Source organism: Pseudomonas sp. PSB18 (assembly GCF_014596565.1).
GTDB lineage: Bacteria > Pseudomonadota > Gammaproteobacteria > Pseudomonadales > Pseudomonadaceae > Aquipseudomonas.
The window spans coordinates 1-115343 of the sequence record NZ_NOIN01000011.1; the positions used below are offsets into that span (position 1 = coordinate 1).

Below are 115343 nucleotides of genomic sequence, written 5' to 3' on the forward strand. Positions count from 1 at the left end.
TCGGCACACCGTTGCCTGCCTGACCGAGGCTGGTGCCCGGCGCACTGACGACGATGCCGTCGGCCTGAGCCCACATCGGTTGCCAGAACATGACGTTGGCCAACAGGAACGCCAGGCCGCGCTTGGGCATGCCGCAGAACAGGTCGCGGGTTTTCAGGGCCGCAGAAGGTTGGCGGGCCAGCAAGGCGTATTGGCGGTCGTCCATGATCAGGTCTCGTTGCAACAGAATTAAATGGATACATCAACCCGGAAATAGATCGGCGCTTCGCGCTCGGTCAGGGCATCCGGGCGTTCCAGGGAGTGGGCAAAGGTGACACTGGTGGTGAGGTGCTGGCCGCGGGCGAACAATTCCACCGAGTTGCTCGACATGCGCCCGTGCTGATCGCCGTTGTAGCGGGTCCCGCTGATCACGCCCTGGTCATATCCCAGGCTGGTGCCGTACTCGGCAAACACCGGACGTAACCATTCCAGGGTCACCGGGCGACTCCAGCGCAGGTCGTTGCGCCAGTAGCCACCGTTGTCGCCAGCCAACGACTGATCCTTATAACCCCGAATCGACGACTGTCCGCCCAGGCTCATGCGCTGCGGGCTGAACAGTACGTCTTCACTGTGCTGGCCGGTCATCAAGCTACTGAAGCTGAACGACTCGTCCCACAGTTTGAACGGTTGCAGGTAGCTGGCCGTCGCGGTGTATTTGCGATAGCGGGCGTCAGCCTGACCGGGGGCCGGGTCGTGGTTGGCCTGGGCATCGAAAGCACCGATACCTTGCTGCATGCCCAGGTCCAGGTTGACGAAGGCACTGCCGACCCGCCGCCCGTGGTTGATACCGAACTGCGCTTCGCTCAGGCGATTGCTGCTGAGGGCCAGTTTGCTGTCTTCAATGAAGTTGTTGCTGCGCAGGTACGCCAGGCCGGTGTTGAGGGAGGTCTTGCTCAGGGCGTCACGGTAGATCACCCGCTCCACCCGCAACTGATGGTTCTGGCTGTCACCGGTCTGCTTGAAGTTGAAACCATTGGCCGCGATCTGCGAGCGGTACTCGCTCTGGCTGTAGGTGTAGCTGACGTTCCACCAGCCAAACGGCAGGTTGTAAGAAAGCATGGCGTTTCGCGAGGTGTGCTGGTGATCGGTCATCGCGTCATGACCGCCGCGCAGCATCAACTGATCGGCCAAACCCAAGGGGCTGTCCCACTCGAAACTGGTGCCCCACTGCTGCTCGCCGGTGCTGCGCTGGCCATCGTTGCTCCGGGACAGGCCGGCGCGCCAGGGTTTCTGGGGGTCGTTGGTGACCCGCACTTCGCTGCCGCCGACGTTCTGGCCGGGGGTCAGCTCCATCTTGGCCTGGTTCGACGGCAGGCGATTGAGCTGGTCCACCATCTGCTCGATTTCCCGCAGGTTGACCAGCTCGCCGGTCTTGCCGGGAAACGCCATCGCCAATTCACGCTCCGACAGCTGGCTGTTCTCGGCGCCTTTCAAGCCTTCGAGCCGACCCTCGACCACCAGCACTTGCAGATGCCCGCTGGACAGATCCTGCTGCGGCAAGTAGGCACGGCTGGTGACCAGGCCCTTCTCGATGTAGTGGTCGGTGATGACCTTGAGCAGCTCGTTGAGCTGGGGCACGCCCAGGCATTGGCCGATGTAGGGCTTGAGCAGCCGCTCGCGCTCACGGGCCGAAAGGCTGTCGGCGCCCTTGAGTTCGATGGTCTGGATGGGGAAGCAACGGGTATCGGCTGGCGCGGTCGGCTGGGTCGGTTTCGCCTCCTGGCCGGGCAAGTCCTTGAGTTCTTCCAGACGGCGGCGCTGCTCTTCGAGCAAACGGTTCTGGCGCTCGCGGATCAGGTCGGTTTCACCGGGGGTGGGAGCGGCGTGAGCCAGGGTAAGCGGAGACAGGCACAGCAAAGCCAGGCACAACCTCGCCCAATGGGCGGGTGTAAACATGTTCGATCCCTCGAGCGAAGTGATATCAAAATAGCGGCGCGATGTTAGATGGCCACCATTTTGGCGTCAATTAAATAGTTGCACTCAAGGGTATCGATGGGCCCGTTCGTCTGAAATCAGGCGCCTTCCGCAAAAAGGGTACGAAACATCCTTTGCGGAAACGGGAACGGTCTTAGGAAGCTGAAAGACGCAAAGGATGCCGAGTCACCCAAGCCAGCATCTGTGGCGAGAGGTCTATGTCTACCGCCATTCAAACTATGGCTCATCCCATAAAAAAACCGGACCCAACGTCCGGTATTTTTATCGAAAGAACCTGGTGCCTGCTTCAGGAAACGGGGTTATCCGCGCTTATGAGCTTCACCGCTCGAGGTGTGAGCTGCTACTGACCCGCCTTCTCGATAGCCTCTTTGTTCTGAGGGCCGAATGAATATTTCTGGGCCCGTTCCTTCATCGTCCGCGGGTCCGGCAAGCCTACGGTCTCCGGGTTCGCAAATCCGGTTTGTTTATTACCGAGCATGGGATTGATGGCATCGAACAGAAAACTGAAACCTTGTTTCAGCGAACTCTGGGCAATGCCGTGGCACCCCATGCAGCCGCCCATGGTCAGGCTTTGGGTACTGTGGTCATAATCCGGCACGTTGATGTTCGGTTGATTGCGGGCATTGGTCAGGGTGTTGTCATTCGGAATCGGGAATACATTGCTCCCACGAAACAGCTGAATCCCCGGCTGGCTGCTTTCGACCATGATATTGGCCAGGTAGTAATCCGGATCGGTTTGAGTGCTCGACGGGATGGCTTGCACGCCTTTGAGCCGATAGTGCTTCCAGACCGAATTGTTGAACTCACTGCTGCCGTCCATGAGCTGCTTGACCTGGTTGTTCACCGCTTCAACTTCGGAATAAATGGTCAGCGGTTGCACCACACGGATCGGACCGGCCTGTCCTTCGGGAATCCCGTTGCTGTTGGAGTAGACACCAGGATTCTTCGAAGTGGCGACGAGACCCGCGTTCGGCAAAGAAACCGTATAGGTTTTGTTGCCGTCAGAGAAAGTGGCGGTCGGGGGATTGTTTGTAGTATCGAGACCGGGATAGGCAATCTTGTCGTAGTTGGCGATGTAGTAGAGTCCGCTCGGTGACTTGCCATCGGACAAGGTCAGGGCATCCTCGTGCTCGAACGTGGCGAATATGAAAGTCGGGTAGTTGGGCGTCTTGTGGATGATATGCAGGGCGACCAACGCGTAGTCTTCATTGTGCGCCACCGGCGCATCATCTTTGCCCTGATAGGTCACCACCGTCGCCGTATGGTAGCGCGCACGATTCTGTACCGGAATGTCTGCCAGCTTGCGCCAAGCCGCCTTGACCTCCACCGCGCCGTCGGGCAGCACGATATGGCCCGGAAAATTGCTCAAGGTTCTCGCATATTCGTAAACGACAGGGTTGGCCTTGGCCTCGAACAGGATCTGGCTGTCGTTCGAAGGGGCATAGTCGCTACCCGTCTTCGCAGCATTGGGTGGGTTGACCGGGAAAAATATCGCGTTCTGCCCTATCTGGGTCGCCTCGTCCAGATTGTTGTAATGGGCAAAGGTGGCACCTGCTGCCAGAGGTATACCGTTGGGGAAGTTGATATAGCTGTATTGCGGGTCGGAACCAAACGGACGCATAGGACCGCCCGCGGAGTTTTTCTGCTTTTGTGCCGCCGGAAACAGCTCGGTACGGTGAGCAAAGGTTTGCCACAGCAAGGGGTTGGGAGATTGTGAAGCCTTGCCCGAGTCCGCAAAGCTGCTATCGGGATTGCCGACACCACGGTTAGCCGGCAACGGGGTCTTGGCCGTATTGTTCAGGGCGAAAAAGCTCCGCCAGGCGAAGGTTGCATAGTCGGTATGGCTGAGCCCCGTCGCCAGGTCCGCAGGCAACTGCGGATTGTCCGCCGTCAGATCGTTTGTAGTAATGGCATAGGAAACGCCCAATCCCGGCGCGCTCGTCAAGGCTCCGAACGACTTGGAAAAATAGGGGGTCCAGTTGACTCCGTCGGTTGAAGCAAACGTATTAGCGCCACTGCTGATAAAAATGCGGTTGCCGATCATCGTTGCACGGCTCAGGAGAAGCTCATTGGCTATACCCGACAGCGTTTGCTCATCGCCCCAATGAGCACTGCGGTCGTAAGCACGCACGGCCAGATGGCCAATATCATAAGAGTAGTAAAGCAGCAGCTCACCGTTATAAACCACCGGCACTATGCTCAGGATCCTGTAAGCGTTTGCCTTGAACCCGAGATTTGGCTGGCTCCACTGAAGACCATCGTCCGAGGTCACGTAGTAAACAGTGCTATCGTCCTCCTCGCAGTAGAAGACAAACAATTGTCCGTTGTACACCACAGGGCTGTTATAGGCGGCGTCGCTGGAGGCCGTAATAGGGCTAACGTCGGACCAGCTCGTGCCATCCTCGGAACTGATGCTGTTGATTTGAGCCTGGTCGGTAAAGGTCAGTATCAGCTTTTGTTTGAACACCGTTACTGAAACGTTACCCAAGATATTGCCGACGGGGATGGACTGTGGAGGAGACCAATTACTTCCCTCCACCGAAGTGGAAAAATAGATATGAGCGGTGTCACTATCGCCTACCCAGAACATATACAGCTTGCCTTTGAACGATTGCACCGTGGGTGTAAACACCCCAACCGAAGCGGCTGGCAAGTTGCTGGTTGCAGAAGGTGTTCCATTGCTGGCATCAGGACTGTCGAATACATCCACTTCAATTCCAACACCTTGTTGCGGAGTGGCAATGATCACACTTTCCGCATAAGTCGATGAGACCGCGAACGCACTGCACAGGCACAACATCAGTCGGCTGAATACCGCTCTAAGGGTCATAGCTTTCATTCCTTTGAATAATCCTGCTCAAGGAACGACCCAACGCTGCAAGCGCAACGCAACCGGCCGTTTTCTCCATGGTAGACGACTGTTTAATATCGGCCAGGGTCATTCTGAAAAGAAGTCACCAGGATGAACTTTCCACCCGACATCGGCCTCAACTCATTACCTGCCCAACAAGGAATACGAGGCCCACACCATGAAAACCTTCCTGACATTCACCCTCGCCACCACGCTTGTCTGCGCCCTGCCTGTCTGGGCTACCTGTACGCCCGAGGAAGCCACCGCCAAGCGCGAACAGCTCGCTCAGGAAGTGACCAAGCTCACTCAACAAAACCCGGCCAAGGCCAAGCAGATGAATGATGAGTTGCAGGCCATGGATCTGGAGACAGCCAGCAAGGACGTGCCGGACAAGTGCCAGTTGATTGATAAGCGTCTGGAGGAATTGAAGGATGCGGGGAAGAAGGCGGGTTGATTGCTTGGCAAATACGCATAAAAAACCGGACCCAAGGTTCTATTGCCGATCAGTTAAGCCACAAACCTGTGGGAGCAAAGCTTGCTCGCGATTGCGGCAAGTCAGTCAGCAACAACGTTGACTGATCTGTCGCTATCGCGAGCAAGCTTTGCTCCCACAGGGGTTGTGCCATTTGATCCTTAACTGACTGGCATTAACCCAAGGTCCGGTTTTTATGATGCGCTACAGGCGATTCACTCAGCCGCCGGCGCGTCCGGCTTGCGACGCTTGAGCGGCGCCATGCCATCCTTGCTGACCAGCGAAGGCGCGTCGGTCTTCGGACGGTTGGCGGTCTTGCGCTTGGTCGGTGCCTTGGCGGCGGTTTTTTTCTTGTCGCCCTTGGCGTCGACCTTTTTCTTCTTCACACCGACGGCCTTGCCCGAGGCCTTGACCTTTTTCGGTCCGCCGTAGGTGCCTTTGACTTCCTTGATGGTGCGGCGCTCGAAGCTCTGCTTGAGATAGCGTTCGATGCTCGACATCAGGTTCCAGTCGCCGTGACAGATCAACGAAATCGCCAGGCCATCGTTGCCGGCACGACCGGTACGGCCGATGCGGTGCACGTATTCGTCGCCGCTGCGAGGCATGTCGAAGTTGATGACCATGTCGAGGCCGTCCACGTCCAGGCCGCGCGCGGCGACGTCGGTGGCCACGAGGATCTTCACGCCCCCCTGCTTGAGGCGGTCGATCGCCAGCTTGCGGTCCTTCTGGTCCTTCTCGCCGTGCAGCACGAACGCCTTGTATTCCTGTGCCACCAGACGGCCGTAGATGCGGTCAGCCATGGCGCGAGTGTTGGTGAACACGATGGCTTTTTCGTAGGTTTCGTTGGCCAGCAGCCAATTCACAATCTGTTCTTTGTGAACGTTGTGATCAGCGGTGATGATCTGCTGACGAGTCGTGGAATTCAGTTGGCTGACCGCGTTGAGCTGCAAGTGCTCCGGGTTGTTCAGCACCTTGGCGACCATTTCCCGCAGGCCCGAGCCGCCGGTGGTGGCAGAGAACAACATGGTTTGCTGGCGGTTGGCGCATTCGTCCACCAGGCGCTGCACGTCTTCGGCAAAGCCCATGTCGAGCATGCGGTCGGCTTCGTCGAGCACCAGCACTTCGACTTCCTTCAAGTCGAGATTACCGGCGTTCAGCTGTTCGATCATCCGCCCCGGCGTACCGATCAGGATGTCCGGCACCTTGCGCAACATGGCGGCCTGGACCTTGAAGTCCTCGCCGCCGGTGATCAGGCCGGACTTGATGAAGGTGAATTGCGAGAAGCGCTCCACTTCCTTCAAGGTCTGCTGGGCCAGTTCACGGGTTGGCAGCAGGATCAGGGTCTTGATGCTGACACGGACCTTGGCCGGACCGATCAGGCGGTTGAGGATCGGCAACACGAACGCGGCGGTCTTGCCGCTGCCGGTCTGCGCCGTCACCCGCAGGTCACGCCCCTGGAGCGCGAGCGGAATGGCCGCTGCCTGCACCGGCGTTGGCTCGACAAATTTAAGCTCGGCCACGGCTTTGAGCAGGCGTTCGTGCAGGGCGAATTCGGAAAACACGGGTGCTACCTCGAAGAAATGCAAAAAAACAGCTGCATAGGGTAACGGTTTCGAGCGCGAAGGCCGAGTTTCTTTATGCAAACGGCGACAATCAGCGGCTTTTTTCACGGCCGACTCGCCATCGACGGTCACTTCGGCAGGCTTAAATGCTCTAATCCCCTGTCGCATTTCAATAGAAGACCCGTTTCGCCCATGGACATCAAACAGCTCTGGCTCAACATCCAAGACCTCTGGGGTGCCCTCGACCAGCACCCGCTCCTGCATACCGGCCTCGCGCTGATTCTGCTGCTGACCATTGCCCTGGTGCTCGGACGCGTGGCGCGTTACCTGATTCTGCACGGTGCCAAGCTGCTCGGTCGCCAGCCGGCCTTGCATTGGGTCAGCGACCTGCGCCACAACAAGGTCTTCCATCGCCTGGCGCAGATGACACCCTCGCTGCTTATCCAGTTCGGCCTGCCGCTGGTACCCGGGCTCAGCAAAACCAGCCTGGTGTTCCTCGGCAATGTCGCCACGGCCTTCACCGTTCTGTTCCTGATGCTGACCCTCAGCGCCCTGCTCAACGCCCTGCTGGATGTCTACGCCCGCACCGAACACGCGCGGACCCGTTCGATCAAGGGCTATGTGCAACTGACGAAAATGGTGCTGTACGTATTCAGCGCAATCGTCATCGTCGCGACCCTGATCGACCGTTCGCCGTTGTTGCTGCTGTCGGGTCTGGGTGCGATGTCGGCAGTGATCCTGTTGGTGTACAAGGACACCCTCCTGTCATTCGTCGCCAGCGTGCAACTGACCAGCAACGACATGTTGCGAGTCGGCGACTGGATCGAAATGCCCCAGGTCGGCGCCGACGGTGACGTGGTGGACATCACCCTGCACACCGTCAAGGTGCAGAACTTCGACAAGACCATCGTCTCGATCCCGACCTGGCGGCTGATGTCCGAATCGTTCAAGAACTGGCGCGGCATGCAGCAATCCGGTGGACGACGGATCAAGCGCAGCCTGTTCATCGACGCCAGCGGCGTGCGCTTCCTGCATGACGAGGAAGAACAGCGCCTGACCCACGTCCGCCTGTTGACCGACTACATCAGCCGCAAACAAGCCGAGCTCAAAGCCTGGAACGAAGCCCAGGGCAACGTTGCGGCGATGTCGGCCAACCGTCGCCGGATGACCAACCTCGGTACCTTCCGGGCCTATGCCTTGGCGTACTTGAAGAGCCACCCCGAAATCCAGCCGAACATGACCTGCATGGTCCGCCAGATGCAAACCACGGCCCAGGGCATCCCGCTGGAAATCTACTGCTTTACCCGCACCACCGCATGGGCCGACTACGAGCGCATCCAAGGAGATATTTTCGACTACTTGCTGGCGGTGATGCCGGAGTTCGGCTTGAACCTGTACCAACAGCCCAGCGGCATGGATTTGCGTTCGGGGTTGCTGCCGGCGGTGTTGGGAGGGAGTCATGTTCCGGAGGGGCAGAAGCAGGTGGTCTGACCTGTACCAGCCCCACGCAGAGGAAGACAGAAAGCAGCCTCCAGCGCTTAATCGAATCAGCAAAATCCGCCAGGTTTTTTAGTGGATTTCACTATTTGCGCCCTCGGTTTTCGCCTGTTTCAAAAGGTTTCAAACCTTTAGCATTTCGCCTTCAATTCTGATCGGCGAAAGGCGCTACTGCATGTTATGGACAACAAAGCTTACCGATGAATCTGCCCATGGATCGAACGCAGACGCCGAAGCACTGGCTCTCTACGCCCGAGCCGATGCGTTTGCCCAACCCCGTGGTTTTTATACAAGCAGCCCGTACCAGCGTCCCTCGCGACCACAGGATATTAATGACTCGATCCTCACGGACAGCCTGAAAAGCCATCAATTTTCATGCAGCCAACATTTACTGGCGCAGCGCTTACTGTTGAATATTTATGAGCAGGATCTGGTTTTTCTGCCCAAGCCTCCCTTGGAACTCAACCTCAAAGAGTTCAAGACTTTTTACGATCCCCTGCATGTAGCATCGGGTAAAAAAATCCGTCCAGTACTGGAAAACTACCTCTACGGTTGGCTCAAGGAAGAGGTTCACATCAATGGCCCCTGGGAGCTGGAGTCCTTCCTGGCTCATACCGATAAAGTGCTGGACGATGTGGCCCGTTCCGACTCCAAGCTCTTTGAAGTGCTGACCAGCAGTCGCGATCCCCAACGCGCAGCAAAATTCTTCATGACCCAGTGTGCAGGTGACTTCCTCAGCGAAGCCTCAGCCATGGCTCGCAATGTGCTGGGCAACTGCGGCGAGTACACCAGTGAGTTGTTCAAGATACTGATCGACGAGTACGGCTACGGCGTAGATAAAAAGAAACACAGCACCATTTTCGAGGACATGCTCAAGGAGATGGGCATGTCGCACCACGTCCATCACTACTGGCAGTTCTATACCGCCAGCTCCCTGTCGCTGACCAACTACTTTCACTACGTGTCAGCCAATCACGGTGAGCTGTTCCGTTACATCGGCGCCATGTACTACACCGAAGCCACGTTGGCACTGACGACTAAACACCAGTCCCGTGCGATCAGAACCATCTTCGACAACTCGGTATCCACTGAGTATTTCGACGAACATTCACATATCGACGTTCATCACGGACGAATGGCCTTAAAGCGCCTGATCGTCCCAATGATCGAACAGTTCGGCAACAAGATCATTCCAGACCTTATCCGCGGTTTTGAAGAATTCAAACTGCTGCAGGACATTGCTGACGAAGAACTCTATGCCCATATCCAATGGCACGACGACCTGGACGCACATCGCGCCCGCGCCGCCGAACTCCATGGAAAGCGCAACGTGGACATGCGCATCACCGAATCCGAACACGAGCTTTCCGTGCTGCATACCCACTCCAACGATGAGCTGTTCTGGGTGGAGTCGGGAGAGCTGGACTTTGTGATGAGCCCTGATTTGTCTATCCGATTGAAAGCAGGGGAAGGCGTTGTCATACCCAAAGGGATGATTCATGGCACCTACGTCACCAGCAGCAGTTGCACTTACACCGTCACGGCAATCTGAGTAGCCACCCATGAAAGCCATCCGTTTAAACATAACCCACGCCAACTATGTCGCCGTGGACGAGAAAACCTATTTTCTCAAGCGTCACTCTCATTCAACTCAACTCCTGCCCACCAGTTGTCCCCATAGAGGAGGGCCGTTGCATATGGGCGAGCTAACGCACGACGGACAAAGCGTGATCTGCCCGTGGCATGACAACACGTACAAGTTATGCAACCTGGAAAAGAAATCCCTGCCTACCGTGCGCGTACGCGATGTGATCAGCACCGTTGTTGGCGACGACAACCGGTGCGTGCCTTTATTTAAACTTTCTCGCCATGAATAAGTGAGCGTATGACCAATAAATCAACCCTGGGCGCGTTCTACTCGATCGTTACCCTTTTCACCGGTCTCGACATGGCGATCGTCATCGCCATGGTCTGGTTCGGGCTGGAAACCACTGGTTCGACATTCCTGGTGGGGGCAACGCTATGTGTGGCAACAGTGGTGCCCTACCTTTGCGAACAGTTCATCGGTAAGTTTTTTACCGTCGAACTGACCATGAGACGGCTGCTCTACATCCGACTCATCGCTTTTGGGGCCATCCTTGGGTTGTCCGTTACAGATGTGGCTCTGCTCCCGATCGGCTTTTTGAGTATCGCGTTCGTGGTCGGGGTCACTGACTATTTCACTATCAGTACCCTGGAGTCGAAAAATACCAAGTTGGTGCTGGCGGGCCTGACCAACAGCGACACTTCCGCGCGGCTGATGCAAACCTCCATTCAGATCGGGGCCTTTGGTGGTGCTTTGCTGGGTGGGATGATCGTGGATGTCTTTTCGGTCAATCAAACACTGCAGATCATCAGCATCGCGGCTATCGTATCGCTGGCGGCAATCCTGCTGGTAGCCGCAACCCCTGCCTCCAATACCCCCGAGAAGGCGCCTGGCAACAACGAAGCTCTCACCAGACAGTTGTCAGCCAATCTTTATATCCTGATCGTTGTCCTGAGCATGATCGGTTTCCATATTGGTGCCTTCAATAGTCTGGTGCCCATCGTTTTCCAGAAGCTCAATGAGTGGAACGCCACGCTGTTCGGCGTGGCAAGTGGCCTGGCCGGCCTGGGCGCTTTCAGCGCTGCCGTACTGCCGCGGATCAAACTCAACAGTTACAGCGCCATATTGATGATCGCAATGGCCGATGTGGCGATTGTCTATTTGCAGAATCTCTACGTGATGATGGTCGCAGCGTTCCTGTTGGGCTTTTGCATCAATAGCCTGAGGATCCAGCTGCGCAAAACGCTGATCGAATCGGCACCCAATGCGCAAGTCGCTGACGTCATCGCCGCCAAAAGCTCACTTTATTACCTGCTGGTCAGCGGCTCCGCCCCTATGGTCCTTACCTTTTTCACCACAGCCGGACTCTTGGGAACCGAAGGCGCTCGTCTTCTGATGATCGTGTCCGCCGCACTGTTGGGATGTGCCGTATTGGCCTGGAACCTCAGCCGCGGGATCTCGCCCGCTATCACCGCTGAACAGGAGTAAGTGATTTGAAAACCGTATTGATTGTTGACCCCTTTTCTACAGGAAAACTCTACGCGCCGGTGCTCAATGCCCAGAATGTGCGCTGTATTGCGGTGATTTCCACTCGCGAATTGCCCCAGCACTTCACCAGCGATCTGGTGCAGGATAATTTCGAGGCTGTTTACTATTGGGATGATCATCCACTGGATGTACTGAAAAGCTTGTCGGTAACGGCCGTCATCGCAGGGTGTGAAACCGCGATCTATCTCACCGATTATTTGACAGAAACCCTGGGTATCAAGGGTAACAGCCGTAGTACCAGCGATCTTCGTCGCAACAAGTTCGCCATGCAGAAAGCTCTGAAAGATCACGGCTTAATGCATATTCCTTCAGACATCTTGAGTTCGCCCACGCAGATTGGCGATCTGCTGGCGTCACTAGACCCTGCACTCAAATACGTGATCAAACCCTTGAATTCGGCCGCAACCGAAGGCGTGGTGTTTGCCGAAGGCAAGGAAGCGGTAAAGGCAGCATTGGACGGTGCGGCATGGGAGAAAAAGAATGACCTGGGTGAAATCAACCTCGGCTTCATCGTTCAGCCATTCGTATCGGGCCCGGAGTATGTGGTCGATATGGTTGCATTCGAGGGTACGTTCGTTGTGGCCTCCGTGTGCAAGTACACCAAGATCCATAAAAACGGCAGCCGGTTTGTCTACGAAAGCCTGGACACCCTTGACCCTCGTGCGCCCGCCCTCAAGCCCTTGATCGACTATGCACGCGAGGCCGCCGCCGCGTTGAGCATCAACATCGGTCCCATCCATATGGAGATCATCTGGTCCGATGCAGGCCCAGTCATGATTGAAGCGGGAGGACGACTGCACGGTGGAGTCGCGCCACAACTCTTCCAACAGGTCTATCAGCCCGATCTGCTTTCGCTTTCCGTTGATTGCTACCTGGACCGCGCGCGAATTCAGGCCGAAGTGGTCAGCCAGATCAGCCAGGGAAGAATCGGCTTTTTCTGTTCTAACGAGAACCGCATCTTCAACGCACCTTCCCCTACGGCGCTAAGCAGTATCGAGCAAGATGCAGCTTACTGCGGTCATAAATACTTCATCAGTCCTGGGGATACCACGCCCATAACGATCGACTTCGCCACTTGTCCAGGCCTGTTCTGGCTACATCACCCCGAGGCCGGACAGCTGGACGCCAGTACTGAAAGCATACGCAACAAACTATGGTGTTAATGTGATGAAACCACGTCTAATCATTCAGAAATCCGCCAGCGACTTGGGCATCAATAACGCCTGTGCGGCAGTGATCAACAACGTTACCGTTTCAAACGATCAGAGCTTCATGGGCGTGCTGCAAAGCAATCTCAATCACGTTGCCTCACATTTGAACAGTTTGATTTCGAACAGCGTGTACGAAGGATTCTCCAGACAGCTGAAAAAGCTCGGTTATGAAAATACCGTCAGCGCCAATGAAAAGTTGCTCAAGCGATTCGTATCCAAGGGCGCTCAGTCCATCAACAATGTTGTCGACGCCTATAATGCCGTTGCCATTCGTCATGGCGTCAGCATTGGCGTGCACACTTACCATCATCAGGAAGACATTCACGTATTCCGCTGCGAAGAGCCAAGGAGCTTCCGCCCGCTGTTTGCCAAAAAAGACATTACCATTCCCACCGGCGATCTTCTCTACAGCTGCGGCGACGCTCCTTTGGCCAGTATCGGCCTGGTTGACGCCGATGCCCATGATTTCCGGCTGACGCAGGACTCATCGAGCCTGCTGGTCGTCGTGCTGGGCCATGAATCAACGCCTGATGAGTTCAATCAATCGGTCATTGAAGAACTGATAGAGATGCTGCGCCAGAAAATGCCGGGCCTGAATCATTACTTTCTGGAAAGAGTGCTCGACCACGGCTGCTAACGGCACCGAGTGTGATTGAGCGGAGCATACCCGCCTGCTCAATCCCCTTAACGCCAGGCCTTCAAGACAGGATTGACCACCACTTCGTTGACATGCTCTATCTTCAAGAGTCTGTCCTTGAACGCCATGAGCGCTTCGAAATTCTTGTATCTGACGTCAAGCATCATGTCCACGTCGCCAAAAAGCGAGTAGGCATGGAGCACTTCCTGGTGGTGGCAAAGCTTCGGAAAAACCAGATGGCAACTATTGCCCTCCAGTCGCAGCATCAAAAATGCCGATTGCAGGGCTTCATCATCCTGGGCGACATTGATGGTAAAGCCGAGGATCACGCCCTTCTCAATCAGTTTTTGCACACGGGACTCTACGGCTGTGCGGGATTTGTGCACCTGTCGCGCCAGCTGCGCCAAGCTCACTCTGGAATCATCCTTCAAGGCCGCAATAATAAGTTCATCAACCTTGTCCATTTCACAGCTCCCTATTCATCTATTCCATCACAGACGTCACCGCCCGAGCCGGTAACACTGGCAATCCAAGCTGCGGGAGTCTACGCCAGACCCGGCCTATACCCAATGCCCAGCGGCGTAGGAGCTGGCGTTAATTATCTTACGCAAACGGGGGGGAAACTGCGTTGCGCCCATACAGAATATGGGAGCGAGCCTGCTCGCGATTGGCAATCCCCGTCGACATCGATGTCGTCTGACTGATTGCTATCGCGAGCAGGCTCGCTCCCATAGGGGTTGCAGCTATCTACTGGTTACTTGACCTGGCGCTGCGGAGCCTTGTGCACCATGGTGTAGGCGTAGTCCACGCCCATGCCATAAGCGCCGCTGTGTTCCAGTACCAGTTCCATCACCGCCTCGTAAGTCTCTTTGTGTGCCCAGTCACGTTGGTACTCCAACAGCACTTGTTGCCAGGTCACCGGCACCGCACCGGCCTGAATCATCCGCTGTACCGACATGTCGTGGGCTTCTTTGCTGGTGCCGCCCGAGGCGTCGGTGACGATGTAGACCTCGTAGCCTTCAGCCAGTGCTTCCAGTGCCGGGAAGGTCAGGCAGACCTCGGTCCACAGCGCCGCGATGATCAGTTTCTTGCGGCCGGTGGCTTTCACCGCGTCGACCAGGGCCTTGTCTTCCCAGGAGTTCATCGAGGTACGCTCGATAGGCTTCTGATCCGGGTGGACTGCCAACAACTCAGGCCAGATGTAGCCGCTGAAGCTTTCGGTTTCGACCGAGGTGTAGATCGTCGGTACGTTGAAGATCTTCGCTGCCTTGGCCAGGCCGACGGTGTTGTTCTTCAAGGTCTGACGGTCGATCGACTGTACGCCGAAGGCCATTTGTGGCTGGTGGTCGATCAGGATCAGGGCGGAGTTGGTTGGGTTCAGCAGTTCGCGGATAGACATGGTGTGTTCCTTTTTAATATCGAAATTTCAATCGGTTAGGGTTTGTCGACGTTCGCTTCGGCGGTGATGTCGTCGGCATGGGTGTACTTTAGGGGCTAGCCATAAAAGGGACAATTACCTAAAATCGAGAATCATTGATTCTAAAAAAGGAACAATCATGGATCGCATCGAATGCATGCGTGCGTTTGTCGTCACCGTGGGCGAGAACGGCTTCGCGGCAGCCGCCCGGGCCATGGATGTGCCGAGGTCGAAAGTCAGCAAGCAGATTCAAGCGCTGGAAGACGCCATCGGCGTGCAACTGCTGCAACGCACCACGCGCAGCCTGCATCTCACCGAAGCGGGCGCCGAGTATTTCGAAGCGGCTCGGGAGGTCCTGGCGGCCCTGGATGAGGCCGAGCAGCGGGCAAGGAATGGGATCGGTGAGTTACGCGGGGTGTTGCGGGTCAACGCGCCGATGTCGTTCGGCCTGCGACGGCTGGGCAAGCTGATACCGCTGTTCCATGAGCGGCACCCGAACATAGAATTGCAAGTGGTTCTCAGCGACCAACAGGTCGATCCGGTGCGCGGCGGTTTCGACGTGACCATTCGCATCGCCAGCATGCCCGACTCCACCATGATCGCCCGGCAACTGGCGCCGGCGCCGCGCATCATGGTCGCCGCCCCGGCCTATCTCAGCCGTGCGGGCATTCCGCAGACACCCCAGGACCTGCGCGCCCATCAGTGCCTCAACTACGGCTATCTGCAGAGTGGCGTGAGCCTGCAATTAAGCAATGGCAAGGAGACGCAACGGGTCAATGTCACCGGCCCACTGCACGTCAACAACGGCGACTTGCTGGCGCAGGCCGCCGAAGCCGGCATGGGCATTGCGCTGCTGCCGGATTTCATCGTTGAAGACGCTCTGGCTGCCGGGCGGCTGGTACCGGTACTGTGCGAATGGCAGGCGCCGGCGATCAGCATCAACGCGGTGTATTCGTCAGCCCGGCGCCTGCCGCAGAAAACCCGGGCCTTCATCGACTTCCTGGTCGAACAATTGGCGATTAGGCAACCTGCGGCTTGCGCAAGCTCAACCGACTGATCCACACCGCAAGCAGAATGACGCCGCCGCCCAGGAACAATCGGCCCAATGCCTCGTGCTGGTTCCAGATCAACAGGTTCAGCAACAGCCCCACCGGCACGTGCAGGTTGTTCATCACCGCCAATGTACCGCCCTGCACCAGGCAGGCGCCCTTGTTCCACCAATACAGCCCCAGTGCAGTGGAGACGAGGCCGAGGAACACCAGCACACCCCATTGCAACGGCGCTTCCGGCCAGAAATTGGTCTTGCCGAACAGCAGGAACGCCGGCAACGCCACCGCCAGCGCGCCAAGGTAGAAGTAACCAAACCGCCGGTAGTGCGGCAGGTCGCTCGGGTGGCGGGCCACCAGATGCTTGTACAGCACCTGCCCGGCCGCGTAGGTGAAATTGGCCAGTTGCAACAGCAGGAAGCCCATGAAGAAATCCGGATTGATCCGGTCATAGCGAATCACCGCCGCGCCGGCAACGGCCACCAGTGCAGCGACCAGTGCCCAGGGATTGAAACGGCGGTTCAGCGCGTCTTCGATCAAGGTCACGTGCAGCGGCGTGAGGATGGTGAAAAGCAGCACCTCGGGCACTGTCAGCACGCGGAAGCTCAGGTACAGGCAGACGTAGGTCACGCCGAACTGCAAGGCGCCGATCAACAGCATGCCGCGCATGAACGACGCTTCCACCTGGCGCCAGCGGGTCAATGGAATGAACACCAGCCCGGCCAGCAGCACCCGGACCAGCACCGCGAAATAACTGTCCACATGCCCGGCCAGGTATTCGCCGATCAGGCTGAAGGAAAATGCCTGGATCAATGTCACAAAAAGTAGATAGCCCATACGCCCCTCGTTTCGGAAGGCGGCGAAGATAGCGGTTTTTGCCGGATCAGTGAAAGGCGTTCACTCCAAACCACTTCAACAGGACACTTCATCCATCGCCGGCGTGCGAACCTGACGCTGCTGCCGATCGTTGGTTGCACGCTGAAGCACCCGAGTCACGGCCTGGAAATTCGCCGGTTTGGTTAGAATGTCATCGGCACCGGCGGCCCTGAAACGTTCGACCTCATACGAAAAGACACTCGCGGTAAAAGCAACGATGTAACAAGCATTGCCCTGGGGCAGCGCACGGATCCTACGGATCGCTTCCACCCCATCCATCACAGGCATGTTGATGTCCATGAGAATGACCTCTGGCATCGAAGTCGCACACCGACTGACCGCCTCCAGGCCATCGGATGCGAGATCAGGGGTGTACCCCAGCGCTTCCAGCATCGCCATGGCCACTTTCTGATTCACCGGATGGTTCTCTACCAGCAGGATATCGAGCGGGTAACGCGTGGCGAAATATGAGTCGAAATCCACTGCTGCATGCTCGTCATCCAAGGGGATTTCCGAGCCTCGAAAAGGCTCCATGGGGAGCGAGAAGGTGAATGTCGAACCGACTCCCGATTGGCTGGTAAAAGATAACGTCCCCTGCTGTGCTTCGACCAGTTTCTTGCAAATGGAAAGACCAAGACCACTCCCGGTGGAGCGTTGACTGGCTTGTCCTTTAAGCTGAACAAAGGGTTCGAACAGACTGCCTTGCCGCTCCTCGGGGATGCCTATGCCGGTATCGTGTATGGAGAAGTCGAGCCGGGTTCCAGCGTCGTGTCCACTCGTCGTGACCGTAAGCGATACTTTTCCGCTTTCGGTGAACTTGATCGCGTTGCCCAGCAAATTGATCAATACCTGACGCAGACAATCGAGATCGGTTTTAACCCAACGGGGTACGCTCACAGAAACCTGAGTCTCGATAACGATCGGCTTGTCCTTGATGCTTTGCTGGATAATTTCTACGCTGGATGAAACCAGGGTCCGCAATTCAAATACACGAGGCTTCAACTCAAGTTTACCCGCCTCGATTTTTGCCAGATCGAGAACATTGTCGATCAGCGACAGCAAGCTTCGTCCGCTGGTCTGAATCGTCTTCAGGAGGCTGTTCTGCTCGACGGTCAGGGATGAACGTGCCAGCAACTCGGTTGCACCGATGACCCCGTGCATGGGGGTACGGATCTCATGGCTCATGGTGGCTAGAAATCTGGTTTTCGAGCGGTCTGCCTCTTCGGCGGCATTCTTTGCCTCGTTCAATATCCGCTCGTTCGTTTGCAATTGCTGGAGATGAGCACGGGTGCGGAAAAGGCTGAAGGCGAGGAACACCAGAATGGCCAGAATGATATGGTGCAGCGAATCCTGATTGAGTTGGTGGTAGTAAGCCGCCAACGTCATTTCCGCCCCGGCCACATAAACCGTACCGTCCTTCGACTTCATCGGAACGAAGACGGCGCGAAAGTCCCCCCAATGATCCGAGTAGTCGATCCAGGTGGGCTCGCTGCGCTCGAAGCTGTCGAGTAGCGCCTGACTGGCATCAGGATAAGGATCGAAGAAACGCACGAAGTTCTTTTCCTCGATTTCCTTCTTCGATGCGCTGGAACTGATCAGGTAGGCCTTTCCATCACGCTTGATCACGCTGTAGACAAAGGCGGTGCCCATTGACTCGTTGAAACTGGAAAGCCGCTGAATGGCGTCCCAGTCTTGCTCCGGCGATTTGGACAGTTTGTCGATCAGGTTGTCATGATAGCGGTCACCGAGGATGGCCGAAGCGCCCAGCGCGGCATGGAGCAGTTTGCTATTGATGTTGTCGGTCAGGATCCCCTGGGTCTCGACATAGAGGTAATAGATATAGCCACTGACCCCTATGATGTAGACCAGCAGTAACGCCCATGTTTTCCGCCTGAGTTTGAACATCTTTCACAGCCTCCATTCTGTCCGCCCAGCATAGAGTGAAGACTGGTTAAAAACCATTCTCAAAAAAAAGCCCGATCTCGCCAATGCGTTCAATCGGGCTACTGCACTCAGGAGCAATAAGTGCAAAGGGAGGTTCGATGCGCGAAACGGTTTGAAGGGAATCGCCAAGCCACTAGACCACCCGACGATTACCCGAGGATTAACGGATCAGGCGACCTGTGACAGTTTGGCGTTGGCCTGATTCAAGCCCTTCTCCTGGAAGTCACCGCCCAGGTTCATGCCTTCGGCATGGATGAAGGTCACGTCATGGATGCCGATGAAGCCCATGACCTGGCGCAGGTAGGGTTCCTGGTGATCGGAGCTGCCACCGGCGTGGATGCCGCCGCGAGCGGTCAGGACGAAGGCTCGCTTGCCCGTCAGCAGACCTTGAGGCCCGGTTGGGGTGTACTTGAAGGTCACGCCGGCACGCAGCACGTGGTCGAGCCAGGCTTTCAAGGTACTTGGGATGGCGAAGTTGTACATCGGCGCGGCCATCACCAGTACATCGGCGGCCAACAGCTCATCGGTCAGTTCGTTGGAGCGCTCCAGCGAGGCGTTCTCGATGTCGTTGCGTTGCTCGGCGGGCTTCATCCAACCACCCAACAGGTTGGCGTCCAGATGAGGCACGGCGTTGACGGCAAGGTCGCGGACATTGATTTCATCAGCCGGGTGAGCGGCTTTCCACTGCTTGATGAAGGTCTGGGTCAGCTGACGGGAAACCGAGTCTTGCTGGCGGGCACTGCTTTCAATGATCAGAACGCGGGACATGGGATGTAGGCTCCATCTGAATGTGTTGTCAGTCGATGGAGCAGAGATTAATAGGGACTATATCGATGAAAAAGCGCAAATATTTGCTGCAAAGCATCGATAAATTCGTTTATAAGCTGAACCAGCGTCCCAGTTTCGGATTACTTTGGCTTACAGGTCAGCTCGATGCGCAGCTTGATGATGTTGCGGTTGAACTTGGCGGTGGCGTTCTTGAACTTGCCGGCGGCCACATCGATCTTGCGGGTGCGAGGCGCTTCCGGACCGTTGCGAAACACCACGGTGCAGGCCGCGTCGGTGCTGCCGTAGTTGTTGACCTGGATGGAGCCGATGTCGGCGTCAGTGTCGTAGGCGGTGTAGTCGATCTTCAGGCCGTCGAGGTGTTTTTCCACATCGATCGGGTACGCGAACGCAGTCAACGGCAACAGGGCCAGCACTGCACAACAGATTTTCTTCATTCGGCTGTCTCCACCAAGGGACCGCCAGCTTAGGACAAGAGGAGCTCAATATGAAAGCGCCCCGCGTGACCCTTGATCAATGGCGAACGTTGCAGGCCGTGGTGGACCACGGCGGTTTCGCCCAGGCCGCCGACGTGTTGCACCGCTCCCAATCGTCGGTGAGCTATACCGTGGCCCGCATGCAGGATCAGCTCGGCGTGCCCTTGCTGCGCATTGATGGGCGCAAAGCGGTGCTGACCGAAGCCGGCGGCGTGCTGTTGCGGCGCTCCCGGCAACTGGTGAAACAGGCCAGCCAATTGGAAGACCTGGCCCACCACATGGAACAAGGCTGGGAAGCGGAAGTACGGCTGGTGGTCGACGCCGCCTACCCCAGCGCTCGTCTCGTCCGGGCCCTGACAGCGTTCATGCCGCAGAGTCGCGGCTGCCGGGTGCGCCTGCGGGAAGAAGTGCTGTCGGGCGTGGAAGAGGTGTTGCTCGAAGGCGTCGCCGACCTGGCCATCGTTGGCTTCAGCATCCCCGGATACCTCGGCGCGGAGCTGAGCGACGTGGAGTTCGTCGCGGTAGCCCATCCCGAACACGCGTTGCATCGACTCAATCGCGAGCTGACGTTCCAGGACCTGGAAAGTCAGCTGCAAGTGGTGATCCGCGACTCCGGTCGCCAGCAACCCCGGGACGTCGGCTGGCTCGGAGCCGAGCAACGCTGGACCGTCGGCAGCCTCGCCACCGCCGCGACCTTCGTCGGCAGCGGCCTGGGCTTTGCCTGGCTGCCCCGGCACATGATTGAACGGGAACTGCGGGAAGGCACGCTCAAGCGGCTACCCTTGGATCAGGGTGGCAGCCGCAACCCGAGCTTCTACCTGTATTCGAACAAGGAAAAACCCCTGGGCCCGGCCACGCAGATCCTCATCGAACTGCTGCGTACCTTCGATACCGCACCACTGGATGCGCCGTTCGCCGCCCCTGAACAAGCCTGACAAGGACTTCGCCAATGGCCTATTTCGCACACGAAGATTGCAATCTGCACTACGAGGAATATGGCCACGGCGCCCCCCTGCTGCTGGTCCACGGGCTGGGTTCCAGCACCCTGGACTGGGAAAAGCAGATTCCGGTGCTGTCTGCCCATTACCGCCTGATCGTGGTGGATGTGCGCGGCCACGGACGCTCCGACAAGCCCCGCGGCCCCTACAGCATCGAAGGCTTCAGCGCCGACCTGATCGCCCTGATCGAACACCTGGGCCTGGGTCCGGTGCACCTGGTGGGCTGGTCCATGGGCGGCATGATCGCCTTTCAGTTGGCGGTGGATGAGCCCGGGCGGGTCAAGAGCCTGTGCATCGTCAACAGCGCGCCGCAAGTCAAGATCCGCACCCTGGACGATTGCTGGCAGTGGTTCAAGCGCTGGAGCCTGATGCGTATCCTCAGCCTGGAAACCATCGGCAAGGCTCTGGGGGGCAAGCTGTTTCCCAAGCCCGAACAGGCGGATTTACGCTTTGAAATGGCCCGACGCTGGGCAAAGAACGACAAACATGCTTATCTCGCCAGCTTCGATGCCGTCGTGGGCTGGGGGGTGCAGGAACGACTCTCGCAGGTGGCGTGTCCAACCCTCGTCATCTGCGCCGACCACGACTACACCCCGGTGGCACTGAAAGAAGCCTATGTAAAACTGCTGCCTGATGCACGGCTGGTGGTCTTCACCGATTCAAGGCACGCTACTCCGCTGGACCAACCCGAACGCTTCAACCAAACCCTGCTCGACTTTTTGATCGCACTCGATTCCACCACTCAGGATCAATGAACCCATGCTGAAAAAGATCGCCCTCGCCGCCGGCTCCGTTCTGTTTGCCGCCAACCTGATGGCCGCGCCTGCGCCCCATGTGTTGCTGGACACCACCAACGGCCAGATCGAAATCGAACTGGACCCGGTCAAGGCCCCCATCAGTACCAAGAACTTCCTCGAGTATGTGGACAGCGGTTTCTACAACAACACGATTTTCCACCGTGTGATCCCGGGCTTCATGGCCCAGGGCGGCGGCTTCACCCAGCAGATGCAACAAAAAGACACCAAGGCGCCGATCAAGAACGAAGCCAGCAACGGCTTGCACAACGTTCGCGGTACCTTGTCGATGGCCCGTACTTCCGATCCGAACTCGGCCACCAGCCAGTTCTTCATCAACGTGGCCGACAACGCGTTCCTCGACCCGGGCCGTGACGCCGGTTACGCCGTGTTCGCCAAAGTGGTCAAGGGCATGGACGTGGTGGACATCATCGTCAACTCCCAGACCACCACCAAACAGGGCATGCAGAACGTGCCGATCGACCCTGTGATCATCAAGTCGGCCAAGCGCATCGACTAACTGAAGGTACAGGGCAAGCCTGAGCGGCGACGGTAATCCCGCGCCGCTCACAGCAAAAAAGGAGAGCCCCCGCCCGGGCTGTTTACCATGGTTTATCGCCGTTTCGAAAAGCTGATCGACATCTTCCGCGACGCACCAAGCTCGGCCCCGCCGAACCGCGTCCTGCCCTTCTACACGTATTACCTGAGACAAGTCTGGCCGAGCTTCGCCGTCCTGCTGGTGGTAGGCCTGATTGGCGCACTGATCGAAGTGGCGCTGTTCAGTTACCTGAGTCGCATCATCGACCTGGCCCAAGGCACCCCCAACGTCGACTTCTTCAAGGTCCATGGCCTGGAACTGGCGTGGATGGCCGTGGTGGCACTGGTCCTGCGGCCCATTTTCGTGGCCCTGCATGACCTGCTGGTGCACCAGACCCTGAGCCCCGGCATGACCAGCCTGATCCGCTGGCAGAACCACAGCTATGTGCTCAAGCAAAGCCTGAATTTTTTCCAGAACGACTTCGCCGGGCGCATTGCCCAGCGCATCATGCAGACCGGCAACTCTCTGCGTGACTCGGCGGTGCAGGCCGTGGACGCGTTATGGCATGTGTTGATCTATGCCATCAGCTCGCTGGTTCTGTTCGCCGAAGCCGACTGGCGCCTGATGATCCCCCTGCTGCTGTGGATCGCCGCCTATATCGGCTCGCTCTATTACTTCGTGCCACGGGTCAAGGAGCGCTCGGTGGTGTCGTCCGATGCCCGCTCCAAGCTGATGGGCCGGATCGTCGACGGCTACACCAACATCACCACGCTGAAACTGTTCGCCCACACTCATTTCGAACAGCAGTACGCTCGCGAAGCCATCCAGGAACAGACCGAAAAGGCCCAGTTGGCCGGCCGCGTGGTGACCAGCATGGATGTGGTCATCACCAGCATGAACGGGTTGCTGATCGTCGGCACCACCGGCCTGGCGCTGTGGCTGTGGACCCAGTCGCTGATCAGCGTCGGTGCCATTGCCCTGGCGACCGGTCTGGTGATCCGTATCGTCAACATGTCCGGCTGGATCATGTGGGTGGTCAACGGCATCTTCGAAAACATCGGTATGGTCCAGGACGGCCTGCAGAGCATTGCCCAACCGGTCAGCGTCACCGACCGCGAGCACGCCAGGCCACTGGCCGTGGCCCGGGGCGAAGTGCGCTTCGAGCATGTGGATTTCCATTACGGCAAGAAGAGCGGTGTGATCGACGACCTGAACCTGGTGATCAAGCCAGGGGAAAAGATCGGTCTTATCGGCCCGTCCGGCGCGGGGAAATCCACCCTGGTCAACCTGCTGCTGCGTCTTTATGACGTCGAGGGCGGGCGGATTCTCATCGACGGCCAGGACATCGCCGAGGTGAGCCAGGAGAGCCTGCGTGAACGGATCGGCATGATCACCCAGGACACCTCGCTGCTGCACCGCTCGATTCGCGACAACCTGCTTTACGGCAAGCCCGACGCCACCGACGCACAGCTCTGGGAAGCCGTGCGCAAGGCTCGTGCCGATGAGTTCATTCCGCTGCTGTCGGACGCCCAGGGTCGCACCGGTTTCGACGCCCACGTGGGTGAACGCGGCGTGAAACTCTCCGGCGGCCAGCGCCAGCGCATCGCCATTGCCCGGGTGCTGCTCAAAGATGCGCCGATCCTGATCATGGACGAAGCGACGTCAGCACTCGACTCGGAAGTGGAAGCGGCGATCCAGGAAAGCCTCGAGACGCTGATGCAAGGCAAGACCGTGATCGCCATCGCCCACCGTCTCTCGACCATCGCCCGGATGGACCGGTTGGTGGTGCTGGAAAACGGCCGCATCGCCGAAACCGGCAGCCACGCCGAACTGCTGGCCCACGGCGGGTTATATGCGCGGTTATGGCAGCATCAGACGGGAGGGTTTGTGGGGATTGACTGAAACCTGACTCAACCCACCTGTGGCGAGGGGATAAATCCCCTTGCCACAGGGCCCCATTTCAGCCAGTGGACTCAACACTGCCGATACGGCAACGCCCCCCTCGCCTCCTCGGCATACGCCAACACCCCGGCCTGTTCCCGAACAAGGAAATCCGCCACCGCCGCTTTCAACCCGGGATGGCGCAGGTAATGCCATGACCGGGTAATCACCGGTTCGAAACCGCGAATCAATTTGTGTTCGCCTTGGGCGCCGGCATCGAATCGCTGAAAGCCTTGGGCGATCGCGTAGTCCATGCCTTGGTAGAAACAGGTCTCAAAGTGCAGGCGGTCGAACTCTGCCAGGCAGCCCCAGTAACGCCCGTAGAAACTATCGCCGCCAACCAGGCTGAACGCCATCGCCACCGGCCGGGATCCTTGCCTGGCCAGCACCACGCGAATGGCCTCGGGCATGCGCTCGGCCAGCAGGCTGAAAAATGTCCGGGTCAGGTACGGTGCCTGTCGACGCACGGCGTAGGTATTGGCGTAGCAGGCGTAGACAAAATCCCACTGCGCCTCGTCCAGTTGATGCCCCTCGAACCATTCGAAATCGATGCCCTGCCCCGCCACCTGTTCGCGTTCCTTGCGCATCTGCTTGCGCTTGCGGGAACTGAGTGCGTCGAGAAAATCCTGGAAGTCCCGGTAGTCACGATTATGCCAATGGTATTGGCAGCCGATCCGCTGCAGCCAGCCCTCTTGCCCGATCAACGCCGTGTCGGTGAAGGGATCCGTGAAGTTGATGTGGGCACTGGAAAGCCCCTCGATTTCCAGGTAGCCCGGCAAGCTCTTGAGCAACTCAAAACCGTCTTCGACCGTGGCCGCCAGTAGACGCGGCCCGCTGACAGGACTGAACGGCACGGCCGTCAGCAGCTTCGGGTAATAGTCGATGCCGGCACGCTCGCAAGCGTCCGCCCAGCCATGATCGAACACGTACTCGCCGTAGGAATGCCATTTGCGATAACTGGGTAACGCGGCGATCAGACGATCACCGTCCATGTGCAGCAAATGCTCGGCCTGCCATCCGGAATGCGGGCCGACACTGCCGCTGTCCTCCAGCGCACTGAGAAAGGCGTGGCGCAGAAACGGCTGACTCTGCGGTACCAGGGCATCCCAGGTGTGCGGGGCTATTTCAGACAGTCTGTGCAGGCGCTGCAACGGCATCGATCCTCTCCACTTCGCGATTCAGAGCCTGGCCAGTATCGCTTATCGTCGTGAGTTCCACACCCCGCAGTGGCCGACAAGACACGCTCGAAAAAGTTCAGAACGACACTGAATGGTCACCGATGCGCCATCACATTGCCACCGCCCTGTCATAAACCATCGCGATACTGGCGCCTGTTTTTAGAGCGCCGGGTTCTAACAACCCGGTCACCGTTTCCGTCCTTCAACGGTCGGTTGTGTCTTGGATGATCCGTCATCCTCTCTCATCCTTCGGAGATTGATATGCGTCTTGCTTCCACAAAAACTGCGGCGGCCCTGTGTGGCGGTCTGCTGCTGGCCATGAGTGTACCGGCCAGCGCCGCAGTCGACGCCAAACTGCTCGACATGCTCAAGGCCAACGGTTCGATTACCACCGCGCAGTACACCGAACTGCAGGCCGAACTGGCCCGGGATCAAAAGGAGCAACAAATCGCTCGCCAGGCCCAGCAGGAGACCAACGAACAGATCGCCGCGACCGCGAAGAAGACCAATGAGCTGAGTTCCTTCGACCAGAAACTGGCGTGGGCGGCCAAAACCCAGTTCAAAGGTGACGTGCGCTTCCGCCAGGAAACCGTGAAGAACGACGGCGTCTCGAACACCGGCGACCAGGATCGTCAACGTATCCGCGTTCGCCTGGGTGCCTACAGCGAAATCAACCCGCAAGTGGATACCGGCATCCGCATCGCCACCGGCAGCGACAACGATTCGCGCTCCACCAACCAGAGCCTGGACAACAACTTCACCAAGAAAGACCTGTGGCTGGACCAGGGCTACGTCGACTACCACCCGGACGCCATCAAGAACCTGCACCTCGTGGGCGGCAAGATGCCACAGCAATGGGTGAGCATGGGCGACATCATCTGGGATAGCGACATCAGCCCGGAAGGTCTGTCGGCTTCCTACAAGTACCCGCTGGGCGCCAGCACCGAGCTGTTCGGCAGCGCCGGCCACTACACCCTCAAGGACAACGTGGACGGCGAAGGCAAACAGTTCCGTCACGACCTGCGCCTCTACGCAGGCCAGTTGGGCGCTCGCTTCGCGATCACTGACAACCTGAAAATGACCCTGGGTGGCAGTATCTACGCCTACGATAACGACAACGACATCAACAACACCTGCTCGGCCAACAACTGCCGCCTGGCCATCAACGGCAACAGCGCGAACGAGCAATTCAAGCTGTACGAAGGTTTTGGCCAGCTCGACATCGGCGGCCTGCCAATGCCTCTGTCGCTGTACGGTCAAGTGGTCAACAATAAGGACGCCAGCAACGATCAGGACATGGGCTGGCTGGTGGGTGCCAAGACCAAGGTCTTCGGCTTCGGCCTGGACTACAACTATCGCGACGTACAGCGTAACGCCGTGGTCGGTGCTTTCACCGACTCCGACTTCGCCAACGGCTTCACCGGTTCGCGTGGCAGCAAGCTGAAAGCGAGCTACGAACTGGACAAGAACTTCTCGCTCGGCGCGACGTATTTCATGGCCGACTCCGACTACACCAACGCCACGCTGAAGGACTCGAAGATCAACACCCTGCAACTGGATGCTGAAGCGAAGTTCTGATCATCGCACTACAGCTCGGGCAAGGAAGCCCGACGCGCATCTTACCGCCTGACGTCGTTGCATCGGTCCCATCATCCGTCCGATTCAGCAACGCCAGGTTTTTTTCATTGAGCCGCCCCCTTGTGGGAGCGAGCCTGCTCGCGATGAGGCCGTGTCAGTCGACATTTCTGTCAACTGACAGACCGCTATCGCGAGCAGGCTCGCTCCCACAGGGTGTGTTGTGGTGACTCAAGATTCAGCGTGAATGCCGGCGGCGCTCGGCGGCGAGTTTTTCGGCGAGGTGATCCAGGTCGGGGACGGGCGGTTCGGGGAGTTTTCTGAGGGTGGCCTGCATCAGCTTCATCTGGCGGATGAAACGTCGGCAGTTGGGACAGAACATCAGGTGATGACGCACCATCAGGCGTTCGCGAAAGCTCAATTGACCGTCGAGATAATCGCTGGAGCGCGCCACTTGTTCCTTGCAGGTCAGCATTCGCCGGTCTCCTCGAAATGTTCCACGGTCGCGAAGACCTTCAGCCGGGCGCGATGCAACAGCACGCGTACGTTAGAGAGCGAGATGCTCAGAAGATTACAAATCTCTTCCAGCTCCAGCCCCTGGCGTTCGCGCAAGGTCAACACGCTGCCCTGCAGTTCCGACAGGCTGAGCAACGTGTGCTCAAGGCAATCGCGCAATTCACCCTCCGTGAGCAGCGCTTCCGGCGTGTCCTGGTGCCAGGCGAACGGCGCCAGCAGCCAGTGGCCATCGGCGGCGAAGCGGTCGTCGCCCAGGGTGCCATGGGGCGACGGCAGGTCGTCGAGCAGCACCTCGCGACGGTTCTGCTTGTAGCGCCCCTTGGCAGCGTTGGCGGTGATGGTCAGCAACCAGGTCTTGAGGCTGGAGCGGCCCTGGAAACCACTGAGGTTGCGCACCACCGACAGCCAGGCGTCCTGCACCACTTCGTCGGCATGGCGGCTGCCAACGATGGCATAGGCGACCGCGCGCATCGGGCTCTGGTAGGTGCTGACCAGCTCCTTGTAGGCGCGCTGCTCTCCCGCCAGCAGGCGTTGGAGCAATTGAGTGTCGTTGGTGGAGGTCATTCAATCAACGCTTGCGCAGAATCACGCTGCCGATTGAATACCCCGCCCCAAACGAGCTGAGTACCGCGACCGAGCCACTGGGCAAATCATCCTGGTTCAGGTGGAACGAAATCACCGAACCCGCCGAGCTGGTGTTGGCGTAGCGGTCGAGGATCACCGGTGCTTCCTCTTCGGTGGCCTCGCGTCCCAGCAGCTTGCGCACGATCAGGTGGTTCATGCTCAGGTTGGCCTGGTGCAGCCAGAAGCGCTTCACTTGCTCGACACTCAGCTGGTTTTCTTGCAGATGAGCGCCAATCAGCTCGGCCACCATCGGGCAGACGTCGCGGAACACCTTGCGACCTTCCTGGACGAACAGCTTGTCACGGGTGCCGATGCCCTCTTCCGCGGCGCGGTTGAGGAAGCCGAAGTTGTTGCGGATGTTGTTGGAGAACTTGGTGAGCAGCTTGGTGCTGACCACATCGAACTGATGCGACGAGGTCGCCAAGTCCGCCCGCTCGATGATCACAGCGGTGGCCGCGTCGCCGAAGATGAAGTGGCTGTCGCGGTCACGGAAATTCAGGTGGCCGGTGCACACTTCGGGGTTGACCATCAGGATCGCCCGGGCCTGGCCCAATTGCACGCTGTTGGCCGCAGCCTGGATGCCGAACGTCGCCGAGGAGCAGGCCACGTTCATGTCGAAACCGAAACCTTCGATGCCCAGGGCCTCCTGGACTTCGATGGCGATGGCCGGGTATGCGCGTTGCAAGTTGGAACAGGCGACGATCACCCCGTCGATGTCGGCGACGGTACGGCCGGCGCGTTCCAGCGCCTGTTTCGCGGCGCCGACGGCCATTTCGCAGAGCACCGACCATTGCTCATTGGAGCGCTCGGGCAAGCGTGGGGTCATGCGCTGCGGGTCGAGGATACCGTCCTTGTCCATGACAAAGCGGCTCTTGATACCGGAAGCCTTTTCGATAAACGCCGCGCTGGATTCGGTCAACGCCTCGATTTCACCGCGCGCGATGGCGTCGGCGTTGTCGGCATTGAACTGCGCGACATAGGCGTTGAAGGATTGCACCAGCTCTTCATTGGAAATGCTGTTGGCCGGGGTATACAGGCCGGTGCCACTGATGACGACGTTATGCATGGTCGTGTCTCTGATCTGTTCAGGCAGAAAGCATTGGCACCAACGTACCAATACGCAAAGGGTCTTTTCCCATCCTGGGGAAGCAGACCTGGCATCGCTTTATTCCGATCCGCCCGGGGAATTGAAGCTCAAAACCACGGGACCGGCTTTATAGCGGCGAAGTTTGCCATAAACGCTGGCGTTTGGCCCATTCTCCATAAGCCAAGACACAAAACCCTGATGCGAAAGCCAGGGCAACGCTCCCACAAGGATCAACGGTGTCGCCTCAAGGCTCCACCTGCCCCCACTGCTTGCCCAGGCGCTTGTCCGAAATAGGCACCTTGGTTCCCAACTGCTGGGCGAACAGCGACACCCGGTATTCCTCCAGCCACCAGCGGTAAAGCTCCAGTTGCGGATCGCGCTTGCCTTCCTGGGCGTGTTTGCCGGCGCGGGTCTGGTATTGGGCCCAGAGGTTCGACAGTTCGCCGCTCCAGACCCGGTCTTTCTGCACCTGACTGCCCAACTTCTCGAAACGCTGCTCAATCGCCTTGAGGTAGCGCGGCAGTTCCTTGAGCCATTGATGCGGGGTTTCGCGCACGAAGCCCGGATACACCAGATGGCTGAGCTGTTGCTTGATGTCGTTCAGCGCCACGGCCTGGGCCAGGTCGATCTTGCCCTTGAAGCGCTTTTGCAGGCCGTGCCAGAGCTTGAGGATATCCAGGGTCAGCTTCGCCAGGCGTTCGGCGTGTTCGGTCCAGCCGCCGCGCTTGCGCTCGGCCAGGGACGCCAGCGCGGCACCGTCGCGGGGCAGGCTCGCCTCGCCTTCCAGCACGCAGCTGTCGAGACTGGCCAACAGGATATCTTCCACCAGGTTGTCAATGCGTCCCAGTTCGCGGTAGAGCAATCCCAGTTCAGTCAGCCCCGGCAACTTGCCCCGCAGGAACTTGGCCGACTCCGCCAACTGCTGCATCAACAACCGCTGCAAGGCGCGGCGATGCTGGAACTCAGCTTCGGCCGGAGTCGGGAAACGCCCTTCCTTGACCACGCCGCCCTCTTCCACCAGCGCCGGATACACCGTCATCGACAGCCCGGCGATCTTCTGCTGGGTCTTTTCCGCCACCGGCGCGAAGACCTTGGCCTCCACCGGCGCCTGGCTTTTTGCACTTTGCGGCACCGCCAACGCTGCCTGGCTGGCCTCGGCAAAACGCGCCGTCAGTTCGGCCAGGTCGCGTCCCTCGCCGAGGAACTTGCCCTGGCCGTCGACGATTTCCAGGTTCATGCGCAGATGGCTTTCCACTTGCTGCGCCGCTTCGGCCCAGGCTTCGTCGCTGACCCGCGCGCCGGTCATGCGCAGCAGCTCACGGCCCAGGGATTGCGGCAACGAGCCGTCGGCGAAGGTGATGCGCTGCAACGCAGCCTTGACGAAGTCCGGCACCGGCACGAAGTTCTTGCGCAGGGCCTTGGGCAGGTTGCGCACCAGGGCAACGCACTTGGCCTCGATCATACCGGGCACCAGCCACTCCAGGCGCTCCGGCGGCAGCATCGGCAACAGCGGCGCCGGCATCCGCAATGTCACGCCGTCGCGGGGGTGGTTGGGCTCGAAGTGGTAGCTGAGCGGCAACGTCAGGTCGCCGACGCGCAAGGTGTCGGGGAAGTGCGCGGCGGTCACTTCGCTGGCCTCGCGCGCCAGCACGTCCTCTTCGCGCATGATCAACAGCTGCGGGTCTTTCTGGCTGTTGATCCGGTACCAGCTGTCGAACGTCGCGGTCTGGTGGATCTCGGCCGGCAACCGTGCGTCATAAAAAGCGAACAGGGTTTCTTCGTCCGCCAGGATGTCGCGGCGCCGGGCCTTGGCCTCCAGCTCGTCGAGTTGCTCCAGCAATCGGGTATTGGCCGCCAGGCACTTGGCCTTGGACTGGATCTCGCCGCGCACCAGGGCCTCGCGGATGAACAGCTCCCGCGACACCACTGGGTCCACCGGCCCGTAATGCACCGGCCGGCGGCCGACCACGATCAGCCCGAACAGGGTGATCTGTTCATACGCCACCACCTGTCCGCGCTTCTTCTCCCAATGGGGTTCGAAGTGGTTCTTCTTAATCAGGTGCCCGGCCAGCGGTTCGATCCAGTCCGGCTCGATCTTGGCGACCATGCGTGCGTACAGCTTGGTGGTTTCCACCAGTTCGGCGGTCATCAGCCACTGCGGACGCTTCTTGCCCAGGCCCGACGAAGGGTGGACCCAGAACCGCCGTTGGCGGGCGCCCAGGTAGTCGCCGTCTTCGGTTTTCTGGCCGATCTGGCTCAACAGGCCCGAGAGCACCGCTTTGTGCAGTTTCGGGTAATCGGCCGGGTCCTTGTTGAGGCTCAACTGCATGTCGCGGCAGATCAGGCTCAACTGGCGATGAGCGTCGCGCCACTCGCGCAGGCGCAGGTAGTTGAGGAAGTTCTTGCGGCACCAGGTGCGCAACGGGCTGGCCGTCAGGGCCAGGCGTTGCTCTTCAAAACCACGCCACAGGTTGACCAGCCCGGCGAAGTCCGAATCCGGATCCTTCCATTGGGCGTGGGCCTGGTCGGCGGCCTGTTGCCGTTCGGGCGGACGCTCCCGCGGATCCTGGATCGACATGGCGCTGGCGACAATCAGCACTTCCTGCAGGCTGCCCAGCTTCGCCGCTTCCAGCAACATGCGGCCCATGCGCGGGTCCACCGGCAAGCGCGCCAACTGACGGCCCAACGGGGTCAGTTGACTGTTGCGGTCCACTGCCGACAACTCTTGCAGCAGGTTGAAACCGTCGCTGATGGCCTTGCCATCCGGCGGCTCGATGAACGGGAAGTCAGTGATCTCGCCGAGGCGCAGATGCAGCATCTGCAGAATCACCGCCGCCAGGTTGGTACGCAGGATCTCGGGATCGGTAAATTCCGGTCGACCAAGGAAATCTTCTTCGCTGTACAGCCGCACGCAGATCCCCGGCTCGACCCGCCCGCAACGCCCCTTGCGCTGGTTGGCGCTGGCCTGGGAGATGGCTTCGATGGGCAGACGCTGGACCTTGGCGCGATAGCTGTAGCGGCTGATCCGCGCGGTGCCGCTGTCGATCACGTAGCGGATGCCCGGCACGGTGAGCGAGGTTTCGGCGACGTTGGTCGCCAGCACGACACGACGGCCCGGGTGGGACTGGAAGATCCGCTGTTGCTCGGCCGGGGACAAGCGCGCATACAACGGCAAGATTTCAGTGTGCTTGAGCTGGGCCTTGCGCAGCATTTCCGCCGCGTCACGAATCTCCCGCTCCCCCGGCAGGAACACCAGCACATCGCCAGGGCTGCGGCGCTCGCTGCGCTCATGGGCGGCGATTTCATCGAGGGTAGCGAGAATCGCCTGGTCGACGGTCAGGTCGTCCTCGACGCGGTTGCCCTCTTCGTCCTGCTCCAGGGTCAGCGGGCGGTACCAGGTTTCCACCGGGAAGGTGCGGCCCGAGACTTCCACGATCGGCGCGTCATCGAAATGTTTGGAGAAGCGCTCCAGGTCGATGGTCGCCGAGGTGATGATGACCTTCAGGTCCGGGCGACGCGGCAGCAGGGTCTTGAGATACCCCAGGAGGAAGTCGATGTTCAGGCTGCGCTCGTGGGCTTCGTCGACGATGATCGTGTCGTAGCGCTCGAGGTAGCGATCGTTCTGGGTCTCGGCCAGCAGGATGCCGTCGGTCATCAACTTGATCAGGGTGTTGGCGTCGCTCTGGTCCTCGAACCGCACCTGATACCCCACCAGCGCGCCCAGCGGCGTGGCCAATTCCTCGGCGACCCGGCTCGCCACGCTACGGGCGGCGATCCGGCGCGGTTGGGTGTGGCCGATCAAGCCATGCTGGCCGCGCCCGATTTCCAGGCAGATCTTTGGCAATTGCGTGGTTTTGCCCGAACCGGTTTCGCCGGCGATGATCAGCACCTGGTGCTTGAGCAGCGCGTCCTTGATTTCGTCGCGCTTGGCGGCAATCGGCAGATTGTCGTCGTAGCGAATCAGCGGCAGACTGGCCTTGCGCGCCAGCACCTGGTCGCACGACGCCTGCATACGCGCCACCCACTGGGCCAGCTTGGCCTCATCGGGCTTCTTGCGCAGCTCGAGCAACTGCCGCCGCAACCGGTGACGGTCGGCGAGCATGGCGTGGTCGAGGTTCTTCAGCAGTTTGTCGATAGCGGGGGCTTGGTCAGTCATCGGGTACGCAAAGGGTCGTCGGCTTTATGCAGGGGGCGATTGTCGCAGATTTGCGCCCCTGTGGGAGCAAGGCTTGCCCGCGATGAAGATGACACGGTCTCCCCCGGGGGACCGAGGCGCCTGCATCGCGAGCAAGCTATGCTCCCACGGGGTTATTCGTTGTTCCGATCCTTGCGCCGATACGGGAACACATCAATCACCTTCCCCGCCCGAATGGCCTCTTGCAGGCCTTTCCAGTAATCGGCGTTGTACAGCTCACCGTGCAACTGGTCGAACAGCTTGCGTTGCCCGGCGTCGGCGAACAGGAACGGCGGAAACTCTTCGGGAAAGACATCCAGCGGACCGATGGAGTACCACGGTTCGGAGGCCATTTCGTCTTCCGGGGTGCGCGGCTGGGGGATGTGACGGAAGTTGGCTTCGGTGAGGAAGCAGATCTCGTCGTAGTCGTAGAACACCACGCGGCCATGACGGGTCACGCCGAAGTTCTTGAGCAACATGTCGCCGGGAAAGATATTCGCCGCCGCCAATTGCTTGATGGCCAGGCCGTAGTCTTCCAGCGCCTCACGCACCTGAGCCTCGCTGGCGTTTTCCAGGTAGAGGTTCAGCGGTGTCATGCGCCGCTCGGTCCAGCAGTGACGAATCAGCACCGTATCGCCTTCCACCGACACGGTGGAGGGTGCCACTTCCAGCAGTTCTTCCAGGCATGCCGGTTCGAATTTGTCCAGGGGGAAACGGAAGTCGGCGAATTCCTGGGTATCGGCCATGCGCCCGACCCGGTCGACACTTTTCACCAACCGGTACTTCTCGATCACCGTGGCACGGTCGACGTTTTTCGACGGCGAGAAGCGGTCCTTGATGATCTTGAACACCGTGTTGAAGCCCGGCAGCGTGAACACGCTCATGACCATGCCGCGCACCCCCGGCGCCATGATGAACTGGTCGTCGGTGTTCGCCAGGTGATTGATCAGGGCCCGGTAGAATTCGGACTTGCCGTGCTTGTAGAAACCGATGGAGGTGTACAGCTCGGCGACGTGTTTGCCCGGCAGGATGCGCTTGAGAAAGCCGACGAATTCCGCCGGCACCGGCACGTCCACCATGAAATACGAGCGGGTGAACGAGAAGATGATCGAGACCTGGGCCTCGTCGGTGATCAGCGCGTCGATCTGGATGCCCCGGCCCTCGCGGTGCAGCAGCGGAATCACCAGCGGCCACTGATCGTCGCGAGTGAAGATCCGGCCAACCAGGTACGCGCCCTTGTTGCGATAGAGCACGGATGAAAACAGCTCCACGGTCAGTTCCGGGTCCTTGCAGACCCAATCCGGCAGGTTCTCCCGCAGTTGGGCTTCGAGGCGCTGCAGATCGCCCGCCAGGTCGGCGTAGTCCTCGCTGAAACGGTAATCGGCGAAGATGCCCGCGAGCATCCGGTCCAGTTGTCCCTGGGGCTTGTAGGTACGGGTCTGCGCAGAGCGGGCCCGGCGCAGGCTCGGCCGGGTGGTGTGGATGAACATGGTGCCGTCGCTGATCAGGTCATGGCTGAACAGGCCGCAGAAAATCGAGTTGTACCAGGTCTCGGACAGCTCATCGTCGAAGCGCAGGTCGATCAGGCTGATGTAGGCACTTTTCACCAGCGGCCAGCAGCCGACATCCATCAGCGCCTCGGCGTCGAAAGCCTTGCGCAGCCGTGCCACGGTTTCGAAGACTTTTTCTTCGTACAGATTGATCCGCGCCGCCGACGCCGCTTGTGCCTCCTGCCACCGGGCCTGCTCGAACCGGGCACGGGCACCGTCGGTAATCTGCCGGAAATGCTCGCGATAATCGTCAAAGCCGTCGAGAATCGAGCGGGCGATATCGCTGGCGGGCCATGGCTGCGGCATAGGGAAAACCTCGGCGGGGGCGTCTTGTTATGAGCGACTGAGCTTAGAGGCCAATCACGCGGCAACGCAACCATTGCCATCGGTCCCCGGGAGGGCGACACTTGCGACCCAACCATGGAAGGAATCCCTCGTGAACCTCGTCGATCTCCTGCGTCTGCTGTCATTGGCCGCCATCTGGGGGGCGAGTTTTCTGTTCATGCGCATTATCGCGCCCGTCATCGGCACGATCCCCACGGCCTTTTTTCGGGTCTCCATCGCCTTCGTCGGGTTGGTGGTGATCCTGGCACTGATGCGGGTCGACTGGAATTTCCGCGGCAAGTTGAAAGTCGTGATGGGGCTGGGCCTGATCAACTCGGGCATTCCGGCAACCTTCTATTCCCTGGCGGCCCAGACCCTTCCGGCCGGTTATTCCGCGATTTTCAATGCCACGACGCCTCTGATGGGGGTGTTGATCGGCGGACTGTTCTTCAGCGAGCAACTGACGGTCGCCAAGGTCAGCGGCGTGTTCCTGGGACTGCTCGGCGTCGGCATCCTGACCCGCGCCGGCCCGGTGGCTTTCGACCTGCAATTGCTGATGGGCGCCCTCGCCTGCCTGATGGCGACCACTTGTTATGGCTTTGCCGGATTCCTCACCCGGCGCTGGCTCGATCATCAAGGTGGGCTGGACAGCCGTCTCTCGACCCTGGGCAGCATGTTCGGCGCCACGGTGTTCCTGCTGCCGCTGTTCGGTTACAGCGTCATCAGCCATCCCCCGGCCAGTTGGGGTGGCTGGAATGTCTGGCTGTCATTGCTCGGGTTGGGCCTGGTGTGCACCGCGCTGGCGTACATCCTTTATTTCCGGCTGATCAGCTCCATCGGGCCGGTCAAGTCCATGACCGTCACCTTCCTGATCCCGCCCTTCGGCGTGCTATGGGGAGCGTTGTTGCTGGATGAGCCGCTGGGAATGGCGCATCTGTATGGTGGGTTGCTGATTGCGGCAGCGTTGTGGCTGGTGCTGAAACCGGCGGTGCAGAAACCGGTCGAGGTGTCTGCCCGATAGTGCATCGGCGCATTCGAGCATGTCATCGCGGGCAAGCCTTGCTCCCACAGGTTATACGACGTCCTGTGGGAGCATGGCTTGCCCGCGATGGAGGTACTGCAGTCACTGAACCGCTAACGGCTAGCCGCGTTTACGAAACACAAACACCAGCCCGACGATGATCAGCACCATCCCCAGCAAGCTCAACAGCGCCAGCCGGTTGCCGAACACCAGGTAATCCATGACCGCGGTCACCGCCGGCACCAGGTAGAACAGGCTGGTGACATTCACCAGGTTGCCCCGTGCAATCAGCCGGTACAGCAGCAAGGTCGCCAGCACCGATACCACCAATCCCATCCAGAACACCGGCACGACGAAGCCCGCATTGGCCTCGAAATGGAATGGCTGGAACGGTACGAATACCGCACACAGTAGAAGCCCGGCCAGGTATTGCACCGGCAGCGTGCCGAGGGGATTATCGGTAATGCGCTTCTGCATGATCGACCCGGCGGTCATGGACACCAGTGCCAGCAACCCGCACAGCATTCCGGCCAAGGACATCCCGGCCAACCCGATGCCCTGGTACACCACCATGACCAATCCGACCAGCCCGAGCGCCAGGCCGAACAGACGCTGCCAGGAACGCTGACGTTCCACGAACACCACCGTGAGAATGGGTTGTACGCCCATCAGGGTGGCCATCACGCCGGGGGTCACGTTCATTTGCAAGGCCAATAGATAAAAAATCTGATAGGCCCCCAGCAGCACCAACCCAGTGGTCGCGGCATAGATCATCGGCTTGCCGGCCTTGGGCAGTTTGAACCTGAACACCGGGATCAACAGCACCAATGCGCACAGTGCGATGGCAAACCGGACCAGCAGAAAAGCAAAAGGTGAGGCGTGGGCCAGGCCCAGTTTGGAAAAGATTGCCCCGCTGCTCCACAGCAGGACGAACAGGCTCGTGGAAGCCGCCGCCAACAAGGCGTTCTTGGATAGGAAAAACATGGATACCACCTGTAGTCAGGCAAAAGCCAACTCAGCCGAGGCTGAAGTCCAGTAGTTTTTTCAGGCAGGCACAGGGGGATGGCAACCGTTGCCGATCAGCCCTGAACGCCAACACCCGGCGGTGATACGACGGCGTACACCGATGAGCTACTGACAGGTGGGGGATATTGACCGGTCTGCACAGGCTGCTGATTCCCGCACGGCACGACGCCAGCGTTGAACGCTGGAACCACAACCGCGATGACAGGGAATACAGACATGAGCCGATCTCTTGGGGAGGGTGGGTTCGAAAACCCGACGAGCGCTGACTATAACCAGCGCCCGATGTATTGCGCAATGGCTAACCGAACAACCAATAGCCAAGCGCCGTGAGCACCAGCACCGCCAGTATCGGCCGCATCACCCGGTACACCTTGGGATACTTGCGTTTCCACTGCTTGACCCGGCCGCTGATACCATCGCTGAACGATTTGCTCCAGGCGTAGGCCTGGTTGATGCCGCCGACGCGTTCATCATCCAGATTCTGCGGAGCGGTGGCGCGACCAAGCATGCCGCTGACAGCGCGATTGAGGCGGGTCATCAACCGATTGCTCAAGGGGCGCTCGACATCGCAGAACAGGATCACGCGGGTCTGGGGTGTTTCATTCTTGACCCAGTGCACGTAGGTTTCGTCGAACATCACATCTTCGCCGTCGCGCCACGCATAGATCTGGCCATCGACGAAGATCCGGCAATCGTCGGAGTTGGGTGTGGAAAGCCCCAGGTGATAACGCAACGAGCCGGCGAACGGATCGCGGTGCGGGTTCAAATGGCTGTCACCCGGCAACAGTGCGAACATCGCGCCGCGGACATTGGGAATCCGGTTGACCAGCTCGACGGTCCTGGGACACAGCACTTCGGCCGACGGCAGCGGTTTGTCGTACCACTTGAGGTAGAAGCGCTTCCAGCCTTTCTTGAAGAACGAGCCGAAGCCGGCATCGTTGTTCTTTTCGGCAGCCCGGATGTAACCCTCGTCGAACAGATGCATCGCCTCATCACGGATAACCTGCCAGTTGTCCTTGAGCACATCCAGTTCGGGGAATTTGCTGCGGTCCAGGTACGGCTTGGAAGGTACGCCGGAAAACAGGTACATCAGAGTGTTGTAGGGGGCAAACAGCGCCGAATGGTTGACAAACTGGCGCAACACCGGCAAACGCGCCTTGCCGCGCAGGTGCACGTAAAGGGTACTGCCCAGAAACAGCAGCAGTACCGACGCCTTGGCGACAAACGAAACGGTCATTCATAACTCCTTGTCAAAAACAGCGGGTGCAACGTCAACTGCCCGACTTGGCCGGGCGGGCAATGCTAACGGCTCATGGCCCGGGTAAAAATCGTCTGACGCAATATTCACCATTGTGCAGGACGCAATAAACCTAACAGGCGTCACCTGAACCCTGGCTGACCCTGGTCAAAACACCTTCAATCCTGCTGAAGGCTTCTGTGGCGAGGGGATTTATCCCCTCGCCACAGAAGCTGTCCTGCCACTGTATTACTGATGGTTTTCCTGTTCGGTAAACAGATCACTGAACAGCATGCTCGACAAGTACCGCTCGCCCGAATCCGGCAGGATCACCACGATCGTCTTGCCCTGCATCTCCGGTTTTTCCGCCAGGCGTGCGGCCACGGCCATCGCCGCGCCACAGGAAATGCCACACAGAATGCCCTCTTCCTGCATCAAGCGCAGGGCCATGGCCTTGGACTCGTCGTCCGTCACCCGCTCAACCTGATCGACCATCGACAGATCCAGGTTCTTCGGCACGAATCCGGCGCCAATCCCCTGGATCTTGTGGGGGCTGGGCTTGATTTCCTGACCCGCCAGCGCCTGGGTGATCACCGGCGAACTCTCGGGCTCCACCGCCACCGACAGGATCGGCTTGCCGCAGGTGTTCTTGATATAGCGGGAGACCCCGGTGATGGTGCCACCGGTGCCCACGCCCGCCACCAGTACGTCCACCGCGCCGTCGGTGTCGTTCCAGATCTCAGGACCGGTGGTTTTTTCGTGGATCGCCGGGTTCGCCGGGTTATCGAACTGCTGCGGCATGAAGTAACTGGACGGGTCACTGGCAGCAATCTCGGCGGCCTTCTCGATGGCTCCCTTCATGCCCTTGGCCGGTTCGGTCAACACCAGCTCGGCACCCAGGGCCTTGAGGACCTTGCGCCGTTCGATGCTCATGGAGGCCGGCATGGTCAGCATCAGTTTGTAGCCGCGAGCAGCGGCGACGAATGCCAGACCGATTCCGGTATTGCCCGAGGTCGGTTCGACGATGGTCATGCCCGGCTTGAGCCTGCCGGTGCTTTCAGCGTCCCAGATCATGTTCGCGCCGATCCGGCACTTGACCGAATACCCCGGGTTACGCCCTTCGATCTTGGCCAGGATGGTCACGCCCCGCGGGGCAATGCGATTGATCTGCACCAGTGGCGTATTGCCGATGGAATGGGCGTTGTCAGCGTAGATACGGCTCATGACGAGGTCCTTAGTGAGGCGTGAATACAAGCGCTTAAAGGTATGCCTGTTACCCAAGGGCGTCCAGTTGCACCGAACGTTCCCCGTGCTGCAACGGTCAATGCTTTTAATATCGCCGGAGACTGAATGACATGAAGCGTCGATACAGCTGGCCGCTGTGGACCCTCGCGGCCATCGTCGTGGTGCTGGTGGCCCTGCATTTCACGTTGCCTTATCTCGTGCGCAATTACCTGAACGATAAACTGGCCGACATGGGCGACTACCGCGGCCAGGTCACTGACGTGGACCTGGCGCTCTGGCGCGGGGCCTACCGGATCAACGGCCTGAAAATCGTCAAGGTCGACGGCAAGGTCCCGGTACCGTTCGTCGATGCGCCGCTGGTCGACCTGTCCGTCAGCTGGCACTCGCTGTGGTACGACCACGCGGTGGTGGCCGAGGCGGAGTTCGCCCGGCCCGAAGTGAACTTCGTCGATGGTGGTGGCAACCGGCAGAACTCCCAGACCGGCCAGGGCACCAACTGGCGTGAGCAACTGAGCAAACTGCTGCCGATCACGTTCAACGAGGTGCGGATCAGGGACGGCAAGGTGACCTTTCGCAATTTCAACTCCAAGCCGCCAGTCAACCTGCGGGCCACTGACGTCAACGCCAGTTTCTATAACCTGACCAACGTGGTCGACACCGAAGGCAAGCGTGACGCCCGTTTCGAGGGCAAGGCCCTGGTGGCCGAACACGCGCCGCTGGAGGTGCAAGCCACCTTCGACCCGTTGAGCAAGTTCGAGGATTTCGACTTCCGCCTGCGGGCCAGGGACATCGAACTCAAGCGTCTGAACGATTTCGCCGCGGCCTACGGCAAGTTCGACTTCAACGCCGGCCATGGCGACCTGGTGATCGAGGCCGAGGCGAACAACGCCAGGCTCAGCGGCTATATCAAACCGCTGCTGCGGGATGTGGACGTGTTCGATTGGCAGCAAGACGTGGAAAACGAGAAAAAGAATATTTTCCGCTCGGTCTGGGAAGCGCTGGTCGGCGCAGGCGAAACGGCCCTGAAGAACCAGCGCAAGAACCAGTTCGCCACCCGGGTTGAACTCAGCGGCAATGTCCATCAACAGAACATCAGCGCCTTCGAAGCCTTCCTGCAGATCCTGCGCAACGGTTTCGTCGAGGCTTTCAACGCGCGCTACGAGCAGCCGCCGCCCTCGAAGGACTAGCCTGTGGCGAGGGAGCAAGCTCCCTCGCCACAATCGCCCTCCTTTGTCCGGCCATCCGCCAAGACCGGGTCAACATGTGACGCCCCATTCAGAGACTGAATACAGCGTCTGCGTTCACAGTCGGCGGGACGTCGCGTTATAGTCGGGCACGCCATTTATTTCGCGCGCCCCGCCTCGCCGGGCCAGCGACACGTTCGAGGAAACTGCAGATGAAGTTCGAAGGCACCCGCGCCTACGTGGCCACCGATGACCTGAAGCTGGCCGTGAACGCCGCCATCACCCTGGAGCGGCCATTGCTGGTCAAGGGCGAACCGGGCACCGGCAAGACCATGCTGGCCGAGCAACTGGCGGAGTCCTTCGGCGCGCGCTTGATCACCTGGCACATCAAGTCCACCACCAAGGCCCACCAGGGCCTGTACGAGTACGACGCGGTCAGCCGCCTGCGGGACTCGCAATTGGGCGTGGACAAGGTCCATGACGTGCGCAACTACCTGAAGAAGGGCAAGCTCTGGGAGGCTTTCGAATCCGAGGAACGGGTCATCCTGCTGATCGACGAGATCGACAAGGCCGACATCGAGTTTCCCAACGACCTGCTGCAGGAACTCGACAAGATGGAGTTCTACGTCTACGAGACCGATGAAACCATCAAGGCCAAGCAGCGCCCGATTATCATCATTACCTCCAACAACGAGAAAGAGCTGCCGGATGCGTTCCTGCGCCGCTGCTTCTTCCACTACATCGCCTTCCCGGACCGCGTCACCCTGCAGAAAATCGTCGATGTGCACTACCCGGACATCAAGAAAGACCTGGTCAGCGAAGCGCTGGACGTGTTCTTCGACGTGCGCAAAGTACCGGGCCTGAAGAAGAAACCCTCCACGTCCGAGCTGGTGGACTGGCTCAAGCTGCTGATGGCCGACAATATTGGCGAAGCAGTGCTGCGCGAACGCGATCCGACCAAGGCCATCCCACCGCTGGCCGGCGCCCTGGTCAAGAACGAACAGGACGTGCAGTTGCTTGAGCGCCTGGCGTTCATGAGCCGTCGCGGCACGCGTTGAGCCTTCTTCGTCAACAAGCGCGAGGGCAACTGCCATGCTGCTGAACCTGTTCAATGAGATGCGCGCCGCCAAGGTGCCCGTGTCGGTGCGTGAGCTGCTGGACCTGATCAACGCGCTGAAACAGCGGGTGATCTTTGCCGACATGGATGAATTCTATTACTTGTCCCGGGCGATCCTGGTGAAGGACGAGCGCCATTTCGACAAGTTCGACCGGGCGTTCGCCGCTTACTTCAACGGCCTGGAAAAACTCGACGACCATCTCCAGGCGCTGATTCCCGAAGACTGGCTGCGCAAGGAATTCGAACGTTCGCTGACCGATGAGGAGCGAGCGCAGATCCAGTCCCTGGGCGGCCTCGACAAGCTGATCGAGGAATTCAAGAAGCGCCTGGGGGAACAGAAAGAGCGCCATGCCGGCGGCAACAAGTGGATCGGCACCGGCGGCACCAGCCCGTTTGGCTCCGGCGGTTTCAACCCCGAAGGCATCCGCGTCGGCGACGCCGGCAAGCGCCAGGGCAAGGCCGTGAAAGTCTGGGACCAGCGCGAGTACAAGAACCTCGACGACCAGGTGGAACTGGGCACCCGCAACATCAAGATTGCCCTGCGCCGCCTGCGCAAGTTCGCCCGTCAGGGGGCGGCCGAAGAGCTGGACATCGATGGCACCATCGACCACACCGCCCGAGACGCCGGCCTGTTGAACATCCAGATGCGCCCCGAGCGACGCAACACCGTCAAGCTGTTGCTGCTGTTCGACATCGGCGGCTCGATGGACGCCCACGTGAAAATCTGCGAAGAACTGTTCTCGGCCTGCAAGACCGAGTTCAAGCACCTGGAGTACTTCTACTTCCACAATTTCGTGTACGAGTCGGTGTGGAAAAACAACCTGCGCCGCACCTCGGAACGCACCTCGACCCAGGACCTGCTGCACAAGTACGGCGCGGATTACAAAGTGATCTTCATCGGCGACGCCGCCATGGCGCCCTATGAAATTACCCAGGCCGGCGGCAGCGTCGAACACTGGAACGAGGAAGCGGGCTATGTATGGATGCAGCGCTTCATGGAGAAGTACAAGAAACTCATCTGGATCAACCCCTATCCGAAGGACACCTGGGGCTACACCGCCTCGACCAACATCGTGCGGGAATTGGTGGAGGACCGGATGTACCCGCTGACCCTGCGGGGGTTGGAGGAAGGGATGCGGTTTCTTTCCAAGTAAGGATTGTTGTCGAGCATCCGGGCCTCATCGCGAGCAGGCTCGCTCCCACACTGGATCTTCGTCACACCCTGTGGGAGCGAGCCTGCTCGCGATGCTTCTAGCGGTCTAAAAGCCCCTGCAAACACGCTACCTGTTGCCGATGCGCAACCTCCTGCACCACCGGACGCAACCGCACCTGCGTCCCTGGCAGGCATTGCGCCAGCCGCGCCAGGGCCAATGGCGTCAAGGCGCCCAGGCGGGGATAGCCGCCGATGGTCTGCCGGTCGTTGAGCAGCACGATCGGCTGGCCGTCCGGCGGGACCTGCACGGCACCCAAGGGAATGCCCTCGGAAATCATCGCGGGTCCCTGGTATTTCAGCTCAGCCCCCAGCAAGCGAATGCCCATACGGTCGGCACGACTGTCCAGTGTCCAAGGGCTGTTGAACGCGTCGAACAGGCTCTGTCCGCTGAACGCGCCATTCTGCGCCCCCAGGATCAGGTCCAGTGGCTGGGCCTGCTGGAAATCCGGAATCAGCCTGCCCGGCATCGGCCGAGGCGTGACCGGGCCTGAATAGCTCAAATGCTCGCCACGACCCAGCGCACGACCCAGCCCATCCAGGCCGCCGAGTTCTTCACGCACCACCGTCGCCCGGCTGCCCAGTACCGCCGGTGCATCGAAGCCACCGGGGGCCGCGAGGTACGCCCGGGCACCCAGTACAGGTTGGGTCAACGCCAGGGTCTGGCCCTTGCGCAAACTGAAATAACGCCACGTTGCCACGGCCTGGCCGTCCAGCCGTGCCCCGAGGTCCGCCCCGGCCAGCGCCAGTACACAATCCTCTTCGGCCACCACCGTGAAGCCACCGAGGGTGATCTCCACTACCGTCGCGTCCAGGGCATTGCCCAGCATCCAGTTGGCCCAGGCCATCGACAGCCAGTCCGCCGCACCGCCCTGGGTCACGCCCAGATGCCTGACGCCAAAACGGCCGCCGTCCTGCAACAGGCACAGCGGTGTGCTGGCCTCGATCAACAAACGGCTCATGCCAGGGCCTCCTGCGGTGTGTCGTCGCCGCCCAATGCGATGAATTCGGCGTGGTCCACGGCGACAAAGCGCACCGTGTCGCCGGGCTGCATCAGGCTGTAGCCGTCACGCTCGCGATCAAACAGTTTGGCCGGGGTACGACCGATCAGGTTCCAGCCGCCGGGTGATACCAGCGGATACGCCGCGGTCTGGCGCTCGGCGATGCCGACGCTGCCCGCGGCCACCCGCTTGCGCGGCGTGTCGAGGCGCGGCGCGGCCAGCACTTCGTCCACCAGCCCCATGAACGCAAAACCGGGTGCAAAGCCCAGGGCAAACACCTGGTATTCGTGCTCGCTGTGACGACGGATCACCTGCTCCACCGTCAACCCGCTGCGACTCGACAACAGGCTCAGCTCAGGCCCGACGCTGGGGTCGTACCACACCGGCAGCACATGGTTCTGGCCGACCGAGCGGGCGTCAGGGGAAAGATTGTTCAACGCCTCGTTGACCAGATCCCGCGCCTGAGCCGGGTTCAACGCCAGCATGTCGTAATGCACCATCAGCGTGGTGTAGGACGGCACCAGGTCGATCAGGTCCCCGGCGAACACCTCGCGCAGACGCTCACTGGCAGCGAGCATCCACGGCATATGGGTCTCGGCAATCTCATCGAACAAGCGCACCATCAGGCAGTCCACCGCGACCACTTCCACCCGTGGTTTCATGATGCGCGCTGCCGGTCCAGTGCTTCGCGGATGCGTTGCACCGCCGCTACGGAGCTGGCGTTGTCACCGTGCACGCACAAGGTATTGGCATGCAGGACCAACGCGCTGCCATCGCTGGCGGTGAGCGAGTCACCACGGGCGATGGTCAGGGCCTGCCCGATGATGACCTCGGCATCGTGATGCACCGCGCCCGGCAACTGGCGCGAAACCAGGTGACCGGCGCTGTCGTAAGCACGGTCGGCGAAGGCTTCGAACCACAACGTCAGGCCATATTCGTCACCCAGGGCCTGGGCGGCGCTGTTGTCCCGGGTCGCCATCAGCATCAGCGGCAACTGCGGGTCGTAGGCCGCGACGGCCTGGATCACGGCGCGCAGTTGCGCCGGGTTGGCCATCATGTCGTTGTACATCGCGCCATGGGGTTTGACGTAGCTGACCCGCCCACCCTGGGCCCGGCAGATGCCGTCGAGGGCACCGATCTGGTAATGCAGCAGGTCCTGCAGTTCCTGGGCGGTGTAGGCCATGGAGCGGCGGCCGAAACCCACCAGGTCCTGATAGGCCGGGTGTGCGCCGATTTGCACGTCATGGCTCAGGGCCAGGCTGACGGTTTTGCGCATGATGCTCGGGTCACCGGCGTGAAAACCGCAGGCGATGTTGGCGCAATCGATGAAGGGCATCACCTCTGCGTCCAGACCCATGGTCCAGTTGCCGAAGCTTTCGCCGATATCGCAGTTCAGTAGCAAGCGGTTCACTTGAACGCTCCTTTGGGTTCTATCTTTTTCACCAGGGGGCTTTGACCATGAGCACCGCCCCGCAGGTTTATCAGTTACTCGGCATCCAACTGCTTGCCTTGGGTTTCCGGCAGGCTGAGGGCCGCCAGGATCACCACGCCGTAGGACACGGCCGCGAACGCACCGATGCCGACACTCAGGGGTACTTTCTGGCTCAGCAGGCCGATCAGCAGCGGGAACAGCGCCGCCAGGGCCCGACCGATGTTGTAGCAGAAACCCTGGCCCGAACCGCGGATGCGGGTCGGAAACAGTTCGGTAAGGAACGAACCCATGCCGCTGAACATCCCCGACGCGAAGAAGCCCAGGGGGAAGCCCAGCCAGAGCATCACGTTATTGCTCACCGGCATCTGGGTGTACAGCAGCACGATAACGAACGAACCGATGGCGAACAGGATAAAGTTCTTCTTGCGGCCCAGGATGTCGGTCAAATAGGCGCTGATGACGTAACCCACATAGGAACCGACGATCACCATCGCCAGGTAGCCACCGGTACTCAGCACGCTCAAGCCACGTTCATTCTTCAGGAAGGTCGGCAACCACGAGGTGATGGCGTAGTAGCCACCCAGCGCACCGGTGGTCAGCAACGAGGCGCGAATTGTGGTGAAGAGGATGCCGGGGGCGAAAATCTCGTAGAACTTCGCCGGATTGCTCGGTTCCTGGCGGGCCTTGGTCTGATTATAGATTTCCGGATCCTTGACCAGTCGCCGGACGAAAATCACGAACACCGCCGGGACCAGGCCGAGCATGAACAGGGCGCGCCAGGCATCTTCCGGCGCCAGCACCGAGAACAGCAGCGCATACAGAATCGCGGTCATGCCCCACCCCAGCGCCCACCCTGCCTGCACCATGCCAACCGCCTTGCCGCGATCCTTGGCGCGGATCACCTCGCCCATCAGCACCGCGCCGGCGGTCCATTCGCCACCGAAGCCAAAGCCCATCAGGGTGCGGGCGATCAGCAGTTGTTCGTAACTCTGGGCCAGGCCACACAGAAAGGTGAAGAAAGCGAACCACAGCACTGTCAGTTGCAAGGTACGGACCCGACCGATACGGTCCGAGAGGATACCGGCAATCCAGCCGCCAAGGGCCGAGGCAATCAGGGTGCTGGTATGAATCAGCCCCGCCTGCCCGGTGGTGATGCCCCACATCGCGATCAGGGTCGGCACCACGAAACTGAGCATCTGCGTGTCCATGCCGTCCAGGGCATAACCGATCTTGCAGCTCCAGAAGGTGCGGCGTTCCTGCTGATTGATGTTGCGATACCAGTCGAACGGACCGGAACGGGCCTGGGGCTGGGGGACGCCGAGTGTGTCAGGGGCACTCATGGTGGTTCTCCACGGTTTTATTGTTATAAGCCTCGACGATGGGAACGTAGAGACCGGTTGCCCCGATTCTTGGGCCCACGGCGCGGCGCGTCCAACGAATAAAATTGCGGACGGGTCATAAGAAAAAGTTGATTGGGTGGGAAAACGTGGGGGCTTGGCGACTCACTATTGTGGCGAGGGGATTTATCCCCTCGCCACAGAAAAGCTCTATCTGGGGTCAAAGCCCGCGCAAATCCCGCTCTTCAATCGGCCGGCTCTGGCGCAGGCGCTTGCCGCCCAGCACCACCCAGTCGATCAGGCGGAACAGGCACTCCAGGCCGAACGACAGCAGCATGGCACCGCTGATGCCCCAGATCATCGCTTCGGGGGTCAGCAGGATCTGGTAGCTGTAGCCATTCCAGGTTTCCTTGCGGATGTCCGGATCGGCGGCCAGCGCCACTTGCAGCAACCGGATATACCACGGGCCTTGCATCGCCTGGTATTGCTTGTCCAACGCCTGCTGGCGCACCAGCAGGGTGTTCAGGCTGTCGGCATCGCTGCGAAAGATCGGGTCCTCGCTGGCACGGTAATGAGCCACCAGGGCCTGCATGTCACCTTTGAAAAACTGGTTGGCGGTGCCCTGGAAACCTTGCAGGCCGTTCTGGGCTTCGATCAGGTGCGCCTCGACCCGCTTGGCGTAATCGCTGATGAAACCCGGCACCTGGACCCCCACCAGCAGGCCCACTGCAAACAACACCAGCCGTAGATAACTGAGCAACATAACGTGACGTCCTTATTCGGTGCGGCCATGGCTGACGCATTCGCCGCGTCGCCACAGGCTCCATTGGCCCGGTTCGTAGCGGGTCCAGGTTTCGTTTTCGGTCAAGGGTTCGGTGGCGATCACCGTGACCACGTCGTTGGGCGTGGTTTCGGCCTGGAAATCCACAATCACATCCACGTCCTTGAGCCGCGCCGGGCCAAACGGCGCGCGACGGGTGATCTGGGCCAGTTTGGTCGAGCAATAGCAGAACAGCCAGTCGCCATCGCTGAGCAGGCAATTGAACACGCCCTTGCTGCGGTATTCGGAACAGGCCTGGATCAGCGAGGGCAGCAATTGCTCCACCTCCACCGGTTCCGGGAAAGCCTGGCGCACACGGTTGAGCAGGTCGCAGAACGCCGCTTCGCTGTCGGTATCGCCCACCGGGCGGTAAAAACTCAACCCCGGCTGGAAACCGGCGAGCTGGCCGTTATGGGCAAAACACCAGTTGCGCCCCCACAACTCGCGCACGAACGGGTGGGTGTTGGACAGGCAGACCTTGCCGACATTGGCCTGGCGGATATGACCGATCACCACTTCGCTCTTGATCGGATAGCGTTGCACCAGGTTCGCCACTTCCGACTCGCTGCTGGCCGCCGGGTCCTGGAACAAGCGCAGGCCGCGGCCTTCATAGAACGCGATGCCCCAACCGTCCCGGTGCGGCCCGGTCTTGCCGCCGCGCTGCATCAGCCCGGTGAAGCTGAACACGATGTCGGTCGGCACATTGGCACTCATGCCCAATAACTCACACATGCTCGGACTCTCGCTTGAAGGGGCAGGCCGGGTTACAGACGCGGCTCGATACGCGAACGCTGCGGATTGCTCGGCACCGGCGGGCGACCGTAACGGTCATCGCCGGCCACACCGAACGGCGGCTCGTCATCCTCCGCATCAGCCGCGGCGGCAGCGGCTTTCGCGGCGGCGGCCCTTTCCTTGCGGGCGTTGGAAGCACGCTCGATGGGAAAGCGGATCAATGCGAAGATCAGGTAGACGCCGAAGGCGATCATGCCGTACATGAGCAAATCGGATGCCGCCCGCCAGACGTTGTTGCCAACCTTGAACAGAATGTCCAGGGCAACAATGGCCAGGGCCGGGGCAAACTTGTCCTTCACCGGGTCGACAATGGTGGGGCAGAACAGCAACACCGCCACCAGCAACCGCAGCGGTTCGCGCAACCAGCGCCACATCCAGCGGGTCAGGCGCATCCATACCAGCAGGCAGCCCAGTGCGGCGAAGGCGTAGAGGCCCCAGGCGATCAGATAGTCGTTCTCGGTCATGGTGTCCATGGCAAGGCAGGCAAAGAGGCGCTTATAGTAACGGCTTTTCGCCCGTCAGGCTGCCCAGACGTGCGCCATGAATATGTTCGAGAGCCTTTCATGTCCTTATCCGCCCATGTTTCCAACGCCCCGGTAGCCCGCAAGGACCCCGGTGTCGACCCGTATGCCTGGCTGCAGGAACGCGACACCGACGCCGTGCTCGACTACCTCAAGGCCGAAAACCGCTTCCAGGAAGACCAACTCGCCGACGAGGCTGAACTGCGCGAAACCCTGTTCCAGGAAATCAAGGGCCGGATCCTCGAGACCGATCTGTCCCTGCCCTCGCCCTGGGGTCCTTACCTGTATTACACCCGCACCACGGCCGGCGACGAATACCCGCGCCACTACCGCTGCCCGCGCCCGGCGGATGACAGCCTGACCGTGGACGAACACCACGAGCAGTTGCTGCTGGACCCGAACGCGCTGGCCAATGGAGGTTTCTTTTCCCTCGGTGCGTTCAGCATCAGCCCCGACCACCAGCGCCTGGCCTACAGCCTGGACACCACGGGCGAAGAGATCTACACGCTGTTCGTGAAAGAACTGTCCAACGACAAAGTCAGCGAGCTGTCCTTCGAAAACTGCGACGGCAGCATGACGTGGGCCAACGACAGCCTGACGCTGTTTTTCGGTGAACTGGACGATACCCACCGTCCCCACAAGCTCTGGCGCTATCGCCTTGATGGCACCGCCGCCGAAGAAGTGTTTCATGAGCCGGACGGACGTTTCTTCCTGCACTGCTACCGTTCGAGCTCCGAGCGGCAATTGATCCTATCCCTGGGCAGCAAGACCACCAGCGAAGTCTGGGTACTGGATGCCGCCCAACCCCAGCTGCCCTTCACCTGCCTGGCAGCACGGGTGGAGCATCATGAATACGACGTCGACCACGGCCTGCTCGACGGCCAATGGACCTGGCTGATCCGCACCAACCGCGACGGAATCAATTTCGCGCTGTACCAGGCCCCCGACACAGGCGTGGCGCCGACCGAGGCCGACTGGAAGAACCTGATTCCTCACAGCGACACCGTGATGATCGACGGCCTGAGCCTGAACGCCGGCGCCATGACCTTGAGCCTGCGGGAGGGTGGCCTGCCGATCATCGAGGTGCATCCACAGGATTTGCCGGCGTATCGTGTGCAACTGCCGGACGCAGCCTACAGCCTGCATGTGCAGAACAGCCTGGAGTTCGCCAGCGACCGCATCCGTCTGCGCTACGAAGCCTTGAACCGCCCGGCGCAGATCCGCCAGTTGGACCTTGCCAGTGGCGCACAGGTGGTCCTCAAGCAAACCCCGGTGCTGGGTCCGTTCGACGCCGATGCCTACGTCAGCCAACGGCTTTGGGCGACGGCACCGGACGGCACCCAGGTGCCCATCAGCCTGGTGGTCAAGCGCGAGGCCCTTGGCCAACCGGTGCCGCTGTATCTGTACGGCTACGGCGCCTATGGCGAAAGCCTCGACCCGTGGTTTTCCCACGCCCGGTTGAGCCTGCTCGACCGCGGCTTCGCCTTTGCCATTGCCCACGTGCGCGGCGGCGGCGAGCTCGGGGAAGCCTGGTATCGCGCCGGCAAGCAGGAGCACAAGCACAACACCTTCAGCGACTTCATCGCTTGCGCCGAGCATCTGATCGCCAATGGGTTTACCACGGCCGACCAACTGGCGATCAGCGGCGGCAGCGCCGGTGGCCTGTTGATCGGCGCGGTGCTCAATCAACGCCCGGAGCTGTTCAAGGTCGCGATTGCCGAAGTGCCCTTCGTCGATGTGCTCAACACCATGCTCGACCCGGACCTGCCATTGACCGTCACCGAATACGACGAATGGGGCAATCCGGAAGAGCCGGACGTTTATGATCGGATCAGGGCCTACGCGCCTTACGAAAACGTCCGCGCCCAGGCGTACCCGGCGCTGCTGGTCATCGCCGGCTACAACGACAGCCGCGTGCAGTATTGGGAAGCGGCCAAGTGGGTGGCGAAATTGCGCGCCACCAAGACCGATGACAACCCGTTGCTGCTCAAGACCGAACTGGGCGCCGGCCACGGTGGAATGAGCGGACGCTACCAGGGGTTGCGTGACGTAGCGCTCGAATATGCATTTGTGTTGAAGATTTTGGGCAAGGCTTGAGGAACTCTGGTTGAGGGCCGGGTCTTAGCTCCATGAGCAAGGCCCAGCCTTGGCACAATTCAGAACTGTGGGAGCGAGCCTGCTCGCGAAAGCGGTCTACTTTTCAACATGAAGTCGACTGACACTTCGCCGTCGCGAGCAGGCTCGCTCCCACAGGGATCATCCCACTCTTGCAAAGAACACAAGAAAAAGACCGTAAGCCATGCCAGAACCGACCTTACTGAACAACGAAATCCGCGACTGGCTGATGGACTGTGGCCTGTTCGATCAGTTTCTGCCTGTGGACTTCGCCGCCGCGTCGGGCTACTTCAGTATCAGCGCCATCGCCCAGGGCGAAGCGATTTTCCGTGAGGGCGATGCCGGCAGCTTCATGTGCATCATCCACACCGGCCAGGTGGCCGTACAGAAGACCGGTCCCGACGGGCAAGCGGTGACCATCGCCACTCTGCGCAGTGGCCGGGCGTTCGGCGAAATGGCCGTGCTGGATGGCGAACGGCGTTCGGCCAGTTGCATCGCGGCCAGTGATTGCCAACTGCTGAACCTGGGCAAGGACTCCTTGGAAAAAATGCTCAACGACGCCCCCAAGGTCGCCGCAAAAATCATCCGCGCCCTCGCCGTCTCCCTGTCCAAGCGCCTGCGCATGGCTGATGGGCAATTGCTGTCGCAGCAGGTCTAGCTGTACATCACCCCTGTGGGAGCGAGCCTGCTCGCGATAGCGGAGAGTCAGTCACCTGCATGCTGATTGACCTGACGCCATCGCGAGCAGGCTCGCTCCCACAGGGGACCCCGTCATTCACGCAGAACGGGGGTCAGCCCCCCGGCGACTTGGCCTTGGGCGGCTTTACCTCCATTCCCGGCAGCGGTTGATCCTGCGGCGGCCTGGGTATCTCGATCGGTGGCAGCAAGGGTGGCCCATCATTTCCGGAACCGGCCTTGGGCACGTTGCTGGGTGCGACCGGTGGGTAAGGCATCGGTGTGGCGGTGCCGGGCGAACCAGGGACGCTGGGTGGGCTTACCGGAATCGTCGGCTGCTGGGCCTGTGCACAACTTATTGAGAGCGCCGCCAAGGCAATGGCCGTTAGAATGATGCACTTCATCAATGGCTCCGTGGCTACTGTCACCTTCAGGCTAGACCCTAGCGCACTGGTCCGCCCTTCCTCATGAGATTTCCATGAAACGTTTCGTTCTGCTCGACACCACTCCCATCCCCGACAATGGCGGTGCCCTGTGCCTGTTCGAGTACGGCGAAGACTTCGTCATCAAGATCCAGGGCGGTGACGGCGGGCAGTTGATGAACACCCGCATGCACGGCTCCGAGGATGCCCTGGCGGAGATTCCCTGCCGCAAGGTCGCCGGCCGGCCGGGTTCGCGGGTGCTGATCGGCGGCCTCGGCATGGGATTCACCCTCGCCTCGGCCCTCAAGCATCTGGGCAAGAACGCCGAAGTGGTGGTGGCCGAACTGGTGCCCGGCGTGGTGGAGTGGAATCGAGGCCCCCTGGGCGAAAAGGCCGGTCGGCCGCTGGACGACCCGCGCACGGTGATCCGCCAGGAAGATGTAGCCAAAGTGCTGCAAGCCGAGCCTCAGGGTTTCGACGCGATCATGCTGGATGTCGACAACGGTCCCGAAGGCCTGACCCAGAAGGCCAACAGCTGGCTGTATTCGGCCGGCGGCCTGGCAGCCTGCGCGAAAGCCCTGCGGCCCAAGGGGGTGCTGGCGGTCTGGTCGGCCAGCGCCGACCGGCAGTTTTCCGACAAACTGAAAAAGGCCGGCTTCAAGGCTGAAGAGGTGCAGGTGTTCGCCCATGGCAACAAAGGCACCCGCCACACCATCTGGATTGCCGAGAAGCTCAAGGCCTGAGCTAAACTTCGTTCAACCGTCATCAGTCTTATCTACAAAGGTGAACCCATGAGTTCGTCAACGCCTCCTTCCAATACCGCGAAGCTGGACCGCATCCTTGCCGACGCCCAGCGTGACCGGGAAATGGGTTACCGCGACAAAGCCCTGAAAATGTACCCCCACGTCTGCGGCCGCTGCGCCCGTGAGTTCTCCGGCAAGCGCCTGAGCGAACTGACCGTTCATCACCGCGACCACAACCACGACAACAACCCGCAGGACGGTTCCAACTGGGAACTGCTGTGCCTGTACTGCCACGACAACGAGCACTCGCGCTACACCGATCAGCAGTACTTTGGCGATGGCTCCCTGAGCACCCCGAAAATCGCCAAGGCGACTCACAACCCGTTTGCCGCGCTGGCTGGGTTAATGAAGAAAGACGAGTAACCTGAGTTCAGGCTACCTCCGCCATCGCGAGCAGGCTCGCTCCCATAGGGATCCGCGTTCCAAGGTGGGAGCGAGCCTGCTCGCGATGGCGATGCAACCTTCACCGCCAATCTTGAAACTGACCACCCTCCCCCATTCCCCGTATAATCGCGCCTTTTCCCAAAGGCACCCCGCCCGTGGCCAACAAACGCTACAGCTGCATCGGTCTGTTCAACCCAAAATCACCGGAAAACGTCGGTTCGGTCATGCGTGCCGCCGGTTGCTACGGCGTGGCGTCGGTGTTCTACACCGGCAAGCGCTATGAACGGGCCGCCGACTTCGTCACCGACACCAAGAAAGTTCACTACGACATTCCGTTGATCGGCATCGACGACTTGAAGAAGATCCTGCCCCTGGGCTGTGTGCCGGTGGCCGTGGAGCTGGTGGAAGGTGCCCGCCCCCTGCCCGAATACACCCACCCCGACCGGGCGCTGTATATCTTCGGCCCCGAAGACGGCTCGCTGGACAAGGACATCCGGGACTGGTGCGAAGACGTGGTGTACATCCCCACCACCGGCTGCATGAACCTGGCAGCCACGGTCAACGTCGTGCTGTACGACCGCATGGCCAAAGGCAACAACACCCGCTCGGGGCCGCAATTCCGCTGACCGGTGGGAAATTCCATGGAACGACGGATCCGCTCCGGCAGTCAGTTTTATACCCATTCCCACACTGGAGACAGACCATGAGCGATAACAATCCGTTCGAGCCGATCGAGAGCACGCCGTTCCAATCCCGCCCAGCGCAGAACGTACACGGCTGGGAACGCGCGGGTTCCCTGGCTGGCGGTGTACTGATGATGGGCAAGGGCTTGCGTCGTGGCGGCATCATCGGTCTGGCTCAACTGGCCATCGGCGGCATGGCGCTGGCGCGGGGCATCACCGGGCATTGTTCGGCCAAGACGCTGCTGGAGAAGAGCCGCCAGAACCTGAGCGACGCCCGCGCCCGGATCGAGCAGGCCGGCGATGAGTTGAGCCGCATGAAGGCCAACGCCGAGGCGGCAACCGGCACGGCTACGGTAACGGGGAATGATTCGTTGGATTCACCGAAGGCCGGGCTCTGAGCTGGAAGCTGCGCAGGGGCTGATGGCCCCATCGCGAGCAGGCTCGCTCCTACATTGGAATGCGGTTCCCTGTGGGAGCGAGCCTGCTCGCGATGGCGGTATTACTGGAGCAACCGGTTATCCAGCACCGTAGACGCACTGCCCAGGATGCTCTCGCTGAGCTGCACAAACTCCCGGGTGTCGACCGTTTCCAGGCGCATCGCCGCCTGCAAGACATCGTCGAGCGAGCGCTTGTTACGGGTTTTCAAACGAATTTCCCGATCCAGCTCCTGCAGCAACAGCACCGCCTTGGCCATCATCGCCGGGCTGACCTGCTCGCCGCGCAGGGTCGTCACGCCCTGGCTGTCGCGGGCAAGGCGTTCGTTCAGGGTCTGGTAACGCTCGTCGCTCATGCCGCCAGCGCGGCGCAGCAGTTCGATGGCGTAGTACTCGGCCAGACCTTCGCTGATCCAGTCACTGCGTTCACGGTCACGGACGCGGGCGAGGGTTTGCACCAGTTCCCGTAGCAACGGGCTGGTGCCCCGTTCGCTGACCAGCGGCGAACGGCTGTGCAGGTAAATCGACTCACGGCCGGCCTGGGCACCACGCCATAACGGGTCCTGGGCTCCGACAATCAGCAGTTTCGTGGGGTGACGCGGTATCAGCGCCTGCACCTGCGGCCAGACGAAGGTCAGCAGTGTCAGCACGTCCATCCGGCGCATGCCCTGGCCCTGGGGCGAGGCCACGGTGACCTCGGTTTCACCCAGGCGCGTGCGGCGGCTGCCCAGTTTGCCGGCCAGCATCCACCCCGTTGGACGGTCGAACAATCGCGAGGGATTATCGATGCGAAAACGTTGCTTGCCGATACGTGGCCAGGGCGTTTCGATGCTCTTCCAGCCGGCGGGCAATTCAACGTCCAGGCGCGCCACCAGTTCGATGCCGTCCTGCTGGTCGAGCCGGGCCGACGGCACGAGGTCATCGCCGCGCAGCAAGGCCCAGGCGGGCGTCATTCGGGTTTCGAAGGTGCCGTTCTTGCGCCCATGGCTGATGCGCACCCGATAGGTCAGGCTGGCCTTGTCGGCGCTCGGGCGCCAGAGGCCTCGCGCAGTTTTACCCGGGGTAAATTGCCATTGACCGTCTGCCTTGAAATCGCTGTAGCGGCTGCCATCGCCAAGGTCGAAATCCAGGCTACGTACTGCCGAGCCACGGGCCAGGGTCAAGCGCACTTCGGCCTGATCGCTCTGGGGCAACAGGTGCACGTGGTAATCCAGATCGACCTTCTGCGCCGCCCATAGCGGGCCGCACATCGCCAGCAGTCCGCCGGCCGCCAGCATCCGTTTCAATCCTGCCCCCATGGATTCTCCCCGATGATGCAACGCCCGCCGATTCAGCCGGCGCGAAAAATCAGATGATCTTCCCAATCGTCTTCGGGCACGCTGCCTTCGGCCAGCATCCGCCCGGATTGGGAAATGCGTTCGTGGTGCACGGCATCGCGGTCGCCACAGACCAGATGGTGCCACAGTGGCAGGTCCTTGCCCTCGCTGACCAGCCGGTAAGCGCAGGTCGGCGGCAACCATTTGAACTCATCGGCCTTGCCCGGCGTGAGCTGGATGCAATCGGGAACCGACTCACGGCGGCGCGGATAATCGGTGCACTGGCAGGTTTTCAGGTCCAGCAGTTTGCAGGCGATGCGGGTGTAGTAGACGCTGTTGTCATCTTCGTCTTCGAGCTTTTGCAGGCAACACAGACCGCAGCCATCGCACAACGATTCCCACTCCTGCGCATCGAGCTGATCGAGGGTCTTGCGTATCCAGAAGGGTTCGACTTTGGCGGCCATGGCTCGAGCATCAACATCAGGTGGTGAAAAGGCCGACAGTCTAGTGCCGGGACTTCTTCAGGCCAAGCGTCGGCGACTGTCGGTAAGACGGCAATGCCGCCGCCCTGTGGGAGCGAGCCTGCTCGCGATAGCGGTTTCAGCCATGACCTCTTCGTTGGCTGTCATACCGCTATCGCGAGCAGGCTCGCTCCCACAGGGCTGATTGGGGATCAGTAACCCCGGGTGAAATCCACTTCCCCGCGCAAGGCTTCGCCGGCCTGATAGGCGCGCAGGTTTTCCAGGAACAGCTGCATCATCAATGGCGGCGACGTCGGTGCCGAGCTGTGGCCGGTCAACAGCAGGCCCCAGGCCGTCCAGAACGGATGACGTTGTGGCAGCGGTTCCTGGCGACAGACGTCGATCACTGCGCCGGCCAGGTGCCCGTCTTTCAACGCTTGCACCAGGTCCGCGTCCACCACGGCCACGCCGCGTCCGGCGTTGATGAACAGTCCGGTGGGCTTGAATTGCTTGAACAGCGCCGCGTCGTACACGTCATGGGTGTGAGGCGTGTTGGGCAGCAGATTGATGACGTAATCCACTTCGCCGACCAGACGCGGCAGATCCTTCATCGCGCCGACCTCGACGAAAGGGGCCAGCTCCCGCGCTTCGCTGGCAATGCCATAGAGCTGCACGCCGAACGGCACGAGGAACTGCGCCACCCGTTGACCGATATCACCGGTGCCGACGATCAGCGCCTTGCGCCCCGCCAGGCCCTGCCCCTGGCGATTGTCCCACTTGCGTTCGACCTGGCTGACCAGCCGCGCCAATACCTCGCGCTCATGGCCAAGCATGTAGGTGAGCACGTACTCAGCCATCAACTGGCCGAAAATACCCACTGCACGGGTCAGCCGGTAATCGCGCGTCAACCCCTCGGCCAACAGCGGCGTGATGCCCGCCCAGGTCGATTGCAGCCACTGGGGTTGATGCCCCTGGCGCAACAGGGTAGCCAACAGATCGGGCTGGCCAAGCCAGACCTTGGAATCAGCGGCCAGCCGGGATAATTCGGCAGAGTCACCGCTGGTCAGCACTTCGATATCGGGTGCAGCCTGGCGCAACAGTTGGGCATATACCGCGTGGTCGTGTTCGGCAATCAGAACGCGCATGAATCAAACCTTTCAAAAACAGTGCAGACGAACGCCGACAGAGTGTCGCTCCATCCATGCGGCGATCATCAAAAAAAATCCAATGTGTCTCCGAAGGCCCCAGGACGGGTACCTCGGTACTGCGTCAGACCGGGTCGTTGCGTCGCAGCAACTCTTCAGGCAAATGCTCGATGTACTCTTCTTCGGCCGGCGGCATTTGCAGGTGATAACCCTGGGTATCGAGGTTCTCCAGCACCTTGTTGATGTCCTCCCGGGACAACTGCCGCTCAGGGCTCAGGACCAGGTCGAAGGCGTGGGTCGCCTTGCCAAAGGCCGCCATCAACGGCTCAGGCACACGCGCCAATGCATCGCTCTTGAGCACATACAGGTACATCTCGTTTTTCTTCGAGCTGCGGTAAATGGAGCAAATACGTTTCAAGGCTGTTCTCCGGCAGTGGCCAGGCTGTCAAGCAGCGCCTGGCCCATCAGTTCGCGACGCCAGCCACGTAGCGAATCAGGCAATTGGTAAGGCCCCTCGGGGAAGCCGCTCTTGATCAGTGCTTCGAGGGTTTTCTTGCGCAGCATCAGTTCCGGGGCAATGCCCAGGCGTTCGGCTTCAACCTGCCCCAGGGCTCGCAGGCGCTTGACCAGCGCCGCAGCCTCGATGGGCAACGGCTCGGCCACGGCCGGCGGCCATTGTTCGGGCGGCACGCTGGCAGCGCGCTTGATCAGGTCCAGCAGAAACTCGCCGTCCTGACGCACGGTGCGCGGGTGCATGTCTTCGATTTTCGCCAGGGCGCCGAGGTTATCCGGCTGGGTACGGGCCAGGGGCCACAGCGAATGCTCGCGAATGATGCGATTACGCGGCAAGTCACGGGCCCGCGCCTCCCGCTCGCGCCAGGCGCAGAGCTCACGCAGCACGGCCAGTTGCGCGCGGGAGAGTTTCCAGGCCAGCTTGGCTTCGCGGTACACCTCATCGGGGTCGACTTCACGGCGCAGGTTGGCGACCAGCTCAGCACCGTCCTCCAGGACCCAGGCATACTTCTCATCGGAAAGCTTCGGACGCAGTTGTACGAAAACTTCAGCCAGGTGCACCGCATCTTCTGCGGCGTAGCTGATCTGCGTTTCGGACAGCGGCCGTTGCAACCAGTCGGAGCGGGTCTCGCCCTTGGGCAACTCGATGCCCAGAACGTCCTGCACCAGCCGCGAGTAGCCCATGGAGAAACCCAGGTTCAGGTAGGCGGCAGCCAACTGTGTATCGAACAGCGGCGCGGGCAGGCTGCGGGTCAGGCGCAGCAGGACTTCAAGGTCTTCGCTGCAGGCGTGCAGCACCTTGAGCACGGCCGGGTTCTTCAGCAATGCCGCCAGGGGCTGCCAGTTATCGATGGTCAAGGGGTCGATCAGGTAGGCACGCTTGCCGTCACCGATCTGCAGCAAACCGGCGATGGGGTAAAAGGTGTCGACCCGCATGAATTCGGTGTCGAGGGCAACGAAGGGCAACTGCTGCCATTCGGCGCAAAACCGACCGAGGCTATCGTTGTCGCGAATCCAGTGAATATCGATGGCCACACGGCTCTCCCTTGAAGAATGGCGCGCAGTATATATCGCCGTCAGCGATTGCGAGCATCCATAGAGCAAGAGCCTGAGAGAAATCGCCTGCGCACCGGCAAGAATAGTCCTACATTAGAAGCTAACTGGTCTTACGCAACACATAAACTCGCGTCAGCGCAAAACCGGGCAGGAAATCCTGGTGCCACAGCACGTTGAAACCGGCCTGGAGGAACTCGGCCTCGACATCGGCCCTGTCTGCCAGGTTTCGTTGCGGTGGCTGGCCGAGCTTGAAACGCCCCTCGATTTGAACCGACACGATGACCGTGTCGCGACTGACCCGATGAAATTCGCGAAGCAGCGCCAGGCGATGCTCACTGGCACTCACGTGGCGGAACAATTGCAGGCAACAAATACAGTCCACCGCATTTTCCGACAGCCCGATGGTAAACGCCGAACTCGGAAAGGTCTTGACCCGTTTGAGCAACGCACCGCCATGGTGGGTAAGCGCGTGTTCGAGCATGTCCGGCGATGGATCCGCCGCCAGGATCACCCGGTTGGCATGTTCGGCCAGTACCGGCCAGTACCGCCCTGCCCCACACGCCACATCCAATACCAGCCCTGGCTCACCGGCCACTTTCAGGGCATTGCGCACCATATGCTCATCACGCCAGAACGCCAGGCGCAGCCGTCGAGGCGCCGGCTGGCAGCAGACTTGTGCATGCTCCTGGTCGTGATGCCTGGCGAACTCAAGCTCGACGGTGGATGGGGATAGCCCGGACATACGAACGGCTCTTGGAAAATGGATAGATGACAGATTAAACGGCGCTGCGTGAAAAAAAGGTGTAGGCGATCACTCCCGCGCCAACACACCGTCAATCACCGCGCCACGACAACCGGCGAACAGATCCAGGTCCCGGTTATAAACTTTGCTGTTGACCTCCAGCAAGCCGAGCATCGAGTGAAACAGGTTGTCCTGGCTCAAGGGCTTTTCCCGGCTCATCTGCAGGCAATGGGTGTCCACTGCGAAGGATTTCTGATAGCTGTCGGAAAACCAGGCGAGCATCGCCACATGCTTCTGCTGCTCCGGGGCAAGCATGTAGGGCGTGCCGTGGAGAAACAGGTTGTATTCGCCCAGGGACTCACCGTGGTCCGACAGGTACAGCATGGCCGTATCGACCTTGTCCTGGTTGGCCCGCAGCAGATCGATCAGGGTCGAAAGCACATGGTCGGTGTACACCAGCGTATTGTCGTAACCGTTGACGATGCTTTCGCGGCTGCAATTGTTCAGCGCATTGCTTTCGCAAACCGGCGTGAAATGTTCGTACTCCTTGGGATAACGCTTGAAGTACTCAGGCCCGTGACTGCCCATCTGGTGCAGCACCAGCACCGTGTCCTTGTCCAGGGTGTCGATGAAATGCTGCAGCCCCTGGAGCAGGATTTCATCCCGGCACTCGCTGTTGGCGCACAGGGTCGGGTCCTTGAGATTGCTCACATCCTGCTGGGTAACCCGGTCGCAGGTCCCCTTGCAACCAGACTGGTTGTCCCGCCAGATCACCTCCAGGCCGGCGCGCTGGAGTACATCCAGCAGGCCTTCCTGATTCTTCGCTTTGCTGGCGTCATAGTTCTTGCGGCCCATGTTGGAAAACATGCAGGGCACCGACACGGCGGTTTCGGTACCGCAGGAATGCACATCCGTAAAGGCAATCAGGCCGGCTTCATGATCCAACTTCGGCGTGGTGTCGCGCTTATAGCCGAGGATGCCGAAGTTCTCGGCCCGAGCACTCTCCCCGACCACCAGTACAGTCAGGGACTTGCGGGCGTGGGCCTGCCAGGCCGGATTGCGACTGGCATCCTCGCCCAGCTTGACGAACGGCTGCTTGGCCGACACGACCTGCTCACGCAGGTAGCTGACCGAAGCGCCAATGTAGTTGCTCGGCACGATCATCAGACGCAATTCGTGATGGTTGCGGAACAGGGAAGACAACCCTTGGTAATTCGCCAGGGCGACCACGCCAATCATCGCAGCCGAAGCCACACCGACCATCAGCTTACTTAACAACTCTTTGGGCCAGCTACGGTACTTGATCGGTGTCTTGAACAATAACCAGGAAGGACAGACGCCAAGTAGCCCGAGATAGGCAAATAACTTCAGCGACAACAAGTCACGGACTTCGGTGGCATTGGTCTCGGCAAAGTTGCGCAACATGCCGACGTCGATCAATACACCGTATTGGGCCATGAAATAAGCCACACCGGCGCTGATCAGGAACATCAGCATCAGCACGGGTTTGAGCACCGGCCGGAACGCCAGGAGCGTCAACACCAGGTTGAATGCGCAGAAAACCATCACGCCAAAGGCCGCGCATATCAGCAGACCCCGACCGTCAGCCGCCGTGATCGTCAGCAAGTGCTGCCAGAGGATGACGTTGAAGCCGACTAACAAAAAGGCACTGGCGATCAGCGTCACCCACTCGGGGCGCACGGCTTTAATGGTCAGCATGATGGTGGGCGTTTTCCTGAAAGTTGCTCTTTGGAGAAGAAGTGCCTAAGGAAAGTGTGAAAAATTCGTTTCCTACGGCAGCACAAACTTTAGGCAGCCCACCATCAATTTTTCGTGAAAAAGTTGCTATTAAATTATTATTTAATCGACAAACCTGACGCAGTCGTCAGGCTTGATTCAGGTACCAACGCCAGTCCTGCTCCCCCACCTCGCCCATGAACTGACGGTATTCGGCGCGCTTGACCGCCAGGTAGACGCCAAGGAATTCGCCACCGAAGGCTTCTTGCGCCCAGGTCGAAGCCTCGAGCGTGCGCAGGGCGGTGAGCCAGTCAGTGGGCAGCAAACGGGCCGCTTGTGCATAACCATTGCCTTCAACGGGCGCAGCGGGATCGCACTGTTCCCGTATGCCGCGATGGATGCCGGCCAGCATCGCCGCAGCCGCGAGGTACGGGTTGGCGTCGGCGCCACAGATGCGATGCTCGATGTGCCGGGAGAAGGCCGGCCCGCCTGGCACCCTCAGGCTCACGGTGCGGTTGTCCACCCCCCAGGTCGCCGTCAGGGGTGCATAACTGTTGCTCTGGAATCGCCGGTAGGAATTGGCGTTCGGGCAGAACATCAGCAACGAATCGAGCAGGGTGTCGAGCATCCCGCCGATGGCCCAGCGCAGCAACGGTGCGCCATCGGCGGCCTCGCTGGCGAACAGGTTAGTGCCCTCGCAGTCCGCCAGGCTGACGTGCATGTGCATGCCGGAACCCGCCAGATGCTCGAATGGCTTGGCCATGAAACACGCCACCATGCCATGTTTATGCGCCACGCCCTTGACCAGTCGCTTGTAGCGCACCGCTTCATCCATGGCTTGCAACGCATCAGTGCGGTGTTCGAGGGTGATTTCCACCTGACCCGGGGCGTATTCGGAAATGGCCGTGCGAGCCGGGATGCCCTGGAGCTTGCAGGCGGCATAAAGATCCGCCAGGAACGGTTCGATCTGCTCCAACTCGCGCAAACCGTAGACCTGGGTGGCGCGCGGCCGACCACCATCGGCATCCCGCGCCGGTTGCGGCCGGCCCCGGCTGTCGCGTTGCGCGTCCAGCAGATAAAACTCCAGTTCCGCCGCCATCACCGGGTAATAGCCGTCGGCCTGCAACCGCTCGATTACCCGGCTGAGCAGATAACGCGGGTCGGCAATGGCCGCCGGCAGGCCCTCCTGGGGATGCATGGCGACCTGCACCGCAGCAGTGGGAATCAACCGCCACGGCATGCGCTGCAAACTGCCGCTGATGGGGTAGGCCCGGCAGTCGATGTCACCGACTTCCCATACCAGCCCCGAGTTTTCCACATCGTCGCCATTGAGGGTTAGCCCAAGGATCGTGCTCGGCAGCGGACGGCCGCTTTCATAAACCCCCAGTAGCTCATCGCGGTGCAGCAACTTGCCCCTGGGCACGCCGTTATTGTCGAGGATAAAAAGTTCGAACAGTTCAATGTCCGGGTGCTGGGCCAGGAACGCCCGGGCTTGTTCAACGGGCGCGAACGCAGGATTGGCAATGCTCATGAGAATGCTCGTATTTTCATGTCGGACGGGCACCAAGGTGCCGTCAGTCTGTACCCGCAATGAGCGGACACTGTGAAGTGATCAACAGGAAATACGGACATCCGGAGGACGGGCATGGCGGCAATGCCAGAGGGCCCAGAAAGCCAGTTCGGAGGGCAGCGCAGAAAGTGACGGGACGAAGGCAGGCGTGAGTCGACCGACCGGACCGACCGCGGCGGATGCTGGATAAAGGAGTGCTGCGGGCCGACCGTCCATAAGCGCATCACAGTAAACACACCCCCGCGAGCGTCCCACGTCGCCCCGCGCCGTTAAACCTGGATCTGCTGGAGCGTGGATGGGAATTCGCTAAACAATCTTCCTCGCAACGAAAGACGATCTGTTCGTCGTATTCCCTACATTATCTGTCCCGTTCCCGACAGCGAAACAGCCTCCACGGCATTCACTTGGGACCATCGTTCCGTTAGGATCACGGATCTTGTTTGCGCAAGATCCGCGCAAGGAGCACAGCGAGAAGCAACGGATGCTAAACAGTAACGCCCTCAGAAAGCTCGATATGCAAGACCTCATGGTGTTTAGCGCCGTGTATGAACAAAGCAGTGTCAGCGGCGTGTCCGAGGCATTGTGTGTCAGCCAGTCAACGGTGAGTTACTGCCTGAAGAAACTGCGGACCTGTTTCAAGGACGAGTTGTTCATCAACACTCGCACCGGCATGCGCCCGACGTTCAAAGCCGAGGGCATGTACGATCATGTGCGCACCATCTTGCAAAGCATCAACTTGTGCCACGCCGGTGCTGGCTCACCCATGCCTCGAACGGGCGATCGGGACCTGCACCCGGCTGACGCCTGAGCCTCAATTGTCGAGGATAGCCTTCGCGTAGCAGCCGCGATCCATATCGACGGTTTCCACACTGAACTGCACGCTGAGGCCGGCCGGCCACGGCCCCAGATCCTGGATCACGGTCAACAGGCTTTCCCCCAACTGCTTCTTGATTTCCGGCGAACGACCACTCAACAACGCTAGCTGCACGTGCACGAAACCACGCTCGCCCAGGCCGGTGCCCACCCGGAAATGCTCGACCTTCACGGCCCGGCTCTTGATATCCGTCTCCGCGAACTGACCGGACGCCACCAGCGCATTATTCAAGCGCAGCAACGCGACGTCGGCGTTCAGCTCGGGCAGGTTGGCGGTGTACTCGATGTGCAGGTGAGGCATGTGTTCGACTCCGGTTCGAAATGTGACGACGTGAATTCAGCCGACGCAACCATACGCCTAGTTGCCGCTCAAGCACAGAACCCTGTGGCGAGGGGTTTAGCCACCCGGTATCTGAGCCGCCCCCAAGACTCCGCGCTCACTCATGAACGCTTCCAGCCGGGACCGTAACCAACGCTCCGCCGGGTCAGTGTCGACATGGCTCAGCCAGACCATGGACAGGTCCAGGGTCGGGGTCTTGAACGGAAAAGGTTCGCTGAACAACTGGCCCGAAGCAGCCATGGCGACGGCGGTATAATCCGGCAGGCTGGCGATCATATCGGTGCCGGCCAGCAGCGCCGGCAACGCGCTGTACTGCGGCACGGACAACACCACCTGACGCTTGCGACCGATCTCGGCCAGCCATTCGTCAGCGAATCCGGCCACGTTCGCGGTATGGGATACCAGCACATGGGGCCGCGAACAATATTCGTCCAGGGTCAGCGGCGTCTGCGAGGCATCAGCCCGCAACACGCAAGGCTGGATGTGTCGCAAAAGTTTTCGCTTGGCGTTGGCCGGCAGACCGCGGGTCTGGCTGATCCCCACGGTGATGTCGCCGGACGCCAGCAAATCGGGAATCCTCCAGTAATCGACGTGCTGGACCACGAACACCACCTGCGGTGCTTCCTGGCGCAGGCTGCGCAACAGCGGTGGCAACAGGCCGAATTCGACATCGTCCGACAGGCCGATACGAAACGTCATGTTGCTGCTGGCCGGGTCGAAATCGTGGGTCAGGCTCAGGGCCGCCGACAGCGAGTCCAATGCCGGCGACAAGTGCTGGATGATCTCCTCCGCCCGCGCCGTGGGCTCCATGCGATGGCCGACGCGAATGAACAGTGGATCGTTGAACCGCGCGCGCAATCGGTTGAGGGCCGAACTGATGGCTGGCTGGCCCAGGAACAGTTTCTCTGCCGCCCGTGTCACATTGCGCTCAAGCATCAGCGTTTCGAAAACCACCATCAGGTTGATGTCAGCTTTGCGCAATTCGTTGCGGTTCATCCTTTTGCTCCCGGTTCGAGTCAGTTCGAGCGAACGCTGTCATTATCGGCAATATCTCATAACCATTGGAAACGTATTTCCGATAGCGAAAACTTTCAGCTTGGCTAGGCTTTCGACGACATGTTCAAAAACATGTCTTGAATGAGTCAATCGCAGGGAGCGAACCGATGTACTTTGAAATCTACAGACAGACCCGAGGCACCCAGAGCAGCGGCAAAGGCCAATGGCGCTGGCGCTTGCGCGCGGGTAACCACGAAACGATCGCCAGCGGTGAATCCTATGTGAACAAGGCGGACTGCCTGCACGTCATCGGGCTGATCAAGAACGTCCAGGGCGAGACGCCAGTGAAGGAAATCTGACACAGCGTCGTGCCATTACCGCCCCATCAGCTGCTTCGCCGGGCCTTGCCTGTCGAGCAGCTTGTTGTGGCCTCATCCCTATCCCACAGCGAGCATTGCGCGATGGCTACCCATGATTCTCCTGTCAACTTTGCCCAGAAATACGCCCTGTTCCAGGATCAGTGGGCCCCCAAGGTCGTGGCTGAAATGAACGACTACCAGTTCAAGGTCGCCCGGCTCGAAGGCGATTTCGTCTGGCATTCCCACGCCGACACCGATGAAACCTTCATCGTGCTGGAAGGCGAGCTTCGTATCGATTTTCGCGACGGTGCGGTGACCATCGGCCCTGGCGAGATGTACGTCGTCAAGAAAGGCATCGAACACAAGCCCTGGGCCGCACAGGAAGTAAAAGTGTTGTTGATCGAACCGCGTGGGGTCATCAACACGGGGGAAACCCATGAGCGAACGGCAGACAACGATGTCTGGATCTGAGGTCGACCTCCGCACGCTCATCGGATGGCGAATCAGCCTTTCGACGCGCGCTCCGTTGGGGCCGATGCCTGGGCATCCCGATCACCTGCCCACACTGTCGGGCGTCGGCCGCGCCAGGGCATCGCACGTTCCAACTGTGCCGCCAATTGCAGCAGCAGGTCTTCACGACCAAAACCCGCTCCGAATTGCAGCCCGATGGGCAGGCCGCTCTGCGCGTCATGAACCAGGGGCACGGACATGGCCGGACAACCGCTGACGTTGAATACCGCGGTGAACGGCGAGTAGTTGAATACCCGGGCCATCCACTCGCGCCCGCTGAGTCGCTCCTGGCCGGCGTTGTATTCCCCAATCAATGGGGCGACGTCTGGCAGCGTGGGAGTCAGCAACACGTCGTAATCGGTGAGCATTTGCCCCATGTGCCGGGTCACCAGGTTTCGATTGTGCATCGCACCCAGCAACTGCATGGCGCTCAACCCCTGGCCCATGCGGTACAAGGCAAGCGTAGCCGGCTCCAGGGTGCTGGCATCGATCGGACGTCCGGTCGCACTCGCGAGAGCGTCGATCCAGGCTGCGGTATTGCTGGACCAGAAGCAGGCATTGAGGTCGACGAATGCTTCCCAGCTCAGTCCGATATCCGCAGGTACGGGAATGACCCGATGGCCGAGGGTTTCAAGCATCTTGCATACCTGGTCGAGCGCTTCATCCACTGCGGGTGCGTTCAACTGGCCGTTCAAGGCCCGATGCTGCACGGCAATGCGCAAGGGTTCGGGGTCGCGCTCCAGCAAAGAGGCATAGCGTTCGGCCGGGGGCGCCACGTGAAACGGGTCGCCTACGGCAGGACCGTGCAGGCAGTCCAGCAAGGCCGCGGAGTCCCGCACCGTCCTGCTCAACACACCGTGTACCGCCAACCCGGACCACACTTCGTCGACATCAGGCCCCATGGGCAGGCGACCACGGCCAGGCTTGAGGCCGAACAAGCCAGTGGACGCGGCGGGCACGCGAATGGAGCCGCCGCCATCGGTGGCATGGGCGACGGGAACCGCTCCAGCCGCCACCGCAGCGGCCGAGCCGCCACTTGAACCACCTGTGCTGCGCGCCAGGTCCCAGGGATTACGAGTCGGTCCATCCACACGATTCTCGGTGGTGGTACTGGCTGCGAGTTCCGGCGTGGTGGTGCGCCCCAGGGGCAACAGGCCTGCCCGACGCAACCGCAGCGTCAATTCGGAATCCGCCGGGGCAACGCACCCCTCGGCCAGACGGCTGCCCAATTCATTACGACGATTGCGCACGGTCAACCCCAGGTCCTTGACCAGCAACGGTACGCCCAAAAAAGGCCCCGACTGGGGTGCTGGCTCATCCTCCCAGACCTCGACGACCGCGTTGATGCGGGGATTGACGGCATCGATTGCCGCTAACGCGGCGCTGCGCACCTGCTCCTGGCTGACTTGGCGATCCCTGATCAACTGCGCCAGACCTACAGCATCCTGTTCGGCGTATTCAAAGCGATTCATATGACCTCCTACCCAGACCGAAATACCAAATAGTATCGAACGATACTAGTTAGTATCATGCAATACCATGTAGTATCCATGTCAAGCAGAAATCACAAGCCTCGGAGAACACCTTGAAACTCATTCACCCTGAACGCATCGCGCAGCTACCGCCGCGTGAACGCATCATCGATGCCGCGCATGCGCTGTTTGTCGAACAAGGCATTACCCGGGTGACCGTGGACGCCATCGCCGCCCTCGCCGGCTCGACCAAAATGACCCTGTACCGGCATTTCGAAACAAAGGATGTGTTGGTGCTGGAATGGCTGCGCTTGCTCACCGCCCAGTACAGCAGGGTGCTCGACGACCTCGCCGCGCAATGGCCAGGTCAGCCGATCCAGCAATTGCTGGGTTTCAGCCAATTCATCGCGCAGGATCTGGCTCGCGCCGGCTACCGCGGCTGCTCCTTCACCAATTGCCTGGCCGAACTGGCCGACCCGCAACATCCGGCACGGCAACTGATCGAGGCGCACAAGCAACGTCAGTTCCAGCGGCTGGTCGCTCTATGCCAGGAGGCAAAGTTGCCCGACGCCCAAGCCATCGCCCGCGAGCTGACGTTCCTGCTTGAAGGGGCCCAGGTTGTCGCCCAGAACAAAGGGGTGAGCAACGTGGCGGAACACCTGTTGCACATGATCGGAAAACGTCTAGGGGTTGAGGTGCCGGGCAGTCAGTCGTACTCGGCTTCCTGATGCTCGCCCAACAGGCGCCGCTGGCGAGGTGACGCGGCCGCCAGCACGGCCGGGTTGAATTGCCAGTGCAGGTAAGGTGAGAACTTCTGCGCCACCATGCGTCGGCCATAGTGCACTTGCAGCAGGTAACGTGTGCGGTCGGCAGTCCGGTTGTCGCTGCCGGCATGCCATAACTCGCTGCGCAGCACCAGCACATCACCAGCCCGACACAACACCGGCTGCGCAGTACGCCCCAACCACTGGCTTTCACCCGCCACGGGCGCCCGTCCCGCCCGGTGGCTGCCGGGGATGACACGGGTTGGGCTCAGGTCGGCATCGATGTCATCAAGGTAGAACTGCGCGGTACAGATCTGCATCGGCAACTCGAAGGCGGGGTCGGCCAAGAGGCTCGGTGGCAGCGCCATCGGCAGATAGTCCAGGTGCAGCGGTGCCCCGATAAAACCGGGATGGCAACGCCAGGCGGTCTGGCCGATGACATGACAGTCATCCCCCAGGGCCGCCTCGGCCAGTTCGATCACGCCGTCCACCTCCAGAAATGGCAGCCAGAACGGGTCACGGTTGAAAACGCATTTGTAATGGTCGATGACACCGCTGTAGTCCCAGTGCCGGGGTTTGAGCTGGTCGATTGCCTGGCGCAGCGCCACGATTTGCGCGGCATTCAATGCTGCCGGCAGCAGCACGAAACCGTCCTGATGCAGAGCCCGCAGGCGGTCGCGGGTGAGCGCCGCCTGGGACTTGCGAGTGGACACGGTCGTGCCCGACTCAGGTGCGGAAGCGGCCGGTGAGTTCCGCCAGGCTCTTCGACAGATTGGACAACTGCCGGCTGGCCTGCATGCTCTGGGCGGAATTCTCTGCCGCTTCGTTGGACAGGTCGCGGATGTCGGAGATGTTGCGGGCAATCTCCTCAGTGACGCTGCTCTGCTCTTCACAGGCGTTGGCAATCTGCGCGGCCATGTCGTTGATCCGCTGTATCGAGCCACTGGTGCCGCTGAGCACCTGATCGACGCCCGCGGCGCGCTCGACGCTGTCACGGGCCTTGTCGCTGCCGGCTTGCATGGCCTGCACCGCCTTTGCCACCCCGCTCTGCAGCCGCTCGATACGTACCTGGATGTCCTTGGTCGAATCCTGGGTACGTGCCGCCAGGGCCCTGACTTCATCGGCCACGACGGCAAAACCGCGGCCCTGCTCGCCAGCCCGCGCGGCCTCGATGGCGGCGTTCAGCGCCAGCAGGTTGGTCTGCTCGGCGATACCACGAATCACCTCGAGGACAGCACCGATGCTGGAGGTTTCCTGGGCCAATGCGCCGATGGTACCCGAGGCGCTTTCCACCTCCTGGGCCAGTTGGCGAATCGACTCAACGGTGCTGCTGACCACTTCGGCGCCGTCGCGGGACTGGCTGCTGGCTTGTTTCGCGGCGTCCGAGGCATTCACGGCACTGTGCGCCACTTCATGCACCGCCGCGCTCATCTGGGTGGCGGCGGTACTGACCTGATCGAGCGCCGCATGTTCGCTGCTGATCAGTTGATCATTGGTCGCCGCCATACTGGCCATGGTGCGGGCCGCGGCATCGACCTCCCCGGTCACCCGGCCCACCTCGGCAATCAGCGGCTGGAGCTTGTCGAGGAAACGGTTGAAAGCACTGCCAAGCTGCCCCAACTCGTCAGCCGAACGCACTTCAAGGCGCCCCTTCAAATCACCGCCGCCCTCTGCAATCTGCTCGACGCGGTGAAGCAATCGACGCATGGGATGCAACACCACCAGCGGCAGGGCAAAAACCAGCAGGATGCACCCCAGCAGGCCGATCAACAAAATGCCGCCCTGTTGCCGCCCCACCGCTTCGCCATGGTCGATCGCCGCCTGCCCCTCGTTAAGCGACGCCTGGTCTTCCAGCTCGCCCAGCTTGTCGATGGCATCGCGCATGGTGTCAAACCGCTTTTCGCCGTCGCCGAAACTGAGGGCGCTGGCCGCCTGCGGATTGGTCGCGGCCTGCTCGACCACTTGCCGCGAGAGCTGCGCCCACTGGGCAAAACTGTCATCGAACTGTTTGACCAGCGCCAGCGCCTCGGCCCCCGGCTGCATCGCCGCGTACTTGTGCACGCGATCATAGGCCTGCTTCAGATTCTCGGCATGGCTGGCGCGCAGTGCCTGCACATGGTCACCGGCACTGCCGACAAGCAGGCTGCGCTCGGCCACAAACGCCTGGTAGAGATCGCGGTCGGCATTGAGCAGCAGGCTGATGGCCGGCAGATAACGCTTGGTCAATTCCGTACTGGAGTCAGTCACCTGATCGATGCCACGCACACCCGACCAGCCCATCAACACCAACAGCAACGCCAGGAAAGCGATTGGCAGGGTGATTTTCCAGCGAAAGCCCAAGTCGGCAAAGAACCGCAGCATGGGAACTACTCCTTTACGGGGTTTGATTTGCCTATCGGCAGGCATACCTTGAGCTATAGACCATTAGTCCAATTGTCACAAAGAAGTGACAGAGGGATTGAGGACTTTACGTAACACCGAGCGCAGGCCCGAGGCCACATCGTCTTGCGCCTTTGCCTACTCCTTCCGCGCCAGGGCTCGATCCACTCCAACTTTAGGCACACCGACCGCAAGATGCTAAGCTGCCGCCCGGCTGGCCTGGCTTGCGAGAGGTACCTCATGGAATTGGTGATTCATAGCTATTGCCTGAAAGGCGCACGTCAGGAGCCTTTGCTTCCTCCCGTTTCCTTGACACCGACCTCGTCGACCCTGACGGTCGCCGAGCTCATTCGTCTCACCGTTGCCGAACAGATCGCCGCGCTGTCGGTCCAGCACTGTCTGGAACAGGCGGCCATGCGCGAGGTACTCGATCGCCAGTACCTGAGCGAGCGGGACATCCGCCGGCAAGCGAGTGAAGGCGCAATCCTCATGCCGCAAGCCAAGGCATCCCCCCAACTGGATGTCGACGTCGAGATCGAGCGCGCCTTGAAGGGCTTTGAAACCCGCGCATTCCGCGTCCTGCACAATGGCGTCATGCTGCAGAACCTGGATGACCTCATCGAGGTGAGTCCCCCTTCCACGATTGCGTTTATCCGTCTGATGCCGCTGATTGGCGGTTGACTCCTGTCGTTCATTTCTTCGGAACCCCTCATGCCATCACGTCGTCCTGTGACCGACCAAGCCATACGCCTCGCAGCACTGGGGGCCTTCTGCGACAGCGCGTTGGATGCCTATCCCGAGCTCAGTCGATATGACGAATTCGAACTCGATTTCTGGGATGGCATCGACTTCCTGCGGATTGCCGATGACTGGGTCAGGCAGCAGCCACAGGAAGGCGCCAGGGCACTGGCGGACGGTTTTGTGTTCCCGACTGTCTGGGACGACTTGAAGGACCGCCGCGACCAACAGCGCTACGGCCTGCAATATCGCCTCTGCGATGCGTGGATCACTGCCCACCCCGATGCCTACGCACTGGAGCAGATCGGTGCGCGACTGCGGCACATGCTGCAATTTGCTTTCGAGGACAGCGACTACCCACTGCCCACCGATGACGACGACCCGGCCTATTACCGAAGACGTCCGGAACACGCCTGGGCCTTTCCCGATGTGTCGGATTGCATCAACCGCCTGAGCAACTACCCGCCCACCCCCGCCTGGCAGACGTTCGCCGAATGGTTGCTGGACGGCAGTTGGAACCGTGTGCAACCTCCTTCCCCGCCTGATGAAGAGCAAAGGAGAGTCGCCGACGCGTATATCTACGTGCACAAGGACATCGGGCGTATTGCTTTAGGCCTGATGGAAACCGGCCGGCTCGATTACCCTCGCTTCGTCCGGGCGGCCAACACCTGGGGTCGCGCCATGATGTTCTATACAGACGACACGGGGCTCGACAGTGATGACGTGGCACTGAATCGGTACGCCGATGAAGCGTTCGACGAGGACAACCCAGATGACGAAACCCCTGACGACGAGGCCGAGCAATCTCAGCACGAAGATCCCCCGATTGAAGAGTCGGCCGACGTACCACCTGAACTGGCGAACTTCACCGTTCGCTATGTCGAGGACGCCCTGGCCGGATTACCCGATAATGCCGAGAAACTGGCCGACACCTTCCATTCGGTGGAGGTCTGTCAGACCCGCTGGGTGCTGCAGGCGCTGGCGGTCGTCGAACGACTGGGCATGACTCCCGACACCTTTCATGACGTCTTCGGCCATACGGCCGCGGTGCTCGAACGTTTCCTGTCGCTCCAGGCATTGCCCAGGGAGCAATCGGCAGAGCTGCTCGCGTCGCTGGCCGGTTTTTCAAGAAATACCCTGCTGACCGCCCTGCCCTACGCCGGGCATGCCAGCCGAGTGGTACTCGACGCGCTCGGCTGGGGGGATCTGCAAACCTTCCAGCGGGAATACCTGAGCATCGCCCTCGCACCGCAGTCCGGCTGGGGCAGCGACCTGCCCAATACGCTGGATGAAACCGTAGGTGTGGTGGACCGCTACCTGCTGGACAAGGCGCTGGCCGAGGCCGACCCGCAGCACCTGCACGACTACCTCGCCGCGCTCGCCCCCTCGCACTGGGCGTTTCCCGAAACCCGCGTGCTGCTCGACGCCTACCAAGGCATCGGCCGTCCCGCACTGGAAAAGAAGTTGACCCGCCACGCTCAGTCGGCAATGCGCATCTATGGGGTCTTCCCCGTCACGCATTCGGACGACGTACGCCAGCGCTACCTGACGCTCAAGAAATTGCATAAGGAGGTACATAAGTACGGCGCTCAACGACAGGCCAACTCCCACGCAGCGATTCAGGCGGGGCTGGAAAATCTGGCACGTGTGGCCGGTTTTCCCTCGGCGATTCGCCTGGAATGGGCCATGGAATCGGAAATCGCCGAATCCGCCCTGACAGCCGCCACCGTCGATGGCTATGACGTCACGCTGGTGATCGAGGGCTTGTCGCCCACGTTGCGCGTCAGCAAAGCCGGCAAGACACTCAAGAGCGCACCGCCGGCGATTCGCAAAAACGCAGACTTCGTCGCCCTCAAAGCACAGCAGCTCCAACTCCAGGAACAGATCGCACGCTTCTGCCGCACCCTGGAAACGATGATGAGCAACGGCGAAACCCTGACCCCGGATGTCCTGAAAACCCTGTTGAACATGCCCGCCGTTCGCCTGCTGCTGGAACAGCTGATCGTGCAAGCCGATGACGCGGTGCTGGGCTGGCTTGACAGTGCAACGCTGACGGTGACCGACCTTGAAGGCCGTCAACACGCCATCGAACAGCACCTGCGCATTGCTCATCCTTTTCATCTGTTCGCGGCAGGACAGCTGTCGGCCTGGCAGAAAGAAGTCGTCAGCCATCGCCGCGTACAGCCGTTCAAGCAGGCCTTTCGCGAACTGTACCTGCTGACACCCGCCGAGCGCAGTACGCGCTTGTGGTCCAATCGATTTGTCGGCCACCGCCTGAAAGGCAAAGTAGCCGCGCGGTTGCTGCAGGTCCGCAACTGGTCGACCTCAAGCGTCGACGACATCTATTACGAGAGCAAGGAACACGGCATCTACGCCACGTTCAACTTTCTGGATACCGGCCATTACCTGTCAGAAACGGAACACTTCACCTTCGACACGATTGCGTTCTATCGCGACCAGAAAGCGCTGCCGCTTGAACAGGTACCGCCTCTGCTGTTTTCGGAAGTCATGCGTGATGCCGACCTGCTGGTTTCCGTGGCCCACGCCGCGGATGGCTACAGCACCAGTCACGAAACCCTGCAACGACGGGCCGAACTGATCGGCGAGCTGATTCAGGGGCTGGGACTGCAAAACGTCAGATGTGAGGGGCATTTCCTGCACATTACCGGCCAGCGGGCGAACTATCGCATTCACCTGGGCAGCGCAGCCATCCATATCGAACCCGGCAACTATCTGTGCATCGTGCCTGCCGGCGGCAGCGCTCCCGAGCTCTACCTGCCGTTCGCCGATACCGACAGGAAAATGACCGAAGTGCTGAGCAAGATGTTTCTGCTGCAGGACGACATGAATATCACCGACAGCCAGATATTGGAGCAGATACAGCGGGGGAGTTGATGGCGGGCTTTGTTCAGCAAACATACCCCGGCATCGGCGCCCTTATCGAGAGAAGGACCTTCAGCCACGGCCTTGCAATGGCTCCGCGACGCAGAGCCTATATTCGCTTGCTGGTTTTATCTCTTGGTGCAAGGATCTGGCTTTTCGCCAAAACATTTGGAGTTTCGCCGTGCTGGCTCAGTCTTCAATCTGGTTTTTTGTGGTTCCGTTTGCTATCGCAGCGGCTATTCCCGGGCCTGCTCAAGGCGCTCTGCTGGGCCAGGTGGTGTCTCGGGGTGCCAAATCGACCTTGCCGTTCATCATAGGCATGGTCTTGGGCAACGCCGTCTGGCTGCTGATCGCGACGCTTGGCCTTGCTGCGTTAGCCCTTCAGTTCGAGCAGGTCTTTGTCGCAATCAAGTGGCTTGGCGTTGCCTTTATTCTGTTCATCGCATGGAACCTATGGTCGAAAAATACCCATCAACCTCAAGCTCCTGCCCCGCGATCAGCTGGCCGAGGTTTGCTATCGGGTGCTTTGCTGACACTGAGCAATCCGAAAGCAGTGGTTTTTTTCGGTGCAGTCCTGCCCCACGCCTTCGATCTCACTGCGCTTTCCGTCCCAGAGGTCGTCTTCATCACCGCCCTGGGCATTGGGATTGATCTTACTGTCCAGATGGCTTATCTCCTCATGGCCTCTCGTATCAAACGTGCAGTGCAATCACCTAAGGCCATGAAACGCCTGAATCGTACCTCTGCAGGTGTTATGACAGGATGCGCAGGGTGGATGGCCATTTCCCGGTAATCGTCAGAGGGCGTGAGCCAGAATCCCTGAATTTGCCCTAAATCAAACGCCAGAAACGAAAAAGCCCCTGAAATGTTCAACCATTTCAGGGGCTTAGTCGTATTCAATAATGGCGGAGAGATAGGGACGTCCAGAATCGAACGCTGCAGCCCGCCAAAACCAACAAACACAGGCAGTTTTGAGTATTTTGCTACAAAACTCTGCTACAAAATGACGTACCTCCTGCTGTTAGGTTTTTTTGGTATCACGAACTTTTTTCAGGGTGCTTGTCCAAGCTAGTTGAGCTCAACGACGCACCTATTATTTCATAATATTATCCAAGCTTAATTTTCCGCGACCATTAAAGCCATTGGCAAACCAAACACTAGACTTGGTAAGTAATCAATATTTATGGCTTAGTAATTACTCGCCAGATGAAAAACATCACCCCCTCAAAACAAAGCCCCCATCACCCAAGCTAAAAGTAACTTTTGTCTCTTGATTCGAGTACAAATTAACGAACAAAAAACCAGAATCCTCTCCACATATACCATAATAAAGAGCCACTTCAAAACCCTCATAAGAAGCGACTACCGGCGGACACTCTATAAAATTACCAAAAACTTCTATTAGAACCCTGACTCCATCACTAATACTAAAATAAACACCCTCAACCCCAGAACAAAAATAGCTAGCTAATTCAGGGTCAATCGAATCCATCCTTTGTGAAAAAATAAGCGAGCCATATTCTAACGGCTGCAGCACTGCCCCCTTTTCAAGCTGCAAAAAACTCTGTGAGAGCAGTACTGAGTCCGTATCCAAAGGGGAATGCTTTATATATAAATTATCAGATAATATTTTTGAAAATCCGTGCAACGCACACAGGGCACTCAAACACTTCTTAAAACTTATCGTTGATTCATTATTTTGTATATAGCACTCAGCCTTGGCAGGTGGAATCTGAACAAGGGTGTCCGCATTTTCATATTCAATTAGAAAGCCGAATTCTGCAACCGAGTCAAGGTACCTACTAGCCTCTAAGTATTTTGGAAGATGCTTGAGCCCTGAAACCAAATTCCCAAACCAAGACTCAATTGATGTCTTAAATTCAATAAATACATTTGAATCTATAGCGTTAACTTTAAAGCAAAAGCTTAAGAATCCATCTAGCGTCTCACCATCGACCGTTATCACCTTCTCCCCACCGACATAACTACTTTCAAATGTACAAAGAAAATGACGAGAATTCGCAGACACCAGATACAAAGAGCTTTGAACCTTTAAAACAGCAGGCTTTAGATATAGATATGAACCGGGACGTGATTGTTTGAACGCCTGAAAAATATCATTATTTATAAAATTTATTTTTGATGAGTCAATTTTGAATCCTTGGCCTGTCAGCCGATGATTTTCAATTTTGCCCTGTAATTCAGACGCAGCTTCACCGGTTGCAACAACTGAAAACCGGGAATCAGAAATGTTTTTGGCCGACAGTACGTGAGTGATAGCACCATCAACTACTGTCTTAACGCTGAAGCGTGGATCAAGCTTCTCTATTGCTTCGCTATAAGAATGATGAATGGACTGAACAGGAAATTCGAAAGGATTGACCATATTATTAAAATTGCACGTCAAAGCTCTAACCACTTCAGCACGAATACTATCAGCCAATTCAAACTGGGTCAGAGATTTGGTTCCAACCATAGTCATTGCACGTTTTTCAGCCTTAGCCTTCCACTCACAGAGTAGATCAACCGGATAGCGTGACTCATCCCGATCGATGATGATGGAGCAAGACCCGCAGAGCCAAATCCCATTCTTGTACGAGCTACGCTCTTCTTTCGTCTGATGTTTATTGTAGCGAGCAGCACCGGGGCCGGGAGCGGCAGCACAAATGTGAGCGGCGACACCGTTACCTGCATAATCGTTTCGCTTAAGATTCGAGCCTATGGTGTGACTCAGGCAATCAGGGTTGGAGCAGACACCTGCCGCCATATGTTGCAAAAGCAAACGTGTTGGCTTATCGAAATTATGGCGTGGATGCATATCAACAATCGACCCATCCGCCAAGATGACTTTGTCATTCTTTATTTTAACTTTGCTAAGCTTAGCCACCCCAACTCCTTGTAAAGATTAAATCTGGCTTTCAGTTAATTACTTGGCATGTTTACGCAAACCAAAGACGCTCTATTTGATTCCGATTATAAAGTAACGCCTAGCTCACAGGCCTACACCTCAAGCCGATCGAGCCTCTATTGCAATGGCTCACCTAAGCTTAACTGCCCTCGCTTTTGCAAATCATTGGCCAGCCAGAGTCCGGCTTTTGCCATTAAAAAGTAAGTAGCAGCAGTAAACCCAGCTTGAAAATTATCTATGGCATTTACTACCTTGCCATCCGAACTAATTTTTGCCTCCCTCACTGGCCCTTCATAACCGTGGATCATACCGACATCCACTTCAAACAAATCCACCAGCTCAAAATATTTATCCATATCAGACTGCATGATTTTATGATCGAGGTTGTGAGCAAAATGGTTTCTAATTTTATTTATATGCTTTAAAGCCCTTGCCAACTCAGCAGGCAAGCCAGAAGCTATCGATGTAGTTAGTCTTTCATTAAAATGGCGGAGAATTTCAGCACTCTTGCCTTTTCCACTAACGAAAAACTCAATATTTTCTGGAGAAATCCTTTCTTTCAAATAGACGCTTAAAAACCGCTCACATATCAGCTGCAGCCTTATCACGCAAATTCCATCATCACTTTTATTAAGAATATCGGCATACAAACTTGGATCAATAAATTTTATAAAATCGTGATTTACCTGAACATAAGTCATGTTTTTTTCTCGACGAGTTAAAATTTTTTATAAATTATGATGCCAGCAAAGCTTTTATTTTTTGTGCTATTTCGTCTGGATTGTCTTGCCACACAACATAAAGCTTGTCGCTCATCAAAAAATTATTATTGAGGATTTTTTCTTTATTTCCATGAATTAATGGCAGCAGTCGTTTGGTTCCACCAGAAATATCCCCATTGAGAACGGCGTTGATTTCCTTTTGCGGCCACGCTTTCACAACAGAGTTATCAGTCATTACCGCAATCACATATTGCGACTTAATAAGGGCTTTGTTGATTGTTTCGATAAGAGAATCACCCCACGCAATTTCCTTAGAGTCATAAAATGCATGAACACCAATTTTCGTAAGTGCTTCATACAACGGCTCCACAATGGCTGCTTTGTCTTCTGATGCATGACAGAGAAAAACATCGTACATTTTATATTCTTCCTTAATGGATTTTAAAAATTTAGGAGGGGTTTTATCATGCTCGGCCATTTTCAATATTAGTTTAACGTATGTTGGATCGTCTTTTCCTTTCACCATTGCGATAAAAGATAATCTACCATATATGTTATGCTTTAGTTTTCGCCCATCTTCCGTCAGCTCCACTTCGTCGGGATTAAGCTTTAGTATATCAATGAAACACTTACGCTCCGCCTCTTTTGGGTCTTGAATCCAGTGATATATCGCGGTACGGACTTTGTTTTTATACTCAGCAGGAATGTTTACTTTTTTATTTGTTATTAGCCCTGTCACTTCCTGCCGATCATATTTTGATTGAAGCCGACTCTTTTTTTCATTTACTTCAAAGCTGGCCCTCGAAAAAATATTGGCTAAATCTTCCCCAATGATTGTTCGTCCGTCGCTAATATGAGCGATTTCTCGGGGAAAATTCCTTTTCGCGGAAAGTGTTATATCATCAGCGTATCTTGAATAAATAAGACGATGGCTTCTAACATGTTTTATAGTTCGATTATCCAAAATACTGGCAACAATATTCGACACAACTGGAGAGGTTGCAGCACCTTGGGGAAGATAATTATTGAAACAGCAGATTTGAGCAATAACTGTCGCTACGTCCGGATGAATTTCGAAAGGCTTGGCGATGAAAACAGCACGAACCCTACCAAAATTAATTGAACCAAAAAAATCTTTAATATCTACGTTTAACACCCAGTTAGATTTTTTATGCAAAATGGCATTTTGAAGTATGCCCCTTCCTTTAATAAAACCCTGAACGCAAGGTTTGAACTCTAAATTCTCAGTCAAAAGCTCTGCCAACTTTTGCTGAACCACCCTCAATCCCTTTTGAGGTGAATCAATCTTACGAAGACCGCCACGTTTTTTGGGAATCTCAAAGGAATTATATTTTAGTTCATCTGCTCGCTTGTAGCAGATATAAAGAAGTTGTCCTTTTTTTACACCCAGAAGGTTGCAAAGAAGATCAAGAGAATCGAGCTTATGGATAGATCGACTTGGGGGATTCAGTAGCTTCAAGGCAGCCTCCGGCCTGTACGCTACCGGAGTAAGAAGCGGCACCCCCCGCTATTTACCTTACGCCCCGCGAGACTCATAACATTGCGAATCGATAGTCTCAGCGTAACTCACAGTAGCATATGTCCTTACATTAACGATCATTGCAGTGGTAGCACTGCATAGTTAAAGCTTGGAGGGGTGCCCTCGCCCTTTATGCCCGAAAGGCAAACACATGGCAATAGGACATTAGGACAAAGAGAGAAAAGCCAAAATAGACAAGTGGCTCCCCGGGTGTACCCAGTCAACCACCGGCAGCCAAGCAGGCACACCAGACACCCTCCAATACGTCTCAACGGGTCCGGCCGCACCTTCCCCGGTCGACACCCTTTCACAAACCATAGACGGCCACAGAGGGTAACGGCTGATGGACAGGGCGTTAACACTCATAACTCAATCGAAAAAGGACAGACGAAAAAAAACAGCGATTTATTCGCTGTGGTTTGCAAAACCTGCTGCAAACCACTGCTATAAATCGCTGTTTCTTAACCTTCGCAACTCATTGATTTACAAAGGTTTTTTAAATATGGCGGAGAGATAGGGATTTGAACCCTAGGTACTGTCGCCAGTACAACGGATTTCGAATCCGTCCCGTTCGGCCACTCCGGCATCTCTCCAGTGGCGCGCATCATACCAGCACATTCGCCGGAAGCGAACCCCCGAGCGAATTTTTTTCCGTGCTATCAGATGCTTGCGTCGATTACAGCGGCACACCCAGGCGTTGGGCAACTTCTTCGTAGGCTTCGATGACGTCACCGAGGCCCTGGCGGAAGCGGTCCTTGTCCATCTTCTTCTTGGTGGCCTTGTCCCAGAGACGGCAGCCGTCCGGGCTGAATTCGTCGCCCAGGACGATGGAGCCGTCGCTGAACACGCCGAATTCAAGCTTGAAGTCCACCAGCAGCAGGCCAGCATCGTCGAACAGCTTGCTCAGCACTTCGTTGACCTTGAGGGACAGTTCCTTCATGCGCGCCAGTTGCTCGGCGGTGCCCCAGCCGAATGCCACGACGTGGGATTCGTTGATGAACGGGTCGCCCTTGGCGTCGTCCTTCAGGAACAGCTCGAAGGTGTAAGGGTTGAGTTTCATGCCCTCTTCCACACCCAGGCGCTTGACCAAGCTGCCGGCGGCGTAGTTACGCACGACGCATTCCACCGGGATCATGTCCAGTTTCTTGACCAGGCACTCGTTGTCGCCCAGCAGCTTGTCGAACTGGGTCGGCACGCCGGCGGCTTCGAGTTTCTGCATGATGAAGGCGTTGAACTTGTTGTTCACCATGCCCTTGCGGTCGAGCTGTTCGATGCGCTTGCCGTCGAACGCCGAGGTGTCGTTGCGAAACAGCAGGATCAAGCGGTCGGCGTCGTCGGTCTTGTAAACCGATTTGGCTTTGCCGCGGTAGAGTTCTTCACGTTTTTCCATGATGGGCTCCGCTTGCTAAGTAGATGGGCTAGGCGATATGTCGCCAGTCGAGCCCTGAATCTTGATCGGCCAGTTGCAGCCAGTCCGGGTCGCACCCGAGGGTGTCGACAAAACATTGCCGGGCCAGCTGCGGCAGGTTGTTCTTGCTGCTCAGATGGGCCAGGACCAGGTGTTGCAGGCCTTGCCAGCCCAACTCGGCCACCAGGTACGCCGCCTGGTGGTTGTTCAAATGTCCGCGCTCCCCGCCCACCCGTTGCTTGAGAAAGTAGGGGTAATAACCACGGGCCAACATGTCGCGACAGTGGTTGGATTCGATCATCAACGCATCGAGATCCCGATAACTGTCCATGACCCTGTCGCAATACGACCCCAGGTCGGTCAACAAGCCGAAACGCCGCTCGCCGTCGCTGAATACATACTGCGTCGGCTCCCGGGCATCGTGGGCCACGCTGACCACGTCGATGTCCAGGGCGCCAATACGCAATCGCTCGCCACCGACCACGAAGCCGGCTGGCTCGATGGGCTTGCGCAGGCCTTCCGACGTTCCCCGACTGAGGTAGACCGGCAGATTGTAGCGCCGGGACAGCAAACCCACGCCATGCACGTGGTCGGCATGTTCGTGGGTCACGAGTATCGCGCTCAGTTGCGCCGGATGCACACCCAGGCGCAGCAGGCGTTTCTCGGTTTCCCGCAAGGAGAAACCACAGTCGACCAGCACATACGTACCGGCGCTGGCTACCAGCGTGCCGTTCCCTTGGCTACCGCTGCCGAGAACGGCAAAACGCATCGGATCAGCCCAGGTTGTCCTGAATCATACCCAGCACCTTGCGGGCCACTTCGGCCGGCGCCACGGTGTTGATGTTTTTCTCCACGGTCACCTGGACGTTGTCGCCCACCTTGCTCAGGCGAACCTGATAGCGCTCGGCGCGGGCTTCGATTGCTTCCTTGTCCGGCTTGCCGCCGAACAGACCACTGAAGAAGCCGGGCTTCTCGTCTTTCTTCTCGGCTTTTTCGGCGAGGTTGATGTAGTAAAGACCCAGGCTGCGGTTGATGTCCTCAACCCGCCATTCGCCCTGTTCCAGCGCACGACCAACGCTCGACCAGGCACGGTCCAGGTCGGAGCCGACGTTGAGCACCGGGTTGCCGCTGCCGTCTTCGGTCAGGCTGACACGGCTCGGCGTGTCGAAATCCCGGGAAGCCAGCATCGAAACCGAACCGCCCTGCTCTGCGGAACGGGTCATGCTGGCAAGCATGTCGTCCACCAGCGCGGCGTCGAGACCGGTATTCACCGAACGGTTGGTGAACGCCACGTCGGCGGTGCTGCCGGCAGGACGTTCGGCGCTGACCACATAGATTTCACTGGTATTGCGCTGTACGCCCGGCTCGATACGCACCCGCACGCGGGATTCACTGTCGCTGGCGACACCGGCGGCACTCAGGCGCTTGCCCATGGCGGCGGACAGTTCATCGGCGTGTTGCCAGGTGGTGGTGAACTCGCCGGTCTGCGGACGCTGTTCATCGATGCGGAAACCGTTGTCCTGAAAGAACTGGATCGCCACTGGCCAGACTTCGGCCGGAGGGTGCTGGGCCATGACCCAACGTGAATCGCCACTCTTCTGCAGGGTGTAGTCGCTGGCATCGGCGATGGCCGACAGCGGCTGCGGACGAGGAACCTCGTACTCGCCCTTGGCGGTGTCATCGGCCACGTTACGCGGGATCGGCAGCAGCGGATCCAGGCGCTTGGCGACATGGACATCCGGCGGCAGTTGCATCGGTGCAGTCTGTTGCGCGTTCAGGTAATCGCTACCACGATCGCGGAAATAACCTTCCGGGCCCCAGATCCACCCACAGCCACTGGTGCTGGAGATAATCAAGGCAAGTGCGGAAAGTCCGGCAATTCGCTTCATGCGGTGTGCTTCCTCAATTAAACCAGGACGCCGGACTGGCGCATGGCCTGCCGCAGCGGTTCGTGACAGGCGTTGCTCAGCCAGGTGAGCGGCAGGCGGATGCCTTCGTGCATCAGGCCCATTTCCACCAGCGCCCACTTCACCGGGATCGGGTTGGCTTCGATGAACAGGTCCTTGTGCAGCGGCATCAGTTTTTCGTTGATGGCCCGTGCGGTCTCGGCGTCGCCCTTGAGCGCGGCCTCGCACAGGTCGGCCATTTCCCGTGGCGCGACGTTGGCGGTGACGGAGATGTTGCCCTTGCCGCCCATCAGGATCAGCTCGACCGCCGTCGGATCATCACCCGACATCACGATGAAGTCCTTGCTCACGCCATCGAGGATCGCCTTGGCGCGTTTCAGGTCGCCGGTGGCCTCCTTGATGCCGATGATGTTCGGTACGGTCGACAGGCGGATCACGGTCTCGGCCTGCATGTCGCAGGAGGTGCGGCCGGGAACGTTATAGAGGATCTGCGGGATATCGACCGCTTCGGCGATATGCTTGAAGTGCTGGTACAGGCCTTCCTGGGTCGGCCGGTTGTAGTACGGAACGACGAGCAGGCAGGCGTCGGCACCGGCTTCCTTGGCGTTGCGGGTCAGCTCGACGGCTTCGCGGGTCGAGTTGGCGCCAGTACCGGCGATGACCGGGATGCGACCGTTGACCTGCTTGACCACGGCACGGATGACTTCGATGTGCTCGTTGACATCGAGGGTCGCCGACTCGCCGGTGGTACCGACGGCGACAATGGCATGGGTGCCGTTTTCAAGGTGGAAGTCCACGAGTTTGCTGAGGCTGGCCCAGTCAAGACGCCCTTGTGCATCCATGGGTGTGACCAGTGCCACCATACTGCCCGCAATCATGAAACCGCTCCTGCCGGAAAAAGAGAGCCGTAATGGTACTGGCGCCAAGATGCTTGTACAAGCGAACTCCCATTCCCCTTGGCGATGGTTTTCGCTACCCTTCAGACTTTGATCGGTACCGACACGCTCACAGGCCGGTTCCCAGCCTCCGTTTTCGTCGCCACAAGCCCCGATCCTGCGTTTGCCCTGGCGTATTTCCCTCTGTTGCGGAATGCCGCGCAACCCCAGGCACAGGGCTTGAGTCGTTCGTTTTCGCAGGCCGGCGCCGTGCAGGGTGACGTAGGTATCGACCGCTCATCGCTTTAGGAATGCTGCATGTCCACCCCCACAGTCCGCGAACAATTCCTTGTCATCAGTGCCCTTGGCGCCAACCCCATGGAGCTGACCAACGTCCTGTGCCGCGCCAGCCATGAAAACCGCTGCGCCGTCGTGACCTCACGCCTGACCCGCCACGGCGAATGCAGTGCGCTCGTGCTTGAGGTTTCCGGCAGTTGGGACGCCCTGGCCCGCCTGGAAGGCAGCCTGCCGGTATTGGCCAAGAAGCACACCTTCACCGTCAACGTGGTGCGCAGCGCCGCGCTGGAGAACCGCCCACAGGCCCTGCCCTATGTGGCCTATGTGAGCTCGGCCTACCGGCCGGACATCATCAACGAGCTGTGCCAGTTCTTCATGGACCACCATGTCGAGCTGGAAAACCTCACCTGCGACACCTACCAGGCTCCGCAGACCGGCGGCACCATGCTCAACGCCACCTTCACCGTGACCCTGCCGGCCGGCACCCAGATCAGTTGGCTGCGCGATCAGTTCCTGGACTTCGCCGACGCGATGAACCTGGACGCTCTGATCGAACCGTGGCGCCCACAAAACCCAATGTAAGGAAGCGCTCATGGCCGTTGCCATCGACCAGCCGGTTACCGATTTCCAGGCGCCTGCCACCAGCGGGCAGACCGTCAACCTCGCGGCCCTGAAAGGCAAGCAGGTGGTGATCTACTTCTACCCGAAGGACAGTACCCCAGGTTGCACCACCGAAGGCCAGGGCTTTCGTGACCAGTACCCACAGTTCAAGGCTGCCAACACCGAAGTGTTCGGCGTCTCCCGGGACAGCCTCAAATCCCACGAGAACTTCAAGTGCAAGCAGGAGTTTCCGTTCGAGCTGATCAGCGATAAAGACGAAGCCGTCTGCCAGTTGTTCGATGTGATCAAGCTGAAAAAACTCTATGGCAAGGAATACCTGGGCGTGGATCGCAGCACGTTCCTGATCGACAAGAACGGTGTGCTGCGCCAGGAATGGCGTGGCGTGAAAGTGCCCGGGCATGTGGATGCCGTGCTGGCGGCAGCTCAGGCGCTTGATAAGGCCTGATTTGCACTGACCTTTCGCGAGCAGGCTCGCTCCCACAGGGATTGTGTAGGACCCTGTGGGAGCGAGCCTGCTCGCGATGAGGCATCAGCCTCACCTGATCAGTCAGCTAGAGCAACGGCGCCACAATCGGCTCCTTGCTCGGCCACGCATCCAGCACAGCCTTGAACAGCGTCGCCAGGGGAATCGCAAAGAACACGCCCCAGAATCCCCACAACCCGCCAAACAGCAACACCGCGCAGATGATCGCCACCGGATGCAGGTTCACCGCTTCGGAGAACAGCAGCGGCACCAGCACGTTGCCGTCCAGCGTCTGGATGATTCCGTAGACCGCCATCAGGTAAATGAACTGATCGCTCCAGCCCCACTGGAACAGCGCAATCAAGGCCACCGGCACGGTCACCACCACCGTGCCGACATAAGGCACCACCACCGAGATCCCCACCAGCAGTGCCAGCAATGCGGCGTAATTGAGCCCGAGGGCGACGAAGCCGATGTAGGTCACACCGCCGCAGATGAACACCTCGATAACCTTTCCGCGAATGTAGTTGGCGATCTGGCGATTCATCTCCTGGGCCACCCGGGTAATCAGCGCTCGCTCACGCGGCAGGTAGCCACGGACCCAGCGGCCGATCATTTCCCGATCCTTGAGAAAGAAAAACACCAGGATCGGCACCAGCACCAGGTAAATCATGATGTTCACCAGCAGCGGCAAGCTGGATAACGAAAACGTCAGCGCCCACTGGCCGAACTTGCCGATCTGGCCGCGCACCACTTCGATGGTCTGGAGCACCTGCTCGTCCGATACCAGATGCGGATAGCGTTCGGGCAGCAGCAACAGCAGGGACTGCCATTTGGCGAGCATGCCCGGCAACTCGTTGAACAGCGTCACCAACTGGTGCCAGAGCAGTGGCACGATCATCACGATGAACACCACCAACAGCCCCATGAACAGCGCAAACACCAGGCCCACCGCCACCGTGCCCGGCAGCCGCAGGCGCTCCAGTGTCGTCACCAGTCCTTGCATCAGGTACGCCAGCACCATCCCCGCCAGCACTGGCGCCAGCATGCCGCCTAGCGTGAGGACCGCGGTGAATCCCAGGAATAGCAGCACTGCCAGCACCACCGCCTCTTCGTCGGAGAAGTAGCGCTGAATCCAGTCGCGTAACACTTTGAACATTAAAAATCCTTAAGCAACGCCATCGATTATTCAGGCTTTCTTCAGCCAATAACGGTAGACACCGTTATCGTCTTCTTCATGCAGCAGCGTATGACCGGCCAGCCGGGCGAAGGTGCGGAAATCACGCTGGGAGCCTGCGTCCGTGGCGATGACCTTGAGCACGGCGCCACTGGCCAGACGGTTGAGCTCCAGTTTGGCCTTGAGCAATGGCAACGGACAATTCAGGCCGCTGGCGTCCAGCTCGGCATCGTGGGCTACAGCATCGGTCATGGGTTCACTCCGCAGCAGGTCGTAGAGCCGCCTAGAATATCTGGTCCCGGGCCCGGTGTCCGGCTACAGTAGGGTCTTTGTCGACTAAGGCCCCGTGCATGACATTTCTGCGCCCCACCCTGCTGACGCTCGCTTGCCTGCTCGCCTCACCAGGCTTCGCCGACGACCTGCCGTCACTTGGCGATGCCAGTTCTGCCGTTGTCTCGCCGGAGCAGGAACACCAGTTGGGTCGTGCCTGGCTGGCCCTGCTGCGCAGTCAGGTCGAACAACTCAACGATCCACAGCTCAAGGACTACGTCGAGACCAGCGTGTACAAACTGGTGGAAACCAGCCAGGTCAACGACCGCCGTCTGGAATTCATTTTGATCAACAGCCCGCAGCTCAACGCCTTCGCCGCACCTGGCGGGATCGTCGGGGTCAACGGCGGCCTGTTTCTCAACGCCCAGACCGAAGGTGAATACGCCTCGGTGATGGCCCACGAACTGGCTCACCTGTCGCAACGCCACTTCGCCCGTGGCGTCGAAGCCCAACAGCGCATGCAGGTCCCGATGATGGCCGCGCTGCTGACCGGTATCGTGATCGCCGCCGCCGGCGGTGGTGATGCGGGGATCGCTGCCATTGCCGGGACCCAGGCGGCCGCTATCCAGGAACAACGGCGTTTCTCACGTCAGAATGAGCAGGAGGCCGACCGCATCGGCATCCAGAACCTGGAAAAGGCCGGCTATGATCCGCGCTCCATGCCGACCATGTTCGAGCGCCTGATGCGTCAGTACCGCTTCGACGCCAGGCCACCTGAATTCCTGCTGACTCACCCGGTCACCGAGTCCCGCATCGCCGACACCCGCAACCGTGCCGAACAGGCCAAGCCGGGCGGCACGGAAGACAGCATGCGCTATCAACTGATCCGCGCACGTGTCCAGCTGATCTATGAGGAAACCCCAGGCCTGGGTGCCAAGCGTTTCCGGGCACAACTGGATGAAAACCCCAAGAACGACGTGGCCCGCTATGGCCTGGCGATTGCGCAGATCAAGGGCGGCCAGTTGAACGAAGCCCGGGAGAACCTCGCGCCACTGCTGGCCAAGTCACCCAACGAAATCATCTACAACTTGGCCCAGGTCGATCTGGACATCACCAGCAACAAGCTGGCCGACGCTCAATCCCGCGTTGACCGGATGCTGACCCAATACCCAGGCAACTACCCACTCAATCAGGTGCGTGTCGACCTGCTGCTCAAGCAGAACCGTCCCGCCGACGCCGAGAAAGCCCTGGAAACCCTGCTCAAGACCCGCCCGGACGATCCGGATGTCTGGTACATGGTGGCCGAGACGCGTGGGCTGTCGGGCAACATCATCGGCTTGCACCAGGCCCGCGCCGAGTACTTCGCCCTGGTGGGTGACTACCGCCAGGCCATCCAGCAACTGGACTTCGCCAAACGGCGCGCCGGCACCAACTTCCCGCTGTCGTCACGTATCGATGCCCGGCAACGGGAACTCATGGAGCAGGAGCGCATGGTCAAGGACATGATGGGCTGAGAAGACAATATTCTCGGTCAGGCTCTGCCCTTGTGGGAGCGAGCCTGCTCGCGAAAACGGTGGGTCAGCTTGCAATGATGTTGGATGTGCTACCCCCTTCGCGAGCAAGCCCGCTCCCACATCAGCCATGTGTCCGCCAATGTATGCCCATTCTCCGGGCACAAAAAAACCGCCTCTCTCGAGGCGGTTTTTCATTGAGCCGCTAACCGATCATTCGGCCAGCTTGAAGGTGATGAAGCTCGCACGCCCCTGGCGCAGAACCCGCATCGAGACCGAACGATTCTTCGGCAGGGCCTTGGCGATTTCGGTGAACTCCTTGGTGGAGCCGATCGCCTGGTTGTTCAGGTGCGTGATAATGTCGCCGGGTTGCAGGCCGATGAGGGCAGCAGGACCATCCTGCACTTCCTTGATCACCACCCCACCCTGCAGGTCCAGGGCTTTCTTCTGCTCGGCCGTCAGCTCGACCACCGCCACACCCAGGCGATTGCTGCTGCGCTCGACACCGGACTTGGGTTGCGACTCCAACTCCGCGCCCTCTTCAGGAATAGCACCGACCGTCAGTTCGACGTTCTTGCGCTTGCCTTCGCGAATCACTTCCAGGTTGGCCTTGGCACCGGCCTTGAGCGCGCCCACCAGGTGTGGCAGGTCCGCGGACATGATGATCGGCTGGTCATTGAGCTTCAGGATCACATCGCCGACCTGCAGGCCACCCTTGGCGGCCGGACCACCTTCCTGGATCTGCGCCACCAGCGCACCGGCTGGCTTCTCCAGCCCGAACGACTCGGCCAGGTCCTTGTTCACTTCCTGGATGACCACGCCCAACCAGCCGCGACTGACCTTGCCACCACTTTTCAACTGGTTGGACACGTCCATGGCCACATCGATCGGAATCGCGAAAGACACGCCCATGAAACCGCCCGAGCGGGTGTAGATCTGGGAGTTGATGCCCACCACTTCACCGGCCAGGTTGAACAACGGGCCTCCGGAGTTACCCGGATTGATCGGCACGTCGGTCTGGATGAACGGAACGTAGTTTTCGTTCGGCAGGCTGCGACCGATCGCACTGACGATGCCCTGGGTCACGGTGTGGTCGAAGCCGAACGGCGAGCCAATGGCCACGACCCACTGACCGGCTTTCAGGTCCTGAGATTTGCCGAGTTTGAGGACCGGCAGGTCCTTGCCTTCGATTTTCAGCAGCGCCACGTCGGAACGCGGGTCGGTACCGATCAACTTGGCCTTGAGTTCACTGCGATCGGCCAGGCGCACCAGGATTTCGTCGGCATCGGCGATCACATGGTTATTGGTCAGGATGTAGCCGTCTGGCGAGATAATGAAACCCGAACCCAGGGACTGCGCTTCACGCTGACGACCACCGCCAGGCGAACGGGGTTGCTGTGGCATCCCACGCTCCAGGAACTCGCGCAACATCGGAGGCAACCCTTCGAGATCCGGCATCTGTTGGTCCGAGACGCGGCGATCCGGCAGCTTCTGGGTGGTACTGATGTTCACCACCGCAGGCGAGGCGTTTTCGACCAATTGAGTGAAGTCAGGCAAGCTGTCCGCCACGGCGGGAACGGCCTGGCCGAGCACCAGCACGGTGGCAAGAATGGAAAAATAGGTTTTCAAGCTTGGTATCGACATACGGCTCCCGTTACGACGAGCAGGGTTAAGCGATATGGAACTAGGAATACCGGTAGGAAGACACGCCGGTCTCATCGTTCCGGAAAAACAGGCAAGGCCAGAGCCGAGCGGCTCTGACCTAATAGAAAAAAAACTGAAATTTTGCAAATGAAAATGCTGACAGGAAGTTTCGGCATTTCGATCAAGACCGAGCCACCGCGCCAGCACGTCACTGAATCGCCGTGGCATCGGAACGCATCGAAAGTGCGATCCGTTCCGCCGTCCCAATAGGAATCTCCCCGACCACAGTCACCATCATTTCGCCCTGGGGCGTCGTGAGACGTCGTGAGACAGCCGCCGTCGGGCCAAGCTGGGTACGCGTGTCGGTGACGTTCGCGCCGTTCAGTGGCTCCAGGAACACCGAGAAACGGGCCAGGCCATCGTCGTACATCAGGCTGCTGACCTGAACGTTGGTTTCCGGGTCCTTGCGCACGGCGCTGTTGGTGAGCTCGAAGCCGGGGGGAAGCCAATCCGAATGCCAGGTGGCCTTCGCCACAGCAGCCTTACCGGCGTCCTGGACGACTGCCTTGCACTCGGCACTGGCTTGCAGGTCGCTGTCCGCCGGCTCCGCGGTGTTCAGGCGCGTGAACTGGAAGCGCTCAAGCAACTGCCCCTTGTCGTTAAGCAACAGGGACTTGAGCGGCAAGCCGGTCTCCTTGTCCAGATGCAGCTCAAAGCCGTAGCGATGCTGGTCTTTGGGTGTCAGAGCAACGATGACAGCCGGTCGCCCGGCCACACGGGACTTGCCGATGATGGCAAGGTCGTACCAATTCTTGAGTTTTTGCGGATCGAGCGCACGAGCAGTGCCATCGGTGTTCCCAAGCCCTGGGATCAGGGAGCCACTAACGCATTGAGTATGTCCATCAATGCGCAGGACCTCCTGTGCCGAGCCGTCCTGTTGGAGCAACCGCTCGCGAACCTTTCCATCCTGGACACGATGCCAGATGTTATGGGTAGAAAAACTACCGTTGCGCTCGTAAACGAAGGTGCCTTGGAAGCTTTGCTGTTGCTCGGCCTGACCCAAACGATTCAGCCAGTCCTGAGCCTCATCGGCGTACGCTGGGACAGCACACCAGCCACCCAGCAGCAGCGTGAATAGAGGTATCGCGCGCAAGGGTTATCCTTAACGGTTTTCCAGACTGGCGGCACGGGCGTAAGGCAATGCGCTTTCAGTTCCCTTCAGGGCAGCCTGTTGGGCATGCTGACGCAGGTAGTTGGGCAGACGCTGGTCATGCCAGCCTGGCTGACCTTGCAGAACACCGTTGACCATGGGGCCAGCAGCTTCCGAGCTTTCGCTGTAACCGGCCAGTACCGCCGGGCCTTTGACCTGTGGAGCGACCAGACCTGGCTGGTTGGACTGCTGCGCCATCTGTACACCAGCGATTTCATCCTGGTTATACAGACGTACACCGGCCAGAACGGCGACGGTCACCGAAGCGGCCACTGCCAGACGACCCAGGTTGCGCCATGGGCTACGGGAAACCTTTGCCGGTACGGCTTCGTCAGCCAATGCAGCAGAAACGGCCGCAGCGATGTCCAGGCGCGGAAGCAGCAGGTCCTTGTGCATCACAGCCCGGGCGATCTGGTAACGAGCCCAGGTCTCACGGGTTTCAACATCGTCAAAGGCATTCAATACCCGACGTAATTCCAGTTCGTCCGCTTCGTTATCCATCACTGCGGACAGCGATTCCTGCAGGGCTTCACGACTCATGGCGTTCCTCTCTTGGCTGTCGCCGCTGTCTTTAGTTTTCCTGCAACAACGGTTGCAGGGCTTTATCGATGGCCTCCCGGGCGCGGAAGATCCGGGAGCGCACGGTGCCTACCGGACATTGCATGACGCTCGCAATGTCCTCGTAACTCAGACCGTCGAATTCACGTAAAGTTAACGCCGTACGTAAATCTTCAGGCAGTTGCTGGATGGTCCGATGGACGGTGCCTTCGATCTCATCCCGCAGCAACGCTCGCTCCGGGGATTCGAGATCCTTGAGGCCATGATCGCCGTCGTAGAACTCTGCATCTTCGGAACTTACATCGCTATCCGGCGGCCGGCGGCCGCGTGAAACCAGATAGTTTTTCGCCGTGTTAATGGCGATGCGGTAAAGCCACGTATAAAACGCGCTGTCCCCGCGAAAATTACCAAGTGCGCGATAGGCCTTGATGAAGGCTTCTTGAGCAACATCCTGGGCTTCATGGGTGTCGTGCACAAACCGCACGATCAACCCGAGAATTTTGTGCTGGTATTTCAGCACCAACAGATCGAAAGCTCGCTTGTCGCCGCGCTGAACACGTTCGACCAGCTGCTGATCCTCTTCCTGGGTTAGCATGAACACTCCTCGATAAGCTCGAAGGAGGCTTGCATGACTAATTGACCGGACTTGCAAACATAGACTCGGGCTTTTCGCAAAAGTTCTCCCCCTTTCAAGCAAGTTTCCGGCGTGCTCTGATCCCGGCACGCACGAAAAACGCAGCACGAGATTCCCCGGCTGCGCGAATAATCTGTCACCGGGCCTGCCGGCAAGGACTCTCAATCGAGGTCTTGCACCAACCCGACGCTGTTCCCTTTTGCAGACAACCGTCTATTGAACGTAAGCGATCAGCAAAAGTTCCCGCCATTTACAGTCATTCAAAGCAGACATTGCCCAACCGTGAGGAGATCAGCCGCGTTTATCCTCGAAAAGACGGTCTTGTCACCCATCGGCGAAAAAACCGATCCGACGAAGCGCGTCGCCTTTCTGTCACGTTGGTTTCACATTGCCATGAATGCCCGGCTATTGTGCCGTTCCACCCCTCTATATACTAGTGGGCTGCGTGGCTGCCTGACGCCGCTGAAGCGGATGCCTTGCGCCAACCCCGACCCGGGTCGCCTTGAGCGGAAACCTATCGAATGAGCCAACAGTTCCAACATGATGTTCTGGTAATCGGCAGCGGTGCCGCCGGATTGAGCCTTGCACTGACATTGCCGGAGCACTTGCGTATCGCAGTACTGAGCAAAGGCGACCTGGCCAACGGCTCGACGTTCTGGGCACAGGGCGGAGTCGCAGCTGTGCTGGATGATACCGACACCATCGAGTCCCATGTCGACGACACCCTCAATGCCGGTGGCGGCCTGTGCAATCCTGAAGCAGTGCGCTTCACCGTCGAGCATAGCCGCGAAGCCATCCAATGGCTGATCGACCAGGGTGTGCCCTTTACCCGCGACGAGCAGTCCGGCACAGAAGACGGTGGGTTCGAATTCCACCTGACCCGTGAGGGCGGCCACAGTCATCGGCGCATCATCCATGCGGCCGATGCCACCGGTGCGGCGATTTTCAAGACGCTGCTGGCCCAGGCACAGCGGCGACCGAATATCGAGTTGCTGGAGCAGCGAGTCGCCGTCGATCTGATCACCGAAAAACGCCTGGGCCTGGCCGGCGATCGCTGCCTCGGTGCCTACGTGCTCAACCGTGGCACCGGCGAAGTCGACACCTACGGCGCACGCTTCGTGATCCTGGCGTCCGGTGGCGCAGCCAAAGTCTATCTGTACACCAGCAACCCCGACGGCGCGTGCGGCGACGGCATTGCCATGGCGTGGCGCTCGGGCTGCCGGGTCGCGAACCTGGAATTCAATCAGTTCCACCCCACCTGCCTCTATCACCCGCTGGCAAAGAGCTTCCTGGTTACCGAGGCCCTGCGTGGCGAAGGCGCGCACTTGAAGCTGCCCAACGGCGAGCGCTTCATGCAGCGCTTCGACTCGCGCGCCGAGCTGGCACCGCGGGACATCGTCGCCCGGGCCATCGACCATGAAATGAAGCGCCTGGGTATCGACTGCGTTTACCTGGATATCAGCCATAAGCCCGAGGCGTTCATCAAAAGCCATTTCCCGACGGTGTACGAGCGCTGTCTGGAATTTTCCATCGACATCACCAAACAGCCGATCCCGGTGGTGCCGGCCGCGCATTACACCTGCGGCGGCGTGATGGTCGACCAGCAGGGCCGCACCGACGTACCGGGCCTGTACGCCATAGGCGAAACCAGCTTCACGGGCCTTCATGGTGCCAACCGCATGGCCAGCAATTCGCTGCTGGAGTGCTTTGTCTATGCCCGTTCGGCTGCGGCGGACATCCTCGAACAACTACCGCAGATTGCCATTCCGGCCGCCCTGCCCGCGTGGGACGCCAGCCAGGTGACCGATTCGGACGAAGACGTGATCATTGCCCACAACTGGGATGAACTGCGGCGGTTCATGTGGGACTACGTGGGTATCGTGCGTACCAACAAGCGCCTGCAACGGGCCCAGCATCGGGTACGTTTGCTGTTGGACGAGATCGATGAGTTCTACAGCAATTACAAAGTCAGCCGTGACCTGATCGAACTGCGTAACCTGGCCCAGGTGGCCGAGCTGATGATTCGCTCGGCCATGGAACGCAAGGAAAGCCGAGGGCTGCATTACACCCTCGATTATCCGAACCTGTTGCCCGAAGCACTGGACACTATCCTGGTGCCGCCCACCTACGCCGACTGAACCTGAGCCGCACCCGCAGGCGCCGATGGACATCTGGCGCCAGCGCGTCGCGGGGCACGCACAGCGAGCGGATCCGCCGCTCACCCTTCAGGCGAAAGCGCAGTATCACGATCAATGGCAGTGCCAGGCTGTCGGGGCACAACTGCACCGCCTGCCAGCCATTGGCCTCGTTCCAGAGCTGCCAGCCATCAACGTCCCGACGCAACCCGCGGAATGCCTGGCGATGAGTCAACAACACGTGCCGCGGTATCGTCCAGGCACCGTGGGCCAGGCACAACCCAACGCCAAGCACTGTAAACCCTGGCGGGACAGACATCAGGAGCAACGAGGCCAGCGCGAACAGCTGAGCCAGGAGGTAGGCCGCCAGCAGTTGCCCGGAGGCCTGCCAGCGGCATTCGAAGCGATTACTTCGGCTGGACACGGTCCAGGATCATCCGGACCATGCGCTGCAGTTCCGGATCTTCGGATTCGCTGCGTTCCATGAACCAGCCGAACATGTCCTGGTCTTCACATTCGAGCAGGCGGACATAGCAGGCACGGTCCACTTCATTAAGGTGGGGGTAGACCTCTTTCACGAATGGCACCAGCAATACATCAAGCTCAAGCATGCCGCGACGGCTGTGCCAGTAGAGGCGATTCAGTTCTACATCTTCGACCATGGAGCGCTCCTCAAATAGAGCGCAAGTATACAGGCACCACCGCGGTGAAACAGACAGCTTTGGTCGGTCGCCACCGATCCTTTGTGAACTACCCATTTCAAGGGCGCGCCCTTATGATGTCCCCCAGACTTTTTACCCTGCGATGACTCATGGCTGATTCCGCTTTTTTCTGCACCCTGTCCCACGAAGGCGTCCTTGCGGTCCGCGGCGTGGACGCCGGCAAATTCCTGCAGGGCCAATTGACCTGCAATCTCAACTACCTGAGCGACAGCCGGGCCAGCCTCGGCGCCCGTTGCACCCAGAAGGGCCGGATGCAATCGAGCTTTCGGATCCTGCTCGAAGGCGATGGTGTGTTGATGGCAATGGCCTCCGAATTGCTCGAGCCGCAATTGGCGGACCTGAAGAAATACGCAGTATTTTCCAAGTCCAAGCTCACCGACGAAAGCGCTGCCTGGGTTCGCTTCGGCCTGGAGAACGCCGACACGGCGCTGACTCAACTGGGCTTGGCGCTGCCGGGCGACATCGACAGCGTGGCGCGCCACGAGTCCTTGATCGCCATCCGTGTGTCCCCCGGTCGAGTCGAGCTGTGGGCGCCAGCCGAACAGACCGACGCGCTGAAAACCCGTCTGAACGCAACCTTGGCCGAGACGGACCTGAACCCGTGGCTGCTGGGCCAGATCCGCGCAGGCATCGGCCAGGTCATGCCTGCCACCCGCGAGCTGTTCATCCCACAGATGCTCAACCTGCAGGCCGTCGGCGGCGTAAGTTTCAAGAAAGGCTGCTACACCGGCCAGGAAATCGTCGCCCGCATGCAGTACCTGGGCAAGCTCAAGCGACGCCTGTATCGCCTGCAACTGGACGCCGGCGAACTGCCGGAACCCGGCACGGCATTGTTCTCTCCCGCTCACGGCAGCGCCATCGGCGAGGTGGTGATCGCGGCGCAAGCCGAACGAAACATTGAACTGCTGGCGGTGCTGCAGGCCGAAACAGCAGAAGAGGGCAATGTGCATCTCGGTGACCTGGAAGGCCCGATACTGAAACTGTTGGACCTGCCTTACGAACTGGACCGCGACCGCGAAATCCAGCGTTGATCGCAGCATTTGTCGCAATACCTAGAGAATCGAAATGAGCGATTTGGCGGATAAGGTCCAACGGGACTTGGTAGAGGCCATCGATAACGATGACCTGGTTCTGCCGACATTGCCGGAAGTGGCCCTGCAGATTCGCCGTGCCGCCGAAGACCCGGAAATCAGTGTCAGTGACCTGAGCAAGGTGATCGGCCGCGACACGGCGCTTTCGGCACGCCTGATAAAAGTGGTCAACAGCCCATTGCTGCGCGCCACCCAGGAAGTCACCGACCTGCACACGGCCATTACCCGGCTGGGCGTCAATTACAGCAGCAACCTGGCCATCGGTCTGGTCATGGAGCAGATCTTCCATGCCCGCTCCGAAGTGGTGGAACAGAAGATGCGCGATGTCTGGCGTAGAAGCCTGGAGATCGCCGGCGTCAGCTATGCGTTGTGCCGGACTTATACACAGCTCAAGCCCGATCAGGCCGCACTGGGAGGGTTGGTGCACCAGATCGGCGTACTGCCGATCCTGACCTACGCCGAAGACCATAATGAGCTGCTGTCAGACCCGGTCAGCCTCAACCATGTCATCGAAACGATCCACCCTGTGCTGGGGGACAAGTTGCTCAGCGTCTGGGAGTTTCCGGAGAGACTGGTGAAACTGCCGGGCCTTTACCTGGATTTCTCCCGGGAGTCCCGACAACTCGACTATGTCGACCTGGTGCAGGTCGCCGCGCTGTACTGCTACAAGGACACTGATCATCCCTTCGGCAGAGTCGACGCGTTCAAGGTGCCGTCATTCCAGAAGCTGGGCATCGACCCGAGCGATAAGGAACGATGTGCGCATCTCGAAGAAGCGCGGTCGATGTTTTACTAGACCAGGCTGCTCACCTGTGGCGAGGGGATTTAGCGAAACTTCGCACCGCCCCGTTGGGGCGCGAAGCGGCCCTCCGCGTTCTGTCTGATACAACGCAGGGGGCCGCTTCGCAGCCCAGCGGGGATAAATCCCCTCGCCACAGATAATCCCCTCGCCACAACCGGGTTCGCTTCAGGATCAGTCTGAGCCTGGGATAAAACTCACCCGCACCTTCAACCCACCCTCCAGCCCGTCATGCAGGCTGATCTGGGCCAGGTGGGCGCGGCAGATTTCTCCGACGATGGCCAAACCCAGGCCAGAGCCGGCGACTTGCTGGTTGCGCCGGTAGAAACGTTCGAAGACACGGTCGCGCTCGTGCAATGGAATGCCGGGGCCGTCGTCCTCGACCTCCAGCACCGCCGGCGCGGCGACCCGCAGAATCACGTTGCCGCCCGAGGGCGTATGGGCCAGGGCATTGTCCACCAGATTGCTCAACAGCTCGTTCAGCAAGGTGGGTTCACCTCGCAGCCACACAGGCTCGTCGGCCTCCAGGGCCAATGCCACGCCCCGCGCATGAGCCAGCGGCGCCATGGCCATGCCCAACTCACGGGCCAACTGGCTGAGATCCAGCAACTGCGCGCCTCCTTCGGCAATGGCCCGCGCACCGTTCTCCACCCGTGCCATGGACAGCAGCTGGTTGGCCAGATGCGTCAGCCGGTCAGTGCCCTGGGCCGCGGTTTCCAGGGTTTCCCGCCAGGTTGCCGGCTCATTGGCGCGCAACCCCAGTTCAAGCCGCGCCTTGAGCGCAGCCAGGGGCGTGCGCAGTTCATGGGCGGCGTCGGCGATGAATTGCGCTTGGCGCTCGAACTGCCCACGCAAACGCTCGGTAAAGTGGTTGAGGGCCCGCACCAGAGGCCATAACTCGTGCTGCACCTCCACCAGTGGCAACGGCCGTAGATCGTCCGACTGGCGTTCTTCCACCGCCGTACGCAAGCGCTCCAGCGGACGCAACGCCGCGCTGACCGCGAACCACACCAACAACAGGGCGCCCACGGCCAGCATGCCCAGGCGCAACAGCGTGTCAGCCATCAGGCCGCGGGCCATGCTGACGCGGGCCTCCTCGGTTTCCGCCACACGGATTTCCGCCATGCCGTTCATGTTCGGCTCGCTCACGGCCTTGAGCAGGCTCACCACCCGCACATCCTGGCCCTGATAGCGGGCGTTGTAGAAGCGCGCCAGGGCCGGGTAATCGTCCGTGCGCGGTGTGCCGGGTGGCGGGCCGGGGAGGTTCTCGTAGCCGGAGATCAGTTTCTTGTTGATGTCGTTGACCTGGTAATAGATGCGACCGGCACTGTCGTAGGCGAAGGTATCCAGGGCCACGTAGGGCACATCCGCGCTGAGGCTGCCGTCGCGTTGCGACAGACCGGCGGCGATGGTCCGGGCCGAGGCCAGCAACGTCCGGTCATAGGCAGTGTCCGCGGCCTCGCGACCGTTCCAATAGGCACTCAGGCCGCTGGCCAGCATCAATACCACCAGCAGCAACGCCAGGTTGCGCAGCAGTCGCCAGCGCAGGCTGTCGGGTTTATGCATCGCGGGTTTCCAGCAGATAACCCAAACCCCTGAATGTCACGATCGCCACGGCATGCCCATCGAGTTTCTTGCGCAGGCGGTGAACGTAGATTTCAATCGCATCGGGGCTGGCTTCCTCGTCCAGGCCGAACACCTGGGCGGCGAGTTGCTCCTTGCTCATCACCCGCCCCGGCCGCGCGATCAACGCCTCCAACACGGCTTGCTCGCGGGACGTCAGGGTCAATAGTTCGTCGTCGAGGGTAAAGCGCCGGGTGTCCAGGTCGTAGATCAGTCCGCCACAACGTTGCTGGCGCTCGCCGCCCAGTACGCTGCGCCGCAACAGTGCCTTGACCCGGGCCTCAAGCTCAGTGAGCTCGAAGGGCTTGGCCAGGTAATCGTCGGCGCCGAGGTTGAGACCATGCACCCGGTCCTTGACGTCACTGCGAGCCGTCAGCATCAACACCGGCAAGGTCTTGCCCCGGGCCCGCAGGCGCGCCAGCACTTCAAAGCCGTCCATGCGCGGCAGCCCGACATCGAGTACTGCCACGGCGTATTCCTCACTGCTCAGCGCCAGGTCGGCGGCCACCCCGTCGTGCAACACATCCACCGTCAAACCGGTGCTCTTGAGCGCTTGGGCAACGCTTTCGGCGAGCTGCAAATGGTCTTCGACGAGCAGAACACGCATGTTTTTTCCTCGATTCAGGAACGGTCGGCGCCATTCAATGGCGCGGAGTTTACAGCCGCATCCGCTGCTGTGAAGCCTAAAAACATCCTGAAAGCTTTTGAAAGGTTAGCGAAAGGTTGAGCCATTAGAGTCCTCTCACGGACAGTTTCGACTGCCGATCGCCAAACACAATCGCGAACGAGAAACGCCCCGATGCGTTTTCACATAAGAACAATAAAGCGGAGTATCCCCATGCTGTCCATGCAGCCCCAGGCGCCGATGCCTGCTCGCTTTTCCCGCCCCAACCCGCCCCCTCGTGGCCAGTGCCGCCAGCGAATGCCCGGACGTATACCGGTGGCTCAGCTATAGATTCATGTTCCTGCGATGGACCTGTTGCCCGATCCAAAGGGTTCGGCAGCACAACGACTGCAACACACAATAACAACTCCCGTGGAGACGAGAATGAACCTATCAATGCGTAAAGTAGCCCTGGCCGTCGGATGCCTCATGTTCACCGGACAGTTGCTCGCCGAACCGAAACGCCCGGAGTGCATCGCTCCCGCAGCGCCCGGCGGTGGTTTTGACCTGACCTGCAAGCTGGCGCAAAGCGCGCTGGTGAACCAGAAGCTGTTGACCAAGCCGATGCGTGTCACCTACATGCCTGGCGGTGTCGGCGCGGTGGCCTACAACGCCGTGGTCGCGCAACGTCCGGCGGACGCCGGCACGTTGGTGGCCTGGTCCAGTGGCTCATTGCTGAACCTGGCACAAGGCAAGTTCGGTCGTTTCGACGAAACCAACGTGCGCTGGCTGGCAGCCGTGGGCACCAGCTACGGCGCCATCGCAGTAAAAAGCGATTCGCCCTACAAGAACCTCGACGATCTGGTACAGGCCCTGAAGAAAGATCCTGGATCCGTCGTCATCGGTTCCGGCGGTACCGTCGGCAGCCAGGACTGGATGCAAACCGCACTGATCGCCAAGGCTGCAGGTATCGATCCACGCAAATTGCGCTACGTGGCGCTCGAAGGCGGCGGAGAGATTGCCACTGCCCTGCTGGGCGGTCACATCCAGGTGGGCAGCACCGACATTTCCGACTCCATGCCCCACATCCTGAGCGGTGACATGCGCCTGCTGGCGGTGTTCGCCGAGAAACGCCTGGACGAGCCGGAAATGAAGGACATCCCCACCGCTCGCGAGCAAGGCTACGACATCCTGTGGCCGGTGGTGCGCGGCTTCTACCTGGGGCCGAAGGTGAGTGACGAAGACTACGCCTGGTGGAAAGACGCGTTCGACAAGCTGCTGGCTTCCGAAGAGTTCGCCAAGCTGCGTGACCAGCGCGAACTGTTCCCGTTCGCCATGACTGGCCCGGAACTGGACACCTACGTGAAGAAGCAAGTGGCCGATTACAAGGTGCTGGCCAAAGAGTTCGGCCTGATCCAGTAACCGTCTCTGTTCTCGCGGTGGCGTCGGTTTCCCCGGCGCTGCCCAGGAGTTAGTCATGCTCACCCTCCAACGTATTTTTGCCGCGGTGCTGTTGCTGGTCTGTATTGGCCTCGCGCTGATGGCTTGGCCGTACCAGGCCGCTTTTTCCTACGAACCCGTGGGCCCACGTGCCTTTCCCTTGCTGATGCTGGGACTGATGGGCCTGGCACTGCTGTACATGGTGTTCCGCCCTGTTCCCATCGTGCACAGCGAAGACGAACCGCAACTGGACCGTGAAACCCTGCAAAAGATCGGCATCTGCGTGGTGCTGTTACTGGTATTCGCCGGAACCTTCGAGCCCTTGGGCTTCATCCTCTCCAGCATCCTGATCGGGGTACCGATGGCTCGCCTGTATGGCGGCCGCTGGGTGCCGAGCGTGGTGATCATCTGCCTGATGGCCATCGGTCTTTATCTGTTGTTCGACAAGCTGATGGACGTGCCGCTGCCCTTGGGCCTGCTCGACGTCCTGGAGAATTGATATGGATACCCTGAATTATCTCGGCCAGGGTTTCGGTGTCGCGCTGACGCCTTATAACCTCGTCACGGCGCTGACCGGCACGCTGATCGGCACTGTGGTCGGCCTGCTGCCCGGCCTGGGTCCGATCAACGGCGTGGCCCTGCTGATCCCGATTGCGTTTGCCCTGGGCCTGCCGCCGGAATCGGCGCTGATCCTGCTGGCAGCGGTGTACCTGGGTTGCGAATACGGCGGGCGCATCAGCTCGATCCTGCTCAACATCCCGGGGGAAGCCTCCACCGTGATGACCACCCTAGACGGCTACCCGATGGCCCGCCAGGGCCTGGCTGGGGTAGCGTTGTCGCTGTCGGCGTGGAGCTCGTTCATCGGCGCGTTCATTGCCACCTGCGGCATGGTGCTGTTCGCCCCGCTGTTGGCCAAATGGGCAATTGCCTTCGGACCGGCGGAATATTTCGTCCTGATGGTATTCGCCATCGTCTGCCTCGGCGGCATGGCCGGCGACCGCCCGCTCAAGACGTTTATCGCGGCGTTGATCGGTCTGTTCCTGTCTTCTGTCGGGATCGATGCCAACAGCGGCGTGTACCGCTTCACCGGTGACAGCGTCCACCTGGCCGACGGCATCCAGTTCGTCGTGCTGGTACTGGGTCTGTTCTCCGTCAGCGAAATCCTGTTGATGCTGGAAAAAACCCATCGCGGCCAGGAAGCGGTGCAAGCCACCGGACGGATGATGTTCAACTTCAAGGAAGCCGCCTCGGTGTTCGTCGTGAACCTGCGTTGCGGCGTGCTTGGTTTCATCATGGGTGTACTGCCGGGTGCTGGCGCAACCCTGGCCAGTGCCGTGGCCTACATGACCGAGAAGCGCATCGCCGGCGCCAGCGGTACCTTCGGCCAGGGCGACAAGCGTGGCCTCGCCGCGCCGGAAACCGCCATCGGTGGTGCTGCCTGCGGCGCATTGGTACCGATGCTGACCCTCGGCGTTCCCGGTTCGGGCACCACGGCGGTGATGATCGGCGCGCTGTCGCTGTACAACATCACCCCCGGTCCACTGTTGTTCCAACAGCAACCGGACATCGTCTGGGGCCTGATCGCGTCGTTGTTCGTGGCCAACATCATGCTGGTGATCCTCAACATTCCGATGATCCGCGTGTTCACCCGTATCCTGGCAGTACCGAACTGGGCACTGGTGCCAGTCATCGCCATCATTACCGGCATCGGTGTCTACGCGGTGCACGCCACCACGTTCGACCTGTTCCTGATGACCGGCATCGGCATCTTTGGGTACATCCTGCGCAAGCTGGACTTCCCGCTGTCGCCAGTGCTGCTGGGTTTCATCCTCGGCGGTCTGATGGAGCAGAACCTGCGGCGTGCGCTGTCGATTTCCAACGGTGCGCTGGAGATCCTCTGGTCAAGCCCGATCACCTTTGGCTGCTGGATCCTGACGGCGATCATGCTGGTCATGCCACTGCTGCGGATCTGGCGTCGCCGCGCCGCCCAACGACGTGCCGTGGCCGATGTCTGAAACAACCTTCAGACAATGGTGGGGAACACCGCTGGTCGGTCTGACCGGCGGTTATCTGGCCAGCCTGATCGGCTGGCCTTTGCCCTGGATGGTCGGCTCGTTGCTGGCGATCATCCTGGTGCGCTGCCTGACGCCATGGCAACTGCAGGAAATCCCCGGCGGCCGTAAATGCGGCCAATGGATCGTGGGCATCGGTATTGGCCTGCACTTCACCCCACTGGTGATGGAGCAGGTCCTGGGCCACTTCGGCCTGATCTTTTTCGGCGCGCTGATCACCAGCGTGTCCAGCGTGGTGAGTGTGTGGCTGATGCGCCGCACCGGCGAAGACCGCGCCACCGCTTTCTTCTCCAGCATGCCGGGCGGTTCCGGCGAAATGGTCAACCTTGGTTCGCGCAATGGTGCGGACCTCAGCCGCGTCGCCGCGGGACAGAGCTTGCGGGTCCTGGTGGTGGTGCTGTGCGTGCCCGCAGCCTTCAAATACCTGTTGGGCGAAGGCGCTCCGGTGCAGCACGCCACCACCGTGGATTGGTTGTGGCTGGTGCTGTTGTTCCCGGCGGGCGCCCTGCTCGCCTGGGTCTGGGAACGCCTGCGCCAACCCAACCCGTGGCTGTTCGGGCCGCTGTTGGTAAGTGCGGCGGTCAGTATCGGTTGGGACCTGCACATCGGCTTGCCCCATGGCGGCAGCCAGATTGGCCAGTGGCTGATCGGCAGCGGCCTGGGTTGTCATTTCAACCGGCAATTCTTTCGCCGGGCGCCCTCGTTCATGGGGCGCACCTTGATCGGCACGGTGTTGACGATGCTGATCGCCACCCTCGCGGCCTTGGGCCTGAGCATGCTGACCCGTCTGGACCTGCGTTCACTGACCCTCGGCATGATGCCCGGTGGCATCGCGGAAATGAGCCTGACAGCGGAGACGCTGCAATTGTCGGTACCGCTGGTGACGGCATTGCAGGTGATGCGACTGTTGTTCGTGTTGTTTCTGGCGGAGCCGTTGTTCAGGTATTGGATGCGACGACCGGGTTCCGTCTGATCGTCCGTGGCGCTTTCATCGCGAGCAGGCTCGCCCCCACATGGATCCGTGCCAGCACCGCGGATCCTCTGTGGGAGCGAGCCTGCTCGCGATGAGGCCCGCATTGCCGAACACTTAAACCGGCGGCAACCGCCAGTCGATCGGCGCCTCGCCGTGTTGTTCCAGAAACTTGTTGGTCCGGCTGAAATGCCCGCATCCCAGGAAGCCCCGATAAGCCGACAGCGGCGATGGGTGGACCGAGGTCAGTACCAGGTGCTTGGTGGCGTCGATCAGCTTCTGCTTGCTCTGGGCATGGGCGCCCCATAGCAGGAACACCAGATGCGGCTGATGGGCGCTGACCACTTCGATGACCCGGTCGGTAAAATGCTGCCAGCCCTTGCCCGCATGGGCGTTGGCATTGGCGCGCTCCACGGTCATGGTGGTATTGAGCAGCAACACGCCTTGGTCGGCCCAGCTTTGCAGATAACCGTGGTTGGGGATGTCGATGTTCAGGTCGCGCTTCAATTCCTTGAAGATATTCACCAGCGACGGCGGCGCCGGGACGCCCGGCTGCACCGAAAAGCATAGGCCATGGGCCTGGCCCGGCCCATGATAGGGGTCTTGCCCGAGGATCACGACCTTGACCTTGTCCAACGGTGTGGAATTGAGGGCATTGAAAATCAACGAGGCCGGTGGATAGATCTCCTTGCCAGCGGCGTACTCCTGTCGCAGGAATTCGCGCAACTCTGCCATGTAGGGCTGGTCGAACTCGGCACGCAGCGCCTGCTTCCAGCTCGGTTCGAGTTTGATACGGTCGTCAGCAGTCATGATTGCACCCGGTAAAAACAATGGGCGCACCCTAGGAAAGCCTACATGGCTTGTCAATTGATCTGACGCAGAACCGGCACTTTCCCACGCAGCGTTCATACTGAATATTCAATTTCTGATCGAGGTCACGATGAATCTGCACTTCGAAGAACTCACGGGCACCACTGGAGCCCGCATCGGTATCGCCACCCTGGACGCCGAAAAATCCTTGAATGCCCTGTCCTTGCCGATGATCAACGCCTTGCGCGATCGTCTCGATGCCTGGGCCCGGGAACCGCAAATCGTTTGTGTATTACTGCGTGGCAACGGCGCCAAGGCCTTCTGCGCGGGCGGCGAAGTACGCAGCCTGGTGGAAGCCTGCCGGGCCCATCCCGGTGAAGTGCCGCCATTGGCGGCGCAATTCTTCGCGGCGGAATATCGCCTGGACTTCAACTTGCACACTTACCCCAAGCCTTTGGTGTGCTGGGGCCATGGTTATGTGCTCGGCGGCGGCATGGGCCTGTTGCAGGGCGCAAGCACCCGGATCGTCACACCGAGCAGTCGCCTGGCGATGCCGGAGATCAGCATCGGCCTGTACCCGGACGTCGGCGCCAGTTGGTTCCTGTCGCGCCTGCCGGGCAAGCTCGGACTGTTTCTCGGCCTGACCGGCGCCCACATGAACGCCCGGGATGCCATCGACCTGGACCTGGCCGACCGTTTTTTGCTGGATGAACAACAGGACGACCTGATCGAAGGCCTGCTGCAGCTCAACTGGCAGGAACAGACCGACATGCAACTCAACAGCCTGCTCAAGGCCTTGCAGCGCGAAGCCCTCGACCGATTACCCGAAGCCCAATGGTTGCCACGTCGACCGCAAATCGACGAATGGCTGGATGTCAGCGACGTGCGCTGCGCCTGGAAGGCCCTCAGCTTGCTGGTGGACCATCCGGACCCGCTGATCGCCCGGGCCGCCAGGACCATGACCGAAGGTTCACCGCTGACCGCCCATCTGGTCTGGGAACAGATCGCCCGAGCCAGCCATTTGTCCTTGGCCGGCGTGTTCCGCATGGAATACACACTCAGTCTCAACTGCTGCCGGCATCCTGAGTTCAGCGAAGGGGTGCGAGCCCGGTTGATCGACAAGGACCAGAAACCCCGCTGGCACTGGCCGGACATCAACCATGTGCCGGAAGCGGCGGTGGAGGCGCACTTCCACAAGGCCTGGGAAGGTCGGCATCCGCTGGCGGATCTGGCCAACGAGTAGAAGTCCTGAATGAAAAGCCCTGTGGGAGCGAGCCTGCTCGCGATAGCGGCGTGCCAGCCAACTTTGATGCTACTGACCCGACGCTATCGCGAGCAGGCTCGCTCCCACAGGGTTTGTTGCAGACGAAAAAAAGCGGCGCTCGATGCGCCGCTTTCAATTATCTGGAGATCAGCGGCGACCGCCCCGTCCATCGTGATCGCCCCGTCCTCGATGATCACGCCCGCCATGCCGATTATCATCCCAACCCCCCCGATCACGGCCGTCCCAGCCGCCCCGACTCGGATAAGACCGATAGGCCGCCCGCGGTGGTGAATAGTAGCGAGGGCCGGGTTGGTAGTAGCGCGGTGCCGGATAATAGCGTGGCGCCGGTTGGTAATACCTCGGTGCCGAATAGTAGCGCGGCGCCGAGTAGTAACTCCCACCGCCGTAATAGACCGGCGCCGGTGAGGTGTAGACCTCGGAACGGTAATAGCTCGAGTCTCCGTCGTAGTAGGGCACGCATGCCGAAAGAGTCAAACCGAGAAACGCAATGAGCAGCAATCGTCGATACATGGCGGCCTCCTGGACCGCGGATGGGCCACATCAGCGACGCTGATGGGCGGCAGTCAACATTGTGTGACTGACGCATATTCAGACAGCAAAATCGGAATCTGGTGCGATGTGGCAACAACTGGAAACATGTCGCTCGTCGCCCTCTTCCGGTGCGCGACGGCACCACAAGCACGCACAAATCCGCCCTCAAGCCTCCCTCCTCACCACCCGCTCTCTCTAGCCCGGGCCTTTGCCCGAATTGGCACGGCTCTCGCTTTAACAATTCCGTGCAGGAGTCATCACAGGTTCGCGGCACTACAATTTGCAATGGCTGACTAGGGTTCCGGCTCGCTTCTGGCGAGTGGCTGGTCCGAGAGTTGGCGACCTCCAGTTGAGGTTACACGGCGGGACAAAAGCCCGGGAGACAAGCCACCGTTCGCGGTGCCGCGTTGCTCCTGTCCGCCCTTGATCAACTGGAGAACCACCATGCTCAAGCTTCGTCTGTCCGCCCTGCTCCTCGCCGCCCTTTCGGCCCTCGCGAGCTTCTCGTCCATCGCCGCCCAGAAAGACCATTTCAGCGTCTGCTGGACCATTTACGCCGGCTGGATGCCCTGGGAATACGCCGGTAGCCAAGGCATCGTCGATAAATGGGCAAAAAAATACGGCATCAAGATCGATGTCGTGCAGCTCAACGATTACGTCGAATCCATCAACCAGTACACCGCCGGTCAGTTCGACGGCTGCACCATGACCAATATGGACGCCCTGACCATTCCCGCAGCCGGTGGCGTGGACAGCACGGCGCTGATCGTCAGTGATTTCTCCAACGGCAACGACGGCATCGTCCTCAAGGGCGAAGGCAAGAAAGTCGCCGACCTCAAGGGCATGAACGTCAATCTGGTGGAACTGTCGGTGTCCCATTATCTACTGGCACGCGCCCTGGATTCCGTTGGCCTCGCCGAGAAAGACCTGAAAGTCGTCAACACCTCCGACGCCGATATTTCCGCCGCCTTCAACACCGACCAGGTCAAGGCCGTCACCACCTGGAACCCGATGCTCTCGGACATCAAATCCCAGCCAGGCGTGAGCGAAGTGTTCAATTCCAGTCAGGTCCCCGGCGAAATCATGGACATGATGGTGGTCAACACCCAGACCCTCCAGGACAACCCAGCCCTGGGTAAAGCGTTGACCGGCGCCTGGTTTGAAGTGGTCGCCCTGATGAACGAGAAAAACGCCGGCAGCAAGGCAGCGCTGGAGCACATGGCCAAAGCCTCGGGCACTGACCTGACCGGCTTCCAGGCGCAACTGGACACCACCAAGCTGTTCGCCACGCCCAAGGAAGCCCTGAGCTTCGCCACCAGCGAGCAACTGCCCGCCACCATGGGCAAAGTGGCCGAGTTCTCGTTCCAGCACGGCTTGTTGGGCGAAGGCGCCAAGAGCACCGACGCGGTTGGCATGACGTTCGCCAATGGCGTGACCCGCGGCGACAAGGCCAACCTCAAGCTGCGCTTCGACCCGACCTACGTACGGCTGGCCGCCGACGCCAAGCTGTAAACCGGAGGACCTGGCATGCGCCTGATCAACCGCTACCCGGATCGTCCCAGCCGCTTGTTGCTGGTGATCCTGCCATTCGCGCTGGTGTTGTTCGCCTACTTCATGGGCTCGGCCGAACGGTTGACGGACAACCCCAACGACAAGCTGCTGCCCAGTGCCGTGCAAATGGCCGATGCGGTCGAACGCCTGGCCTTCACACCAGATGCCCGCAGTGGCGAATACCTGCTCTGGCAAGACACCGCGTCGAGCCTGCGCCGGTTGGCCATCGGTCTGGGCATCAGCGCCCTGGCCGGGTTATGCCTGGGCATGGCTGCCGGGACGCTGCCACTGTTTGGCGCACCGTTATCGCCGTTGCTCACCGTGCTGTCGATGGTGCCGCCGCTGGCCATCCTGCCGATCCTGTTCATCGTCTTCGGCCTGGGAGAACTGTCGAAAGTGATGCTGATCGTGATTGGTATTACACCGTGCCTGGCCCGCGACCTGGAACAACGCGCCCGGGAAATTCCATCCGAACTGCTGATCAAGGCCCAGACCCTCGGCGCGTCGACCTGGACGCTGATGCTGCGGGTGGTGCTGCCGCAACTGCTGCCGCGCCTGTTGATTTCCCTGCGGCTGATGCTGGGTTCGGCCTGGCTGTTTCTGATCGCCGCCGAAGCCATTGCCTCCACGGATGGACTGGGCTATCGGATTTTCCTGGTGCGTCGTTACCTGGCGATGGACGTGATCCTGCCGTACGTGGTGTGGATCACCCTGCTCGCCTGGCTGATGGACTGGGGCCTCAAGCGCCTGACCCGGCAAGCGTTCCCCTGGTACGAGGGGGCGAAGGCATGAGCTTCATTACGGTGAACAATGTCTGGCAACAGTACGCCGATCAGGTGGTACTGGAGCGTTTGAACCTGAAGGTCGCCGAGGGTGAGTTCTGCACCCTGGTGGGCGCTTCGGGTTGCGGCAAGTCGACCTTCCTGCGTCTGCTGCTGGGCCAGGAACGCGCCAGCCGCGGACAGATTCTACTGGACGGCGAGCCCTTGGCCGGCGAACCGGATGCCAGCCGGGGCGTGGTGTTCCAGCGTTATTCGGTGTTCCCGCACCTGAGCGTGCTGGACAACGTGACCCTGGGCCTGGAGTTGCCGCGCTCGCCGCTGCTGGGCCGCCTGTTCGGCAGCGCCAAGCGCCAGGCCCGCGAAGACGCCGCGCAACTGCTGGACAAGGTCGGCCTGGGCCATGCGCTGGATAAATACCCGGCGCAACTGTCCGGGGGCATGCAACAGCGGCTGGCGATCGCCCAGGCACTGATCATGAAGCCGCGTGTCCTGTTGCTGGACGAGCCCTTCGGCGCCCTCGACCCGGGCATTCGCAAAGACATGCACAGCCTGTTGCTGGAGCTGTGGCGAGAAACCCGGCTGACGGTGTTCATGGTCACCCACGACCTGAGTGAAGGTTTCAGCCTCGGCACGCGCCTGCTGGTGTTCGACAAGGTCCGTGTCGACCCGCACGCCCCCGGCGCCTATGGCGCACGTATTACCTACGACATTCCATTGAACAGCGACCGCCGCACCGCCCGTGCCGCCGTCGACGCCCTGCCCGCCGAACTGGCCGGTACGTTGCGTATCGCTTGAAAGGAGTTTTTGCCATGACCGATTCGACCCAATTGTTTACACCTTTCACCGAAGAACTGCTGCCCGGCGGCGGCCACCGTTCCTTCGTGCTCAAGCGCGGCCAACTGCTGCGCCTGACCGATCTGCGCGGCGGGGCCAACGTGAGCCTGACATTGCTCAATGCCAACGAAAAAACCGAACGCCTGAACCTGCCCGACAGCCTCAAATGCCAACACACCGCCAAGCTCACCGCCGGCCATTGCCTCTACTCCGACATGGGCCGGGTGCTGGCGGCCATCACCGCCGACACCTGCGGCTGGAGCGATAGCCTGGGCGGCGTGCTCTGCGCCGAGGAAGTCGCTGAAAAATACGGTCAGGGCCGCTATCAGGAGCTGCGCAACGGGTTCTTTCGCAACGGCACCGACAACCTGCTGGTGGAGCTGGGCAAATGGGGGTTGGGCCTGTCCGACCTGCTGATGACCCTCAACCTGTTCAGCCGGGTCAACGTCGATGAGGCCGGCCACTTTCACTTCGTCGAAGGCCATTCCAAGGCCGGTGATTACATCGAGCTGTACGCCCCGATGGACACCCTGGTGGTACTGACCGCGTTGCAACACCCGATGGACCCGAACCCGCAATACGCGCCACAACCGCTCAAGCTCAGCTGGATGAACGCCGACGCCAGCGTCGCCGAGCACTGCCGTCATTCGCGCCCGGAAAACCAGCGCGGCTTCATCAACACCGACCGCCTGTTCGCCTGAGGATCGCCGCCATGTCATTCGCCATCGCCACCGTACAAAAGCAGCCTGACGCCGCCATCTATCGCGCCACCATCCCCGCCGGGGAACCCTGGCTGGTGGAGGTCAAGAAGGGCCAGACCCTGCGCATCCTCGACCTGGAAGGCAACCAGGCGATCGATACGCTGTTCTACAGCCTGGCCAACCCCAAGGAACGCTATGACGTGCAGCGCACCCTGCGCCGGCAGAACTGCGTTTACCTGAGCACCGGCAGCGTGCTGTATTCCAACCTCGGCCACCCGATGCTGACCATCGTCGAAGACACGTGCGGGCGCCACGACACCCTCGGCGGCGCCTGCGCCCAGGAAAGCAACACCGTGCGCTATGCACTGGAAAAACGCTACATGCACAGCTGCCGCGACAATTATCTGCGGGCCTGCGCCCACGACGGTCGGCTGGGCAAGGGCGACATCGGGCCGAACATCAACTTCTTCATGAACGTGCCGGTCACCGCCGATGGCGGCCTGACCTTCGAAGACGGGATCTCGGCGCCGGGCAAATATGTCGACCTGCGGGCCGAGATGGACGTGATCGTCCTGATCTCCAACTGCCCGCAACTGAACAACCCGTGCAACGCCTACAACCCCACGCCAGCGGAGCTTTTGATATGGAACTGAAACTCACCCGCCTTCGCCGCTGGCTGTTCGCGTTGTGCCAGAGCCGGTCGGGGCAGTGCATCAAGTAAACACAGATTCATGCACACCTCCTCCCCCCTGTGGGAGCGAGCCTGCTCGCGATAGCGGTCTGTCAGTCACATTGATGTTGGATGTACCACCGCTTTCGCGAGCAGGCTCGCTCCCACAAGGGCCGCAGTGATGTTTGGAGGTTTGCCACCTGGGACGACCCCGGCGGCCATCGAAAACTGCGGGACGACCCGCATCCCAGTTCAGGCAGCACGCATGCCTGAGGGGTAATGCCATGTTCGAAAAAATCCTGATCGCCAACCGTGGCGCCATCGCCTGCCGTATCCTGCGGACCTTGCGTGAGCTGAAGGTCAAGGGCGTGGCGGTGTATTCCCAGGCCGACGCCGCCAGCTTGCATATCCTCCAGGCCGATGAAGCCCACTGCCTGGGCGAAGGCGCGGCGGCCGGTACTTACCTGGCGGTGGATAAGCTCCTGGCGGTTGCTAGAAGCAGCGGCGCGACCGCGATCCACCCCGGCTACGGCTTTCTCTCGGAAAACGCCGCCTTCGCTGAAGCTTGCGAGGCTGCCGGGATTGCCTTCATCGGTCCGACGCCAGAGCAACTGCGTGTGTTCGGTCTCAAGCACACCGCCCGCGACTTGGCGCGCCGGCATGGTGTGCCACTGCTCGAAGGCACCGAACTGCTCGACAGCCTCGACGCCGCGCTCTTGGCGGGTACAAAGCTCGGCTATCCGGTGATGCTCAAAAGTACCGCGGGCGGCGGCGGCATCGGCATGCGTGTGTGTCGCAGCGCCGCCGACCTGAGCGAATCCTTCGAAGCGGTCAAGCGCCTGGGCCAGAACAACTTCAGCGACGCCGGGGTGTTCATTGAAAAGTACATCGAACGCGCGCGGCATCTTGAAGTGCAGGTATTCGGCGATGGTCGGGGCCAGGTGATCGCCCTGGGCGTGCGCGACTGCTCGGTGCAACGGCGCAACCAGAAAGTCCTCGAGGAAACCCCGGCGCCGAACCTGCCCGAGGGCATGGCCGACGAACTCTGCGCAGCGGCGATCCAACTGGCCCAGGCCGTGAACTACCGCAGCGCCGGCACCGTGGAGTTCGTGTTCGACAGCGACGCAGGGCGCTTCTATTTCCTGGAAGTGAACACCCGCCTGCAAGTGGAGCACGGCGTCACCGAGCAGGTGTGGGGCGTGGACCTGGTGCGCTGGATGGTGCAACTGGCGGCCGGTGACTTACCGCCACTGAGCGAGCTGGGCCGAGGTTTGAAAGCCGAGGGGCACGCGATCCAGGCGCGCCTGTATGCCGAGGACCCCGGTCGGGATTTCCAGCCAAGCCCGGGGCTGCTGACCGCCGTGGAATTTCCCCAGGCCGACGGCAAAGCACTGCGCATCGACACCTGGGTCGAGGCCGGTTGCCAGATCCCGCCCTACTTCGACCCGATGATCGCCAAGGTCATTCGTTGGGCGCCCACCCGCGAGCAGGCACGCCTGGGCTTGCATCAAGCACTGGACGAAAGCCTGCTGTACGGCGTCGAGACCAACCGCCAATACCTGCAACAGATTCTCCTCGACACACCGTTTGCCAGCGGCCAGCCCTGGACCCGCTGCCTGGAAGCGCTGGTCTATCGCGCCAACACCGTCGAAGTGCTCAGCCCCGGCACCCAGACCAGCGTCCAGGACTATCCCGGCCGCCTCGGCTATTGGGCCGTGGGTGTGCCGCCGTCGGGGCCGATGGACAGCCGTTCCCTGCGCCTGGGCAATCGCCTCTTGGGCAACGAAGAAGGTGCGGCGGCATTGGAAATCACCATGAACGGGCCGCTGCTGCGTTTCAACTGCGCTGCCCGGGTGGCGGTGACCGGTGCGGTGATTGCCCTCACGCTCGACGGCGAAGCGGTGCCGATGAATACACCGTTGTCGATTGCTGCCGGCGCCACCCTCGCGATCGGCAACATCTTTGGCGCCGGGGCGCGCAGTTACCTGTGCCTGCAAGGCGGCGTGCAAGTGCCGGATTACCTGGGCAGTAAAAGCACCTTCACCCTCGGCCAGTTTGGCGGCCACGGCGGACGAGCGTTGTGTACCGGCGACGTGTTGCACCTGGCATCGCTGGAATCGCTGGACGAGCACGCGACACTGCCGCCAACGCGCGCGCCGATCCTGGAACTGCCAAGCGTGCGGCAGATCCGCGTGATCTACGGTCCCCACGGCGCACCCGAATATTTCACCGAACGCTACATCCAGACGTTCTTCGACACGGCCTGGGAAGTGCACTTCAACTCCAGCCGCACCGGCGTGCGCCTGATCGGGCCAAAACCCGAATGGGTCCGTGCCGACGGTGGCGAGGCCGGGCTGCACCCTTCCAATATCCATGACAACCCCTACGCCATCGGCGCCGTGGACTTCACCGGCGACATGCCCGTCATCCTTGGCCCCGACGGCCCGAGCCTGGGCGGTTTCGTCTGCCCGGTGACAGTGATCGAAGCGGACCTCTGGCAGTTGGGGCAACTCAAGGCGGGAGACAAGGTGCGGTTTGTGCCGGTGGATATCTCCACCGCCCGCTCACTGGCCCTGAAATGGGATCAGTGTGGGAGCGAACCTGCTCGCGAAGGCGATCTTTCAGTCATTGCATCATTGACTGTCAGGCCGCTATCGCGAGCAGGCTCGCTCCCACAGGGGATCGTGTCGCCTGTGGTATTGGATATCGGCCAAGGCGACACCCGGATGGTGGCGAGATTAGCCGGCGACACCCACCTGCTGCTGGAAATCGGCGCCCCCGAACTGGATCTGGTGCTGCGCTTTCGCGCCCATGCCTTGATGCAGGCGTTGGAACACAAGCAACTTGCCGGCGTGATCGACCTGACGCCAGGCATTCGCTCGCTGCAAGTGCATTACCAACCCGAGCAAATACCCCTGGCCGATCTGCTGCCCCTCATCGTCGGTGAATGGGACGCAGTGTGCGCCGCCCAGGACCTGCAAGTGCCGTCGCGCATCGTCCACCTGCCGCTGTCCTGGGATGATCCGGCCTGTCAGTTGGCCATCGAGAAATACATGACCACGGTGCGCAAGGACGCGCCCTGGTGCCCGAGCAATCTGGAGTTCATCCGGCGCATCAACGACCTGCCCAACCTCGATGAAGTGCAGCGCACAGTGTTCGACGCCAGCTACCTGGTGATGGGCCTCGGGGACGTCTACCTCGGCGCACCGGTCGCCACGCCACTGGACCCACGACATCGACTGGTGACCACCAAATACAACCCGGCCCGAACCTGGACCGCGGAAAACTCGGTGGGCATCGGCGGCGCCTACATGTGCGTATACGGCATGGAAGGGCCTGGCGGCTATCAGTTCGTCGGGCGCACGTTGCAGATGTGGAATCGTTATCGGGACGTCGCCGCCTTCGACGGCAAACCCTGGCTGCTGAGGTTCTTCGACCAGATCCGCTTCTACCCGGTCAGCGCCGATGAACTGCTGCGCATCCGCCGGGACTTCCCCCTGGGCCGCTTCGACCTGGAGATCGAGCAGAGCCAGCTCAATCTCGCTGACTACCAGCATTTCCTGATCCAGGAAGCTGACAGCATCGCCGCGTTCCGCCACCAGCAACAAGGCGCCTTCGACGCTGAGCGCGAGCGTTGGATCGCCAGTGGCCAGGCGCACTTCGACAGTGAAGAGCCGGCTATCGCGCCGAGTGAAGATGCGCAGCTGACTGACGGTCAACTGAGCGTCGACAGCCACATCGCCGGCAATCTCTGGCAGGTTCAGGTGAAGGTTGGCGCTCGGGTAGCCGCCGGCGATGTGTTGGTCATCCTGGAGTCGATGAAGATGGAAATCCCGGTGCTGGCACCCGTGGCCGGGGTGGTACACGAGGTGCGCGTCCAGCCCGGTTCGGCGGTGCGCGCCGGACAGCGCGTCGTGGTGCTGGAACGTGACTGAACTCAATCAAAGGATTAACACCATGAACCTTTCGCTTCGCTTGGACGACCTGCGTAATGCCTACCGCAGCGGCGAACTGACGCCTCGGAAATTGCTGTTGGACCTGCGGGAAAAAGCCGCGGCGCTGAACCCGGACTATCACCTGTTTATCCACCTGCTGACGGCCGCGGAACTGGAACCCTACCTGGCCGCGCTGGAAGGCCGCGACCTGGAGAGCCTGCCGCTGTACGGCATACCGTTTGCCATCAAGGACAACATCGACCTGGCCGGCATTCCAACCACCGCAGCCTGTCCGGCATTTGCCTACGTACCGGACCGTTCGGCCACCATTGTCGAGCAGTTACTGGCACTGGGGGCGATCCCCCTGGGCAAGACCAACCTCGACCAATTCGCCACCGGACTCAATGGCACTCGCTCGCCCTACGGTGCCTGCCGCAACAGTGTGTTGCCCGACTATCCGGCAGGCGGTTCGAGCGCCGGTTCGTCGCTGGCCGTGGCCTTGGGCGTGGCAAGTTTTGCCTTGGGCACCGACACCGCCGGCTCCGGTCG

General features: G+C 59.9%; 106 protein-coding genes, 1 tRNA gene, 2 pseudogenes and 1 riboswitch (1 of these 110 running past the window's edge). Of the genes and pseudogenes, 48 read left to right on the top strand and 61 right to left on the bottom strand.

What is annotated here, in order from left to right; all coding sequences use genetic code 11:
- From CGA22_RS22215 to CGA22_RS22225, 3 genes are all read right to left on the bottom strand, one after another.
- The coding region (locus CGA22_RS22215) for a hypothetical protein (RefSeq protein ID WP_188258706.1) at window positions 1–205 on the bottom strand (205 nt) is incomplete at its 3' end.
- Window positions 206–228: 23 nt separating this feature from the next.
- Window positions 229–1935, bottom strand: a complete 1707-nt coding sequence (locus tag CGA22_RS22220; protein ID WP_188258707.1) for a ShlB/FhaC/HecB family hemolysin secretion/activation protein — start codon at window positions 1933–1935, stop codon at window positions 229–231.
- 379 nt (window positions 1936–2314) lie between these two features.
- The gene (locus CGA22_RS22225) at window positions 2315–4813 is read right to left on the bottom strand and encodes a glycoside hydrolase (RefSeq protein ID WP_223194890.1); all 2499 of its coding nucleotides are present in this window, start codon (window positions 4811–4813) and stop codon (window positions 2315–2317) included.
- A gap of 190 nt (window positions 4814–5003) precedes the next feature.
- Here CGA22_RS22225 and CGA22_RS22230 point away from each other — a divergent pair, with 190 nt between their 5' ends.
- A complete protein-coding gene (locus CGA22_RS22230; RefSeq protein WP_041020158.1) occupies window positions 5004–5279 on the top strand; it encodes a hypothetical protein in 276 nt (91 codons plus the stop codon).
- 233 nt (window positions 5280–5512) lie between these two features.
- Here CGA22_RS22230 and CGA22_RS22235 read toward each other — a convergent pair whose 3' ends face one another.
- Window positions 5513–6859: a DEAD/DEAH box helicase gene (locus CGA22_RS22235; RefSeq protein ID WP_041020159.1), complete on the bottom strand. Its 1347-nt coding sequence runs from the start codon at window positions 6857–6859 to the stop codon at window positions 5513–5515.
- Between the two features lie 192 nt (window positions 6860–7051).
- Between CGA22_RS22235 and CGA22_RS22240 the strand changes: the two genes are divergently transcribed.
- The 6 genes from CGA22_RS22240 to CGA22_RS22265 all read left to right on the top strand — a co-directional run bounded on the left by CGA22_RS22240 (window position 7052) and on the right by CGA22_RS22265 (window position 13337).
- The gene (locus CGA22_RS22240) at window positions 7052–8350 is read left to right on the top strand and encodes a mechanosensitive ion channel family protein (protein WP_041020160.1); all 1299 of its coding nucleotides are present in this window, start codon (window positions 7052–7054) and stop codon (window positions 8348–8350) included.
- A 181-nt stretch (window positions 8351–8531) separates the two neighbouring features.
- Window positions 8532–9908: an iron-containing redox enzyme family protein gene (locus CGA22_RS22245; RefSeq protein ID WP_223194892.1), complete on the top strand. Its 1377-nt coding sequence runs from the start codon at window positions 8532–8534 to the stop codon at window positions 9906–9908.
- A 10-nt stretch (window positions 9909–9918) separates the two neighbouring features.
- The gene (locus tag CGA22_RS22250) at window positions 9919–10233 is read left to right on the top strand and encodes a Rieske (2Fe-2S) protein (protein WP_084213682.1); all 315 of its coding nucleotides are present in this window, start codon (window positions 9919–9921) and stop codon (window positions 10231–10233) included.
- A gap of 8 nt (window positions 10234–10241) precedes the next feature.
- Window positions 10242–11429: an MFS transporter gene (locus CGA22_RS22255; RefSeq protein ID WP_041020161.1), complete on the top strand. Its 1188-nt coding sequence runs from the start codon at window positions 10242–10244 to the stop codon at window positions 11427–11429.
- Window positions 11430–11434: 5 nt separating this feature from the next.
- The gene (locus CGA22_RS22260) at window positions 11435–12652 is read left to right on the top strand and encodes an ATP-grasp domain-containing protein (RefSeq protein WP_041020162.1); all 1218 of its coding nucleotides are present in this window, start codon (window positions 11435–11437) and stop codon (window positions 12650–12652) included.
- A gap of 4 nt (window positions 12653–12656) precedes the next feature.
- Complete coding sequence (locus CGA22_RS22265) at window positions 12657–13337, top strand: phenylalanine--tRNA ligase beta subunit-related protein (RefSeq protein WP_188258708.1); 681 nt, start codon at window positions 12657–12659, stop codon at window positions 13335–13337.
- Window positions 13338–13384: 47 nt separating this feature from the next.
- On the opposite strand, the gene CGA22_RS22270 is transcribed toward CGA22_RS22265, so the two are convergent.
- On the bottom strand, window positions 13385–13801 hold the full coding sequence (locus CGA22_RS22270; protein WP_041020164.1) for an Lrp/AsnC family transcriptional regulator: 417 nt from the start codon (window positions 13799–13801) through the stop codon (window positions 13385–13387).
- A gap of 290 nt (window positions 13802–14091) precedes the next feature.
- The gene (locus CGA22_RS22275; protein ID WP_041020165.1) at window positions 14092–14736 is read right to left on the bottom strand and encodes a hydrolase; all 645 of its coding nucleotides are present in this window, start codon (window positions 14734–14736) and stop codon (window positions 14092–14094) included.
- A gap of 157 nt (window positions 14737–14893) precedes the next feature.
- Between CGA22_RS22275 and CGA22_RS22280 the strand changes: the two genes are divergently transcribed.
- Window positions 14894–15811, top strand: a complete 918-nt coding sequence (locus CGA22_RS22280) for a LysR family transcriptional regulator (protein ID WP_041020166.1) — start codon at window positions 14894–14896, stop codon at window positions 15809–15811.
- Here the strand turns inward: CGA22_RS22280 and CGA22_RS22285 are convergent.
- From CGA22_RS22285 to CGA22_RS22300, 4 genes are all read right to left on the bottom strand, one after another.
- Window positions 15774–16637, bottom strand: coding sequence for a carboxylate/amino acid/amine transporter (locus CGA22_RS22285; protein ID WP_041020167.1), 864 nt, complete (start codon window positions 16635–16637; stop codon window positions 15774–15776). The genes CGA22_RS22280 and CGA22_RS22285 overlap by 38 nt on opposite strands.
- Before the next feature lie 75 nt (window positions 16638–16712).
- On the bottom strand, window positions 16713–18581 hold the full coding sequence (locus tag CGA22_RS22290; protein ID WP_041020168.1) for an ATP-binding protein: 1869 nt from the start codon (window positions 18579–18581) through the stop codon (window positions 16713–16715).
- Between the two features lie 207 nt (window positions 18582–18788).
- A complete protein-coding gene (locus CGA22_RS22295) occupies window positions 18789–19388 on the bottom strand; it encodes an FMN-dependent NADH-azoreductase (protein WP_041020169.1) in 600 nt (199 codons plus the stop codon).
- Between the two features lie 140 nt (window positions 19389–19528).
- Window positions 19529–19843 (bottom strand): hypothetical protein, encoded by a 315-nt coding sequence (locus CGA22_RS22300; protein WP_041020170.1) that lies wholly within the window; start codon window positions 19841–19843, stop codon window positions 19529–19531.
- 50 nt (window positions 19844–19893) lie between these two features.
- Here CGA22_RS22300 and CGA22_RS22305 point away from each other — a divergent pair, with 50 nt between their 5' ends.
- From CGA22_RS22305 to CGA22_RS22320, 4 genes are all read left to right on the top strand, one after another.
- Complete coding sequence (locus tag CGA22_RS22305) at window positions 19894–20817, top strand: LysR family transcriptional regulator (RefSeq protein ID WP_041020171.1); 924 nt, start codon at window positions 19894–19896, stop codon at window positions 20815–20817.
- A 14-nt stretch (window positions 20818–20831) separates the two neighbouring features.
- Complete coding sequence (locus tag CGA22_RS22310) at window positions 20832–21635, top strand: alpha/beta fold hydrolase (protein WP_041020172.1); 804 nt, start codon at window positions 20832–20834, stop codon at window positions 21633–21635.
- 4 nt (window positions 21636–21639) lie between these two features.
- Complete coding sequence (locus CGA22_RS22315; protein ID WP_041020173.1) at window positions 21640–22194, top strand: peptidylprolyl isomerase; 555 nt, start codon at window positions 21640–21642, stop codon at window positions 22192–22194.
- Window positions 22195–22281: 87 nt separating this feature from the next.
- On the top strand, window positions 22282–24114 hold the full coding sequence (locus CGA22_RS22320; RefSeq protein WP_041020174.1) for an ABC transporter ATP-binding protein: 1833 nt from the start codon (window positions 22282–22284) through the stop codon (window positions 24112–24114).
- A gap of 71 nt (window positions 24115–24185) precedes the next feature.
- On the opposite strand, the gene CGA22_RS22325 is transcribed toward CGA22_RS22320, so the two are convergent.
- Window positions 24186–25310 carry a GNAT family N-acetyltransferase gene (locus CGA22_RS22325; protein ID WP_041020175.1) on the bottom strand — a complete coding sequence of 375 codons (1125 nt, stop codon included), beginning with the start codon at window positions 25308–25310 and terminating at the stop codon, window positions 24186–24188.
- Between the two features lie 282 nt (window positions 25311–25592).
- On the opposite strand from CGA22_RS22325, the gene CGA22_RS22330 reads away from it, so the two are divergent.
- Window positions 25593–26909 carry a putative porin gene (locus CGA22_RS22330; protein WP_041020176.1) on the top strand — a complete coding sequence of 439 codons (1317 nt, stop codon included), beginning with the start codon at window positions 25593–25595 and terminating at the stop codon, window positions 26907–26909.
- Window positions 26910–27144: 235 nt separating this feature from the next.
- On the opposite strand, the gene CGA22_RS22335 is transcribed toward CGA22_RS22330, so the two are convergent.
- The 5 genes from CGA22_RS22335 to aceK form a co-directional block, all read right to left on the bottom strand.
- Window positions 27145–27381, bottom strand: a complete 237-nt coding sequence (locus tag CGA22_RS22335) for an anti-sigma factor family protein (protein WP_024780432.1) — start codon at window positions 27379–27381, stop codon at window positions 27145–27147.
- Window positions 27375–27986, bottom strand: coding sequence for an RNA polymerase sigma factor (locus tag CGA22_RS22340; RefSeq protein WP_041020177.1), 612 nt, complete (start codon window positions 27984–27986; stop codon window positions 27375–27377). The genes CGA22_RS22335 and CGA22_RS22340 overlap by 7 nt, the downstream gene beginning before the upstream one ends.
- A 4-nt stretch (window positions 27987–27990) precedes the next feature.
- Window positions 27991–29112 (bottom strand): beta-ketoacyl-ACP synthase III, encoded by a 1122-nt coding sequence (locus CGA22_RS22345; RefSeq protein WP_041020178.1) that lies wholly within the window; start codon window positions 29110–29112, stop codon window positions 27991–27993.
- Window positions 29113–29377: 265 nt separating this feature from the next.
- Window positions 29378–33289 (bottom strand): ATP-dependent RNA helicase HrpA, encoded by a 3912-nt coding sequence (gene hrpA, locus CGA22_RS22350; protein ID WP_041020179.1) that lies wholly within the window; start codon window positions 33287–33289, stop codon window positions 29378–29380.
- A 152-nt stretch (window positions 33290–33441) separates the two neighbouring features.
- Complete coding sequence (gene aceK / locus CGA22_RS22355) at window positions 33442–35163, bottom strand: bifunctional isocitrate dehydrogenase kinase/phosphatase (protein WP_041020180.1); 1722 nt, start codon at window positions 35161–35163, stop codon at window positions 33442–33444.
- A gap of 130 nt (window positions 35164–35293) precedes the next feature.
- Here aceK and CGA22_RS22360 point away from each other — a divergent pair, with 130 nt between their 5' ends.
- A complete protein-coding gene (locus CGA22_RS22360; protein ID WP_041020181.1) occupies window positions 35294–36202 on the top strand; it encodes a DMT family transporter in 909 nt (302 codons plus the stop codon).
- A 120-nt stretch (window positions 36203–36322) separates the two neighbouring features.
- On the opposite strand, the gene CGA22_RS22365 is transcribed toward CGA22_RS22360, so the two are convergent.
- The 3 genes from CGA22_RS22365 to cysK form a co-directional block, all read right to left on the bottom strand.
- A complete protein-coding gene (locus CGA22_RS22365; RefSeq protein WP_041020182.1) occupies window positions 36323–37186 on the bottom strand; it encodes a DMT family transporter in 864 nt (287 codons plus the stop codon).
- A gap of 340 nt (window positions 37187–37526) precedes the next feature.
- Window positions 37527–38465 carry an aspartyl/asparaginyl beta-hydroxylase domain-containing protein gene (locus CGA22_RS22370; RefSeq protein ID WP_041020183.1) on the bottom strand — a complete coding sequence of 313 codons (939 nt, stop codon included), beginning with the start codon at window positions 38463–38465 and terminating at the stop codon, window positions 37527–37529.
- A gap of 249 nt (window positions 38466–38714) precedes the next feature.
- Window positions 38715–39689, bottom strand: a complete 975-nt coding sequence (cysK, locus tag CGA22_RS22375) for a cysteine synthase A (RefSeq protein WP_041020184.1) — start codon at window positions 39687–39689, stop codon at window positions 38715–38717.
- Between the two features lie 131 nt (window positions 39690–39820).
- Between cysK and CGA22_RS22380 the strand changes: the two genes are divergently transcribed.
- The 3 genes from CGA22_RS22380 to CGA22_RS22390 all read left to right on the top strand — a co-directional run bounded on the left by CGA22_RS22380 (window position 39821) and on the right by CGA22_RS22390 (window position 43165).
- Entirely contained in the window at window positions 39821–40897 is a 1077-nt protein-coding gene (locus CGA22_RS22380; protein WP_041020185.1) for a DUF748 domain-containing protein, read from the top strand.
- A 209-nt stretch (window positions 40898–41106) separates the two neighbouring features.
- Window positions 41107–41952, top strand: coding sequence for an AAA family ATPase (locus CGA22_RS22385; protein WP_025212404.1), 846 nt, complete (start codon window positions 41107–41109; stop codon window positions 41950–41952).
- Between the two features lie 34 nt (window positions 41953–41986).
- The gene (locus CGA22_RS22390; RefSeq protein ID WP_041020186.1) at window positions 41987–43165 is read left to right on the top strand and encodes a vWA domain-containing protein; all 1179 of its coding nucleotides are present in this window, start codon (window positions 41987–41989) and stop codon (window positions 43163–43165) included.
- Between the two features lie 97 nt (window positions 43166–43262).
- On the opposite strand, the gene CGA22_RS22395 is transcribed toward CGA22_RS22390, so the two are convergent.
- The 7 genes from CGA22_RS22395 to CGA22_RS22425 all read right to left on the bottom strand — a co-directional run bounded on the left by CGA22_RS22395 (window position 43263) and on the right by CGA22_RS22425 (window position 49076).
- Window positions 43263–44183, bottom strand: coding sequence for a biotin-dependent carboxyltransferase family protein (locus tag CGA22_RS22395; RefSeq protein ID WP_041020187.1), 921 nt, complete (start codon window positions 44181–44183; stop codon window positions 43263–43265).
- Window positions 44180–44884: a 5-oxoprolinase subunit PxpB gene (gene pxpB, locus CGA22_RS22400; RefSeq protein ID WP_041020188.1), complete on the bottom strand. Its 705-nt coding sequence runs from the start codon at window positions 44882–44884 to the stop codon at window positions 44180–44182. Before pxpB ends, CGA22_RS22395 begins: the two co-directional genes overlap by 4 nt.
- Entirely contained in the window at window positions 44881–45633 is a 753-nt protein-coding gene (locus CGA22_RS22405) for a 5-oxoprolinase subunit PxpA (protein WP_041020189.1), read from the bottom strand. Before CGA22_RS22405 ends, pxpB begins: the two co-directional genes overlap by 4 nt.
- A gap of 74 nt (window positions 45634–45707) precedes the next feature.
- Window positions 45708–46994 carry an MFS transporter gene (locus CGA22_RS22410; RefSeq protein ID WP_041020190.1) on the bottom strand — a complete coding sequence of 429 codons (1287 nt, stop codon included), beginning with the start codon at window positions 46992–46994 and terminating at the stop codon, window positions 45708–45710.
- Between the two features lie 217 nt (window positions 46995–47211).
- Window positions 47212–47754, bottom strand: coding sequence for a DUF2937 family protein (locus CGA22_RS22415; protein ID WP_041020191.1), 543 nt, complete (start codon window positions 47752–47754; stop codon window positions 47212–47214).
- 12 nt (window positions 47755–47766) lie between these two features.
- Complete coding sequence (locus tag CGA22_RS22420; protein ID WP_041020192.1) at window positions 47767–48543, bottom strand: class II glutamine amidotransferase; 777 nt, start codon at window positions 48541–48543, stop codon at window positions 47767–47769.
- A gap of 32 nt (window positions 48544–48575) precedes the next feature.
- On the bottom strand, window positions 48576–49076 hold the full coding sequence (locus tag CGA22_RS22425) for a hypothetical protein (protein ID WP_041020193.1): 501 nt from the start codon (window positions 49074–49076) through the stop codon (window positions 48576–48578).
- A gap of 90 nt (window positions 49077–49166) precedes the next feature.
- On the opposite strand from CGA22_RS22425, the gene CGA22_RS22430 reads away from it, so the two are divergent.
- Both CGA22_RS22430 and CGA22_RS22435 read left to right on the top strand, forming a co-directional pair.
- Window positions 49167–51221 carry a S9 family peptidase gene (locus CGA22_RS22430; protein ID WP_041020194.1) on the top strand — a complete coding sequence of 685 codons (2055 nt, stop codon included), beginning with the start codon at window positions 49167–49169 and terminating at the stop codon, window positions 51219–51221.
- A 202-nt stretch (window positions 51222–51423) separates the two neighbouring features.
- A complete protein-coding gene (locus CGA22_RS22435) occupies window positions 51424–51897 on the top strand; it encodes a cyclic nucleotide-binding domain-containing protein (RefSeq protein ID WP_041020195.1) in 474 nt (157 codons plus the stop codon).
- A 133-nt stretch (window positions 51898–52030) separates the two neighbouring features.
- On the opposite strand, the gene CGA22_RS22440 is transcribed toward CGA22_RS22435, so the two are convergent.
- A complete protein-coding gene (locus tag CGA22_RS22440; protein WP_084213724.1) occupies window positions 52031–52318 on the bottom strand; it encodes a hypothetical protein in 288 nt (95 codons plus the stop codon).
- A gap of 74 nt (window positions 52319–52392) precedes the next feature.
- On the opposite strand from CGA22_RS22440, the gene CGA22_RS22445 reads away from it, so the two are divergent.
- The 4 genes from CGA22_RS22445 to CGA22_RS22460 all read left to right on the top strand — a co-directional run bounded on the left by CGA22_RS22445 (window position 52393) and on the right by CGA22_RS22460 (window position 54604).
- The gene (locus CGA22_RS22445; protein ID WP_041021492.1) at window positions 52393–53079 is read left to right on the top strand and encodes a spermidine synthase; all 687 of its coding nucleotides are present in this window, start codon (window positions 52393–52395) and stop codon (window positions 53077–53079) included.
- Between the two features lie 48 nt (window positions 53080–53127).
- Window positions 53128–53502, top strand: a complete 375-nt coding sequence (locus CGA22_RS22450) for a YajD family HNH nuclease (protein WP_003184246.1) — start codon at window positions 53128–53130, stop codon at window positions 53500–53502.
- A 176-nt stretch (window positions 53503–53678) separates the two neighbouring features.
- Window positions 53679–54149, top strand: a complete 471-nt coding sequence (locus CGA22_RS22455; RefSeq protein WP_003198862.1) for an RNA methyltransferase — start codon at window positions 53679–53681, stop codon at window positions 54147–54149.
- A gap of 77 nt (window positions 54150–54226) precedes the next feature.
- Window positions 54227–54604 (top strand): DUF2892 domain-containing protein, encoded by a 378-nt coding sequence (locus tag CGA22_RS22460; protein ID WP_041021493.1) that lies wholly within the window; start codon window positions 54227–54229, stop codon window positions 54602–54604.
- Window positions 54605–54705: 101 nt separating this feature from the next.
- Here the strand turns inward: CGA22_RS22460 and CGA22_RS22465 are convergent, their stop codons facing one another.
- The 8 genes from CGA22_RS22465 to CGA22_RS22500 all read right to left on the bottom strand — a co-directional run bounded on the left by CGA22_RS22465 (window position 54706) and on the right by CGA22_RS22500 (window position 63141).
- Window positions 54706–55938: a hypothetical protein gene (locus tag CGA22_RS22465; RefSeq protein ID WP_041021494.1), complete on the bottom strand. Its 1233-nt coding sequence runs from the start codon at window positions 55936–55938 to the stop codon at window positions 54706–54708.
- A gap of 32 nt (window positions 55939–55970) precedes the next feature.
- A complete protein-coding gene (locus tag CGA22_RS22470; RefSeq protein WP_024780408.1) occupies window positions 55971–56420 on the bottom strand; it encodes a YcgN family cysteine cluster protein in 450 nt (149 codons plus the stop codon).
- A gap of 209 nt (window positions 56421–56629) precedes the next feature.
- A complete protein-coding gene (locus tag CGA22_RS22475) occupies window positions 56630–57562 on the bottom strand; it encodes a D-2-hydroxyacid dehydrogenase (protein ID WP_041023888.1) in 933 nt (310 codons plus the stop codon).
- Window positions 57563–57686: 124 nt separating this feature from the next.
- Window positions 57687–57980: a YcgL domain-containing protein gene (locus tag CGA22_RS22480; protein WP_024780406.1), complete on the bottom strand. Its 294-nt coding sequence runs from the start codon at window positions 57978–57980 to the stop codon at window positions 57687–57689.
- Entirely contained in the window at window positions 57977–59110 is a 1134-nt protein-coding gene (rnd, locus tag CGA22_RS22485; RefSeq protein ID WP_041023889.1) for a ribonuclease D, read from the bottom strand. The genes CGA22_RS22480 and rnd overlap by 4 nt, the downstream gene beginning before the upstream one ends.
- 121 nt (window positions 59111–59231) lie before the next feature.
- Window positions 59232–59873 carry a class I SAM-dependent methyltransferase gene (locus CGA22_RS22490; RefSeq protein WP_041023890.1) on the bottom strand — a complete coding sequence of 214 codons (642 nt, stop codon included), beginning with the start codon at window positions 59871–59873 and terminating at the stop codon, window positions 59232–59234.
- A 69-nt stretch (window positions 59874–59942) separates the two neighbouring features.
- Window positions 59943–61592: a phosphoethanolamine transferase gene (locus tag CGA22_RS22495; RefSeq protein WP_041023891.1), complete on the bottom strand. Its 1650-nt coding sequence runs from the start codon at window positions 61590–61592 to the stop codon at window positions 59943–59945.
- A 166-nt stretch (window positions 61593–61758) separates the two neighbouring features.
- Window positions 61759–63141: a glutamine synthetase family protein gene (locus CGA22_RS22500; RefSeq protein ID WP_041023892.1), complete on the bottom strand. Its 1383-nt coding sequence runs from the start codon at window positions 63139–63141 to the stop codon at window positions 61759–61761.
- Between the two features lie 520 nt (window positions 63142–63661).
- On the opposite strand from CGA22_RS22500, the pseudogene CGA22_RS22505 reads away from it, so the two are divergent.
- A pseudogene (locus tag CGA22_RS22505) lies at window positions 63662–63934 on the top strand (LysR family transcriptional regulator); the annotation flags it as partial.
- Between the two features lie 57 nt (window positions 63935–63991).
- Here the strand turns inward: CGA22_RS22505 and CGA22_RS22510 are convergent.
- Window positions 63992–64354 carry a 5-carboxymethyl-2-hydroxymuconate Delta-isomerase gene (locus CGA22_RS22510; protein ID WP_041023894.1) on the bottom strand — a complete coding sequence of 121 codons (363 nt, stop codon included), beginning with the start codon at window positions 64352–64354 and terminating at the stop codon, window positions 63992–63994.
- Between the two features lie 96 nt (window positions 64355–64450).
- On the bottom strand, window positions 64451–65389 hold the full coding sequence (locus CGA22_RS22515) for a LysR family transcriptional regulator (RefSeq protein WP_041023895.1): 939 nt from the start codon (window positions 65387–65389) through the stop codon (window positions 64451–64453).
- Between the two features lie 167 nt (window positions 65390–65556).
- Between CGA22_RS22515 and CGA22_RS22520 the strand changes: the two genes are divergently transcribed.
- Window positions 65557–65748, top strand: a complete 192-nt coding sequence (locus CGA22_RS22520; protein WP_041023896.1) for a YegP family protein — start codon at window positions 65557–65559, stop codon at window positions 65746–65748.
- Window positions 65749–65850: 102 nt separating this feature from the next.
- The gene (locus tag CGA22_RS22525; protein ID WP_041023897.1) at window positions 65851–66219 is read left to right on the top strand and encodes a cupin domain-containing protein; all 369 of its coding nucleotides are present in this window, start codon (window positions 65851–65853) and stop codon (window positions 66217–66219) included.
- Window positions 66220–66251: 32 nt separating this feature from the next.
- On the opposite strand, the gene CGA22_RS22530 is transcribed toward CGA22_RS22525, so the two are convergent.
- Complete coding sequence (locus CGA22_RS22530) at window positions 66252–67730, bottom strand: amidase (RefSeq protein WP_052435173.1); 1479 nt, start codon at window positions 67728–67730, stop codon at window positions 66252–66254.
- Window positions 67731–67852: 122 nt separating this feature from the next.
- Here CGA22_RS22530 and CGA22_RS22535 point away from each other — a divergent pair, with 122 nt between their 5' ends.
- The gene (locus CGA22_RS22535) at window positions 67853–68458 is read left to right on the top strand and encodes a TetR/AcrR family transcriptional regulator (RefSeq protein ID WP_052435175.1); all 606 of its coding nucleotides are present in this window, start codon (window positions 67853–67855) and stop codon (window positions 68456–68458) included.
- Here CGA22_RS22535 and CGA22_RS22540 read toward each other — a convergent pair.
- From CGA22_RS22540 to CGA22_RS27585, 3 genes and pseudogenes are all read right to left on the bottom strand, one after another.
- Window positions 68437–69207 carry a phytanoyl-CoA dioxygenase family protein gene (locus CGA22_RS22540; RefSeq protein ID WP_041023898.1) on the bottom strand — a complete coding sequence of 257 codons (771 nt, stop codon included), beginning with the start codon at window positions 69205–69207 and terminating at the stop codon, window positions 68437–68439. The two genes, CGA22_RS22535 and CGA22_RS22540, sit on opposite strands and share 22 nt — an antisense overlap.
- Window positions 69208–69220: 13 nt before the next feature.
- Window positions 69221–70009, bottom strand: a complete 789-nt coding sequence (locus CGA22_RS27580) for a methyl-accepting chemotaxis protein (protein ID WP_370444534.1) — start codon at window positions 70007–70009, stop codon at window positions 69221–69223.
- Window positions 70010–70078: 69 nt separating this feature from the next.
- A pseudogene (locus tag CGA22_RS27585) lies at window positions 70079–70900 on the bottom strand (MCP four helix bundle domain-containing protein); the annotation flags it as partial.
- Window positions 70901–71113: 213 nt separating this feature from the next.
- On the opposite strand from CGA22_RS27585, the gene CGA22_RS22550 reads away from it, so the two are divergent.
- The 3 genes from CGA22_RS22550 (at window position 71114) to CGA22_RS22560 (ending at window position 75287) form a co-directional block, all read left to right on the top strand.
- Entirely contained in the window at window positions 71114–71554 is a 441-nt protein-coding gene (locus CGA22_RS22550) for a hypothetical protein (RefSeq protein ID WP_041023900.1), read from the top strand.
- Between the two features lie 30 nt (window positions 71555–71584).
- Complete coding sequence (locus CGA22_RS22555; protein ID WP_041023901.1) at window positions 71585–74506, top strand: DUF4132 domain-containing protein; 2922 nt, start codon at window positions 71585–71587, stop codon at window positions 74504–74506.
- Window positions 74507–74675: 169 nt separating this feature from the next.
- Window positions 74676–75287, top strand: coding sequence for a LysE family translocator (locus CGA22_RS22560; protein ID WP_052435174.1), 612 nt, complete (start codon window positions 74676–74678; stop codon window positions 75285–75287).
- A gap of 423 nt (window positions 75288–75710) precedes the next feature.
- On the opposite strand, the gene CGA22_RS22565 is transcribed toward CGA22_RS22560, so the two are convergent.
- From CGA22_RS22565 to dapA, 8 genes are all read right to left on the bottom strand, one after another.
- On the bottom strand, window positions 75711–77381 hold the full coding sequence (locus tag CGA22_RS22565; protein ID WP_156996959.1) for a hypothetical protein: 1671 nt from the start codon (window positions 77379–77381) through the stop codon (window positions 75711–75713).
- Window positions 77382–77518: 137 nt separating this feature from the next.
- Entirely contained in the window at window positions 77519–78103 is a 585-nt protein-coding gene (locus CGA22_RS22570; protein WP_188258709.1) for a hypothetical protein, read from the bottom strand.
- Window positions 78104–78137: 34 nt separating this feature from the next.
- Entirely contained in the window at window positions 78138–79604 is a 1467-nt protein-coding gene (locus CGA22_RS22575; protein WP_177329254.1) for a TIR domain-containing anti-phage reverse transcriptase, read from the bottom strand.
- A 563-nt stretch (window positions 79605–80167) separates the two neighbouring features.
- Window positions 80168–80257: transfer RNA gene (locus tag CGA22_RS22580), tRNA-Ser, on the bottom strand.
- An 83-nt stretch (window positions 80258–80340) separates the two neighbouring features.
- Entirely contained in the window at window positions 80341–81054 is a 714-nt protein-coding gene (gene purC, locus CGA22_RS22585) for a phosphoribosylaminoimidazolesuccinocarboxamide synthase (RefSeq protein WP_016963914.1), read from the bottom strand.
- A gap of 28 nt (window positions 81055–81082) precedes the next feature.
- A complete protein-coding gene (locus CGA22_RS22590) occupies window positions 81083–81841 on the bottom strand; it encodes an MBL fold metallo-hydrolase (RefSeq protein ID WP_041022517.1) in 759 nt (252 codons plus the stop codon).
- Window positions 81842–81845: 4 nt separating this feature from the next.
- Complete coding sequence (gene bamC / locus CGA22_RS22595) at window positions 81846–82961, bottom strand: outer membrane protein assembly factor BamC (RefSeq protein WP_188258710.1); 1116 nt, start codon at window positions 82959–82961, stop codon at window positions 81846–81848.
- A 17-nt stretch (window positions 82962–82978) separates the two neighbouring features.
- Window positions 82979–83857: a 4-hydroxy-tetrahydrodipicolinate synthase gene (dapA, locus tag CGA22_RS22600; RefSeq protein WP_041020811.1), complete on the bottom strand. Its 879-nt coding sequence runs from the start codon at window positions 83855–83857 to the stop codon at window positions 82979–82981.
- 315 nt (window positions 83858–84172) lie between these two features.
- Here dapA and CGA22_RS22605 point away from each other — a divergent pair, with 315 nt between their 5' ends.
- Together CGA22_RS22605 and CGA22_RS22610 are read left to right on the top strand one after the other, a co-directional pair.
- A complete protein-coding gene (locus tag CGA22_RS22605; protein WP_041020812.1) occupies window positions 84173–84733 on the top strand; it encodes a glycine cleavage system protein R in 561 nt (186 codons plus the stop codon).
- A gap of 10 nt (window positions 84734–84743) precedes the next feature.
- On the top strand, window positions 84744–85217 hold the full coding sequence (locus CGA22_RS22610) for a peroxiredoxin (protein WP_041020813.1): 474 nt from the start codon (window positions 84744–84746) through the stop codon (window positions 85215–85217).
- 106 nt (window positions 85218–85323) lie between these two features.
- On the opposite strand, the gene CGA22_RS22615 is transcribed toward CGA22_RS22610, so the two are convergent.
- A complete protein-coding gene (locus tag CGA22_RS22615) occupies window positions 85324–86394 on the bottom strand; it encodes an AI-2E family transporter (RefSeq protein ID WP_041020814.1) in 1071 nt (356 codons plus the stop codon).
- A 30-nt stretch (window positions 86395–86424) separates the two neighbouring features.
- Window positions 86425–86664: a sulfurtransferase TusA family protein gene (locus CGA22_RS22620; RefSeq protein WP_024781284.1), complete on the bottom strand. Its 240-nt coding sequence runs from the start codon at window positions 86662–86664 to the stop codon at window positions 86425–86427.
- 98 nt (window positions 86665–86762) lie between these two features.
- On the opposite strand from CGA22_RS22620, the gene CGA22_RS22625 reads away from it, so the two are divergent.
- Window positions 86763–88196, top strand: a complete 1434-nt coding sequence (locus CGA22_RS22625) for a M48 family metalloprotease (protein ID WP_041020815.1) — start codon at window positions 86763–86765, stop codon at window positions 88194–88196.
- Window positions 88197–88406: 210 nt separating this feature from the next.
- On the opposite strand, the gene CGA22_RS22630 is transcribed toward CGA22_RS22625, so the two are convergent.
- The 4 genes from CGA22_RS22630 to rpoE form a co-directional block, all read right to left on the bottom strand.
- Window positions 88407–89837: a DegQ family serine endoprotease gene (locus CGA22_RS22630; protein WP_188258711.1), complete on the bottom strand. Its 1431-nt coding sequence runs from the start codon at window positions 89835–89837 to the stop codon at window positions 88407–88409.
- Between the two features lie 208 nt (window positions 89838–90045).
- Window positions 90046–90990, bottom strand: a complete 945-nt coding sequence (locus CGA22_RS22635) for a MucB/RseB C-terminal domain-containing protein (protein ID WP_041020816.1) — start codon at window positions 90988–90990, stop codon at window positions 90046–90048.
- A 9-nt stretch (window positions 90991–90999) separates the two neighbouring features.
- Entirely contained in the window at window positions 91000–91587 is a 588-nt protein-coding gene (locus tag CGA22_RS22640; RefSeq protein ID WP_041020817.1) for a sigma-E factor negative regulatory protein, read from the bottom strand.
- A 31-nt stretch (window positions 91588–91618) separates the two neighbouring features.
- Entirely contained in the window at window positions 91619–92200 is a 582-nt protein-coding gene (rpoE, locus tag CGA22_RS22645) for an RNA polymerase sigma factor RpoE (protein WP_003172477.1), read from the bottom strand.
- 560 nt (window positions 92201–92760) lie between these two features.
- Between rpoE and nadB the strand changes: the two genes are divergently transcribed.
- Window positions 92761–94377, top strand: a complete 1617-nt coding sequence (gene nadB, locus CGA22_RS22650) for an L-aspartate oxidase (protein ID WP_041020818.1) — start codon at window positions 92761–92763, stop codon at window positions 94375–94377.
- On the opposite strand, the gene CGA22_RS22655 is transcribed toward nadB, so the two are convergent.
- Both CGA22_RS22655 and CGA22_RS22660 read right to left on the bottom strand, forming a co-directional pair.
- The gene (locus tag CGA22_RS22655; RefSeq protein ID WP_041020819.1) at window positions 94346–94798 is read right to left on the bottom strand and encodes a protein YgfX; all 453 of its coding nucleotides are present in this window, start codon (window positions 94796–94798) and stop codon (window positions 94346–94348) included. The two genes, nadB and CGA22_RS22655, sit on opposite strands and share 32 nt — an antisense overlap.
- A complete protein-coding gene (locus tag CGA22_RS22660) occupies window positions 94782–95036 on the bottom strand; it encodes a succinate dehydrogenase assembly factor 2 (protein ID WP_003184348.1) in 255 nt (84 codons plus the stop codon). The genes CGA22_RS22655 and CGA22_RS22660 overlap by 17 nt, the downstream gene beginning before the upstream one ends.
- 149 nt (window positions 95037–95185) lie before the next feature.
- On the opposite strand from CGA22_RS22660, the gene CGA22_RS22665 reads away from it, so the two are divergent.
- Complete coding sequence (locus CGA22_RS22665) at window positions 95186–96127, top strand: YgfZ/GcvT domain-containing protein (protein WP_041020820.1); 942 nt, start codon at window positions 95186–95188, stop codon at window positions 96125–96127.
- A gap of 34 nt (window positions 96128–96161) precedes the next feature.
- Complete coding sequence (locus CGA22_RS22670; protein ID WP_041020821.1) at window positions 96162–96983, top strand: HDOD domain-containing protein; 822 nt, start codon at window positions 96162–96164, stop codon at window positions 96981–96983.
- Between the two features lie 177 nt (window positions 96984–97160).
- Here the strand turns inward: CGA22_RS22670 and CGA22_RS22675 are convergent, their stop codons facing one another.
- Together CGA22_RS22675 and CGA22_RS22680 are read right to left on the bottom strand one after the other, a co-directional pair.
- The gene (locus tag CGA22_RS22675; RefSeq protein WP_041020822.1) at window positions 97161–98552 is read right to left on the bottom strand and encodes a sensor histidine kinase; all 1392 of its coding nucleotides are present in this window, start codon (window positions 98550–98552) and stop codon (window positions 97161–97163) included.
- Complete coding sequence (locus CGA22_RS22680; RefSeq protein WP_041020823.1) at window positions 98545–99216, bottom strand: response regulator; 672 nt, start codon at window positions 99214–99216, stop codon at window positions 98545–98547. Before CGA22_RS22680 ends, CGA22_RS22675 begins: the two co-directional genes overlap by 8 nt.
- A gap of 441 nt (window positions 99217–99657) precedes the next feature.
- Here CGA22_RS22680 and CGA22_RS22685 point away from each other — a divergent pair, with 441 nt between their 5' ends.
- The 4 genes from CGA22_RS22685 to CGA22_RS22700 are packed head-to-tail and all read left to right on the top strand — an operon-like array spanning window position 99658 to window position 103698.
- Window positions 99658–100635 carry a Bug family tripartite tricarboxylate transporter substrate binding protein gene (locus tag CGA22_RS22685; RefSeq protein WP_041020824.1) on the top strand — a complete coding sequence of 326 codons (978 nt, stop codon included), beginning with the start codon at window positions 99658–99660 and terminating at the stop codon, window positions 100633–100635.
- Between the two features lie 55 nt (window positions 100636–100690).
- Window positions 100691–101152, top strand: a complete 462-nt coding sequence (locus CGA22_RS22690; protein WP_041020825.1) for a tripartite tricarboxylate transporter TctB family protein — start codon at window positions 100691–100693, stop codon at window positions 101150–101152.
- A gap of 1 nt (window position 101153) precedes the next feature.
- Window positions 101154–102668, top strand: a complete 1515-nt coding sequence (locus CGA22_RS22695) for a tripartite tricarboxylate transporter permease (protein WP_041020826.1) — start codon at window positions 101154–101156, stop codon at window positions 102666–102668.
- The gene (locus tag CGA22_RS22700; RefSeq protein WP_041020827.1) at window positions 102661–103698 is read left to right on the top strand and encodes an AbrB family transcriptional regulator; all 1038 of its coding nucleotides are present in this window, start codon (window positions 102661–102663) and stop codon (window positions 103696–103698) included. Before CGA22_RS22695 ends, CGA22_RS22700 begins: the two co-directional genes overlap by 8 nt.
- A 114-nt stretch (window positions 103699–103812) precedes the next feature.
- On the opposite strand, the gene ung is transcribed toward CGA22_RS22700, so the two are convergent.
- Window positions 103813–104508 (bottom strand): uracil-DNA glycosylase, encoded by a 696-nt coding sequence (gene ung / locus CGA22_RS22705; protein ID WP_162843645.1) that lies wholly within the window; start codon window positions 104506–104508, stop codon window positions 103813–103815.
- 127 nt (window positions 104509–104635) lie between these two features.
- Between ung and CGA22_RS22710 the strand changes: the two genes are divergently transcribed.
- Window positions 104636–105748: an enoyl-CoA hydratase/isomerase family protein gene (locus CGA22_RS22710; protein ID WP_041020829.1), complete on the top strand. Its 1113-nt coding sequence runs from the start codon at window positions 104636–104638 to the stop codon at window positions 105746–105748.
- A 168-nt stretch (window positions 105749–105916) separates the two neighbouring features.
- Here the strand turns inward: CGA22_RS22710 and CGA22_RS22715 are convergent, their stop codons facing one another.
- Entirely contained in the window at window positions 105917–106300 is a 384-nt protein-coding gene (locus CGA22_RS22715; protein ID WP_084213711.1) for a hypothetical protein, read from the bottom strand.
- A gap of 303 nt (window positions 106301–106603) precedes the next feature.
- A riboswitch (guanidine-I (ykkC/yxkD leader) is annotated at window positions 106604–106705 on the top strand.
- A 60-nt stretch (window positions 106706–106765) separates the two neighbouring features.
- On the opposite strand from CGA22_RS22715, the gene CGA22_RS22720 reads away from it, so the two are divergent.
- The 7 genes from CGA22_RS22720 to atzF form a co-directional block, all read left to right on the top strand.
- Entirely contained in the window at window positions 106766–107833 is a 1068-nt protein-coding gene (locus CGA22_RS22720; protein WP_041021087.1) for a putative urea ABC transporter substrate-binding protein, read from the top strand.
- A 15-nt stretch (window positions 107834–107848) separates the two neighbouring features.
- The gene (locus CGA22_RS22725; RefSeq protein ID WP_041021088.1) at window positions 107849–108664 is read left to right on the top strand and encodes an ABC transporter permease; all 816 of its coding nucleotides are present in this window, start codon (window positions 107849–107851) and stop codon (window positions 108662–108664) included.
- Entirely contained in the window at window positions 108661–109449 is a 789-nt protein-coding gene (locus tag CGA22_RS22730) for an ABC transporter ATP-binding protein (RefSeq protein WP_041021089.1), read from the top strand. Before CGA22_RS22725 ends, CGA22_RS22730 begins: the two co-directional genes overlap by 4 nt.
- 14 nt (window positions 109450–109463) lie before the next feature.
- Window positions 109464–110189 carry an urea amidolyase associated protein UAAP1 gene (locus CGA22_RS22735; protein WP_188258712.1) on the top strand — a complete coding sequence of 242 codons (726 nt, stop codon included), beginning with the start codon at window positions 109464–109466 and terminating at the stop codon, window positions 110187–110189.
- Between the two features lie 11 nt (window positions 110190–110200).
- On the top strand, window positions 110201–110842 hold the full coding sequence (locus tag CGA22_RS22740) for an urea amidolyase associated protein UAAP2 (RefSeq protein ID WP_041021090.1): 642 nt from the start codon (window positions 110201–110203) through the stop codon (window positions 110840–110842).
- Between the two features lie 301 nt (window positions 110843–111143).
- Window positions 111144–114794 (top strand): urea carboxylase, encoded by a 3651-nt coding sequence (gene uca, locus CGA22_RS22745; RefSeq protein ID WP_188258713.1) that lies wholly within the window; start codon window positions 111144–111146, stop codon window positions 114792–114794.
- A gap of 22 nt (window positions 114795–114816) precedes the next feature.
- Window positions 114817–115343: the 5' end (the start) of an allophanate hydrolase gene (atzF, locus tag CGA22_RS22750; RefSeq protein WP_041021092.1), read on the top strand. It continues 1252 nt past the right edge of the window; only the first 527 of its 1779 coding nucleotides appear in the window; its start codon is at window positions 114817–114819; the stop codon falls past the right edge of the window.

Excerpts from the sequence above, each read along its gene's own strand:
- CGA22_RS22475 (WP_041023888.1), bottom strand. The coding sequence starts at position 57,562 with ATGCGCGTTCTGATTGCCGAACACGACCACGCGGTATATGCCCAACTG.
- CGA22_RS22700 (WP_041020827.1), top strand. The coding sequence starts at position 102,661 with ATGTCTGAAACAACCTTCAGACAATGGTGGGGAACACCGCTGGTCGGT.
- CGA22_RS22735 (WP_188258712.1), top strand. The coding sequence starts at position 109,464 with ATGACCGATTCGACCCAATTGTTTACACCTTTCACCGAAGAACTGCTG.
- CGA22_RS22265 (WP_188258708.1), top strand. The coding sequence starts at position 12,657 with ATGAAACCACGTCTAATCATTCAGAAATCCGCCAGCGACTTGGGCATC.
- CGA22_RS22555 (WP_041023901.1), top strand. The coding sequence starts at position 71,585 with ATGCCATCACGTCGTCCTGTGACCGACCAAGCCATACGCCTCGCAGCA.
- CGA22_RS22425 (WP_041020193.1), bottom strand. The coding sequence starts at position 49,076 with ATGGACACCATGACCGAGAACGACTATCTGATCGCCTGGGGCCTCTAC.
- purC (WP_016963914.1), bottom strand. The coding sequence starts at position 81,054 with ATGGAAAAACGTGAAGAACTCTACCGCGGCAAAGCCAAATCGGTTTAC.
- CGA22_RS22415 (WP_041020191.1), bottom strand. The coding sequence starts at position 47,754 with ATGTTGCTCAGTTATCTACGGCTGGTGTTGTTTGCAGTGGGCCTGCTG.
- CGA22_RS22285 (WP_041020167.1), bottom strand. The coding sequence starts at position 16,637 with ATGGGCTATCTACTTTTTGTGACATTGATCCAGGCATTTTCCTTCAGC.
- CGA22_RS22710 (WP_041020829.1), top strand. The coding sequence starts at position 104,636 with ATGAATCTGCACTTCGAAGAACTCACGGGCACCACTGGAGCCCGCATC.
- CGA22_RS22670 (WP_041020821.1), top strand. The coding sequence starts at position 96,162 with ATGAGCGATTTGGCGGATAAGGTCCAACGGGACTTGGTAGAGGCCATC.
- CGA22_RS22245 (WP_223194892.1), top strand. The coding sequence starts at position 8,532 with ATGTTATGGACAACAAAGCTTACCGATGAATCTGCCCATGGATCGAAC.
- CGA22_RS22335 (WP_024780432.1), bottom strand. The coding sequence starts at position 27,381 with ATGCTGACCTGCAAGGAACAAGTGGCGCGCTCCAGCGATTATCTCGAC.
- CGA22_RS22695 (WP_041020826.1), top strand. The coding sequence starts at position 101,154 with ATGGATACCCTGAATTATCTCGGCCAGGGTTTCGGTGTCGCGCTGACG.
- uca (WP_188258713.1), top strand. The coding sequence starts at position 111,144 with ATGTTCGAAAAAATCCTGATCGCCAACCGTGGCGCCATCGCCTGCCGT.
- CGA22_RS22690 (WP_041020825.1), top strand. The coding sequence starts at position 100,691 with ATGCTCACCCTCCAACGTATTTTTGCCGCGGTGCTGTTGCTGGTCTGT.
- CGA22_RS22410 (WP_041020190.1), bottom strand. The coding sequence starts at position 46,994 with ATGAGTGCCCCTGACACACTCGGCGTCCCCCAGCCCCAGGCCCGTTCC.
- CGA22_RS22240 (WP_041020160.1), top strand. The coding sequence starts at position 7,052 with ATGGACATCAAACAGCTCTGGCTCAACATCCAAGACCTCTGGGGTGCC.
- CGA22_RS22490 (WP_041023890.1), bottom strand. The coding sequence starts at position 59,873 with ATGTCCGGGCTATCCCCATCCACCGTCGAGCTTGAGTTCGCCAGGCAT.
- bamC (WP_188258710.1), bottom strand. The coding sequence starts at position 82,961 with ATGAAGCGAATTGCCGGACTTTCCGCACTTGCCTTGATTATCTCCAGC.
- CGA22_RS22520 (WP_041023896.1), top strand. The coding sequence starts at position 65,557 with ATGTACTTTGAAATCTACAGACAGACCCGAGGCACCCAGAGCAGCGGC.
- CGA22_RS22620 (WP_024781284.1), bottom strand. The coding sequence starts at position 86,664 with ATGACCGATGCTGTAGCCCACGATGCCGAGCTGGACGCCAGCGGCCTG.
- CGA22_RS22530 (WP_052435173.1), bottom strand. The coding sequence starts at position 67,730 with ATGAATCGCTTTGAATACGCCGAACAGGATGCTGTAGGTCTGGCGCAG.
- CGA22_RS22550 (WP_041023900.1), top strand. The coding sequence starts at position 71,114 with ATGGAATTGGTGATTCATAGCTATTGCCTGAAAGGCGCACGTCAGGAG.
- CGA22_RS22630 (WP_188258711.1), bottom strand. The coding sequence starts at position 89,837 with ATGTCGATACCAAGCTTGAAAACCTATTTTTCCATTCTTGCCACCGTG.
- CGA22_RS22270 (WP_041020164.1), bottom strand. The coding sequence starts at position 13,801 with ATGGACAAGGTTGATGAACTTATTATTGCGGCCTTGAAGGATGATTCC.
- CGA22_RS22300 (WP_041020170.1), bottom strand. The coding sequence starts at position 19,843 with ATGAAGAAAATCTGTTGTGCAGTGCTGGCCCTGTTGCCGTTGACTGCG.
- CGA22_RS22305 (WP_041020171.1), top strand. The coding sequence starts at position 19,894 with ATGAAAGCGCCCCGCGTGACCCTTGATCAATGGCGAACGTTGCAGGCC.
- CGA22_RS22570 (WP_188258709.1), bottom strand. The coding sequence starts at position 78,103 with ATGACTTATGTTCAGGTAAATCACGATTTTATAAAATTTATTGATCCA.
- CGA22_RS27580 (WP_370444534.1), bottom strand. The coding sequence starts at position 70,009 with ATGGCCAGTATGGCGGCGACCAATGATCAACTGATCAGCAGCGAACAT.
- CGA22_RS22640 (WP_041020817.1), bottom strand. The coding sequence starts at position 91,587 with ATGAGTCGTGAAGCCCTGCAGGAATCGCTGTCCGCAGTGATGGATAAC.
- CGA22_RS22680 (WP_041020823.1), bottom strand. The coding sequence starts at position 99,216 with ATGCGTGTTCTGCTCGTCGAAGACCATTTGCAGCTCGCCGAAAGCGTT.
- aceK (WP_041020180.1), bottom strand. The coding sequence starts at position 35,163 with ATGCCGCAGCCATGGCCCGCCAGCGATATCGCCCGCTCGATTCTCGAC.
- CGA22_RS22340 (WP_041020177.1), bottom strand. The coding sequence starts at position 27,986 with ATGACCTCCACCAACGACACTCAATTGCTCCAACGCCTGCTGGCGGGA.
- CGA22_RS22720 (WP_041021087.1), top strand. The coding sequence starts at position 106,766 with ATGCTCAAGCTTCGTCTGTCCGCCCTGCTCCTCGCCGCCCTTTCGGCC.
- CGA22_RS22730 (WP_041021089.1), top strand. The coding sequence starts at position 108,661 with ATGAGCTTCATTACGGTGAACAATGTCTGGCAACAGTACGCCGATCAG.
- nadB (WP_041020818.1), top strand. The coding sequence starts at position 92,761 with ATGAGCCAACAGTTCCAACATGATGTTCTGGTAATCGGCAGCGGTGCC.
- CGA22_RS22470 (WP_024780408.1), bottom strand. The coding sequence starts at position 56,420 with ATGGCCGCCAAAGTCGAACCCTTCTGGATACGCAAGACCCTCGATCAG.
- CGA22_RS22515 (WP_041023895.1), bottom strand. The coding sequence starts at position 65,389 with ATGAACCGCAACGAATTGCGCAAAGCTGACATCAACCTGATGGTGGTT.
- pxpB (WP_041020188.1), bottom strand. The coding sequence starts at position 44,884 with ATGAAACCACGGGTGGAAGTGGTCGCGGTGGACTGCCTGATGGTGCGC.
- CGA22_RS22625 (WP_041020815.1), top strand. The coding sequence starts at position 86,763 with ATGACATTTCTGCGCCCCACCCTGCTGACGCTCGCTTGCCTGCTCGCC.
- CGA22_RS22395 (WP_041020187.1), bottom strand. The coding sequence starts at position 44,183 with ATGAGCCGTTTGTTGATCGAGGCCAGCACACCGCTGTGCCTGTTGCAG.
- CGA22_RS22440 (WP_084213724.1), bottom strand. The coding sequence starts at position 52,318 with ATGAAGTGCATCATTCTAACGGCCATTGCCTTGGCGGCGCTCTCAATA.
- CGA22_RS22345 (WP_041020178.1), bottom strand. The coding sequence starts at position 29,112 with ATGCATAACGTCGTCATCAGTGGCACCGGCCTGTATACCCCGGCCAAC.
- CGA22_RS22460 (WP_041021493.1), top strand. The coding sequence starts at position 54,227 with ATGAGCGATAACAATCCGTTCGAGCCGATCGAGAGCACGCCGTTCCAA.
- CGA22_RS22610 (WP_041020813.1), top strand. The coding sequence starts at position 84,744 with ATGGCCGTTGCCATCGACCAGCCGGTTACCGATTTCCAGGCGCCTGCC.
- hrpA (WP_041020179.1), bottom strand. The coding sequence starts at position 33,289 with ATGACTGACCAAGCCCCCGCTATCGACAAACTGCTGAAGAACCTCGAC.
- CGA22_RS22685 (WP_041020824.1), top strand. The coding sequence starts at position 99,658 with ATGAACCTATCAATGCGTAAAGTAGCCCTGGCCGTCGGATGCCTCATG.
- CGA22_RS22390 (WP_041020186.1), top strand. The coding sequence starts at position 41,987 with ATGCTGCTGAACCTGTTCAATGAGATGCGCGCCGCCAAGGTGCCCGTG.
- CGA22_RS22290 (WP_041020168.1), bottom strand. The coding sequence starts at position 18,581 with ATGTTCAAACTCAGGCGGAAAACATGGGCGTTACTGCTGGTCTACATC.
- CGA22_RS22255 (WP_041020161.1), top strand. The coding sequence starts at position 10,242 with ATGACCAATAAATCAACCCTGGGCGCGTTCTACTCGATCGTTACCCTT.
- CGA22_RS22465 (WP_041021494.1), bottom strand. The coding sequence starts at position 55,938 with ATGGGGGCAGGATTGAAACGGATGCTGGCGGCCGGCGGACTGCTGGCG.
- CGA22_RS22310 (WP_041020172.1), top strand. The coding sequence starts at position 20,832 with ATGGCCTATTTCGCACACGAAGATTGCAATCTGCACTACGAGGAATAT.
- CGA22_RS22715 (WP_084213711.1), bottom strand. The coding sequence starts at position 106,300 with ATGTATCGACGATTGCTGCTCATTGCGTTTCTCGGTTTGACTCTTTCG.
- CGA22_RS22320 (WP_041020174.1), top strand. The coding sequence starts at position 22,282 with ATGGTTTATCGCCGTTTCGAAAAGCTGATCGACATCTTCCGCGACGCA.
- CGA22_RS22365 (WP_041020182.1), bottom strand. The coding sequence starts at position 37,186 with ATGTTTTTCCTATCCAAGAACGCCTTGTTGGCGGCGGCTTCCACGAGC.
- CGA22_RS22225 (WP_223194890.1), bottom strand. The coding sequence starts at position 4,813 with ATGAAAGCTATGACCCTTAGAGCGGTATTCAGCCGACTGATGTTGTGC.
- CGA22_RS22230 (WP_041020158.1), top strand. The coding sequence starts at position 5,004 with ATGAAAACCTTCCTGACATTCACCCTCGCCACCACGCTTGTCTGCGCC.
- CGA22_RS22430 (WP_041020194.1), top strand. The coding sequence starts at position 49,167 with ATGTCCTTATCCGCCCATGTTTCCAACGCCCCGGTAGCCCGCAAGGAC.
- CGA22_RS22275 (WP_041020165.1), bottom strand. The coding sequence starts at position 14,736 with ATGTCTATCCGCGAACTGCTGAACCCAACCAACTCCGCCCTGATCCTG.
- CGA22_RS22590 (WP_041022517.1), bottom strand. The coding sequence starts at position 81,841 with ATGCGTTTTGCCGTTCTCGGCAGCGGTAGCCAAGGGAACGGCACGCTG.
- CGA22_RS22370 (WP_041020183.1), bottom strand. The coding sequence starts at position 38,465 with ATGACCGTTTCGTTTGTCGCCAAGGCGTCGGTACTGCTGCTGTTTCTG.
- CGA22_RS22295 (WP_041020169.1), bottom strand. The coding sequence starts at position 19,388 with ATGTCCCGCGTTCTGATCATTGAAAGCAGTGCCCGCCAGCAAGACTCG.
- CGA22_RS22450 (WP_003184246.1), top strand. The coding sequence starts at position 53,128 with ATGAGTTCGTCAACGCCTCCTTCCAATACCGCGAAGCTGGACCGCATC.
- CGA22_RS22280 (WP_041020166.1), top strand. The coding sequence starts at position 14,894 with ATGGATCGCATCGAATGCATGCGTGCGTTTGTCGTCACCGTGGGCGAG.
- CGA22_RS22500 (WP_041023892.1), bottom strand. The coding sequence starts at position 63,141 with ATGAGCATTGCCAATCCTGCGTTCGCGCCCGTTGAACAAGCCCGGGCG.
- CGA22_RS22250 (WP_084213682.1), top strand. The coding sequence starts at position 9,919 with ATGAAAGCCATCCGTTTAAACATAACCCACGCCAACTATGTCGCCGTG.
- CGA22_RS22220 (WP_188258707.1), bottom strand. The coding sequence starts at position 1,935 with ATGTTTACACCCGCCCATTGGGCGAGGTTGTGCCTGGCTTTGCTGTGC.
- CGA22_RS22495 (WP_041023891.1), bottom strand. The coding sequence starts at position 61,592 with ATGCTGACCATTAAAGCCGTGCGCCCCGAGTGGGTGACGCTGATCGCC.
- CGA22_RS22725 (WP_041021088.1), top strand. The coding sequence starts at position 107,849 with ATGCGCCTGATCAACCGCTACCCGGATCGTCCCAGCCGCTTGTTGCTG.
- CGA22_RS22325 (WP_041020175.1), bottom strand. The coding sequence starts at position 25,310 with ATGCCGTTGCAGCGCCTGCACAGACTGTCTGAAATAGCCCCGCACACC.
- CGA22_RS22420 (WP_041020192.1), bottom strand. The coding sequence starts at position 48,543 with ATGTGTGAGTTATTGGGCATGAGTGCCAATGTGCCGACCGACATCGTG.
- dapA (WP_041020811.1), bottom strand. The coding sequence starts at position 83,857 with ATGATTGCGGGCAGTATGGTGGCACTGGTCACACCCATGGATGCACAA.
- rpoE (WP_003172477.1), bottom strand. The coding sequence starts at position 92,200 with ATGCTAACCCAGGAAGAGGATCAGCAGCTGGTCGAACGTGTTCAGCGC.
- CGA22_RS22660 (WP_003184348.1), bottom strand. The coding sequence starts at position 95,036 with ATGGTCGAAGATGTAGAACTGAATCGCCTCTACTGGCACAGCCGTCGC.
- CGA22_RS22740 (WP_041021090.1), top strand. The coding sequence starts at position 110,201 with ATGTCATTCGCCATCGCCACCGTACAAAAGCAGCCTGACGCCGCCATC.
- CGA22_RS22615 (WP_041020814.1), bottom strand. The coding sequence starts at position 86,394 with ATGTTCAAAGTGTTACGCGACTGGATTCAGCGCTACTTCTCCGACGAA.
- CGA22_RS22605 (WP_041020812.1), top strand. The coding sequence starts at position 84,173 with ATGTCCACCCCCACAGTCCGCGAACAATTCCTTGTCATCAGTGCCCTT.
- CGA22_RS22385 (WP_025212404.1), top strand. The coding sequence starts at position 41,107 with ATGAAGTTCGAAGGCACCCGCGCCTACGTGGCCACCGATGACCTGAAG.
- CGA22_RS22675 (WP_041020822.1), bottom strand. The coding sequence starts at position 98,552 with ATGCATAAACCCGACAGCCTGCGCTGGCGACTGCTGCGCAACCTGGCG.
- CGA22_RS22315 (WP_041020173.1), top strand. The coding sequence starts at position 21,640 with ATGCTGAAAAAGATCGCCCTCGCCGCCGGCTCCGTTCTGTTTGCCGCC.
- CGA22_RS22665 (WP_041020820.1), top strand. The coding sequence starts at position 95,186 with ATGGCTGATTCCGCTTTTTTCTGCACCCTGTCCCACGAAGGCGTCCTT.
- CGA22_RS22435 (WP_041020195.1), top strand. The coding sequence starts at position 51,424 with ATGCCAGAACCGACCTTACTGAACAACGAAATCCGCGACTGGCTGATG.
- CGA22_RS22510 (WP_041023894.1), bottom strand. The coding sequence starts at position 64,354 with ATGCCTCACCTGCACATCGAGTACACCGCCAACCTGCCCGAGCTGAAC.
- cysK (WP_041020184.1), bottom strand. The coding sequence starts at position 39,689 with ATGAGCCGTATCTACGCTGACAACGCCCATTCCATCGGCAATACGCCA.
- CGA22_RS22380 (WP_041020185.1), top strand. The coding sequence starts at position 39,821 with ATGAAGCGTCGATACAGCTGGCCGCTGTGGACCCTCGCGGCCATCGTC.
- CGA22_RS22525 (WP_041023897.1), top strand. The coding sequence starts at position 65,851 with ATGGCTACCCATGATTCTCCTGTCAACTTTGCCCAGAAATACGCCCTG.
- CGA22_RS22445 (WP_041021492.1), top strand. The coding sequence starts at position 52,393 with ATGAAACGTTTCGTTCTGCTCGACACCACTCCCATCCCCGACAATGGC.
- CGA22_RS22330 (WP_041020176.1), top strand. The coding sequence starts at position 25,593 with ATGCGTCTTGCTTCCACAAAAACTGCGGCGGCCCTGTGTGGCGGTCTG.